We start from the raw sequence: 115,343 nt of genomic DNA, 5'->3' as shown, positions 1-115,343 counted from the left end.
TACCAGATACGCTTCGTTATTACTGCCACCTGTGTCGACATAAATATTGGGTTGATTAGTGAAACATTTACACGCGTACTCCCAGTCGCTCCCGCCGCCAATATGTGCGTATTGAAACATTGCTTCGGGATATCTCTTAGCGATTTCTATAAAATCTTCCGGAACGGAAATTCCCGGGTTGTTTTTAACGTCGTATTTCATCCTGTATCCGCCAACCCCTAACTGGCTTTCACCATGGATATGTATGATCATGTTGTAAGAGATGAATTTTTCGATGATTGGATACACTGAAGGATGATTTACTTTCACGTGATTGAATAATTTCATACCTATCATCCCAAGATCTGTGCATCTGCGGATTTCTTCCAATGCTGTTTTAGAATCAAGGGGGTTAACGGTGAACTGCCCCAATACCCGGCCCGGATAAGCTTTGAGAATATTGGCAACGGTGTCATTATAAGCCCGGATCTCTTCGCGGCTGGAACCCATGGTTTTGGCCACCGGCACCGCTGTAATTAGCTTCTCAATATTAAGGAGGTCAGCAAGTCGGATTTGAGTTTCAAACTGTGCGGGAGTTTGGACAGCGTTTGCATAGGCATCTATCTTTCGATAGCTTCGCACTTCTTGCATTATGTTGTAAGAAGGATAAACGCCGCCGGAAAAAATTCCGTTTTTTATCCCCACAGATTCGGCTTTTAGTTGAGTCGCTAGGCCAACTCCAGCTGCCGTCACCATGGATTGCATAGCGAATTCTCTCCTGCTTATTAAATAAGAACTTCCCGGCACTTAAGGTTTAAGATTATTTAAGGTATAACAGATCAATTTATTATCCAGCGGGCGTCCCTTTGCCGTTGTGATATCTCCAAGTTTGAGCTCATATACATAACCTGCCTTCAATTCGCCTAACACGAGTGAGACTTTCAAGCCATCGGGTGAAATCTTAATACTTTTAACCGGAACAGTCTGAATATCCTGCTGGTCAGTGACATCTGCGCCTGCATTTTTCACCTTGCGCTGATATTTATAATAATAATGTCTGAAACTATAATTATTCGCATCAATTGCCTGACTTTTATTAACAGGCTGAGTAAAAGTAAGGTCAAAACCGTTTTTAGTTAGATTCATCATTTGCACATCCGCAGGAAGATTCCCATTAAATACGATTCGTTGAACTCCCTGATCACCTGCCCATCCAAACGCGATTTGCCCAACCCATAAACTGCCATCCGGGGCAAATGCCAGGCGATTATTACCCTTCCTAAGGCCTTGTCCATCGATAAATGGAATTGAGGCACCCTGCAGTTCGCCAGCAACAGTTTCAAGCATTACGCGAACAATACGATCGCGGTTCATTTCACCGACGAAAAGCTGACCTGCAAACGGCCCAAATTTCCCTTTGGTGATATCGCAAAGCGGCTGAGAGGGTGAGTTGGCCATGATGCCCTGCGGAAATAGAACCGCAGCCTTTGTACGGATCTTGTCAAGTTCGTCAACCGGGCTAATAAACGGATTTCTTCCAGCCCACTCCTTTTGCCAAACTAAACTCGCCGGATGACCGTAAAATTTACCTTCCTTAACGTGATATAATGTACTTGTTTCAACCCAGTCGCTCTGGTTATCTGTAACAAACAAATTTCCTTTCAGATCGAAGCCCATTCCATTCGGAGATCTCATACCCGAAGCATAAGGCTGCAGTTTGCCACCTCCTGCCGGCAGTTTCATGACCCATCCCCGATAAGGCACTACAGAATACATTTCATAAATTCCTTGTGTCATATCGCGACCTAAAGGGTTCAATGGGCCTCTCACTTCCGGGCGGACACTTCCGCCCTGTGATGCCGTATTCAGTGCGATATAAAGGTTGCCCTTCGCATCCTGAACGGGGCCATAGTTAAATTCATGATAATTCCCAGAAATCCCGAAATCGTCTGTCAGGGTTTCATAATGGTCAGCTACACCATCACTGTCAGTATCCCTGATACGTGTGAGTTCGGGCCTTTGCATCACAATAAATTCCGAATTACTAACCGCATGAATACCCAGTGGTTCATGTAAACCCGTTGCAAAGACTTTCCATTCTTTGGTTTGTGGAGTATATAACATCAGCTCCCCCCTGATGAAACAGGCCGCCAGTCGGCCGTCAGGAAGAAAAGCCAGTCCACCGGTCTCGGCCATGAGGCCGTGGGGCATTGCGATGTTTTGAACAGTATAGGAGGATTCAGCACGGGTTTGGGAATGCAGATCCTGGGTTCCCAGCAAAAAAGCAAAAAGTAAAAACCGACATAATTTTAAATTCATCATTTTTTCTTTCTCCGTGTATTAAATAGCAGCGAATAATTGGTGGTTGTTATGCTGAACTGTTTTGCGTCCTGCGGACTTAGCTTTAACCGGCCGTCTACCCATGTTCCGGCAGAAGACTTGTGTTCCAGGGAGGCATTAGTTGAATTGCCTGAAAACCACACGGTATTGCCAGCATCTGGTATGCGAAAGTTTCTTACGATACCATTCCCGTCGTTCTTTGGTTTGATCAGTTCGAAAACATCGACACCATTCAACTGATAATGAAATTCCGGATACTTATCGATAAGCTTGTAGCCTTTAAACTCAGCAATCGCCTGTTTGTCAGAATTGCCTATTATCACCGGATACTCCGAGGCCTCACGATAAAAAACGGTACCTAATATTTTTGCATTGGCGTCCACATGGCCTTTCCAGATAGCTGTATTATCCAGAAATCCACCAGTCCAGGCATACCGAAGCCGGCAGGAACCTGTGTCCCAGCAGTAAGAAATATCCTGAGGTAAACTCACGGCAATAGAAGCCGGACCGGAATCATCCATAAAAATTCGGTAAAGAAATGGGGGAACCAGATCGTAAGGATGACTGACATGATGTGCTTTTGCATCAGAAAGCGGGGTGGCTTTCACCGGCCCTAAGCCCTGCCCAGCTTTTGATTCGCGGCGGGATGGTGGAATGTTCTGATCCGTTTGCAGGTCCGGCATGTTAACATCATTTGATACGTACATTACACCATACATTATAAAGCCATGACCTGGATATGTACATACATACGGATAGGCACCGGGCTGGTTAGGTGCATTAAATGTTAATGTCGCAGTTTGATTGGTGGAAACTACCGGAATCGACCATAGCACATTCTGAGATTTCGGGATATAGTTCATTTGCGGTCCTTTTTCCTCGAGCTTAAGCGCATCGTTAACAACATCCAGCCTTGAACCTGGCTTTGTTATAAGAAAATTATGAGCCATATCATCCGTATTCGTAAAGTTGATTTTAACTTTCACTCCCGGCTTTACATTGAAGCGCACCAAATCGAATTGCATACCGCTGATGGCATTGAGATTAATCACTATCTCTCCATCGACATTTTGTTGTGCAAGTGCCCTCGAAATAATCAAGAATAACAAGCAAACCAAAAGGCTAATTTTTCCCATTTGAGTTTTTTACAGAATAGAAATCATTTAATAATCCAAGTTAATAATATTTTACGTTTACGTACACGTAAATTTATTTTATATTTAAAAATCACAATCGATCGTCATGACCCGGATTACAGAACAAGCTTCAAAATACCGACACCTTGAAAAAATGAGCGTTTCAGAGCTTACATCCCACATTAACAATGAGGATAAGATAGTTGCTCAGGCAATCGAGAAAGCATTACCCAGGATAAATGAACTGATCGAAAATATTATTGCAAAGATATCTAAGGGAGGAAGGCTTTTCTACGTTGGAGCTGGTAGTGGCGGACGTTTATCCGTGCTTGACTGCATTGAGTTACCAACCACATTCGGTATACAAAAGGGAGTATTTAATGTTGTATTGGCAGGAGGATTGGAACACCTTATAGAAGCACCTGAAGAAAAGGAAGATGATGTTGAAGCTGCATGGGAGGAATTACAAAAACAGGGAGTATCGGGAGCTGATATCGTAGTGGGAATTTCTGCAAGCGGTACTACGCCTTATGTATTATCAGCATTGAAGAGTTGCAAAAAAAATGCGATCACTACTGCGTGTATCGTAAGTAATCCTGCCTCGCCGATAGCAGCTGAGGCCGACATACCTGTCGAAGTTATTACCGGTCCTGAATTTGTTTCCGGAAGCACCAGGATGAAATGCGGAACAGCTCAGAAAATGATATTTGATATGATCAGCACAACGACAATGACCAAACTTGGTCATGTTCTGGACAACCAGATGGTGAATGTGAAACTTATAAATGATAAAATTACAGACCGGGCAGTGAAAATGCTTATGAGCAATACAGGATCAAGCGACTATAACTCAGCAAAAGCTATGCTCCTTGAGTCGGGCAGTGTAAAAAAAGCCCTGGACACACTTGCAATTACACACCAATCGACAAAACCCTAATCTGGTGTAAATCTGCTTATCGCACTCTAAAGATTTCCCCATTTTTGAGTACAACAATCGGTTCTGTATTGCCCATTAGGGAGATAATATTCGTTATCTCTGAAGGATACTCGATTATTTTCTTTGTCTGGCCAGAGGGAGACAAGACAGAAAGCTGCCCACCGGCGGTCGCAGCAAGGTAATTGGTTTTTGAATTTCTGGTAAACCCTGCTACTTTCAACACTCTGTCACCCAAAGTTTTCCGGAAAACAACTTTGCCAGATTCATCAAGTACGTAAAATTGAAAGCCCTCTGTGCCAACGAGAATCTCATTTTTCCCATCGTTATCAAAATCATTATTGCGTATATCATTAACCTCGCCTCCTACGTTCCGAACCCATTGCTCTTTAATTTTATCCTTAAAATGAATAAGGCGAATTTCACTTTGTTTGGATCCCAAAAGGACTCCCGGTAATCCGCCCTCGCTAGTATTTTTAATCACATCTGCAACCTTGAATCCTGGCCCCCCATTTTTACCAGCAATCTCATCTTTCCCTTTTCGCAACGCGTAGTAATAATATTCCAGCGCAAACACTCCTTCATCCTTTCCGTCACCATCCAGATCTGCATATTCCATATCCTCAATTCCGTAAAAATAAAGCAAGGTGTCAGAAAGTAATTTACCTCGCAGATCGAGTTCATAGATATAACGGAATTGTGTTCCCACCATCACGACAGGTTCCTCTCCCCTTCCTTTTGTATTGGCGAGCCGGATGTTTGTTATCCCCAATAGATTCCCTTTATATTCCCGGTGAGTTTGATCATCATTAAACTTATAGTTCCATAGTTCATTCCCTTTGGAATCCAGCACATGCACAAACCAGTTTTCAGTAGCAATCAAAACCAGCGGCCGATTACCTGCCATCTGAATTGATATTTCGTTTATCCGGCCTTTTGCTGTAAAATTCCATAACCCGGTGCCGGTTGACGTTATAGCTGTTATTTTTCCATTTTCACCTGCAAGTATGATTTCATCTTTCTTGTCTCCATCCAAATCGCCAGCCGCCGAACTGGTCACAGTTTCCTCAAATGAGTAAAGCTTGTCGCCTGGAAATGAAACAATTTCTTTGGTTGATTGCACAATGGAATCAGTCTGAGTTGTACCAGCATTTAGCACCTGCAACATTGTTCCGCTGCTTAACAATCCCATATCTACCTGGCCGGAGTCGAGGGCATGTTCATATATAGGCTCCCCCGCGTCATTGTATTTTAGCTTGCTTTTATTCAGACTGTAGGTTTTCCATTTGCCCTGTTTCAAATCAATCTTAAAGAATACAGGTTTAGAAAACTGTAATGCTGTACTGCCGATATTTATTTTTGTTGCCCCGGCTGAAATCAATTCATCCTTACCCTGGAGGTGTAAAATACCGTTACTTTTAAATAACTGATCTATAATTTCGCCTGTATAGGTAAACCAGGTTTCTACTCCATCAGTTAATTCTATTGTTGATTCATTTAATCGTTTCGATTTCCATGCCTTGTTTTTGTCAGTGTGACTGGATAGAACATTGATAAACGACACTTTATCACCAGGTTCATATTTCCTTTCCTGGCTCAGTTCGGTCAAAACGGTTTCATTATCAGCATATGGGTAAGGATAGACTGTTTTCCAGTATTTCTTGAAGTGTCCGTAAATATCTTTCATCCTAAGCGAAGCATTAGTCAGGCTTTGGATTCGCATGGTAACCCCATCCTGTTCAACATCGAATGCATTGTCGTGAATTTTTGCTGATCCGAGGGATTGCCAATGGTTTCTGACCATGTAATTGCCATGCTCTTTGATCTTCAAGTCATCGTAAATGATGAAAAATTCTCCATCCGGGCTTATGATCGTACGATCCCAGTCGCCCCCATTGTAAGAATGAACAGTACTCCTGCTGAAGCTCGTACCCTCGATATCGGCAACCCATTGCAGCTTCACCAAAGGCGGCTTTTTGAATTGCTGACCATTTTTTACGATTACCAGGCCGGAATGGTATTCTGGTGTATTTTGAATATAATCGCGATCATTCAGAAATAGCCGGCCGTTGGCACTATAATTTAATATGGCATTCCCATCCTGGTGCCCGTGCTTTCCCGCGGAAAAACCATCTAGAATCAAATAGGGATTAGAAGTACCAAACCCCGACCTGAAGGTCAGTTTATGAAATGTATCTCCTTGTTCCACTTTCAGTGTTCCACCACCTTCTAAACGCTGCAGCTCGTCGTAAACACCTGACTCAATTTCTTGTGCCTGAACTCGTGGATAAGAAGTACCAATCTTTTTTATACTTTCAGTATTTACGATATAACGATGAACAGGATAATTCAGATCCGGGAGTTTTTGTCCGGGAAAGGGTCCCGTTCTCGTGCGCTCAAGGAGAAAGTTATATATCGGATCCTTATAATACCATGAAGCGGCATTCAGGACTTGAGAATGACCCCAGGAATAAGCACTGCTCATACCGAATGGGTAAGTGTCACCACCTCCTGAAAGGGTGCCCAAATTATCAATCATCATCGAATGGAGATCAGCACTGGGCCGTAGCCTTTTATCAATATACTTAAGGTCTCCGGTCGCCATGGCATAATCGATATTCACCATTGGCAGATGCGAAAGGTAGTCGGAGCCTTCATCCATACTGATATAGGACGTATTTCCCTTAAATATTCTTTCTCCGGCTTTTAACCACTCATTAACTTCGGGTAATTCAAAGTACTTATCAAAATAGAAGACCGATCCAACAATTGACATGGCTGGAAAAATCTCGTGATTCCATCTTGGAGCTCTCTCGGGGGCAATTACAAGGTATCGATCGCCTGCATTTGCTTTACAGGTAAGGTATAGTGCGGAAAGGATTTCGTTCCGGTCGGAATCAGAGAAAATGGGAGAGGCTTCCAGCACAGACCAATTTTGTAAAAGCTTTTCACCCTGAATCCACATATTTCTTCTCTCATGAAGCTGGGCAAGAGCTGCGTCAGGATATGTATTAACAAACCGGGCATAACCAAGGAACAATGCCTTATACATTTTACCAAAAACAGGATCAGCAGTTAGCTGGTAGTATTCTCCGTAGATTTTTAGTTCAGTTAGAACGGCAAGCAGGGCATCCGCAATTACTTCGCTGCCTTTAACCGGTTTAACCGCTTTCAGCAGACTATTTGCCCGGTCAAGCAATTCTGCCTCACGATCTGACGTAGGTTTGTTAGATCGGTTAAAATACGACCTGGCAGTGCTTGATAATTCAGCCTCGAAAATCCATGGCAGGAGATTGTTGGTATTTGTATTCACTATTGCAGACAACCGCGCTACACCGGCTTTAGCTCCTTCAATATCCGATGTCGCGAGAATTATGGTGTTTCCGGCAAGACCGAATGGGTTAACAAGTGTTAGCAGCTGATACCCACCACTGCCTGGATAAATTGCATCTGCATAGGATAATCTTAGGCCATAAAGCCGCGCCATTTGTTTGCTGTTACCGACATTCCCAAGAAGAAGGGTATTGCCAGTCCACCCTGATGAAAACTTTTGCGGGCTGTCGACTGAGACTTTTGTTCCAGCAGCCCCCTTACTTTCAAAAAGAATTTGCAATTTCCTACCCAGGGCTTTCCAATCCGGGTGATCGGGAACAACAATATTTATTCCACGGATGCCGGTGGAACGATCAAGGGTCCGGGGTACGATCTTCTTATAAAGTGCGGTGTCGGACCTGCTGTGATTAGCATGAATATTGGTAACCGAAAAGCATAGAACACATCCAAGACACAAAAAAAATGAGAAAACCTGGTATTTATTTACACTTCTCATCTCGCGGTGAACTAGCGTGTTTTGAACATTCCATCATAATGGCCTGATGGTTCGAAAATACCCCCGCTGCGATTGTAAAAGTCTTTATTCAATTCAAAAACACCATTTCTACGCTGAAACCATGAAGCATTGGAAGCCGGGTGATAATTAGTCATGACGTCCCAATTAGTGTAATTCATATCACCATTCGTTTCCATCAATCCCATATTTATTACCGGGAATGGAGCCAGATGAGCGGCCAGGTTTTTATGCCAATCGACAAGAATAGGATTAACGGTTAAGTCGGCACACATACATGGAACATTTCTATCAGCGGCCAGTTTAGCAAGCTTAACCGACATACTTAATGTTTTGGCGATCCCTTTAAGCACAAGAACGTTATATCCGAGATCAAGTCGTTTTATGGCTGAAGCTTCATCATGCGCGCTTTCGTCAGCACCGACCCGTATTCCGAGATCCGATACATTTTCTTCATTCTTTTCGTTCAGAGGTTCTTCGTATAAAAGTATTCTGTCGAATGCCCCTATTCTCTTTGCATGATCAAGATACTTCTGGAGGGTTTCTTTTTTATCGTAGCGTGCATTGGCATCCATGGTATAAATCATGTTGCCATCCGCAGTATGGTCTGTTCGCAAGTCTTTCAGAGTATTATGAATCAGGGTGAGCCTTTCCATATCTGCCCGAAGCATTTCTTCCTGCGTACCTGGACTTCCGGTTTTAATCTTAAAGACGAAATAACCCTTATTCGCTGCGCTTACCAGTTCTCCCATCGGCATCCCATAAGGTATTTGATACATGATCGCGATCTTCTCGTTACGATGGGACAATGCATGCTTGTAATACTGTGGAATCATCGCGTCAAACGTATGGTGCTTGTTTTCCTCAGCATAAACCAGCCATGCTGCATTGTCGACGCTTACCAATGCGTTATAGATGAAATTGATATTAAGGTCCCCTTTACCTGTAATTTTTTTACCCTCGGCTATAATCTGTGGCAAAATTTTCTCAAGCAATTCAATTGGCGTTCTGAATGGGTTTTGCCTTACTAAATCCAACGCTTTGTTTGCCAGGACGTACATCAAAGCATTACCACCAGCTTCTGAATGAAGTGTAAACAAATCTGCATCACCGTAGAGGACACTTTGAGTGGCAATCCCTATTTTGGTAATTCCGGAAGATGATTGTAATTGCGAAGCAATTTGCCAAAGCTCGGTGAGGTAGCCCCCCTTGAAACCGAATGGCCTCAATAATGGTTCCCGCTCGAAATTCGACTGGGTATTTGTAACGCTGATAATTTTATCAGCACTTGAAGAAGCATGAGCCATATCAGATAAATCCAGTGAACCAATTGCAGCCATAATTCCAGCACTTTTAACAAATTCTCTTCTGTCCATGACTTCCTCTCAGCATAAGGTTCTGGTGTTGTTCCCTTCAGCGGGCCAGTAATTCTTTCACAAAGTCATCGTCTGTGAGTTCAGGATAAGCTTTACATACTCTGTCGATTTCTTCCATCTGTCCTGCAGATAACTCTTCGTTTGGATTGAGGCACCAGCGTCCTTCTAACAGGCCTTGACGACGCAGAACTTCATGAATTCCTGGAATACACCCGTGAAAGCTATGCGCCGGATCAAAGATTGCAGCGTTCATATCGGTCACATCAATTCCCTTTGTAAGAAGTTGTGCAAGGTCTTTATTCCCGTTTGCTTTGCACGCTTTAATTTCCTGCAACAACTGAACTGCTTTGTGCGTCCAAACCGCCCAATGCCCAAGGAGGCCACCAACAAACTCTTTTTGTACAGTTTTTCCGTTAACTTCAAAACTGTATGTCGTTAACAGGTCGGCTACAATGTTGTCATCATTACCCGTGTACAAATCAATTTCCTCTGCCCTGCTTGAGGAACAAACTGCTCTCACAACGTCCAAGGTTTGGTATCGGTTAAATGCTGCAACTTTAATGGCTTCAATATTTTTGATTTCGGCGAATTCCTTCCAAAATTCATACGTAAAAATACGCCCTCCTACAGATGGCTGCAGATAAAAACCAACAACTGGTATTATGTCAGCCACAGCCCGTACTCTTTGAAGGATATCTTTTTCTGTCCAGTCTTGTAAACCGCCCATGCTCAATAAACCCATATCGTATCCATATTTCAAGGCTGTCTCTGCTTCTGCAATTGCCTGCGCAGTGGGACCGCAAATCCCGGCAACTTTAATAAAAGGACGATCAAGGGAAGCCGCGTCAATTTCCTCCGATGCAACTCGTAGAACTGTATCGAAAAGGTTAATATTAAGATCCCGTATTTCAAACTGAGTAGAATGAACTCCTACAGCAACTCCGCCTGCGCCTGAAGCCATGTAGTATCTGGTTAAACCGCGTTGACGCTCTTCATCAAACTGTCGGGACTCATTTAAAGCCAGTGGGTGGGCTGGAATAACCGTTCCGCTTTTTAACAAGGATTTAAGTTCAGGTTTTAGTGTTTTTGATGACATGCTTGGTATTGTAGTAAATTTTAGAACTGGCCTTTTCTCTCCTGGAAATGCGTTGGTTTATTTATTGTTTTGCCACCAGCCTGAAGCCATGCGACAGTCATTTCAATCATCTGGCGCACCGTAACTCTTGGGTACCCGAATAACTTGTGAGCTTTTGACGCATTATTCAATAAGGCCATTGGCTGGATCTCGTTTACAAACTGGGGTTTTTTATCCAGTAACAGGCCGAATTGTTCTGCCAGCCATTTTACTGACAAGGTTTCGGGTCCTGTTACATTTAAAATATTGGCAGGCACATCACAATGCAGTAAGGACCTGATAGCTATTTCATTCGCATCGCCCTGCCAGATCACATTCACATTCCCGGTTGTCAGGTCAATTGGTTTGTCGGCCATTACCGACTTAGCAATTTCAAGCATAACGCCGTAGCGCAGATCGATAGCATAATTTAATCTGTAAATGAGTGTCGGGATTTTGTAGCGCTCAGAAAAATATTGGAATACACGTTCACGCCCCAGACAAGATTGTCCGTATTCACCTACCGGTGCCGGCGTCACTTCTTCTGACAGTCCCCCAGAATTGATCGGCACAAACGGATAAACATTCCCTGTAGAGAATGCCACAATTCGTGAGTTTTTGTATCTCTCGGCAACTCTCCCCGGCAAGTATGAATTCATTGCCCAGGTAAATGGCTCTTTCCCGGTGGTGCCGAATTTTGTACCAGCAAGGTAAAGAATATTAGGAGCATCCGGCAATGATGCCAGGTCATCTTCATTCAAGAGATCAGCAACAATCGTTTCAATACCCTCAGCTTCCAGCTCTTCACGCGTCCCCGCTTCTGAAAACCTTGAGATGCCAATTACTCGTTTAGTTATCCCGGCCTTATCTATCGCTTTACGCGCTAGCTTAGCCATACTGGGACCCATCTTTCCACCTACACCCAGAATTATAATATCGCCCTCAATCTTAGCAATATCCGCAACAAGGGCGTCGGAAGGTTTTAGTAACTCTTGTTCTAATAAATCTAATTCAGTCATTCAAAAAAATATATAAATGTATCAGTGTATTCTTTTACGGGATTACTTCTTCCTGGCCATTTCCAGGGCCTGAGTTGTGGTATAGTATTTTGACAGCATATTGGGAACTTCCCATGCAGGCAACTGCTTCGTTTTAAGGTAACCAAGATATTTTTTTGCAACTTCAGCAAAATGATCCTCATGACCTACTTTTAATTTTTCAGGAATAACTACTTCCCACAACTTTCCAGCTTTTTTAACAGAAACACCAGCGTATTTTTTTTGCAGTCTCGCAATAGCATCATTAACACTCTGCTCTGAATTGTTCAGCGGGTCGATATAAACAACTGGTTTATAACCCTGCTCCTCACCCTGTTTGATTATTAAATTTGCCTTAGTTCCCCTCATCTGAGCAAAATGAGTATCACCAGATCCTTGTGGCGATTCAAAATTCCATTGAATCGACACCCGTGCGTGAATATCCTTCAGCTTATAATTCATCTCGCCATTGGACAAAACTTCAAGCTGATTGTTTTTCACGTATTTCTGCAAAAAATCCGGGAATTGTTCCCGGGTGGTTGATTTAGTAAACTGCGCAGGACTGATCGACGTTGCCCATTCCCTTGCCGAAAGCATTGTAATATCTTTTTTGTAATCTAAGGCTATCTCCGGAAAACATTGCCATTGGATCATGTCGACCATGTGCGTGGTGATGTCAACCAGGCCATGTCCTTCCTGTTCTACATCGAAAAACCATACAGGCCTGACAAGCGGCTTACCGGAAACATTTTTGTAAAAATGATGCACGCTTTGCTGTTGGATACCCGGATTATCAGGTGTCCCTTTTTCCAGAGTCCCAAATAACTCCTTATCCAGGCTGAGTTCCCGCTGGAGGATATAATAAATATTGTATCTCTCAGTCATGATATCATACAGCAGGACATTATTCCTTTCGGCGGCGGCGAAAGCTTTTTCCAGCGACTTAAAGCCGTCGCCATCAATTGCAAGCGGCTTATCAGCAAGGACATTCATTCCTGAATCAATTGCCATAGTGATATACTTAGACTTACTTTTATTATTTCCAGATATGATTACCACATTACCGGCTTTGTCCTTGAACATTTTATCCAGGTAATCATTTCCTTTATACATCTCTGTTTTCCAGGAAGTAGGATTGTCAGGGCGGGTATTATAGCTTTCCACAAGTTTCATGTGGTTATCTACTTCAGATCCTTCAGGCGCATATACGTGAACCACGGAATCGATCTCATTGTACATCGATTTCTGCAAAAGAGCTGCATGAAAATGTCCCGGATCCAGAGTTACGATACGTATTTTTTCATCAGCTTTATCCATAGATTCTGTTTTGGTATTACAACTATTGGCAAATAACAGTGCGCAGCAGCTAATAACAAGGACTGGCACTTTTAAGGACGAACAAGTTTTATTGATATGCATGCGTATAGAATTTCTTTTAATGTTTAATTATAACTCCCGTATTTCTATATTCTTAAAATAAGCCTTATTTCCATGATCCTGCAAGCCTATATTGCCCTTGCCAGACATACCATAATCAGGGAAATCTTTCCATTTACTGGCAGCTTTTCGATTCTTCCAATCTTCACTCCAGGCTTTAAACTTAACTATTCTATTGCCGTTCAGCCAATGTTCCACCTTACCGTTTTTAAACACAATCTTACTGGTATTCCACTCGCCCACGGGTTTAAGTTTCTTATTGGAGCCTGCAACGTGCATATCATAATTAGAACCAGTAAGTTGTGATGGCGCGAGCTTTGCCGGGTATGAAATGTCATCGATTATTTGATATTCCGGAGAGGTTTCAATAGCACGTTTGTACTTAGGATCTTCGACGATATGATAAAATACCCCACTATTGCTGCCTTGGTCAACTTTCCATTCCCAGCGCAGTTCAAAATCTTCAAATACCTGATCAGTTATAATATCGCCTGATCCGCTTGGCCCCTTTGCTCCAAGACAAACAAGAGCACCGTCTTCAATTTTCCAGTTCTTGATTTCAGACCTATTATTAAAGTGATGCCATCCCTCAAGGCTTTTTCCGTCAAATAGCTTAATCCACTCCTTTTTGGGCTGTTGATCCCATCCTAAAAGTGTTGTAAATGCTGACGAAGTTGATTTGAATAATAAAAGGGCAAGTAATGCGGCAATAAGTGATCTGGTCATAATGAAGCCTTACGGTAACGTACACGTAAATATATAATTAAATGTGAAATTAAAAAAAAGACTAGTGCTTAACCCTAATAATGTTACTTATTTTTAAACACCCCGGCTTCGTTAGCAAGCTTGAAAATCTCATTCATGATACTTGCTTCAATTCCTGTCTGCCATTTTGAAGGCATACCATAAACCACGTGGGCAATGTCACCCTCGTAGCCCCCCTCTTTCAAGATTGTGGATGAGGGAATGTAGTTCATAACGTCATTAGAATAGCCGAAGACAAAAGAATCGGGCCCAAGCATTTGCTTAACTTTTATCGCATATTCTACCACCAGCTCTCCACCAAGGCTTACCACCGGAAGGCCGCCGAGGGTCCAGACCTGTACCGGATAAGGATAAGATGTAATCATTTTCTGTCCGGAACGAGTTTCGGCCAGCATTCTTTCAGCCCATCTTTTCTCATAAGCATTTGCAGTAGTTGCTGCCCGCTTGATAAGATCAGCTTCGCTTGGTGCAGCCTGTAGCGGCAACTGCAATTCTGAGTAGGTGGTCACGATCAAGGGATCAAGTTTCCGCATATCCTCTTCAAGCACACGTTCAACCGCGGCTGCAAGTTCTCGTCCATATTGTTTTGCTAGCGGAACGGTGTTCCGCGGCAGGGGATTTTGATCGGCCCCTGCACTCTGAAAGAAGAGCGCTGTGGTACCCGGATGCGCTTTTTCGAGCTCTAATTGTGTAAAACCGGGATAATCTCCAGACCATTGATAGCCGTTTAAAACTGTTGGGTGGCATGCATATCCAAAAGCTACCGCTTTGAGGTCGCCCTTGGCATTCACGGCTTTTATTACCGGCACAGCATAGTCATTTGGGCCCTGTAATTCTGAAAGTTGCGATAATAATGCAGCATTATTATTCCTCCGGTTAACCTGAAATCTTGTTACTCCATTTTGTGCAAACACATCCGCGGGTTCAAGATCTCTGATCCCCACTCCTACCATGTTAACTATCATATCCTCGAGTGCCGCAGAGTACTTTTTAATTTCTTCCCGCTGACTGTTATCAAGTACATAAATATCTGACAGTGCCTCACCCAAAACCGGTCCAGAATGAGTGTGAGAGCTATTCAAAAGTATCTGATCAGGGTTCAGAGAATATTTGGTTTTTATGCGCTTTTTGATGTTATCTGAGATACTTTTTGGAAAGCCTAAGAGGTCGCTGCTCACCATTACGGCTCTCTTACCTTGTCGATCCTCAAATACCAGGGCTTTAGCCCAAAGCTCATGTAATTTGCCTTCTGAGGAGTGAGTACGGGATGCGAAACCTGCCATCGGCATTGGCTGCTTAGGGGTAATGATCACCTTAGCAACCCCTACCCTCCATGAACTGTTCGAAGTAGTTTGTGACTTATTATTTTGCGCTGTTCCTGTAATAGAAACTACCAGCAAGAAGAGCGTTAAGTAAATACCTGGAATTTTCATCCTTTTGTTTGTATAGGTTTATTTTTGGTCAACTGATTTTTAATTTATTTCTGCAATTCTGGGGATGTGGCCCAGCACCTTGTCGATAAAAGCATAGGCTTCTTTCCGGTTTAAAACAGGGAAATCATGCCCTGCATCCGGGTAACGGACCTGAAGCATGTCTTCAGCATCATATTCGGCATAAGTTTTCTTGGCTAATTCAATTCCAGCTTTAACACCTTTCACATCGAAATTAGCGTCGTTTATCGGAGAGACAGAAAAGAAAGCTCTCGGAGCGATAGCAGAAATTACGTCATCGAAGTTAAATGGAATCTTGTCTCCATCCAAATTGTACTTAGTTTTGAAAAGGGGCATATAGCGTGTTTGCGCCCATGGTCCCAGCCGACCGCCGTATCGCTTAATAGCGTCATCTCCGATATTATAATATTCAAATTGTGTCCAGCCGCTTGCAGAAACTGCAACCTTTATGCGCTCGTCAAATGCTGCCACAAACATTGAATTATGCCCGCCAAGCGATAGACCGGCGACCCCTATTTTATCAGGATCTACATCGGTTCTGCTTTGCAATAAATCAACACATCGCATGTGATTAAAAATGCCCTGCATCGTCGCCGACTCATATCTGTCTGTTTCGAAATTATACTCTTTCATATCCCCAAAACTTGGATAATCCGGGGCTATCACTACATAACCTCTTTCTGCAAGTTCACGGGCATGCGCACGGTTTGGCTTTCCACCCTGGCCATCAACAACACCCTTACCGAGCGGATCAGTTCCATGAAGCACCACCATAGCAGCATTTTTTTTGGTAACAGTTCCCTGATGTGGCACATAAAGATAAGCTGATATCCGCTCGTTTTTCGCGACACTAAAAGTCAAATTATATCGGGTTAAACTGCTTTCTCTGACACTGTCTATAATTTTAATATCTAGGGGAACAAGCTTACTTCGGCTTGGAAGCTTACCCATGACCTGTTCCATTTTTTTCAAAACTTGTTTCCTTTGTTTTTCAGTTGGAACCGAAGCCTTTCGCCCAATTTCTGAAAATTTGAAAGTTTCATTCTGAATTTTAAAGGCTTCAGAAAAGAAGGAAAACGGATTTAGAAAGATTGCTATGAGCAGGAAAGACTTGACGATAAGGGTCATAGGTTATGGAAGATAAAAACGTCGAAGATAAAAACCGTATTAAACATAAAAGGATTAGGCTATTGAAGCAGACTAATCCTTTTATGTTAAAACACAACAAACAAAATTAAGGTGTTATGGTCAAATTGATTTCTTTGATCACCGTTTTGTCACCATCGATTGAATTATTGGCAGCAATAAATACCGCCTTATAATTTCCAGGTTTTGTATAGATATATGAGTGCTTGGAAATCGTTGGATTCGGCAGACCTTTAAGTGGTGTTGAACGATCAGGACCCAAATCTACCTTGTCAATCATAATACCCTTAGATACTGCCCAATGTTCCGTGGCAGGATCATTATACGGACTGTTTGGATCAAATGGCACAAAGGGAACATATTTTGCTGTTGCAGAAAATAATGGTGAATTCGGGTCGTAAATAGGATTTTTAGGATCAAAAATAGGATCATTCTGGTTGAACTGAGGCAAACCCGGGTGTAAATAAGTATTTCCCTGAAGGGTCACCCTTGTTGCGCTGACAGAAGACAATGCTTTCGCAGCATTGTTGGCATTGTCGTCAATGATCCTAAAACCCGCAGAAGCCTGATCAACAATTGGAAGAGTAATAGAATTGTCCAATTTCAGGTTGCTGTTTATAGAAAAGCTCTGAATAAACCATTGGCGTGTAAGGCCGTTAATTGCCTGAGGCTTGGTAAGAAATCTAAAGGCAATGTAAAGCGGCTTACCCGCCACCACAAGGTCGCTAAGATCTTTATTGCCAGAAGCCAGCAAAGCCGTACCAGTACCCAAAGCAAATCTGCTTGTAATGTCGGTCCATGTTGCTGCCTTCACTTTTGCAACACTGCTATAATCGCCATTGAAGTTTGTCGAAGCCAATATCGCAAGTTGATTAGTTTGAGCTCCAAGCTGGACACTACTGGTGAAGGATCCTGTTATCCCCGATTTTGAAACGTCAATTACACGTCCTTCTCTTGAGGCATATTCCTTTAAAACTTCACCGGAATAAAATGAGATCATGTGGGTTTCTCCGCCGGTAATGTCAAAATCAACATTCTCACCAGCCTTGTAGCTCGTTTTTGCCGTCTTCACATCAAATGTGGGTACCCCTATTTCCAGATTTTCTTTACAGGATGACATAAACAGTACACCCAGTAAAATTGTACAATATTTGAATTTCATATTTACTATTCTAAAATTTAGTTTATTACCAACCCGGATTTTGTGTCATTTTCAAGTTTGTCGACATTTCGCTGTTCGGTATTGGCATCAGCAGATCTTTTGCACTTGCATTTTTGTACCAGTTTACATAGAAAGCCCCAGGGCTATCCTGTTGCAGGCGATCACCCATATCCTGGTAAACAGAAAGGAAATTACCCCAGCGTAACAAATCGCCTTTCCTCAAACCCTCAAACGCTAACTCTCGATATCTTTCATCCTGGATTGCTGTTAGGAAAGCCGCTTTACTGGAAGTTTTAGATGCCGCCAGGTTGGCGTCTGTCTTGCTATGAATGGTTGCAGTAGCTGTTGCTCCGCTTCCTCCCCCGCCGCTTATTGTAATTGTAGGCGCAGTCGCATAGTCCCCTTCTTCATTGAATTTAATACCAGTAGCATCACGGTTTAGTGTGATGGCAGTTACACGACCGGCAGTGATGGTAGCAACTCCAGTTGCTGTATTACCACCCACACCAGCTGAAAAAGTTACCGTAGGAGCGGTGGTATATCCAGCGCCACCATTTGTAACAGTTATCGTTTTAACGCCGGTTGACCAGCCCCTTCTTCTAATTTTGTTAACCGCCTCAATTGCTTCCGGTGTTGGACCGCTTATTTCATTTTGCGCTTCGGCCCACATTAACAGTATGTCGCTAAATCTTAGCAATATTACATTCTGCGGCGTAGTGGTTGCTGCTCTGGGTAACAATGTTTCAAATTCCCTACGATACTTTCCAACAGTTCGTGTGTTTTTTGTAGCCCCTGTAGTTTGTTCAGCAATCAGAGTCTTAGTACCAGCCGGTACAGCAGGTGTAACGTTACCTGTATAATTGAATAACGGAATATTCCAGAATTTACGGTTGTCCCCAGGTTCAAACACATCATAGAATTTAGATGTGATGCTCATGTAAGCATCTGCCCTCGCTACCGGGTTGGCTGATGTTGGTCCGTTTATCCAGCCATTATTAGTTGTTTCCACGAACTGATCGGTTCCGTTACCCCAAAACTCAACTTCCCAAAGACTTTCTTTAATATCATATTTATCCTGAGCCAGATTGATGAAGATTTGCGGATAGCTGGCATTTAAAGCGTGGCCGGCTGTTGCATCATCAATAACCATCTTAGCCCATTTAGCCGCCTCAGCATATCTGGTTTTGTCTTTTAACGGTTCGCCTGCCATATGTAAGTTAACACGGGCCAGCAAACCACGAACTGCAGATTTATTGATAGCTCCTGAATAGCCAAGGGTAGCTATTGAGGGCACCATAGGCTCTGCTGCTGTCATATCTTTCAGAATCTGCTCATATACTTCTTTCAGTGAATTACGGGCAATATCGACATCAACCACAGACGTTGTAGAAGCAGTTTTAATAGGTACTCCGCCGAAATACTGAGCTAGCGTGAAATAATAATAGCCTCGCAGGAAAAGCATTTCTCCACGTATACCATCCCGTTTGGATTGTGCTATCCCAGGATTTTTATCAAGGTTTTCGAGTACTACGTTAACCCGGTTAATTCCGTTGAAAAGATTCAACCACATCCCGGTCAGGTACTGATCACCGGTGCTGTAAAAATAATTCCATGGCCCGGTAGTAAGAGTTGCACGGTTCATGTATCCCTCATCTGCCGAAAAGCCAAGCAGGTAATTTCCCCAGGAACCCCAAAGGCCGTTCGCTCCAAGTGGCGAATATGCTCCCGCCCTGGCGAACTGAAGCTGCGCTTCTGTTTCATAGTAATTGTCTGGATTCAGGAAATCCGTAGGTTCTGTTTCCAGAAACTTCTTACATGAGCCCAGGCTTAACAGTAAGACTATGGCGAATATATAATGTTTTGTTTTCATTTCTTTCGAATTAATACTGGTCTAGAATGATGCTTTTATACCGAAAGCCAATGTTGGTGACTTAGGATATGATGAATAGTCATACCCTGGGGTAAGCACGTTGTTACGTGTTGAAACTTCGGGATCCATACCTGAATAGTTAGTCAGCGTCCATAAGTTTTGCGCTGCCAAATTAAAGCTAAGACTGCTTAAATAGGCTTTCTGAATTAGCTTAGACGGTAGAACGTAATTTAATGCAACGGTTTTTAGACGTAAGTAAGAACCATCTTCAACAACTCTTGAAGAGAAGAAACCAATTGGGCCCTGACCACGTGTGCGGTAGTTCTCATTTGTTTGGTTCTCAGGTGACCAACGGTTCACATAGCTAGCAAACTGATTTATATTAGCATATCCATTACTGTTACCCTCGAGCAGCAATCTGTTTGCGTTGTAAATGTCATTTCCATAAGACCATTGCATGAATACGTTCAAACTAAATGCCTTGTAGGTAAAGTTATTCGAAAATCCACCAGTGTGTATTGGCTGGCCGCGACCGATTATTGCAAAGTCGGCATCAGTCATCGTGCCATCACCATTCAGGTCTTTGTATTTAATATCTCCGGGAAACACAGCATTTCTTGCTGCTCCATTTGTTGAAACACCTGGCTTAAGAACATAAACACCTGGAGAAGTCTCATCGAAATCCGAATACTGGTAATTACCATCCCAGATATAGCCTATCATTAAACCAGCAGGCTTACCAATTTCAGCAGTATATAATGCTCTTGTGAACTGAGAAACATAAGCCACGTTTGAGTTCAGGCTTTGCTGTCCTCTTGTAAGCTGCATAACCTTGTTCTTGTTAAAGCTGATATTAATATTACTCTCCCATCCGAAGTCCTTCTTATTGATGTTTACCGTATTCAAAGTAAACTCAAGACCATCGTTTCGTAGCCGTCCAATATTTTTAATTGCTGAACTGTATCCGGTAGTCGGAGGCAGGGTTGCGTTCAGAAGTAAATTCTCGGTGGTTTTCCGATAGACATCAACCTCGAAATTCACACGTCCTTTGAACAAACCTAATTCGTAACCCATATCTAACAGGTTTACCTTTTCCCACTGTAATTCAGGATTACCTACAGCAGAAACGTTAATTGCTCCACTAGGTGAACCGTTATTGAAAGAATATCCATCAAGGGTTTGGGCTAAACGACGGTAGGTATCGAAATCTCCTACCCTGTTATTTCCATTACTACCATAACTTGCTCTTAACTTTGATGTGGTCACGCCAGGAAATGCTTTTGCGAAAAATCCTTCCTTCTGCATGTTCCAGGCGACAGCGGCACCAGGGAAATAGCCCCAATGGTTGATGAATTTAGATGATCCATCGGCTCTGAAGAGTGCTGTTACAAGATACTTTGATTTATAGCTATAATCCCAACGAGTGGCGTAAGATGCCAGTCTGTTTCTACTGGAACTTGAAACCGGATTGTACGACACACCTTCATCAAGTCCGTCAATACCCAGATTTTCATTAGGCAAGAGTCTACCACTGTATCCGTCGTTGGCCGTATTTACGGTATTTATTGAAAATAGACCGAAACCTGTTATCGTGTGATCAGTATTAAAAGTCTTCTTATAATTTAATGTATTTTCATTGGTAAAGCTGTTCTGAAGTATTGATCTTACAGAGCCATTTACACCGTTAGTATTGCTTGGACTAGGTCCTCCCTGAGATGTTTTTGAATTATAAAAACGTTCCTGAAATTCTTTATCCAGACGCACAATGGCCGTCGATTTAAACTGAAGGTCCTTTGTGATATCGTAGGTGACAAAGCCATTTCCATCCAATATATTGTTTTTTACAATCTGGTGCTGATTCTCCAGATCTATGAATGGATTAACCCTGAAATCTGAAGCGTTCACAGCATCTGGGTCCAGAACTTCTTCTAACAGGTCTAAATTTGCTTTTGGTGTTATCGGTCGGTACATCCACGTTCTGGCAAGCACGTATGCCGTTGGAGTACTTTGTATGGCTCCCTGGTTTACAACCTGTCCGCTTTGTGAAAATCCGCTGTAATTACCGGTGATACCCGCTTTGATCTTATTGCTAATGTTCTGATCGAGGGTGATCCTGCCTGAATAGCGATTTGAACCAGTATTAATGATCGTTCCTGAGACATCAGTCAGTGACCCGGAGATTGAATATCGACTTTGCTCAGTACCACCCCGAAGAGAAAGGTTATTAATATTTATACCCCCAGTTCTTAAAACGTGATCCTGAAAATTAATACCTTCTACATCCTTATAATCATCCAGTGTTTTGTTTCTTCCTAGGGCAGGATCGTACGCAAAATAGCCGGTAGTTGTAGCAAGTGTTGGATTGAGTTCCTGTTGGTATTTTATGAATTCATAGGGGCTCATCAACTCCATTTTCTTTGGTGTAGCCTGCAGTCCCAATGAACTCGAAAAGCTGAGAACAGGTTTGCCTGCTTTACCGCGTTTAGTTTGAATCAGGATAACACCATTCGCGCCCCGGGCACCATAAATGGCCGTGGATGAAGCATCTTTTAGAATGGTCATTGACTCGATCTCCTCAGGGTTTATACTTTCCGGGGCAAGGCCTTCTATCGGCATACCGTCAACAACATATAATGGTGCAGTACTTTGAGTTAAAGATCCAGCTCCACGGATGGTGATATTTACACCACCTCCTGGTTGACCATCACTGGCAGTTACTTGTACCCCTGCCACACGACCGGCCAAAGCATCCGCAAAAGAACCCACAGGCGCTTTAGTCATGTCTTCTACTGGAACAACTCCCACCGATCCGGTAAGATCAGGTTTTTTTACCGAGCCGTATCCTACAACTACAACTTCACTAAGAGAAGAACTCTCTACCTCCAGGGCAATGTTAATTGCTGTTCTTGTTCCGACAACCACTTCCTGAGTTTTCATTCCCAGAAAGCCCACAACTAAGGTCTCGTTGTTTGCTGCCTGAATAGTGAATGTGCCATTTTGAAGCGTTGTTGTACCCCTGTTAGTTCCCTTTACTTTAACTGTAGCTCCGGGAAGAGGTTCACCAGCGTCAGTCACCCTTCCGGTAACTGTCTTTAAGTTTTGCGATAGAACCTGCTTGGGCAGACTGAAAAGCAGAACAATAAGCATCCCAACCCCTGCGATTGCAGGGAGGAGCCTCTGTTTTTTGAAATTCATTGTGTAAATTTTTAGCATAGTTTATAATTTAAAATCCAGATTAAATGAGAGACATAAGCATTACGGGTACGTGCCCGCGATTGGATAAATAAAATGTGACCAATTAAAATATGTGATAAAAAAATTACCCGTCTGTTCGACCACCATAACGAAAATTCACAATAATCAAACTCGATAAATTACAGCTACTTTTGATAAGCTAAATCACCGCTCAAAGATTCTCTAGTTTCCTCAGCAATTAGGCTTCAAGCCAAATTGTTTACGTAACCGAATATAATAAATAATCTAATTAATAAAAAAAAATTAACGCTTATGTGGAAAAAAATACTTGTTATCTATTTTCCACAAAAGGGTTTTCAATTTTGATAAGGTCAGTTCGAGTATGATTATTCTCAGTGACTCGTGCAAGAGAATAAATTGCGCCATCCAAACCTATAGCAATTGAGTTGACATATGTGGGTCGTTCACCATTAATATAGAATATCGGACCATGGTCAGTATACTGCTTGTGAGGTATATTGAACGTAATCAGATGCAGGTTCTCCAAACCTCTGGCAGCACCCTTTGCAATGCTTTCAACACCTGTTATGCGTTTACCATTAACGTATATTGGTCCACCAGTAAGATAATAAATGGTCTCGCCATCATGTCCCAATTGGAATCCGAGATAACCGTAACTGAATTGATCAAACAACCCGCTTTTCATCGAAAGCTCTGATGTTATGCGCCGGACAATTTCCAATTTAGATTTCCCAGGCTCAAATTTGAACAAGTAGCCGGAGTTCCCATGAACACCATATGCGGCATTCTCTGGTTTGTACCAAAAAATCTTTCTCCAATTGTAGCCCATGCTTCCTGGAAGAGTGGGATCATATTTTCCGAAATAGTCCAAGCGCAGATTAACATCCTGAACTTTGTTAATTTGAATGGAATCCTTATCGTAGTAGAAAATATCGCCTTCTGAAGTTGAGAAATAAACCAGGCCAGTATTGGGATTTACCAGCAATGAGCGGCACAAGGATCGAAAATCCTTGCCTGGCGTCCCTCCTTCCCCATTCCCGGAAATCCTACCTAGATTATTCAGGACATTCTTATTCACATCATAATGAATAAAATTACCCTTCGGCCAGCTGATGCCATAAATGTGGGCACGATCGCAGTCCATGGTCATGGATACCATGCCCTCCCCTTGAGGAAGAATTGCAAGATCTTCAAATTTCCCGGAGGTTAAATCGTATGACAAGATATGTCCCCCTCGATATAGACCATATCCGGAAGGAGGATTAACCGGCAAACGATCCATCCCATCTATTAACTCATAATAGCCAACATGCGTGGAAAAAAACAGTTTACCCTTACACTCATAAAAGCGGGTATGACTTTTTCCCTGGGGTATAACTTTTAAATGTTTCTCACCACAAATATCCGCCAGATCGGCTAACAACTCAGTTTTATCACTAACGGGATCATACACGTACATTCTACCTGCTATTTCAAGCTGATCCGAAGACAAAACGTAGTAAATTCTTCCGTCACTTGCAGCAGAAAGCGCATTGTACGTATCGTGTGCCTCGGGGAAGCCGGAGTTATATGTTTTCGCTGCTAAATTACCCTGAAGCCCAGAAGACGGCAGCAAATCTACCATTTGCTCAGTCTCGTCTATTTTACTCATAAATTATGTTGATCTTATTTTTGCTAAATTCGAATATCACGAATTACTTCTTCATCGAGGTTTTAATTGCACCCGCGTTTTTGTGAATTTTGTCTATTGCGTAAACAATAGAGTCCATATCTTCTCTGCTACCTAACAGCAAATTCTGGGTGAACCAAACTGCTTCAGAACATAGCTGATCATTTTTAGGACATTGATTACGCTCCATGTATTTGGTATAATCCAGTAATTCTTTAGGATACATTTTCTTAAAGTTCTTGGAAGCGAAGGCATCTTTAAGAAACTCCTGGGTATTCAGAGGAGCATAGCCACTAGAACAAGGAACCCCCTCTGCCCTGAGTGCAGTCAGAAAATCTGCCCGCGATAGGCCCTGGAATTGTTCTTGTTTATACCTGAAAGGGAACAGGTGAAACGCTGCACGGGTCACTCCCGGGTACAGTCTGTAAGGCAAAATTCCTGGAATTTTCTCCAGCTTCGACTTCAGATATGCTGCATTTTCGTTTCTGATCACGGTCTGAGCCTCCAGTCTTTTCAATTGTGCCAGCCCAATTGCTGCCTGATATTCCGTGAAACGCACTTTCGTACCGAGTCTTATGCTACCTGTTGCGATCGTACCAACAGCACTACCATAAGGCAATCCAAGGTTTTGATAAGAAACGCATTTATCCATAAAAGCATCGTCGTTGCTGATTATAGCGCCGCCTTCACCAATGGCTATATTTTTTGAATTTTGGAAACTGAAACATCCTGCATTTCCAAATGTTCCCACTCCCTGTTTATTTATTTCAGCTAATGGTGCCTGACAAGCATCCTCTACAACCAACAAATTATGCTTTTTAGCGATTGCCATGATTCGAATCATATCAGCCGGCAGGCCCATAATATGCACTGGCAAAATAGCCTTCGTCCTAGGTGTTATTTTCGCTTCGATCTTATCCGGATCAATCTGGAAGGTTTCAGGATCAACATCAACGAATACCGGCATAGCTCCGTTGGCAAGAATTGCCTGCACAGTAGCAATAAAAGTGTAGGGAGGCACTAGCACTTCGTCACCTCCTTTTATATCCAACTGATTCAGAGCAACGACCAACGCATTGGTGCCATTAGAAACAGTCAAAGTCCTTTTAACGCCACAAGCTTTTGACCATTCGCGCTCAAATTCATCAACTTTGGCTGCCCGAGACCAAACACCACTTCTCAATACATCCAAAACTCCTTTTTCATCCGCCTCTGGAATCCAAATTGGCCATTTTATCCATCTAGCTTTATCCCATGCTGAAGTACCACCCAGGATGGCTGGAGTTCCCGCTGAGTTTAAAGTCCCGGCTAAAATTGATGAAGTTGCACCCATTGTCAAAACTGTAGCCATTCCGGCTATAGAGCTTTGTTTTATGAATTTGCGTCTCGATGCGTCAGTTTTTCGATTTTTCATTTTGACTATAATTTGTGGTTGTTCACATAAACTTAACAGATCGTGATTCTCAGTTCGTTCTTTCCTGAAAAGGTTCGACGTTTACGTACCCGAAAATAATAATTTTTTTCTCGTATACAACGAATGTTAATAATAATTACTGGATTAAATTTTGAACTACTATCTGCTGCTACTCTTTAATCGTTCCTATCATATCTATAGAAATCCCAGAACGATCAGGCCCGATTCCCTTCAACATAGCTTTCGATGCAGCCGGCGGCCGCTTGGGGTCGTAATATTTTGGCCTGATATCTCCTAAACTTTTGCTATAGCGATCACTATCAATGTAATAAGTAGCTTTTAAGAGATGATTGAAGTCTGATCCGCTGGCTTGCAAGCGGCGGTTCATTGTGTCAAACAAGGTTGATACTTCTGTGTCAGTATTCACATCACTAAGCCCGTGAATGGCCGACAAGAAAACCTTTTTCCCGTAATTAAGTCTGGAGACTTTACTGTACACTGGTGATGATGTCATACCAGGAGGAGTTATAAAATCAACTTGCTGATTCTTCACACCTTGTGTGTGTGATGATGCTATCAATTCAATTTCAATAACAGGATCAGAACTGACCCAATCCACAAAAACCAGTGGGGGAATTTTTTCATTTTTAAAAAATTCGGCGAACTGTTGTTTGACGATATCCAGGCCAGAAACGGGAGTAAGAAATGATTTAATTTGCACGACGTCATTCATGGAGAGCCCTAAAGAAGTTAATGTTTCATTTAACTGAGTCAGCGTTGCCCTGGTAGCCTGCTTGAGGTCGCCCTTAGCGGCCTGACCTGAAACATAAACAACAGGCCCTGCAGGTAGTATAGCGGATGAAGCTGCTTCTGTTCCGGTTCCTCCGATGAGTGTGACACGCTTATTTTCTGATTTTGAAACCGCAACCGCATCTATTGCAATAAGGGCTCGTGGATTGGGCAGTTCCCCAATAGCGTATGTAATTGCTGGCTGTTTTCCTTCTGTGAATCTCCGCTTTAGAATTGATTGAAAATCAGATATCAAATTGACGTTTGTCAGATAAACATTCAATTTTACAATGTGATCAGTTTGAGACCCTGAATCTTCAAGACTTTGTGCGATATTTTTAAAGACCTGTTCGGTTTGAGCCTTAAAATTATCCTGCACAATGCTTCCATTTTTTCCCTCAGGTAAAACCTGTTTGGTATGGACTAGCGGGGTGTTTTCTACAATCACAGCATCCGAAGCACCTTGTACAGTACTGGAAGAAAGATATTTAATCGGGCTATTAACACTCTGAGCTTCAGCATTTAATACTGCCAGCAATGAAAATAGAATGATTCCAGCTTTCTTTGTAAAATGCACGGTAATTACTAATTACTTATAGGTGCCCAATATGCACAATAGCCTTCCGGACGAACCGGACCTTTAAATAACATACATCCACCGCATGGCTTATCTTTTGCTGGCGGAAGATACAAGGTGCAATTGCTGCAATGACTATCTGGAATTGGGGTCTTAGTCACATATGCCAATTTCTTGCGCTTTTCGATTTCCTCCGCACTTACACCTGTAAGATCATCACACGGGTTTTTCTGCTGAGCTGTTTGTTGTTGTGCGACTTTACCTTCACCTGTTTTGATTGTATCCTGACTAGTCTGAGGGCTAGCTCCCTCGGGACTTGATTCCGGGATGCTGTTTGCAACTGACTTTAAGGAGGTACATCCAAGTAAAACACCGCCTCCCAACAATACCGTGCTGGCATAAAAATACTTTCCAATAAAATACCTGCGCGAATATTTATCCTGGTTCTCTTTCATCCTGGTAGATCTTTTAGTACAATTTTTTTAAAGTCAAAATACCTGATTTTACATTTTGCAAACTATCAGGTTTTACCTGCGCTAACGCTTCTTTCAATTGAATATTTGTCGATTCATTTTTAATCAAACCCGCTTTCAAGCCTTTAAGTAACGCAATTTGCATCTTTTCATTGTTCAGGGATGGTTGAGAAATCAGATCTAAATAAGTCGATACCTGAGCTTTGTTATTTCTGGCTCCAACAACAGTAGACAGATCCTGAAGAAATGCAACGTTCCAATCAGCAGGATTCTTTACAAATGAGTTTCTCTGGCTAAGCGTCTTTAACAGTTCCGGAGATGAACCAGGGTCCGAACTTAAAACTCCATTTCTAAACCACGCATCGTTACCATATTTTTCTACAACGCTTGCCAGTGCTGCAATTACCTCTTTATTATTGAAATTTCCGATACTCAAAGCTGCCTGAAAAGCTACCCGCTTATCAGCATCATTGATTTTTTGAATCATTAAAGGCAGAGTTTCAGGAAAGCGTTCTGCTAGTATTAAAGCATTTTCCTTAACTCCTGGAGCAACATCCGTTAAAGCTTTTTTAACTATGTCAGCAGTCAGGGAATTAAGACCCTCAAGGACATATAATGCATGCAGCCTTGCCCTGGCATCTTTGCTACTGTTGAAAAAAGCTTTAACCGCCGGTACAACTGACTTATCCTGACGCTCAAGAAGCAAACGCTGAGCCTGTAACCGCCACCAGCCGTTGTCCTTAGCCAAAGCCTCCACTAGTTTTGCGCTAGTCATACCTTTCAAATCAACCGAAGCACTTTTATATGAAGTATTTGCAGGAAGAATCCTATATATCCTCCCCTTATCACTTCCAGCCATAAAGTCCATGTCAGCCTTCAGATCGTCTGGGATCGAGACTGGAGTTTCAATATGTTGTCTGTAATAATCAAGAACATAAAGATACCCGTCGGGCCCCACGGATGAGGTAACCGGTCGGAACCACGTATCAGTGGAGTAGATAAATTCGCGATCTTTTTCCCTCTCTGCACGTTTTGCCAGTAATACCGGGCTTTTAGGGTCAGGGCTTAAGATATCTCTGTGAACCAGATTACCGGCTACATCTGTAGTGAACACATTTCCATAGAATTCTTTCGGCAAGGCATCTCCATTATAAATCATACCTCCAGAAGCACCTGTGAATCGGTCTTCGGCATATTCTATACGGTTCATGTTATTCTCCTTATACATTTTGTTCCGCTGATTCGTACGCTCGGCCCTCCAGTACGGTGGAGCAGTTTCCTGGAACATAATTTCCTCGTGGTCAGTAATTGTCACGTTAAATTTCGATGTTGGCAGAAAAGCGTGACGGTGTGTATATCTCCAGGGAATCACCGCTTGTTGAAGATGAATGGAGTTTTCAGTAAAGAATCGGTGACCCCAGTCATCTATCGTTTGACCGAATTGCCCCGGACCGGTTTCCAGTTCGAAAACATTTCTATCCAGTCTAAAACGAAAGTCCGCCCCCCTTACTTCCACAGGTGCCTCCCCAGGAGTTTTACTGAAAGATACTTTCCCAGCCTGCCCCCGGTTATTTGCATAAATCCAGTTATCGATGCCAAATCTCAGACTGGTAACCTGAGCCTCAGAATTATTCTGAAAAAAGCCAGAAAATAATATTTCGGACGTATCGGACTTTCCATCTCCGTTTGTGTCTTTCAAGTATAATATATTCGGAGCTGCGGTAACGATCAGCCCCCCTTTCCACGGAAGAATACTTGTTGCTTCAGTTACGTTTTCAGCAAAAATGGTCGCCTTGTCAATACGCCCGTCACCGTTGGTATCAGATAGCATTTTAATACGTCCATGTCCTTTTCCAGGTTCAACTTCGTACGGATAATCAGGCATTTCAACCACATAAGCATTCCCTGCTTCATCAAATTCAAGGGCTACAGGATCCATAACAAATGGTTCAGCCGCATAGATCTGTGCCGAAAAACCAGGGGCAACGTTGAGCTTTTTCAGAGATTCTTCAGGACTTAGCGGTCCGGCGTAACGCTGCGCAATGCTGTCTCCTGCTAACAATGCGAACGGTAAAAGTAAAAGAGCAAATTTATTGTGTGAATTGATTTTCATTGCCACTATCCTTATGTTTAATTATGATCTGTATTTTGATTTTAAATTAGTTTATCGCCATATCAATACCTTCTCGGGTAGCATTGCGGTAACGTACCCGAAAGTAACTAGTAAATTTGGTAAATTCAAATAATATTTAAATGACTTGATGTAAAGTTTTAGTAGCTAAGTTGCTGAAGGCATAATAACTTTCGCCATTTATTTAATACTTTCCTTTTCATTGTTCTGAAAGACGGTATAACGAAGTGGTCCGGAATTTTCACTGTGGGGGAAAGTAAAATACTTTAATTTTCCTTGATCAGTCAGCATAAACCCAGGGTCTTCTTCCAAGGTCAACCAATTACCCGTCGTAGATCTCACCCGATAATATCCCGTTCCACCCTCCGGAATTTCCAACCGGATATAGCCTATGTTATTGTATTCCTTATCGAGCTCAAATTTCGGAATTCCATTGTCCATCTTGAATGAAAGTAGACTTCCCGAACTGCTCTCACCAGATTTGTAATCCCACCCTGCACCTGAAGTAACATGAATACTAGTATCAACGAGTGTTATTCGATCCGTTATATCTTTCCCGTCAAGTTCATAATTTACGATATAGGTATCATCCTCAGAACTGACAGATTTGATCCAGGGGAGTGTCTGAAATGGCTCATGAATGGAAACAAATGACGATGATCCCCCTTTGTGTCTTTGCATTATGCCGTTTCCCATAAACTGGTCAAGTTTATTATCGTCTTCTTCAGCGCGACGCACCGTTGGAGATTTAAAACTAAAAACCTCTGTGCCCGTTTGAGCGAGATTATGGGTTCGAAGTCCGGAATTTTGGTATTTCCATGTGGCTGTCCATAAGCCATTTGCTTGCCCTGATTTGATATCTTTCAGGTAGGAATAAGCATGGATCTTCTTGCCTTCCAGATCCGCTTCGTATTGATTCTTTGGCTTAGCACTTCCTCCCCAATCAGGGACAAGGCTCTTAATCTCTTCATTTAATTGGATTGACACAGTTAAAATCCCATCTTCTTCACACATACCGTGCAGAAACCAATCATGAGTTTTTCCTCCTTTAACATCAAAACGATCTATAATATAATCCCGCCCGGGACCCGCATGCACCAACACTAATCGCCGTCTGTAAGTTTCAGATGTTGAATAAGCCGGGGAAGCATCTACATCGATCGCTTTTACATGCGGATCTCTATCATCGTAAAAGAGTAGCTTACCGGTCACAGGCTTTATCAAAGTTCCGGCATCCTGGGGTTTCTGATCGATCACCACTGTATTGTGCGAAGCAGTATGGATTGTCCAGCCGCGGTATTTTCCATGAGTATAACCGATGTCGGAAAGTAGCTCTCCCCCTTGTGCGAATAAAATAATGGACCCATTATCATAGTGCGAATGACCATAATTTCCACTCCAATTAACATTTACCATGGTTTGATTCTTCCCCTCCCCCACACCAAGGGCGGCATTTCCTAATGAGGGCCATAATCGCGAAACTGTTTTGTTCGTCGGTTTCGGTGTACCGTTGCGGTAAGCCCAGGTATCATTGATAGGGATCTTTCGCCCATTTGGAAGAACCGCTTCTTCGCTGACAGCGATTGCCTTTTTAAAAAACGGCATATCCTTAATCAGATCCAGGTTTACATACCGCTCACCTTTCCATTCAGGCGGATCTGTATAGTTTTGCGCTGCAAGAGCAACGCCCCGCAGTGAACCTACGGTCTGGTCATGGTAAGATACCGTGCCTTCCTTCCACCATCCATCCGCAAAGAAACCCAGTTTTAAGAACTCACGGAACCGTGTTACCGCGTCGTGAACCATTTCAGGTTTATTAAGAGTACGTCCGACTATGACCATATCACGATATGTACCTGGCGACATATTTGAAAAGGTTTCAGGATTTGCTGCAGTAAATTCGTAACCTTTTATTAACAAATCGTTCTCAATCCTTTTAGCTGTTTCTATTCCAATTAGCTTATCCATTCTCTTCCAGTCGTACCCGTTCTGAAGTTTTGAATATGCCTTTGCCATATCAGCTGGAATGTCACCGTAGCCCCACCAATACCATTTTGCGCCCCTATAAGCTGTTAACCCTTCATAAGGCCATTTTTGATCTGCCGGGAAGAACTTAACTTTTGCACTTGGGTAATCATAACGAATCGCATAATCGGGAAAAACCTGAGCGAATCGACCTAAAATCACAGCCGCCCTGTCTCCATATGCTTCATCCCTCGTCCAACTCCATAATTGTGATAACTCAGTAGCCATTGATTGTATCCACTTCCATCGTTCATACCAGGCATGAGCTTCAAAAAAATACTGCGCACCCTCCTTGCTTTCGTGATAACGATAAACTTGCTTTGCACCGCTGGGTGCAATTATAACCTTCTCTTTATTGTAGGGAAATTTCTCATTTGGGAAAACCATACTGCAATACTTACATTTCACGCATGAGCCCAGTACTGGTTCCCAATTCAACACACCCATATCCTGCGCACCCCCATGGCAGTTTGGACAACCAATGAAATTAAGACCCGATGCAGCAGGAACCTGATCCATGACTTCAGGAAGGCTCATATCCAGCAAGGGCTGCACTACTTGTTTCGCCTGTTCAATTTTAGAATTATCAGTGCTTTGCGATGATATTGGCTGCCCCACACTAGTAGTGGCCAAAGTGAAAATTAAAACGATAAAACCGACAGTACTTTTAATCATAACTTTTTATTTATTAATGCCATTCCTCTACTTGAATCTAAATCAAAATCCTAAAATGGAATATCCTTCAGTCAGAAAATGTCCTTTTTATTCGGCTCATTGAAAAATATGAAGACATATATAATAAAAATATTTTACATTTATGGGTACGTACCCATAAGCAGTATGAGATTAAAAACGATAATTTTAATTAGCCTTGGTATTCTCACATTTCAAGACTCCTATTCACAAAAACCAGTTCAGGTAATTCCCCTTGCCGACAGTACAGGATTTACCGTCGAAAGTTCTACGAAAGATCTAGGTAATGGATTTTACGATCATGGGGTCGCCTCTCCTATCAGCAATCACCGCGGGGTGGTAACAACCGTTGATGGTAACGGCAGAAACGTTGTTTTGGTGTGGTTATTTGACCACCGCGGTGGTTATGCCTTGTTGATGATTGACGCTTTAAGCGGAAAAAGTGAGGAGTTTCCAATTCAATTTGATCCCAAACAAGATACACCTTACTCTTCTATATTATCTAGCGACAACAAGTTTTACACACTCTTTAGAGATCATTTCACTGAGTTCGATCCAGTAAAACGTGCTTTTACCTTTACCAAAGGAACAATGCCCCAAATGGCAATGGCTATGACAGAGGATGACAAGGGCAAGATATGGGCTGTAACTTATCCAAACAGCGGGATCGTTTCTTTTGACCCTAAATCAAGAGAGTTAAAAGATTATGGCTATGTGAATAAGGAGAATTGGCGCCAGTATCAGCGGGCATTGGCGGCTGATGATTCAGGATGGATATACTTCGGACTTGGCAATGCAAGTACGCAGATCTTTGCCTTTGACCCCAAAACAGGTGTTGCAAAAGGAATACTTCCTTCCAACGAACGCAGGCTTGGCCAGGCCTTGGTGTATCGGGATTTGAATGGCAAGGTTTACGGACAAACAACAGGAACGGTTGACGACGAATGGTATGAGCTCTACAAAGGACAAGGAAAAAAGATTGGTTTGTATAAAAACCGGCAACTAAAACCTATTACCACGGGTAGTCAAAATCTCTTCGATACGAATTTTCCCGATGGCAAGGTTTTAAAAACACTTGACCTGGTCGATCGCATACTTATAACAGAAGATCCCAAAACCAAGAAATCCACAAAAGTAAACTTCAATTATACCAGTGATGGTGCTATTGTTATGGGAATAGGCACAGCACCGGATAGCACTATTGTTGGTGGTACAGCCTTTCCAATGCGTTTCTTCAACTACAATCTAAAGCAGGACAAATGGGTGAACCGCGCTGCTCTCGGACAGTTTAATGCGCTCGTAAATCAGAAAAACAAAGTTTATTTCGGAGTATATAACGGAGGGCACTTAATCGAATGGAATCCTGCGAAACGATGGGTTAGAACGGTGCAAGGAAATAAAGATTCTAATCCTATCTATTATGCGAATGCAGGGCATGATATAGTAAGGCCTTTCCGGATCATAGCTCATCCGGACGGAAAAACCGTCATTATGGGAGGCACTCCTGAATATGGTCTTACGGGTGGCGGTCTGCTTTTTTGGGATAATAACACTCAGAAGTCTCAACTGCTCAGTGATTCTGACGTCGTCAAAGACCAGAGCAGTATCAGCCTGGTTCCATTACCGAATGGGAAACTTCTTGGTGGAACGACAACCGTTCCTGGGACAGGCGGGGAGAAAAAAGCTAATGAAGCTTTGGTTTATATTATGGATATGGCCACTAAAAAGATCGAGTGGCAAAAGGTTCTTTTCCACGGTGCCCAAGAATATAGTGAAATGAGAGTCGGCCCGGAAGGCCTCATCTACGGAATTGTGGACAAGAAAACCTTTTTTGTTTTTGATGCCGCAAGTAAATCAATTGTTCATCAGCAAGACATTGCAGCAAAATTCGGCTTGACTACTGCAGAGCAAAGCCCAAGAATTTTCGTAGAAGGGCCGAAAGGAGAGTTTTATCTGCTGTTCGCGAAAGGTGGGATAGTGAAAATTACGCCACAAACCTATGAAATGAAACTGATTGCTACCTCCCCCGGCCCCATAAAAGCAGGTGGTGATTATTTATCTGGAAGAATATTCTTTGTCAGCGGTTCACATCTTTATAGCTATAAGTTAACACCGGGAAATTAAAAAGATTATAAATACAACCTCACAAATATGATTCTAAGAAGATTTGTTTTTCTACTAATCCTGGCTCTGCTCGGCTTCAATTATCAATCTTACTCGCAACGTTCTCACGGCGGGTTCTACACAAAAGAAAAGCTGAGCAATGTACAGGCTAACTGCAACAAATATGACTGGGGTAAAAAGCTTAAAAGTGATGCAATCAGTAAAGCTGCCTTCTGGACTGATAAAAGCGATGAGGAGCTTTGGGCTATGGTTCAGGGACAGAACCTCCCCCGCACCATCGATGTCACCTTCGACCGCCTAACCAAAGGTCCTAAAATACTTGGATGCCTGAAATGCGGGCTGGATGTGCTTAAATATGGAAATTATCCCTATGAACCGGAATTTGAGAAGAAACCCTGGAAGTTAACTTGCCCGTCCTGTAAGAGCGTCTTCCCTACCAACGACTTTGCTAAATTCTTTAAATCGGCAATTGATGAAACTGGTCAGTTCAATGCTTCAAAAGGCGACAAAAGCCTTTTATTCAATGCAGAACATCCAGATCCAAATGACCCCTTACACAAATACGGGGTAGATGATGGCTTCGGCTACATTGATTCCAATGGCCGATCTCATAAGTTCATCGCCTATTATAATTGGAAACATTGGGACTATATCAATAAAGCGCTGAACGAACTGGGTGATGCTTATATCTATACAGGTAATAAACTTTATGCCCGGAAGGCTGCCATCATACTGGATCGATTGGCAGACGTCTATCCTGCCATGGACTGGAATCCGTACGCTGCAAGGGGTTGGTATGGTTCTGACGGAGGCACATTGATCGGCAAGATCGGGGGAAATATCTGGGAAACTAGCCTGGTCCGGATTTTTGTTGACAATTACGATAAGATAATTAGTGGTACGCTCGACAATCCGGAACTTTATTCTTTCCTGAAAAAGCAATCTCAGAAATACAAGTTGCCATCGCCAAAAGGAAGCAGAAGCCTGTTTATTAAAAATGTTGACGATGGGCTATTAAGAGAGGTTTATAACGGTGCCCTATCTAAAAAAGTTAAAGGGAACCAGGGTATGCATCAACTAGCTGTAGCCATGGCTGCGATGGCACTGGATACTCAGCCTGAAACCACTACCTGGCTCGATTGGGTTTTCGCTCCAAATGGAGGGGATATTTCCGGCCAAATGATCAATAATCTGGACCATGACGGAACAACTGAAGAAGGTGCACCCGGATATACTTTTATGTGGGGACGGCTAGTAACCGACATTGCTGACAGGTTAGATGGATATGCCGGATACACCAAGCATAATATTATTAAAGAATTCCCGCAATATGCAACAACATTTCTGGCGGCATATCGTATGTCGGCATTAGGTAAAGCGCTGCCAAACATCGGCGATGCAGGATCAACCGGGTATGTCGGGAACTATATTGACCCTAAATTTATTACCAAAGGCTATCGTTATACGAAAGATCCTGAATATGCTAAAGCTGCCTTTCGCAGTAATAAATTCTCTGCCGAGGGCCTTGAAAGGGATATTTTTGCCAAAGATCCTGACATTATCGCGAAAGAAATTGCCAAAATTGGATCAAGTGCCGGCCCACGGCCAATCGGCGGCTATTTGATGAGTGGATTTGGCCTTGCAATACTTGAAGGCGGCAAAGGAGCATCTGAAATAGCCCTCACCAGTAATTACGGGCGCACAATGAAACATGCTCACCCTGATATGCTGAATTTCGACCTCTTTGCATTCGGCAACTGGCTGGCACCTGACCACGGTTATCCCGAATATGCTACACCAATGCCAAGCAATCACGACTGGACCGGAAGCACAATTTCCCATAATACCGTTTTTGTTGATGAGAAGCCACAAAAAGAAATATGGAGTGGCTATTCGAAAATATTCAAGCAACTGAATGGCTTTGGTGTTTTCGAACTGGACGGTAAAAAGGCTTATCCAGGACTTGACACATACAAAAGGACCATGTTCCTCATCGAGGCTGGTGCTGACAGCAATTCATATGTTATAGACCTTTTCCAGGTTAATGGCGGTAATGATCATGTATATAGCTTCCACGGGCCGCCCGGAGAAATAACTACCTCCGGACTGAACTTAATCCCGCAAAAAGAAGGAACTTATGCCGGCGAAAATATTCCAAAAGGTACCGGGGTAAATGGATTCCCGCGCGGCTATTCGTTCTTTTATAATGTAAAAAAAGACCTTAACCCTGCCGGGCAATTTATGATTGACTGGAAAGCAGAACCTGGCTATCGTACTATCAAAGCTGAAGACAATGTGCATCTCAGAATGTACTCCCTCACCCAATCCAAGGACGTTGCCCTCGCAGACGGTGATCCACCGCAGAACAAGCCAGGCAATCCTAAAAAATTGGGATATGTACTTATGCATACGGAAGGTGACAAGCTTAAGAGCAACTTCGTGTCAGTTATTGAGCCCTATAAACATAAGCCCTTTATCAAAAGTGTTAAACGGCTTGCAACAAGCAGTGAGGACCAGATTGCCCTGCAGATTGAGCACACCAATGGCGAAACAGATTACGTGATGTATAATGCCGGAACGCAGGAAATGCAACTGCCTAACAATTTGTCTATGTCGGGAACAATAGGCTATATCCGTACAAACTCGGGTAGTACAAAGAAAGCCGTGCTAATTAATGGAACTTCATTGAGTGACGGCAAGGTGAACCTCAAATCTGAAGGGCAGATCACCGGGAAAGTTGTCAACATGAACAGAGAAACCTCAGGCGGGGGATGGATTGTTGTCGATCAGAAGTTACCAGAAGGAACAGCACTAAAAGGCGAGCAGATCTTCGTTACAACGGATGGAGAAAGAGATGCAAGCTACACCATAGTCAGTATTGAAACGCACGGCAACTCGAGCAAGATTTATTGCGGACCCATTTCCTTTGTGAGCGGATTGAAGCCGCTTGCAGAACGAACTGAAGGAAGCAACAACTACCGGTTTGACTTTGAACCGGGCGCTAAATTCACCATAACCTCGCACAGCGAGTGGCCGTTAATTAAGAAATAAAGAGAACATGGAAAAGAATTTCAGTAGAAGACAATTCGTCACAGCTGCAGCATCGGCCGGCTCCCTTGTAGCTTTAGCCTCGATAAGCCCAGCGCTTGGGAATCCGGTGAGCTTAGAAAGCATAGAATCCACTGCGGATAAGCAAACCTGGAAAAAAATCGGAAGCAAGGTTTATGGAGCTAAAGCTGACGACCAGGGTCCTATTGGCGGTGGTGCAGGTTATAAAAAAATCGTGACTAAGGGCGACTTCGTTGCAGAAGATCTGGAAACACTCATAGATGTCTTGGGTAAGGCTAAAGCTGGTCAGGTAGTTTTTATCCCTGGCAAGGCTGTTATTGATATGACCACATTTATTTATATCGATAAGATAACCTTAAAGATTCCGGAAGGGGTTACTCTCGCAAGTGACCGCGGTCATAATGGCTCTCCCGGTGCCCAGATAACCAGCGACAGCCTAGACACCCCTTTAATGATTCAGGTAATGGGACCAAATGTGCGGATAAGCGGAATACGTTTGCAGGGTCCGAACCCTAAACGGTATCTGGATCACCATAAGAGAGCCTTTGGAACTGGCGGCCCCGGACACACTTACTATTACAAATTCCCAACATCAAATGGGATTAATATCAAGTTCGACAAAGCCGAGATCGACAACTGTGAGATCTCTGCCTTTGCACATGCAGGAGTAAATCTTCCTGCCGGGAATGATCATCACATCCATCATAACCTGATACATAAATGCCAGTATAATGGACTCGGGTACGGCGTAGCCCTGGATAACTCCTCGGCGATGATCGAGTACAATATGTTCAATGAAAACCGTCACTCGATAGCAGGTACAGGCCGAATTGGCTGCAGCTACACGGCCCGTCATAATGTGCACGAGGAAATCTCCTTAAGTCATTGTTTTGACATGCATGGGGGCCGCGACCGCAAAGACGGAACGACCATTGCCGGAACCATTATCGAGATTTACAACAACACGTTTTACGCCCCACAAACAGCGGTTGTAATACGCGGCGTACCACAGGAAAAATGCGATGTCCGCCAGAACTGGTTACCGACCCACAAGGATGCTAAAGCGGCCGTCAGGGCTGAGGAAAAAACATTTGTAACTGATAATTTATATGGGGCTAATCCTTCGAAACCTGCGTAAAAACATTTTAGTGTCTGACGGATTAATAAAGGGACTTTGCGTGATGGGTGTAGGATTAGTGTAGGAAGCCTCATCCTACGTTTATCCTACGTTTATCTTACGTTTATCCTACGTTCGAGACAGTGTGATCTATTGATTAAGATGTAGGAATGAACTTGATTTCTGCGTTCAGACCTCCGATTTCACACTTTACCTCTCGGCCTTCCGGATTATCCTCGCTATAGCTTCTGCGATAAGTTTATGGCCCTCGTCATTAGGATGAGTGCCATCAGGCAGCAATGAATCAATGCTTTGTGGGTTTTTACGCGTATGACGGTAGAACAATTTCCAGGAATCGATAAAGTAAACACGATTTGCTTTCGCGATGCTCTTCGCGGCTTTTTGGTACTGAGTTAAGCGTTCATAGCGAAATTTGGGAAGCTTGGATCCCACAGGATTCGGGGTTAGTAAGATAACCTTCCCATTATCGTTTTTAATGCGGGAGATGAAATAATTCAGATTCTCGATATACCTTTCAACTGGAATCCGGGACGAGGTCCCTTCCCCTTTGTCCTGGTAGGCATCGTTGAGGCCGAAGTTTAGCGTCACCCAGTCAGGATGATGGTTTAAGACAGCCTTCTCAAAACGATCCATTCCGTGCTCAATCTTCGTAAAGTCGTTGTCTTTTACCGAACCCGAATGGCTGCCACCTATCCCAGAATTAATAACCCTATTCTGTATTCCCGCCTCATTTAGCAAGTCATGAATGCGCACCGCGTAAACTTGTTCGATCCCCTTTCTCGGCGCCGTGGTCGAGTTTCCGAAGGTCACAATCAGGAGCTCCTTTTTGTCCTGTGCTGTTGCTGAATCGGTCGTTATCAAACCATCTAATAAAAAGACAACTAAAAATAGGACTAGCTTAAAAAGTGTTTTGTTCGGGATCATTTTTTCTATTGTATATATTAAACCTGGTGGGGATTCATACTAACCTCTACCCCTGCGCAACCGCATACACCTTTATCTTATCCAGGCTAACACTAATTAGGGTATTCCCATTCTTCAATTTCTCGACTGGAATATTACGTTTTTCTGCCCCTATTTCAGGGCTTAGAAGTTTCAAACCTGACACATCCGGACCGCCCTTTAGGATCTCGAACTGCAAGTCATTGTTCTTGATCATCGAATTGATGCCCGCGAGAATAGGATTTCCAGGAACATCCGTTACTGTAGGATGAGGGACACCTTCCATTTTCGAATTCATAAAATGGATAACGGGTTTGCCTTTGTGTAACCTGAACCTGGCAGTCCATCCACTATCACCACTAACCTGACGCATAAGCGGTTTGAATTTACGAGTGCTAATGAACTCATTTAGGGTATTGCGACCGATAGCAGAAGACACTAACGTGAGATTTTTATAATTGGACTTCAGAAGCTTGTCTGACAGCGGCACCGTACGCTTAAATCCTTTTTCATCGTGTGTACCAAAGGGCAATGCCAGCCAGGCAGTTCCACCTTTCGCCAAATAAAAACAAATTGCTTCAAACTGCTTGTCAGATATACACCCGGACCCATCGATAATCAGCGGTGTCCTCTCCCGGCTCAACGCTTCCCGATCTTCAAGCTCTTCAAAGCGTAAAAACCGATAGCCCACATTGGCCTGTACGAGATGACCCGACCATGCCCTGGCTTTGAACCAGTGCTCTACACCGTTTTCGTCTTTGAATCCATTGTCTTTACACAGCTTGTTATTAACGACCCGTACTTCCACAATATCCTTCCCGTCCCGAATATCGAGGTCGCTGTGCTTCAATTCCCATTTATTAGTCGCTGCAATAACGTCCTCCTGTTCCATAGCATCCGGCGGATCTCTTTCAAGGCGCTTGGTTAGGGTGCTGCTCCAGTTGGCCACTCCCCAGAAACGGCTGAGTGTCCATCCAAAATATCCTCCTATTTCATAAATGGTGTAACTCAGGGCCATTGCAACCGCATCGCCGCGCCATTGGACTATGTCTTTTTGGTTCATTGCTTCAGCGTCCATGTGCAGCCAGTCAACTCCTTTGATATTGGTACCCACATTTTCGAGCATGAAGAAGTCGAGGTGCGGCGCCATTTTTTCCAGGTCCAGGGAAATCGCATTAAGGGTTAATGGCCCGGTACTAGAACAACAAGACATTAATGGTTTATCGCCAAGAATACTTTTAACCATTTTCACATGATCAACAATACCATCGGTTTTCATCCGGATCCAGTCCCTGAATACCGGATTCTGATAATTGCCCCATTGCAGCATGGGTTTGCTGGTATCTCCGAAAAAGCTTTTATCTGAAAAAGCTGGTATTTCATGACCGTAATCCTTCTTGAAACGGCTGCGGCAATGCTGACACCCGCACGTGGTCAAACCGGCATAATCACACATATCATCCACCTGCATACCATCCAGATCTACCTCTTTAAGCAATCGCTGGAGGTATTTAGCATGCATATCAAGAAATGCCGGATTATTATGGCAGAATGCTTCCATTTGATACTGGCGCGCATAACCGCGACTACCGTCTCTGAGGTCTATCTCACAGATATCGTTAAAAAAATGTTTCTCGTATTGCGCATGATCCCTTGCTACCTCATCATGAAATAACAGAACATGATGCCGTTGTCCCCTATGGAGTTTTTCAAACTCGGCTTTATCGCGCGGACGCTCCGTGTGATTACAGGAATAATGATCCATCAGTTTGATATCATGCTTATGGAGCTCATCTGCAACTTCGGCCATGTAGCCGTGCAGGGCCCCGAAGTAATTTGCAAAATCGAAGCGAATATGCCAGCCGAAAATAATAGCGGTGTCTATCTTTGCTTCTGCAAAAGCCGCTGCCCTGCGTTTTATTTCATCCCTGATACCCTTTTGCGACCATTGTACTTCATTCAGCGTAACCCACCAGCTTGCGGTACGACGCGGGATAAATGGCAATGAAGGCCCTGATGGTTTGTACGATGGAACCAGAGCCGGGATAATTTTAGTTTCAGCGGGAGCAGCCTGAACTTCTGTAAATGGGTTTACAAGACCAATACCCAGGCTTGTCAATGAAACTTTCCGTATAAAATCCCGTCGCTCGTTTCTTTCCTTCATCGAATCTGTATTTCTGTTTGATAGTTTTAATTAAATAATGTGATGTGGACCGGCTACAAGCGAAAGAGTTTTTTAGCATTGTGGTAGAGAAGCTTTCTTTCAATTTCCTTTGTCGGTGAAAGCTTTTTGATGGCCGCAATTGTGCCTGCACCCTGGCAAGCTGCTCCCGTCCCAACTTTATCGTCACAGTCGCTCCCATAGAGCAATTTGTCCTGATGTCGTTTTAGGAATTCCCGGGCATGGTCTTCGTCCCTGGTCATGGAGTTAAGACCCGAGCCCCCGGACATATCACCGTACATATTGGGATAGTCGCTAAGTAATCGGTCTGTCCATCCTCCTGGAGTAACTTTTCCCTTAGGGTATAACACGTTCTGATCAGTATGATTCTTATCAATGTTTGCCCAAAAGGTTTGAGAATGCCCAATGAAATTCACTTTCGGATACTTCTTTAACATTTTGTGAAAGCGGTCGTAGCCCCGGTTATACATATTATATTGCCAGTGCATAAGAACCGGAACATTATATGCCTGAGCGAGCTCGTATATCTTGCGCATCTCCGGAGAGTCGCACTCGACGTTAAATTTAAGCTCGCCAATCACCTTTGCACCAAGTTTCAGGTATTTCTCAAGTTCAGGTATCGCGCCAGGAAAATCAGGAACTTCGCAGGCACCATAAGTGAATTCATCCTTATGTTGCTGGGCAAAAGCGTAACATATCTCATTACCACCGGCTTTAACCTGCAGTCCGTTACTTACGCCATAATGTGTTGAGCCATAACTCAAGGGTCTCCCTGCAGGTAGAAGTATGGTGGTGGTAATACCCATGGCGCGCTGGTGAGCATGCATTTGTTCCTGTGTCCGCCCGGCATAATCAGTGTGCTGATGAATATCGATTATGGGTTCGTCCGCCAGGAAAGCGGATGCATCAAGATTCAGTGCGAACCCTGCAAATAATGCCCCTGAGCCTGCGATGAAATATCGTCTGGAAATTTGCTTTTTCATATCTACGTTTACGTACCCAAGATACTTAATTACAGCAATAAATACAATCCGTTCAATTACTTTCCAGCTATATATTGCCACAGATGCGTTCCTCTGCTGAAATATAATTTACCTTGTCCGTCAATGGTCGATTTCGAGGCCTTCTCATCCAAAATGTCTAGTTTAATAGTGTCAGGATTAAATTTGAATAATTTGCCGCCTGCTGTTCTGTAAAGATTACCGCCAGGGTGCCCCAGTACGATGCGTTGTGCCACACATTGCTTTCCTTTTGCTTAGGAGTGACGAGATAGACATGCGGTTGGGATAGTAATTTAATTTTTGCCGGGTCAAAAGAAATCAGAACACTATTGGCCATACCCCAAATAATCCCCTTTTATCGCTTATCAAGGAAGTTATTGCTTTTGCGTTTAGTTTTGGGAGCCTATCGGCAGTCAACTCTTCTACGTACTTTTTTTTCAAATCGTTACGATTCAACGCGAACACTCAAGCATCACATTGATAATGACATGGAATTTCTAAATACTTGCAGTTATCCTTAATAATGATTTACTTTGCACATCAAAGTACTTTTATGCAACTTAGGCTGGATAGCAAATATATTGAACTTGCGATAATGCTTCTTCTGACTGAGGTATTCATTGCCTTGTACGTAAATGATTTAATTGTAAGACCCTATGTCGGCGACTACTTGGTCGTAATCCTCCTCTACTGCCTGGTCAAGTCTGTATTAGTTGCAAACAAAACAGTAATCGCCTTAAGCGTGCTGATTTTTGCTTGCCTACTTGAAACTTTGCAATATTTCCGGATAGTAGAAGTTTTAGGATTAAGTCACTATCCATTAGCTAATATAATAATAGGTACTTCATTTTCGTGGTTAGACATATTGGCATACACCCTCGGAATTATAACAGTATTGATTGTTGAAAGGAGGATTATGAGATGATAGATTTTGTAACAAAGGATTCAGTTGTCAGGAAAATCTGGGGAAATCCGGATACTATACTTTTTATATTCGCCGGGGCATCTGCTGAGTTCGCATTAAATAAAGCAGTAGATTGGTTATATTTTACCGGACGTCTTCCATCCGACCCCATTGGCAGGTTGTTCTCAACTGTTGCTTATGCTAAAAAAATTGTCTTCTCAGACTATGAATCAGCCTTAAGAGCAATTGACCAAATCACGGCGATACATAAAAATGTCGAAGCCAGCCGCGGAGCTCAAATTCCCGATTGGGCATATCGCGATGTTCTGTACATGCTTATCGATTATTCGATACGGGCATTTGAAGTACTGGAACGTAAATTGACTGAAGCCGAGCAAGCTGAGGTATTCAAGGTATTTAATGATGTAGGTTTACGAATGGGAATTAAGGGGCTGCCAGAAAATCTTGCACTATGGAAAGAAAGCAGAAAGATTCACCTGGAAAATAACATGGCAAATGGAGCCCTTACAACTGATCTTTATAAACAATACCGCAAACATCTGGGACTTGTGCGATATGCTTTGCTAAGGCAAGCACAAAATTTGATAACCCCACCAGAGGTAAGGGAAATGTTGTCCTTGAACGGCATCAAACTTCTAGGGCCTGTAGTTAGTGCATACAAGGTTTTTCGGCTTTTTAAGCTCGACGGGATAGTAAAGGACTTTATTCTGCCTTCGAGGTACCGCGACCAGATACTGGCATTAAAAGTTAGTTAACGTCCACCATGGTTAGTGTTTATCCTCGCGTTTAAGAACGGAAATGATCTGTTTCCTCACAGACACGAATCTCCCCAGCATTATACCAGCTGAAAGCGAAATTACGAATCCAGAAAGTTCATTTCCACTAAACCAGTAATGAAAAATCGTTCTTTTAAATATTGCGAAAATAAGGTACAGGACAAGGATAACGCCGCTTATAATATCCATTTTCATCATAACTTTATTGGCTTCCTCATGCCAAACCACGTTAGCCGCACTTCCTACTATGTAGCCAAGAACCATACCGATCAGAAAAGCGAACAGAGCCTTGCCAGGAGCTATATATGAAAAAGACACATCATAAATGCTAATGATAAGCATGATGAAAAAAAGCGCAAGAAAGATCCGAAGTTTAAAAACCAACTTCCTATGAACGAATTCTTTGCTATATCTCCTGCGTTTTAGTGCCATTAAACATAATAACATCAATGGTAAGAGATAGTTCAGAGATATTAAAGCATCAAGTTTTACTATACCATTGAACGAACATCACAAACTCAATCATATTCAGTTTAACTGAAATACGCTAAGAATGGAGTTCAAGTAGCATTATTCATCTCATGTTACGAGATTTCCAACTCTTATTAAGATGTTGAAGAATCTAGATATCATTCTCACGCTCAAGCCACATTTTTGCTTCTTCAATATCCGTGAAAAACTGGGTTGTTATATTTGAAACATCCACATCAATGCTCTTTTTAGCCGACAACTGGCTGAAAACACTTGAAGAAAATATCCAGGCCAGACGTTTGATTCCTTCTTTCTCCATCAATGGAAAAAAGACTTCACCAGCCCAATCTGAAGCTTCCGACCAGGTACCAATTACGTTTCGATTGTCATTTAACACGCTCGTACATTTATGAGCGCTTATCATCTCAAGAGCCCTTAAGCAACCTTTTTTGACAGTGTCGAAATTTTGGAACCCTGTCCAATCCAATTCAATACGCCTATGCTCCGGGTTATTGAACATAGTTACAGTCGAATCCTGATAGTAGTTGTCGGTATTTTTCAACACCTCATTATTCGCTTCCAGTTTTAGAGGCAAGCCGAAATAAAATGTGGATCCCTCGCCCTCCCTGCCCTCTATCCAGAAGCTTCCTTTGTGACGCTTTAGGATCTCCGAGGAAATGAAGAGCCCCAATCCCAGTCCTTCAAAACGCATAGCAGTGTTATCTACCCGGTAATAGCGGTCAAAAAGCTTATCTAAATTCTCTTCGGCAATTCCGACGCCAAAATCCTGTACAGAAAATACAATATTGCCTTCTTCGATTCTACAATTAACAATAATTTTCTTCCCTTCGGGAGAATATTTTATCGCATTCGAAATGAAGTTGTTGATCACTAATTCAAGTCTGAATTTATCTCCAGTATATTCGATATCAGCAACACTTTCGAGGATGACTTCATGATCCGGAGCTGTATGGCGCAGTATGTTAACACTTTCGCGAACCATGCCGCCGAAATTGAACGGCTCCATATTATATTGCATTTTCCCAGCATTGATCTTAGTAACATCAAGTAGATCGGAAATAAGTCGCTCAAGGCGCGAGATATGCTCTGCAGATTTTTGAACAAATTTTTCAACTTTATCAGGTTCTTTGACTCTCTGAAGCAGCTGATTAAAGGCTTTTATGCTGGTTAAAGGAGTTTTTAGCTCATGGCTGGCTATCGAAAGGAACTCATCCTTTTTTATTTCGTTTTCTTTTTGGATTTCAATATCAGTATTTGTTCCCAGCCATAATTTTATCTCACCATCTTCAACAAATGGAACTGCCCGTGCCAAATGCCAGCGATATGTGCCATCATGAAATTGGAGGCGGAATTCAACCATATATGGATTTCCCGTCTGCAAGGAGGCCGACCAAGCTTTGATACATTCATCGATGTCCGCGGGATGTATAAACTTTTGCCATCCATGTCCCACGATTTCTTCCGTATTATACCCAAAATCGTCACATACCACCTGATTTACATAATCTAGAGATCCGTCAGGTGAAGCTGTCCACACCTGTTGCGGGATCGCATTCAACATAAAACGGAATCGAGATTCGCTGCTGGCAAGTTCATTGACAGTTGCTTGTAAGTGTTCTTGTGTTGTCGCTAATTCGTCGTTTATGGAAATTTGTTCCTCATTCGCTGCTGCTAATTCTTCAACCGTGGAACTCAATTCCTCATTAGTTGCTTGCAGTTCTTCCTGGCTCATTTCCAGTTTTTTCCGGGTTTCAACAATCTCGGTAATATCAATAACAGTGGCCATTATAGCCTCGACATCCCCATTGGCATCAAATAAGGGATCATAAGAAAAGTCGATATAAATATGCTTATTGCCGTGCGGGGATATAATGTCTGCTTCCAGCTCAGGCATCTTAACAGGCTTTCCTGTATCAAATACACTCAACAGCAGTTTAGGGTATGGCTGATCCGTAAGTTCGGGAAATATATCCATGAGCTTACGTCCAATAACCTCTTCGTGGCTATGATTCCAAATTTCAAGCATCGGACCATTTGCCAGATCTACAATCATGTCTCGGCCACGCAAAATGGTCATACCAATTGGGGCTGTTGTAACCATACTGCGGAGAAGATGTTCGCTTCTTTCTACGTTCTGCCTTGCGCGAACCTGCTCAGTAACAACATTTGCTGTCATCACAATTCCAAAGGTATTGCCCCGATCATCCTTTAAAGGTTGATAAACAAAATTTGAATAGACCTCTTCCATTTCTCCATTCTGCTCAATCAACGCTCGCACTTCATTTCCTTCATAAAGCTTTCCAGAAGCGTAGACTTGATCGAGTAAACCGAGGAAATCCTGACCCTTCAATTCAGGCAGGGCGAATTTTAATGGCTTTCCGATAATATTTCCATCCTTACCCCAGGCTTCAAGCATCTTCTTATTGGCAGCTTCAATTACCATGTCAGGACCTGTAAGTAAGGCTATGGAAACCGGCGCATCCGCAAGCATATAACGAATCCGCTCTTCACTCTCTGCCAAAGCCTGGGTACGTTCAGCTATTCGGGCCTCCAGTGTATCGTTAGAGGCTGATAGTGTTTCCTGAGTACGTTTAAGCTCTTCATTTATTGCCACCAACTCCTCATTCAGTTCCTGCTCCCGTAATAAGGCTGCAACAGCTTCACCGACCTTATCGAGAATGACATGACGTTCAGAAACATTGGTAACTGTATTTAGTATGGCATATACTTCTTCGTTCTCATCTTTTAATGGTTTAAAGGCGAAATCAAAGTAGAATTTTGTATCAATGCCATTAACTTTAAGAATTGCGGGGGTATCAGTCGCCTGATAGCTTACTCCTGTTTTCCAGACGTTCCTAATTATGCTTGCGAATGGCTGTCCCTTCAATTCAGGTAGAGCTTGCTCAAAGGGCTTACCAATCACCGAACGATCTTTACCCCATACTGCTAAAATTGGCTCATTCGCAAACCTTATGATGATATCTTCCGATACAAAAATGGCTGATGGTAGCGGGGAATGCTCTAAAATATCAAATTGATGCTCGTAATCTGACTTGGTGGGTTTAGAATTCATTTAGAGAGTGTTGTATTCTACGCTAGATTTTCCTTGATTTTGACGCAGTTTAATATTATGAAATTATGATATAATACGCAGAAACTGCTGAGTTGTTTGATATGGATTATTCGAATTTGGAATACCATGGAGGGCAACCCGGTTTGTTAAGCTGAAATTTCGTACCACCCAATTAAAGGAATATATCTCTGGCCGTTGAAAGCAAATATCACTTCTTCTTATCAATCCAAAATGTTATGTCTAAATATTCGATATACAAAGAAAAACATTGATCTTTAACTAACCTTGTTACGATAAAAGATTAAAATGAAAAGAAGAGATGTTATTAAAAGCCTCGCGATATTGCCGGTTTCCGGTGCCGTTGGTGGCACTTTAAATCCTGAATCGTTTTCGCCTACGCCAAAAGCGAAACGTAAAAGCGTATATGAATCACTTGGAGTTAAACCTATGCTCAATGCACGCGGAACCGTAACCGTTATTGGTGCAAGTAAGGTTCTTCCCGAAGTAAGAGAAGCTATGGAGGCGGCAATTGATGAGTATGTGCAAATTGATGAATTAATGGATGGTGTTGGAAAGCGCCTGGGTGAAATCATGGGGACAGAATCGGGATGTGTTACGGCCGGCGCCTCAGCGGCAATTACCGCTGGGACCGCGGGCTGCGTTACCGGTGGCGATCCGGATAAAATTTGGATGATCCCAAATATTACAGGAATGAAAGACGAGGTGGTAGTGCCCTCCTACTCCCGTTCGGCATATGATGCTGGATGTAAAGCTGTTGGGGTTAGGATGGTGCAGGTATCAAATGTTGAGGAATTGAAGAATGCTTTAGGTCCGCGCACTGCGATGGTTTATCTTCTCGCAGGGGCAGGTTCGAATAGTGGGCCGCTTTCGTTGAAAATAATCTCAGAGATAACTAAACCTTTAGGGATCCCTATCCTAATTGATGCAGCTGCAGAAGGTCCGGAAAACCCAAATCCTCACATCCAGCAGGGTGCTGATCTTGTTGCTTACAGCGGAGGAAAGTTTATGCGCGGACCACAATGTGCGGGGCTGCTTGTTGGCCGGAAAGATCTGATTATGGCCGCCCGAATGAACACCGGACCCCATCACGGATTTGGACGAGGCTTTAAGGTGGGCCGTGAGGAAATTATAGGAATGCTGACTGCTGCAGAAATGTGGTTCAAACGTGACCATGTAGCAGAAAGGAAATTATGGACCACTCGCCTCGAAACGATTGCTCAAAAACTAAAATCTATTCCTGGAATTACCACAAGTATACGTCAGCCAACCGGGCGTTCGAATCCAGCACCTGGTTTGACCGTGGCGTGGGATAAGTCTTCCATCCCCTACATTGGACAGGATGTAGAAGATCTTTTATGGACCGGGACACCCCGGATCTCCATCGGAGCAGCCGGAAGTTATTTCCAGCCTAACCAGCGGACAAGCGTTTCAGTTGATTCTTCACAAATGGACGATGGCGATGAAAAGGTAGTGGCAAATCGCCTCTATGAGATCCTTTCAAAACCAACGCCAGTATCACGCCCAAGCGGCCCGGCAGCTGCTGATCTGAGCGGACAATGGGATGTGGAAACTAAATACTATGCTGCAACGGTCAAACAGACCTTTATGATTCAGCAAACTGGGAATGATCTAAAAGGCACTTACATTGGCCATATAGGCTCACGTGATCTGGTGGGAAGCATTAATGGGAACGATGTCGTCATCCGCAGCACCTATGGTGTTGATGGTGCACGGGTACACTCCTTCTTTAACGGAAAGCTCGTCGGAGACACTCTCCAAGGACATCTAAGTGTGGGGGAATATGGTGAAGGGACCTGGATTGCCAAACGCCATGTATTTAAAATGTCTTAAATCAAAATTTATAAAAAACGAAGACCCGGGTTGTATAAACATCCCGGGTTTTTTCATTTAGTGACTTTTCAATGCTATTAAGAAATGTCCCGTGGTAAGCATTATCGGTCACTTCCAGTCCCCAATGAAAAATCTCGACAATTTAAAAGCTGGTGACTTTGTATTATATACGAGTTATAAGTCAACTAAAGACGGCACGACTCATATCTACCTTCTAAAATGGGATTTTCTGGAGAACATCAAAAAACTTGGTGGAAGCTTTAAATGGGTCAACTATGGCATTACTGTACTTTCTCCTCCGCCACCGGTAATTGTACCAGCGAAAAAATAGAAGTTATATGCTAAAAAAGGTGATTGGCAATGCCTTGCTAACCACCTTTTCTTTTTATTGTTTCAAGCTCAATATCTGACCAGCATGGTTCTTGGTATCAATTTGTGTAATTACATTATTGATAAAACCATCCTTGTTAATAATAAATGTAGTTCGCGTAGTACTGAACGCCTTCACACCGTTCCTTTCTTTCTCCGTCCAAACGCCATACTTTTGGTGAATAGACTTATCGGTGTCGGCAAGCAGTGCAAATGGCAATGAGTTCTTTTCAATGAAACCCCTGTGCGACGCTTCATCATCTGTACTCACACCCAAAACAGTGTAACCCTGTTTCTTTAGCTCTGAAATATTATCACGCAAACTACAAGCTTGTGCTGTACATCCTGAACTATTATCTCTAGGATAAAAATACAGTACCACTTTTTTACCCTTAAACTGCTTCAATGAAACGCTTTTACCATTCTGGTCCTTGGAACTAAAATCAGGGGCCTTATCGCCAGCTTTAAGAGTAGTTTGGGCCGATGTCGCAAAAGAAAGGCTAACGAGGACTAACGCCAGTATTGAAAATAATGCTTTCATAAATAATAATCAATGGTTAATTGTTAATCCTGCATCAGTTTTCAAAACTTAATACAACTCTACGATCATCTCGATCTCAACAGCAATGTTGTTTGGCAATGCATTTGTACCGACTGCTGAACGTGCATGACGTCCGTTTTCCCCCCAGATCTTTACCATCATGTCAGAAAAGGCGTTCATTACTTGCGGCTGTTGACTGAAAGCTGGTGTGCAATTTACCAGACCAAAGACTTTAACAACTCTTTTAATTTTACTCAGATCGCCGATTTCAGCTTTGAGGCTTGAAAGTAGCGCAATACCTGTCAGCCTGGCCGCTTCCTGGCCCTGTTCCAATGTAAGATCACCACCAACTTTTCCGAAGATCTGCCCACCGCCTGGTTTATCTGGGCCATGTCCCGAGGTGTACACCATATTTCCTACTCTAACAGTCTTGACTATACTGGCTGTAGATGGCGCAACAGGTGAAAGTTGAATATTAAGTTCTTTTAGCTTTGCTTCTACGTCAACACGACCGGTCGATTGACCCTGAGCTGAAGGCATTGATTTACAAGAAACAAGGAAGAATGGAATAAGTAATAATAAGGTATATCTTTTCATAATTCAGGTTATTTGATTTTGCTAAAGTTAAGTTGTTTGGCAGGAAAACCAAAGTTACAAATGTAACTATATGATGAAATCAACACCACCGCGAGTGGAACATCATGAGTTAGTGCCGTAAATTTTAAAAATCATAGCTGACTTATGAAATGCTTTTATGAAATTTATAATTCTTTAAAGTTCGCCCAACATGACCTATACCAGAAAAGAATTTCTGCAAAATTCAGCTATTTTACTTGCCGCATCGATGACCAGCTCATCATTCATCCTTCTTAAAAACAAACCCCTACTTGCCTTCTCAACTATTGCTTGCCCAGACTGGACACTAAGACAGGCGATAGATTTTGCGGCCTTACATAATTACAATGGTCTGGAAATCCGTGGTATAAAAAGGCAAATGAACCTGCCCGACGCTGTCGAGTTTAACAGTCCTGAAAACATGGAATCGACACTGGCTACAATGAAGGAGAAGGGATTAAAATTCGTGAACCTTGGTGCGTCTGCAGCTTTTCATATGCCAGAAGGTGCCGTGCGGGATAAACACATGAAAGAGGCTAAGGCTTTTATAGATCTGGCACAGCAAATAAATTGCCCTTTTGTTAGGGTTTTTCCTAATGAATTCCCTAAGGACCAAGAAAGAGATAAAACTATCGCTTACGTTGCGAGCGGATTACGAACCCTCGGTGAATATGCGAAAAAACGGAATGTAACTGTGCTAATGGAAACACATGGTGATTTCTCTCATTCAGACGATGTCCTGAAGACCATGAAGGCGGCAGACCATCCCAACGTCGCGTTAGTATGGGATATTTCAAATATGTGGACAGAAACAAAAGAAGCTCCGGCCGTCGTCTATAAAAAACTAAAAAAATACATCCGCCACACACATATAAAAGATGCGAAATTACTCACCGGCGATAAACTTCAATATGTGTTCCTTGGTGAAGGAGATGTGCCTATATTTGAAGCAATAGATATTCTGGCAAAGGATGGATATAAAGGTTATTACAGTTTTGAGTGGGAAAAATTATGGCATCCAGAGATTGCAGAACCAGAATTAGCTCTTGCGGACTATCAAAAGGCAATGAAAAAGCAATTCAAATTCTAAATTTCATATTTCGAATCTTTCTCATAATCCTGGGCTGACGAATACCGGCCGTCGACAAATTAATATCTTTACCTCCACCGTTGCTGAAAAGCCTTAAATATTAGATGGCAGAAATAGGAAATAAAGGACTACACTTTTTGGCCGGAGGCGGCGAAATGGGCGAATTAATTCGTTCAATCGATTGGTCTGAAACTCCTCTTGGTGATGCGGAAAAGTGGCCCCCATCCTTAAAGCAAACCGTTAGCATGATGCTGACAACAACATTTCCTGTTTTAGTTTGCTGGGGTGCAAATTATATCCAGCTGTACAACGACGCCTTCAGGCCTATTAATGGCATCTCTAAACATCCACAGGCATTGGGTGGACCTGCCAAAGAAACATATGCGGAAATATGGGAAACTATAGGTCCGATGTTCCAAAATGTAATGAATGGCGAGGCTCTTGGCTTTCCCGACTTTATGGTGCCGATGGATCGAAACGGTTTTGTTGAGAATTGTTATTTCAACTTTTCCTATAGTCCAATCCGTGATGAATCTGGTAAGGTAAATGGTGTGCTCGTAATTTGTGTGGAAACAACTGATAAAATTCATGCAATAGAACAATTCCAGACACTGAGCGAAGAATTGGCTGCAGCCAACGAAGAATATGCCGTAACTAACGAAGAACTGGCAGCAGTCAACGAGGAACTGGCAGCATCAATTGACGAACTTACAATTACGCAAAATAATCTGCAACGGAGCGAGAAACTATTTAAATCCATTGCTTTGAACATCCCTAAGTCACTCATTATAATGATTGACAGAAACCATCGCTTTATAGCTGTTGAGGGCGACTTAATGGAAAAATTGGGTTACGACAGCAGGGATTACACAGGAAAACATCCTACAGAAGTTGCTCCGCCAGAACGGTATGAAGCAACCAAGCACTTGTATGACCGTGTCTTATCAGGCGAGAAATTTTCCGCGGAAAGGCAGGCCGCTACGGGCGAAAACTTTATGGTGCATTTTGTCCCATTAAAGAATTATAAAGATGAAGTTGAAGCTGGCCTCATGATTGCACTTGACATAACCGATATTAAACAAGCGGAAGAAAGAAGTGCAAAGCTCGCCGCAATTGTTGAGACGTCTGACGATGCAATCATCAGCAAAACGATGGACAGTGTTATAACAAGCTGGAATGCATCCGCAGAAAGAATGTTCGGTTTTAAAGCTGAAGAAATTATTGGCAAGACAATCTATGAACTAATTCCCCCAGACCGGCAGGATGAAGAACCAGAGATAATATCTCGCTTGAAATCCGGCGAACGAGTACAGCATTTTGAAACTAAAAGGATGACCAAAGACAAACGTCTCCTTGATGTGTCAGTTACTATATCCCCCATTAAAGATAAACATGGTGAAATAATTGGCGTTTCTAAAATAGTTAGGGATATTACAGAAAGAAAGCTTGAGGAGCAGAGAAAAAATGATTTTGTGGCCATGGTAAGTCACGAACTCAAAACGCCACTAACTACAATTAATTCATACGTACAACTTTTGCTCGCTAAAGCGAAAGATGATAATGAAGCTTTCCGTATCAATGCGCTGACGAGAACCCATGTTCAGGCTAAGAAAATGACTTCGATGATAGAGGATTTTCTAAGTGTTGCCAGGCTTGAGGAGGGCAAAGTTCCCCTCTACAATGCGCCTTTCAATTTTCACAAGCTGGCAGAGGAAACAACCGCTGACTTGCAGTTTCTAACTTCAAAACATAACATTCAGCTGATTGACTGTAAGGATGTTGAAGTGAACGCCGACCGGGATAAGATCGGCCAGGTTCTAAATAATTTACTTAGCAACGCCATAAAATATTCGCCCGACGGTGGAACCATTACGGTCAGCTGCGAGAAAAAAGGTGGGAAAGCAACAATTTCGGTTACAGATCAGGGTGTCGGAATTCGACCTGAAGATCAAGTCAGGTTATTTGAACGTTTTTACCGCGCAAATAATGAGAAACTGCAAATGGTATCAGGGTTTGGGATCGGGCTATACCTTGTTTCTGAAATACTACGCTTCCATAACAGCAAAATTGAATTGAAAAGTGAAGAAAATGTAGGGTCAACGTTCTACTTTACGCTCGATATTCACGATGGTCAATGATTTGTGATTCAATTTTTTGCGTAAAATCTCGCTTCAATTTTTATCTACTTACATTGAAAATATGTAATTTGACTATCTAAACTAATGGTCGATGGCTTACTCCCGGAGAAAATTCATAGAGAATAGCATTACGGCTACAACTAGCTTGTTTTTGACTTCTCTGGATGTGTTTGGCTCGCCACAGGCGACAAATCAGGAGCCTACTGCCGGCTTTTCCTTAAAAATCATGGCCCCATATTGGGGATTCAATGGTTCAATCACTGAGTTTTGCAAAAAAGCAAAAAGAGACGGATATGACGGAATAGAGATCCTGTGGTCGGCAGGCATAGCAGGGGAACTATTTGAAGCACTTACATTTTATCAGTTAGAAGTAGGCTTTCTCTGCCGTGGAGATGAGCCTGTCCCTGATACTCAAATGTATACTTTTGAACGAGTCTTGAAGGAAGCGACGAACAGTGTTCATCAGAAACCCTTGTATATAAATGTCCACTCCGGAAAGGATTTCTTCACATTTGCGGAGAATAAGAAATTTATCGATTCTACGATCCGAATATCAAAATCCACAGGCGTACCTATTTATCATGAAACTCATCGATCACGCATGCTCTACTCTGCACCCGCGTCGCGTGCTTATTTGCAGGAAAATCCTGATCTGAGAATTACACTCGACATTTCACACTGGTGTAATGTTAGCGAAAGCCTGCTTGAAGATCAGCCCGAAACCGTAGATCTGGCCATATCACGAACGGATCATGTTCACTCCAGAGTAGGCCATGCAGAAGGTCCACAGGTTGGCGATCCGAGAGCTCCGGAATGGAAATCCGCTGTGGAAGCACATTTTGCCTGGTGGGATAAAGTAGTTGCTTTAAAAAAGCAAGAAGGCAAGATTCTTACGATGCTCACGGAATTTGGTCCTCCCAGCTATATGCCCACCATCCCATTCACCAATCAACCTGTAGCTGATCAATGGGCCATAAATGTTCATATGATGCAAGCCTGGAAGAAACGATACCTATAAATAACCATTTTATTACTAACAATACTCTGATAGATATGGAAATTTTGCAAACCTTTTACGACGAATTAATTGGATTTTTCGGCATCGGCGGCATTATCAGGCTAGTCGAATCGGGCGATTATAGCTCTCTATCCACTTTCGACGGTGTACGAAATGTTCTCGGGCCTGTTATTCCTCTCTTATTGGTAATTGAAATGTTAAGAGGGGCGTTTTATAAAAGGTTCAAGATCGATGAATATAAGATCCCTTTTTTAGTATTCGTGCTCAACCGCTTTATCTCCAGGTTTATCTCTATTGCCGCCGTAGCTTTTTGTATTGGCTTGCTTGAACCATGGGCGATCATAACGACAAGTTTTACCTTGTATTGGATTATATATGGTTACATCGTTTGGGAACTTGCTCATTTTGCCTATCATTATTTTGGGCATAAAGTAAGAATTCTATGGTGCCTGCATTCCACCCACCATGCGCCGCAGCAAATGAATTTATCGGTAAACTTCGCCCACTTTTTTCTTGAAGCACCCTATGCTGACGTTGTGCGTACATCTATTTGTATCCTCCTTGGCGTAAACCCGGCACTTCTTTTCTTCATCATGTTTATTGATGGTTTTTGGGGATCATTTATCCACATAGGTGAAAATACACTTAAGGACGCGCGGCTCGGATTTCTACAACCAATTGTCTTGACACCGTCTCACCATCGCGTTCATCATGCCAAAAACCCATTGTATATGGACACTAATTTTTGCAATCTGTTGAACATATGGGATCGCGTATTTAAAACTTACCAGGACGAGCGCATGGAAATGAAAATTGAATATGGTATAACTCGGCAGATGAATCCTAACAGCCTTTGGGACGTTTATTTTGGAGAGTTTGTTTGTTTGGGTCGGGATATCGCTGCAGCACCGGGGCTTAGAAATAAAATATTGTACATTGTCATGCCACCCGGATGGAGCCATACCGGTAGTCATAAAACCGCCAAAATGGTCAGGGATGAATTTATTGCAGAAGAAAATATTGAAAGAGATATTGAGGCAGTGGACTCCGTACGAGTGATTGCTTAGTTCTATCGCAACACGTGGCTCAAGAAATAATCAAGCAAAACGAATAAACGGTGACCACCTTATGTAGTGATCACCGTTTTAGGATTTAAAATTCTATGCAAAGCTTTCTCAGATGCGTGATTTCACTGTTTCTGATTTAGCCGAGGCAAGCTGATCCTGACTGAATTCGCCGGAAATTCCTTTTAAATACTCTGAATTTTCAACCCCTTGTCCATTTATGAATAGCAGAGTGTTTCCTTTGATATTATTAATAATATCGCTGAACAAATCCATCGGTAAGGCAGGACATCCTTGGCTTCTGCCCAGACGACCGGTCGCATTAATCACATCCTGACTAACATACTCAGCACCGTGAACAACAATCGCCCTTTCTCTGGCCTTGTCATTTAAACCTGCATCAAGTCCGTCAAGTCTCAAGGACCGTCCATGTTTACCGTTATATACTTCAGCAGTTGTGTAAAATCCGACACTGCTTTGATTTGAAGATGGCGTATTGGAGAATGTTTCAGCAATCTTCTCTCCACTTCCGCGTCCGTGTGCAACCAAAGTATTAAACAAGATCTTATGCGCGCTCAAATCAATTACCCACAGCCTTTTTGCTGTACTCGGCAGCGAAAGGTCAACAACAGAAAGAATTGACTTCGTACCCGGTGTAAGATTCAGGCCTTTAAGGTTCTGATATCCTATAAGACCTTTAAGAAAAACCTTGTAGTCTAATCCAGTAGCACCTAAACCGCTTACTTTATAAATCGATAACGCATATTCATTAAAAATCTCTTCTGCCGATTTTACAGTCTTAGTAGTCTCTGCATTGGAAGAATTAACATCATTTTGTGAAGTTGTATTTCTAAAGCTTAAAGTCACGACAGTAAGCATTACGATTCCTAATATTGTGCTTAATTTCAAACCTTTTCTCATATATTTCAATTTAGTGTGTGCGTCTTTAATTACCCTTATATAACGCTTCAATTGTCCAAAAGGTGTGACCAGATCGGCGAGATTACAATAGGAAGACAATAGGAATTTAGGGCTTTAAACCGTCATTTTCTGAATTCTTACAGCATTTAAGATAGCCAGAAATGCTACGCCCACATCCGCTATCACTGCTTCCCAAAGGGTTGCTACTCCCCCGGCTCCGAGGCTTAATACGACGACCTTCACAACCATCGCTAGAATAATATTCTGCCATACAACATTCCTTGTAATTTTCCCTATGAGGATAGCGGACACAACTTTATATGGATGGTCATTTTGAATAACGATATCGGCAGTTTCTATCGTTGCATCGCTACCCAAGCCGCCCATAGCTATGCCAGCGTCTGCTAATGCTACCACGGGAGCATCATTTACGCCATCGCCGACGAAAGCGAGGTGAAATCCCGAATTCTTTAATTCTTCCACCTTTGCCACCTTCTCTGCAGGCAGGAGATCTCCGTAAGCGGAACCAATACCAATCATTTTAGCGACATTGTTAACCACACTTTGCTTGTCGCCAGAAAGCATCACTGTCTTAATATTTAGTTTGTGGAGCTCACTGATAGTCTTTGCTGCATCATCCTTGATCTCGTCGGCAATAGTAATGTATCCAGCGTAAATATTATCTAAGGCAATCAGCACGGTGGTATCTACAATCTTTTCGATTTCCTTAGGATAATCAACGGAAAATTTCTGCATTAGCTTTACATTTCCGGCCAGAACAGTCATACCTTCAATTATTCCCTTCATGCCATGGCCTGCTATTTCTTCTACCTTCTCAGCCTTCGTGTCTTCTTCCCCTTTTGCAAATTCTACAATCGCTCTCGCTACAGGATGAGTGGAATTTTTCTCCAGTGTTGATGCCAATCTCAGCAGTTCACTTTTACCAATATCATCCGCCACTACCTCTTGTACCTTGAACACACCTTTCGTCAATGTTCCGGTCTTGTCCATCACGACGACATTGATTTTGGTCATTACATCGAGGAAATTCCCCCCCTTAAACAAAATACCATGCCGGGACGCAAGCCCTATCCCACCAAAATAACCGAGGGGTATGGATACAACTAATGCACAAGGGCAGCTGATCACGAGAAAAACCAACGACCTGTAAAACCAGGTATTGAAGTCATAATTATCGACGAAGAAGTAGGGTAAAAGACAAACTGCCAGTGCCAGAAAAAATACTATTGGAGTATAGACTTTTGCAAACTTTGAGATAAAAAGCTGAGTTTGCGATTTCCTTGCTGTTGCATCCTGAACCATTGATAGGATCTTGCTCAATTTACTATCGCTGTATAAAGTTGTTACCTTAACCTCTGCAACTGAACTCAGGTTGATCATCCCAGCCAGAATATTTTCACCAGAATACTTTGTAGCCGGTTTGCTTTCGCCAGTTAAGGCTGAAGTGTTGAATGATGCATTTTCAGAAACCAACTGCCCATCTAGCGCTACTTTTTCACCCGGTTTTATCACGATAATTTCATCAATTTTAACGGTCGCGGGATCAACCCTTAATTCGTTCCCATCCCTTAATACTGATACTTCATCCGGCCTGACATCAAGCAAAGCTTTAATACTATTTTTAGCACGATTAACTGCAGAATCTTGAAACCACTCTCCAATAGAATAGAATACCATAACGGCAACTCCTTCGCTGTATTCACCAATTAGAAATGCTCCAATCGTAGCTATACTCATTAGGAAAAATTCATTGAATATGTCTAAGCGCTTCAGCTTTCGAAATGCTATATTCAAAACCCTCCAACCTGCCAGCAAATAAGCTATTCCATAAACAATTAGATTTGCCGTACCGGTAAATAAAATGTCGAAACCGTATTCAAGGCTAAGCATGATCACCAATATCAAAAGTGCTAGCAAGAGATCCCAGTGAGATTTCCAGCTGGGTTTTGGCGAACCATGATCATGACCATCATGGTCGGTATGATCGGTTAGATTTTCAAAATGTTCTAATGGCTTATCTGTATCATGGCTACAGCATTCTGCATGTTTGGTGTTGGATTTCATAATACAAATTACGGTGCCTGAGCAATGCAATAGAATTGCAAACTACAAGGAACAATTCTGACAAACACCTCTAACAAGCAAGCTCATTTCTTCTTTTTTGAAGCCTTCAGGCAGGGCCAATGCAGGGATTAACGTTTTAGGCAGGCAATAAGTTTCATTGCATTTACTGCAATGAAAATGTACATGAAGATCGTGATGAGGAGAGTCATCACAATCTTCTTTGCATAAAGCATACCTTGACGCTCCCGTACCGTCATCAATGGCATGAACCAGACAATGATCTTCAAAGGTCTTTAAGGTTCGGTAAACTGTTACCCTGTCTACGGGTGCAAGCGCCTTTTCCAGCTCGGTTAGGCTTATAGCAGACTGCTGCATACTAAGATGATTTAAAACCAAATTACGCATTGCTGTAGGCTTAATACCTTTCGCCTGTAGCCTTTGTTCTATTCCCGGTTTCATAATCTCAATTTTAACCCACCATTAATAACAAAACCATCCAACGGGGCGTATATATCCCTGAATACCGGGTTCGTAATGCTCCCTGAATATATAGTATCGAAACGACTCTGTCTGGTATCAGTGAAATTCTCAAAATTGATATACAACGAGAAACCTTCCCAAAGCTTTTCTGCCATGAAACCGTAGATCCAATATGGCTTGCCGATTGCTCCATCATTAAGCAATTGCCGGCTATAATAGTATGCCTCTGCACCTAGCTTCCACTTATCTTCCACTTCATACATAAGCACATTATTCAGGCGATGTTTGGCGGTCAAAGGATTTTGTTTTAATATGTTCCCAGCATGTATTTTGGCATCAGTCAAACTGTAACCTATAAATAATTTAAAGTCATTATAAGTTAGCTTAAGATTGGTTTCCATCCCTCTTGTGTCCATATGCCCGGATGAATTAATAAATCTCAACTGCCCTGCCGATGCCGGTTCTAATACCAGAGGATTATTCAAAAGCGTATAAAAGAATAGGTGATTGAAGCTGAAGGTTATCGCCTCGCTAAATGTGGTCCGGTAGTTAATATCCCAATTGACGCCGTAACTTCTTTCCAGTTTATTAAATTCCGTTGAGATAGGAAGTACATTTTGGTATTGTATACGTTCACTTTCTTCGGTAAAAAAAGTGGGAGCCTTATACCCTAATCCTCCACCAATTCGCGAGTTTAGCTTGTCGCTAACTTTAATTAACGCAGATACACGCGGAAGAAGTGAGAAACCATAATCCAGTACATAATCTCCCCTTAAGCCCGTTTCCAGCTCAAGCCAGTCACTGGCGTGAATATTATTTTGGATGAAACCCCCAAAGGTCGTTTGGCTATAATCCCGGAACGGCACTGCTGTCTTTATGTTTTCTTGAAAATGATCTGTCCACAGATTCAGACCGGCTACCCACTCAGCCTTATCACTTTCCGTGAAAAAACTAGCTTCTGAAAAACTTCCATATTGAATACCGTCAAAAAGGTAACCAGGAACCTTTATCTTCCTGTTAAAGTAACTTACACTATTCTTGAAATTGACCTCTGAATTGCTATTGAGTCGATGCTTCAGCGAAAACTGACTGGACAAGCGGTCAGTATTGTTGTTTTCAAAAAAACTATGCCCAGCATTGCCCTCACCTTTGATATAATGCAGGTCACCCCCGGTACGGTTCTCAAAACTACTGTTCAAGCCAACACTTAACGACGTGGCACTGCCCAGATCAACAAATAACTTTGGGTTAAATGTGTACCTGGTAAATTCCGGGATCGCAGTGAAATCTATATTACCCGGAGCGTAAGCTTTATTACTATTCCGGGAGGCAAAAACCGTCATGCCTGATTTACCAAATTTTTGTCCGTAAAATCCATTCAGATCTAAACCACCCGCCGATGTTCCGTTAAGGTGAAAGTTTAACTCCCTTTGCTCCCCCGGAGTTTTACTAACTAAATTAACCAATCCGGCTATTGCTCCACCTCCGTAAAGTGTTGATGCTGATCCTTTTATTACTTCCACTTGCTTAAGGTCAAGGGGCGGCGTCTGCAGCAATCCAAGTCCGCTGGCTGCTCCCGAAAACAAAGGAAACCCATCTTTAAGTATTTGAGTATATCGCCCATCAAGACCCTGAATACGTATTGAGGCATTTGCACTTGTAGCGGAAGTTTGCTGTGTCTGGATACCCGTGCTTTCATTCAGGATCATACGTATATCTCCGGGTTTCATATTTCCTTTTTCGTCGAGCTCTTCTCCCGCAATTACCTCGATTCGTGTAGGAATATTATCTATTGTTCTGCTGCTACGGGTAGTAGAAACAATGATTTCATCGATCTCCTCGCCTTCGCTAGGTTCGATTGAGAAAATTAAATGCTCATTAGTCGCAAGCGGCAAGACTACAGAGTCCTTTTTTGTTACGTAACCAACATATCGAATTTCTAAACGATGTTTTCCGGCAGGTATATCTGTAAATGTTAGAAGTCCATCGGCATTAGTTGAAGCCGCTTTATTCAAATCGATAAGGCTAACTGTAGCACCAATCAACGGCTCAGCTGTTTTGGAATCTTTAATTATCGTCGTGAAGCTGTTCTGAGAAAAGGCGCTAAAAGATATCGTCACAGCCAGATGAAGCAAAAGAAGCTTTTTCATTTTTAAATATTGTTAAGGTTAACAAAGCTTGCATAAGAGTCTGCAGGCTTCATTTATAAAAAATTAGGGTTATACGGAAATAAAAAAAAGTGATTAGGCTGCTTTGGGAGGCTGCCAGATAGCATTTTGTACACTTAGGGTTCGTGATTGTGATGCAGTTGTTAAATTCCTTTGCAGAGAATTACTATTGAAAAACTCCGCCGATGTAAGCGGTAAAAGAACAGAAAATGGGCACCTCAGGCAATGGCAAAAAGGACTGCAGCGTTCACCATCTTCCGATTGCTTTCCACTGCTTTTGTTTAGTTCAGTTCTATCGCTGTCACTACAGGAATCTGTATCCGGGCAGATGTCAAAGGCAATTGCAAGCATCAGGACGGATAGAAAAATCGCGAGAAACTTCACGACACAAATCTAACCATTTATTACCTATTGCGAAATTGACGCAAATAATCTGGAAGATTATACGACTCCTCTGCTCGGATGTGGTTTTAACGATGTAAGGCTGGCGATTTTCACAGGCACACCTGTATCAATGCTTTGCCTGGCGGCAATTCCAATTAACACTGACATGGCGCCATCACGGGAACCTGCCCCCTGCTTATATGGGTCAGGGCCAGGATTGAAAAGTTGCTTCCTCAAGCGGGAGTCTCCACCTCCGTGACCTTCTTCTGTATTGTCAATTCGAAAATACTCAGTCTCCCCGAACATTTTAGTTAGCTGTATTTCATCGTATTTCTCCATTTTCCAGGGCTGCCTTTCATGGATCCATGCGTCCAGTTTGCCTTCTGTACCGTTAAATGAAATTCGGTATCCCTCATACGGCGAGTAAGTTGACAAAGAATAACTTACCTGTACATTATTAGCGTATTTGATCTGAACAGCCATCTTATCAAAAATGTCGATGTCTTCTTTCCAAACGCAGCCGTCCCGTAGATAACCATCATGCTTTTCATTATCTACATACAATTCCATCAAGCGAACGTTCTTTGTAATGTCGAAATAAAACTTGCATTCCGATTTATGTGTACATGGCCGGCAATGTGAATGCCTGAACGAGTTATTTTTCCCATAAAATTCAAGAGTGCCTAAGGCATGAACTTGTTGAGGATCAGAATCCAGCCACCAGTTTAATAAATCAAAATGGTGAGTTGCTTTATGAACCAATAATGAACCTCCAAATTCTCTTTTACGATGCCAGCGGCGGAAGTAATCGGCACCATGAGAAGTGTCAAGATACCAGTGAAAGTCTACTGATGTTATTTTTCCAATCGACCCGTTGTTTAGCAGCTCATAGATCTTCTGCCTGTGTGGCGAGTACCGGTAGTTAAACGTCACGTACACTTTTTTACCGCTTTTCTTCTCAGCATCAATGATCAACTGGCATTTCTTTTCGTCAGTGGTCATTGGCTTTTCCGTAATGATATCTGCACCAGATTCTAATCCTTTCACTATTTGTTCGTGGTGGGTGCTGTCCATAGTGGTCACGATCAAAATCTCAGGCTTTGTATCGCGGAGCATGGTATCAATATCGACGTAAGTGGGACATTTAAGCTTCATTATTCGTTTTGCTGTCTCAACCCTTCCCGGATTCTTGTCGCATAGGCCCACAAACTGAATTGTTTCAGGAAATTCTTTAATAAGTTCGGTGCCCCACATCGAAGTCCCGCGAATGCCCGTTCCAACCATGGCAACTTTTTTCTTCGCTTTTGGCGGCGTGGCTGCAAGTAAACTATCGGCAAGTAAAGTCCCCGTCATAACGGTACCGGTCTGTTGTATAAATTTTCTACGAAGCATATGCCTGGAGTTTGTTATATTAAAAATAGAACAATTAGGATGTAAACGCTTAAGTTTTAGATAAAGAAAATGTTCAAACGGTGTCGGAGAGCGTTTGAAACATACAAGCCAAGAGAAGTAAGCTCCCTTGCTTAAAGAATTTTAATTAGATTAGTATTCATTATGGATCAAATCAGAAAAGAAGACATCAAACAGGAAGTGTTTGACCTTTATGACGACTATGCGCACAGCCGTATTGACCGGCGCTCTTTCATGCAACAACTATCCGTTTACGCGGTAGGGGGTCTTACATTAACATCCCTAATGAGTTTCCTCATGCCTAATTATCAGGATCGGGTTCAGGTGAAAGCAGATGATCCGCGTTTAAAGTCAGGATATATTAACTATTCATCCCCGAAAGGTGGCGGTACCATTAAAGGATTACTTTCACAACCTGCCAAGACAAAAAAGAAATTAGGTGGGATTATCGTGGTTCATGAGAACCGCGGGTTGAACCCGTACATTGAAGATGTGTCGAGACGGGCAGCAGTCGCGGGATTTATAGCTCTCGCGCCCGATGCGTTGACTCCACTTGGGGGTTATCCTGGAAACGATGACGAAGGCCGATCAATGCAAGCTAAACGAAACGGAGCTGAAATGCTGGAAGACTTTATTGCAGCATACGAATATCTTAAAAACCATAAAGACTGCAATGGTAAAGTGGGAGTTGTTGGCTTTTGCTTTGGTGGTGGAATTTGTAATTCGATGGCTGTCAGAATACCCACTCTTGCCGCATCGGTACCATTTTATGGCGGCCAGGCAGCAGTGGCTGATGTACCTAAGATTAAAGCGCCCCTGCAATTACACTATGCTTCGTTAGATACAAGAATAACCGCGGGTTGGCCACCTTACGAAGCTGCTCTTAAGGAACATGGCAAGGAATATGAAGCCTTTATTTATGAAAATGCCAATCATGGCTTTCATAACGATACTACTCCACGATATGATAAAGCTGCAGCGGAACTGGCCTGGAAACGGACTATCGAATTTTTTACTAAGAAGTTGAAATAAATCCGTACGAGACAACCTCCTAAAAATAAAAACGCCTCCCGTAATGAGAGGCGTTTTTATTTTTCCGACGATTTAAATGTTATCGACCCGCAGTAGTCACTGCAGGCGCAGGTCCAGCCGGCTGTCCGATTCCGTCCAAGTCATACACGATGTTTCCAGATCGGATAGTCATTTCGGTCAGCAGCCTTTGCTTCCCTGTAATCTTACCACCCCTAACGGGCCAGCCATAATTTCCTTCAGTTACTTTAAAGATTGCGATATCAGCGACTGAACCCTTAGACAAATTGCCCAGTTCTTCACGTTTTATGGCTTTCGCAGGATGCCAGGTACTGGCTGCTATAACATCTTTCAAGGGCATGCCTGTAGCCATAAATAGGCCCATAATATTTTCCATACTTTTCATTGGACCATTCATACTGCCAGTATGAAGATCTGTACTGATTGTAGTAGGATAAAAACCAGCTTTGACCGCAGGAACTCCCTGATTGTACAAGTAGCTTGCTCCTCCAAAACCAATATCAAATACAACACCTCTTTCCCTTGCTTTATAAACATATGGCTTTACTTTGCCATTCATGTCTACTATAGACTCACGGCCGTCCTTACTGTCCGTTCCGTTTCCACCAAATGCGTGGGTATAAATATCGCCAGGACGGAATTTCACATTGAATAATGAATCAAGGGGCAGGTAAGGATTTGCAGAGCCGAAATCAACCATAATTGGAATATTCGCCAGCCTTCCAGCTTCAAGCGCACGGTCTGTTGGAACCCAAGTACGTCCGTTGAAGTGAGCAAGCTTTACCCCTACAATATCGTTTGGATATTTCTTTGCCATCTCGGCCGTTTTCACCGGATCCATCTCGTCGATGTTGTTTTCTCCACGTCCGTCCATTCCGGTTCCAACTATGTTCAACATAGAAAGCACGCGGGTTTGAGATGCGTCGATTGTTTGTTTTTTATAAAGCTCGAAATCTCTCCAGCCCGTACAGCCGGCATCTACAACTGTAGTTACCCCTGTGCGGAATGTAAATCCATCTGCTGGCAAAGCCGTTGCCGCGTTCTTCAAATAACTTCCTTCATGTCCCCAAAAGAAATGAACGTGTAGGTCAATAAGTCCTGGAGTTACATACAAACCCTTGGCATCGATTATCCTGTCGGCCTGATCTGCAGGAATGTTTTTTGCGACAAGTGCCACTTTCCCTTCCGAACCCGGAACGGCTTCGCGGGCGGGAATTGCTGGTCGAGCAGGACGATTACCCTCTGCGGGACGAGCAGGAACTGCCGGACGTGCCGGTTGAGCCCGGGTTCCAGATGTTACCGCGACATCCATAACTTCATTAATGTTATTTTTCGGATCTATTACATGCCCCCCTTTAATAATATAAGCATAGGGTTTCCCTGATGGCGCACCGGGCTGTTGTGCCCATGAATTTAGCCCTAGCATAACAAGGGCAACTAATAGTAGCTTTTGTTTCATTGTTTAGTTTTTTGATTGAGTACTGGAATATAGATATAAACTTACCCTGGAACAAGTCCGCCGCTGGCGAGAGTATCATGAAGACGGATTTTTCCTGGTTATATGCAAGTGTATCAGGACGATACGTAAGATATAGCGCAGTGTAACAATCCCATTATGGCAGATTTAAAAGCCGGAAGGAAATATATTTCCATATTTCATTTGTAGAAGTCGCGGGTAGATTCGAACTACCGTAAAAGGTTTTGCAGACCTCTTCCTAACCACTCGGACACGCGACTTTATTAAATTGATTTACCAACTACTGCGACAAAACTAAAAAAACTTTTTATAAAATACATAAAGTCTATGGATTTAGTAGAATATTATTTCTATACTTGCAACGGTGAACGCAAACAAGCATTCACACTCTTTTAATAGTGTATGAAAAAAACAGTACTAATCATGTTATCTCAACTTACTTCATTTATTTATCACTTAGTTCTAACTGCAATTAGCGGTCTCGAGAATTACACTTCCCACCCTGCATTGAGCACGCCTGCCTATTGTTGTCGCAGAGCTATTTAATTTTCCATTAAACCCTTTTTTATTTTCCAAAAACATTCAAAAAAAATAACACACAATGAAACACTTGTTATTCATAGCAAAATTGCTTGTCATAACCTTATCTATTTTTCATTCAGATCCTGCATCGGCACAACAAGTTGTGCTTGGGTTTGTAAAAGATTCTCAGGGATTGCCCCTACCCGGCGCGACCATAACACTAAAAGGAACACGGATTTCAACATCTACAGATTCAATCGGACAATTTAAACTCAATGTTCCGCAGGTTCCTCCATTCTTTATTACAGCCAGCTTTATTGGGTTTAAAGCTCAGGATTTTCAAGTACTAAAATTTGAAACGGCTCCCCTGCAACTAACTCTGGTAGATGATGCTTTACTTGAAGAAATTGTCGTCACGTCCCGCCGACGTTCTGAAGTATTACAGGATGTGCCAATTCCAATTTCGGTTGTTGGCGGCGCGCAGATACAGGAATCGGGGGCATTCAACGTTGGCCGGGTTAAGGAGTTAATTCCATCTGTACAGATGTACACTTCTAATCCTCGAAATACCGGCGTTAATATCAGAGGAATTGGTTCACCTTTTGGACTTACAAATGATGGATTGGATCCCGGCGTTGGCTATTATGTGGATGGTGTTTATTATGCCCGTCCCGCGGCAGCTACCCTTGATTTTATCGACATTGACCGCATCGAAGTACTCCGCGGTCCTCAAGGCACTTTATTCGGTAAAAATACCAGTGCGGGCGCATTTAATATCGTAACAAAAAAAGCCAGCTTTACCCCAGAGTATAGCTTCGAAACAAGTTATGGCAACTATGGGTATATACAGGCCAAGGCCTCAGTTAACGGTCCACTTAGCAGCAAATTTGCCGCGCGTGTCTCATTTTCAGGCACTCAACGCGATGGTGTGATAGAAAACATCAGGACTGGAAAAGCCACTAATGATATAAATAACCTTGGATTTCGAGGTCAGTTATTATACAAACCCACAGACAAAACATTCATTACCTTGGCACTAGATGCATCAGACCAGGAACCAGATGGTTATGCACAAGTAGTTGCAGGTGTCGTGCCTACGTTACGTCCGGCCTATCGTCAGTTTAATGCCATCATATCGGATCTTAACTATACGTTACCAAGCCAAAATGCTTTTGACCGTAAGATAGATCATGACACACCATGGAACTCGGGGAACGAACTAGGTGGCGTCTCACTAAACGCAGAAACGCAGCTGGGACCAGGCACATTAACATCTACGACTGCGTGGCGGTACTGGAACTGGATTCCATCTAATGACCGGGACTTTACAGGTTTACAGGCCCTGGCAAAATCACAAAATCCTGCAGAACATCGCAATTGGTCGCAGGAAGTCAGATATGCAGGTCAGATCTCCGAAAGATTGAGCGGAGTTGCAGGTCTTTTCTTTATTGATCAGGAAGTTAATATCAATGGGACGGAAGAGTCTGGCTCAGCGCAATGGCGTTTTTCTCAGAGCTCGACCAGCGCGTTATGGAGAACACCGGGTTTGTTTGAAGGGTACGGAATTTATACAACCGCTTCCATAAAATCAAAAAGCGCAGCGGCATTCGCAAGTATCGATTGGGAACTGATAAATGGATTTCACATTCTTCCCGGAATACGTTACAACTATGATGAAAAGGATGTTAATTATAACCGGATTGCCCGCGGTGGTCTTCAGACAACCGATCCTGCTTTGCTCGCCCTAAAAAATGGTGTATATAGCAGCCAGGCTTATGTAGCTGATGCCGATGAGAAAAACTTCACATATTCTCTTACGGCTTCGTACAGACCTAGCAGACGTCTGAATACGTTTGCGACGTACTCCACCAGTTTTAAGCCTGTAGGTGTTAACGTAGCAGGTCTCCCAACTGCCGCAGGTGGTGGAGCAGCTACCGACCTCGCGGTTATTAAACCGGAAGATACGAAGCACTACGAGCTTGGTCTTAAATCATCTCCTGCAGATAATTTCACGCTCAATGTCACATTACACAAATCAGATATTAAAGATTATCAAACTAATGTACAGTCGCCTGAACTCGGTGTCAATCGCGGTTATATAGCCAATGCACAAAAAGTGAGCGTAAAGGGTTTTGAAATTGATGCAAGCTTAAGGGCTAGTACAAAGTTTTCCTTCTATGGTGCCGCAGCTTACACGGATGCAACATACGATCGCTTTACTAATGCCCCGCTGCCACTTGAAGAAACCGGGCAGACGATTGGCGGAGTGCAGGTCGCATTCAAAGATATTTCAGGAGGAAAACTTCCTGGAATTTCAAAATGGGCAGGATCCGTCGGAGGCGAATTTGCTACTCCGGCAAAGTTTCTGAACCGGGATGCCAAGTTTTTTACAGCAATTGACAGTTACTATCGCTCGGACTTTTCTTCTAGCCCATCCCCTTCGAAATATTTAAATATTGATGGCTACACGCTTGTAAACGGTAGAATCGGCTTTAAAGCTACGAGTGGCTTCTCAGCATATATCTGGGGCAGGAACTTGTTCAATAAGGATTATTATGAACAACTGCTTCCTGCTGGCGGAAATGCCGGTCATTACGCTGGTGTACTTGGTGATCCAAAAACATATGGTTTAACACTCCGATACGCTTTATAAATCTGCCTTTGACACGAAAGCCTCACGAATACTGTGGGGCTTTTGTGTTATCCAAAAATTTAATTCTATCCAACCCATCCAGTAAACTTAGTACTAAACTCATCAAAGTTAAATGGTTTCGTCATGTAGTCGTCCATCCCGGCATCCATAGCTGACTGACGATCATCATCATATGCTGCCGCTGTCATTGCTATAATTAATGGCTGCGCGCCTTTAAACTCATTTCTAATTCTCCTGGTCGCTTCTATCCCATCCATTTCGGGCATCTGTATGTCCATGAAGATCAGGTCATAACGCTGTCGCTCAAGTGATGCAAGGACTTCCTGGCCATTAGACACAACATCACAGCTGTATCCTAAATTATTAATTGTCCGGGTAATAATCTTTTGATTGATAAGGTTATCCTCTGCTACCAGGATACTGACTTGCGCTGGGTCGGCTGGTATTGGAGATTGAGGAACTATGTTTTTTGCCAATGCTGGCTTCCGTTCATCAACATGATCAGATAGGTTTTCTATAAGAATCTTCTGAAGATAGTTGTTTTTGATAGGCTTCTCAATCATCCCTGCAAACAGCTTTCGATATGCTTTTTTGTCTTCCGGGAACTGACCGGCTGAACTGAAAAGGATTAGCGGCAGATTTTGATTGATCTTTCTAATCTCCTTAGCTAATTCAATTCCATCCATGCCGGGCATGAGCATATCAAGTACCGCAATGTCGAATGCCATATCATCATTTTCCTCGAGGACCTTTCTTCCACTTTCATAGGTAGTTGGACGCATTCCCCATTGTTCACAGGTTTTGCTTAACACCCGAAGGTTTGTCAGGTTATCGTCAACGATTAATATTGACTTGCCGGAAAGATCCTTCAATGCAGTTTCTCGCTTAAATTGTTTGATCCGGGTAGCGGCCTGAACCTGAATCGTGAAGCTGAATGTCGTACCAACACCTTCTTTGCTGTCTACCCAGACCCTTCCGTTCATCCGCTCAATCAATTTTGCACTTATTGCAAGACCCAAACCCGTACCACCGTACTTACGGGTAGTAGAAGCATCAACCTGCGTAAACGAATTGAACAACCTGTCCATCTTATCTTCCGGGATGCCAATACCGCTATCCCTCACGGAAAATTCCAGGGTGTATAGGCTTCCATCTTTGTCGGCTACCCGGATACTTGTAAGAATTTCACCATGGTCCGTAAACTTGATAGCATTCCCCACCAGGTTAACCACAATTTGTCTGATTCTAGTGATATCACCAATTACTTCCTGAGGAACTTCAGGCTCAACAATATATAGCAGATCCAGATTTTTTTCGTGCGCTTTGGTGGACAGCAGATCATAAGTTTCTTCGATAACCCTGGCTATTACGAATGGGTGTTCCTCCAGGTCTAATTTACCTGACTCTATCTTAGAAAAATCCAGAATTTCATTAATGATCTCCAAAAGTGCTTCAGCACTAATTCTTATCGATTCAACGTAATCGAATTGATCAGGATCAAGCTGCGTTCTGGATAGTAAGCTGGTCATTCCAATAACTCCATTCATGGGAGTTCGAATCTCATGACTCATATTTGCTAAAAATTGGGATTTAGCAAGATTTCTCTCTTCCGCCAACTTTGTTTTTTCTTCCAGTTCGACATTTAACTCCTTTAATCGTTGTTCTGCAAGGTAGTTAGTTGTAATGTCGTCAAATATCCAAAGCATTCCGCTGCTGTAATCGGTTATCGTCGGTCTTGAAGAAACACTCAACACCAGTACCTCAGGCTCTGAATAAATCCACTGCCAGTTATCGATAATTTTTTCTTTGGATTTAAATAGCTGGTTACCTGTTTCTAAAATTTCCTCCCTGTTGTCAGCTTTCTCCCGAAGATCACGCATGGCTTCAGATAATACCAGAGGTGTCACATGGCCCTGTGGAATATGAAACAGAGCTGCTGCTTTATGATTCACCCAGCCATTGTTCCCAGAATTGTCTGTAAAAGCTATTCCTTGCGGTACCGTACTCAGTATCGTGTTAAATCGAACAGTCAGTTCATCCATTGAAAAGAAAAGGCTGGCCAGTCGGCAGGTTTCACGAATCCGGATCAACGCTGCAGTCACAAATTCCTTCAAATCGCTGCTAAAGTCAATGGAATCTCCCCAGCACATAAGGACTACACCTCTAATTGCTTCTTCATCAACAGGTAATACGGCTGCAGATTTACATTCTTTAATCAGAATCTTAAGGCCTGAGTCTATTTCAGAAAACGGAGATTGAAGAAACAAGGGCTCCCGAATCCCGGCATAAGGCCGGACAACAGATGGATCGACGAAACTCGGATAAGTGCTATCACCTAAAAGCACACGGACAGTAAGTTCATCATCCTGTTTGACAACCAATACAGATGAAGCCCCCGATAAGCGCTTTAGGTTGGCCATACTTTCAGCCATTATTGCAGGCCAGTTACTGTATTTCTCAACTGCGCTCAGACCGGCAATGAATTCGAGGGCACGTTTAGCCCAGTTTACCGGTTTCTCGATCTTACTCACTCAATAAAATCTTTAATTGCTGAAATAACTTCTTGTGGCGCACTTATATGAGGAAAATGTCCCTCTGCATCAACAAAAACAAGCTTGCTGCCTGAAATATTTTCATGCAAGTATTCTGCGACTTCCACAGGCACGGCTATGTCGTTGTGGGCATGAATGAGCAAAATTTCCTTATTTATTTCCTTTAATCGATTCCGCACATCAGATTCAAATATAACTTTTGCTACTGAGAGTGCGATATCCGGACGAATAGCCCCTAATGTCACAGCAAAACCCTGACCCAGCTCAGGCTTGTCTGCATTACCCATGGCAGCAGCAGAAAAGCCGCTCACCCAGGCATAATAATTTGTTCTCATCGTTTCGTACATGGAGTCGAGTGCCTCCTGGGTAAATCCTCCAATATATCCTGAGTCATTAAGGTACCGCGGAGATGCTCCGATGAATATCATTTTCGAAAAATGATGGGGTGCCTTGATAGCTGCAAGCAAAGCGATCATACCGCTCACCGAATGAGCCACTATTATGGCATTTTTCAATTCGAACTCGTTTGCTATTGCCAACAAATCATCTGCGTAAGTATAGAGCGTGCTGTATTTTATCGGACTGAAAGCTGCCATATCCGATGACCCTCCTCCTACATTATCATATAGCAATAACTTGTAATCAGCTGCGAACGCTTTTTTTACTTTATCCCATGCTGTTTGGTCGGTGCCAAAGCCATGGGCAAATACAATCGTCTGGGCAGCATTCTTGTTGCCTTCGATTGAGATCTTATGCTTTTTTACTAGCTCTGAGTTCATAAACATAACGTGATCGCCTGAATATCGGATCGGGTCAAAAGTTAGAGCAATTATAAGGAAAACAACGCTCAGGTTAAATTAAATTTCAACTAGCCGATTCCCACATTAGGATAGGTAAAAAATTAAATAGCTAGTCTCCTTTTAGAAAACCAGCTATTAATCTCACAACGATGAAGATGCTTGGAATGACTAAGAATACGATGCCTAAACTGTCAATTGCTCTTCAGGGCTTTTTCTCTTAAGTATCAGGGCACTAAGAAAAGAAACCACAAGTCCAACAGGCAAAATCTCCAGGTAAGTAAATAAAATAACCATAATTGGATTCTTGTAAAGCTCTTTCATCGAATTAAGCTCTGCAGCCTGTCTGTTTATTTCTGCTGCCGATGCTCCGCTGTCCTTTCCCTTCTGCAATAAGTGAGCACTAAACTTTTCCATGAAATCGGGTACGAATACATAGTAATCAATCAGCCAGGTGAGAACATATATTGTAGATGCAACCATGGAAATAGCTAGCCCTACCTGCAACGCTTTTCCGAAAGTAATTATCCCACCCCGGTGATTATCTCTATAATTTTTCACACCAACAAAAACCAACGAGAACGCGAGCAGCATGGCGGCATAACCCACAAGCATGCTTCCCTCATAATTATTAACGCTGTAACAATAAGCAATCGACGCTACAGTCCAGGCACCTATTAAAACACCTGTGATTGATCCAAATACAAATACAATTCTTTTCATAATATAAGTTTGATTTCCACAAAAGTGACCCGTTTAAACTTCCAAGCCCTCATACTTTAGTCTGATTTTTCAATTCAGGCCTATTTTAGTACCAAAGTATTAGTTAATGATGCCAAGTCTCTTAGCCTTTTCAATTGCCTGCGTGCGTCGTTGAACTTCGAGCTTGAAAAAAACGTTCGACGAATGAGTTTTTATCGTGCTGAGTGACACGAAAAGACGCTGGGCTATCTCCTGATTGCTCAGGCCCGTGGCCATCAGTTCGAGAACTTCCAATTCCCTGGCGCTGATGCCAGTCTGGGTAAGGGCCTCTTGATTTATAGCAAAACTTTCCCTACTTCCAGAATACTCCTTCTCAATCGTGACCACCTTAATTTTTGGCTTGCTTAATTTCATCGCGAGCCAAATCCCCAGCCCTGTGAATATGAAAGCAATAATACCGGCATAAATCTCGAATGCGTGACTGAGAATCAAGAAGCGCCACTCCAGCCATTTCATCAGGAACATGGCTGCAGCCAGTGACGCACCATAAATTAAAACGGACCGATATTTTGATATATAATTCAATGCAAATACCTAAATCTTAACAAAGATCTTCTTTCTGTACAAGAAGTAGAGAAACAGCCACACAAGAATTACCGCTCCAAAGGCTTCGAAAACTTCATGCCATGCTTCGGGTGCCGGCGCATATAGACCCCCAAAAATTCTTCCCGAGGTGTATCGAAAGTTAATAAAGGCACAAGCCATGTACACCGTCAGAGAATTCAACCCGATAACCTGGAAAAAGAATGCCCACTTCTGAAACTTAAGTACATCAATTATCCAGTAAAATAAAGTCATTGCAATGAATGCCATTCCGCCGGTCAGCAGCACAAATGAACTTGTCCAAAACCGTTTGCTGATTGGGAAATGCAGGCTCCATAGCAAAGCAATGCTTATACAAAGAACTCCTGCTATAAGCATAATTTGAATTTTCCTGCTTTCCTTTTTTTCAGACCGCAGGACATTACCCGCCAATGCCCCAAGCACAGTTAAGCAAAGTGCCGGGAATTGAGTAATCAATCCGAGTTCGTCATATGTTTTCTGAAGAAGCCTGCCTGGAAGAAAGTTACGATCTATCCAACCTACCAGATTACCCTCAAAAGTCAGATTACCCGCACCGTAACCCGGAACCGGTACCAGAAATATAATGGCATAGTAGGCAAGCAGTATCCCTCCCACCCAGGCAATCAAGCCCTTCCAGGAAAAGTTCAGATAAAGAAAAGTAGTTACAAAACCCGCTATACCAATTCTGCCGAGGATACTCGCGACCCTTATCTGCGAGGGCTCAAAATAAGGGAATGGAATATTTTTGTCGATCATCCCAAGAATAATAAGAATGATCATCCTCCAGAATGCTTTACGATAAATTACTTTTTGTTCAACTTTATTGTTAATGTCCCGACTCAAAGAAAATGCGATGGAAACCCCAGAAATAAACAGAAAAAGGGGAAATATAAAATCATAGAATGTGAAACCGATCCAGGCCGGATGAACAAGCTGATTAGCAATAGTGTCAATCCAAGGAAGCGAAGTTTTGCCTTCCATCAAAATTAAAAAGGTACCGCCGCCGGTTATGAAGAACATGTCGAAACCACGAAGTGCATCGACAGACATTAATCGATTGGATTTTTTGGCCGTTCCTACAGAGAGATCCGATTTTGTCATTTGAGATTTCTGGGTTTTGAAATGCAATATAAAATATTAAAAACATTAATTTAATTAGGCACAAGAAGCATTCATTTATAAGCATTTATAAATATTTTTTTAAAAAATATTTATGTAAGTTAGAGTGTGCAGGGGATATTTTGCTAATCTCATGACGCTTTCTTAGAAAGCTCGGGAAATTGGCAATCTAATTTCAGCAGCAAGAAATGTGAATATGGCGAATTTAACTCTAGTATAAATCAAAGCCAATGAACGTTAATACCACCTACCTGACCCTGGCACTGCTGACTTTCAGCTATACGATCAGCGCCCAAACCCTGGCGGAAGCCCGCAAGGCTATTGACTCCGAACAATATCAAAAAGGTAAATCATTGCTGAGGAAATTAACAGTTTCTGAGCCAGCAAATGCTGAGGTTTACTTTGTGCTGGGCGACCTGTATTTAAAAACCAGGGTGAGTAACCAACGCCCAGATTATATCGATTCCGCAAAGGCAGCATTTTTAAAGGGCACCGAGATCAAGGCAGATTATCCTTTAAATTTCATCGGACTTGGAGCAGTGGACCTCGCTCAGAAAAAAAACCCCAAGTTAAATTTCGATAAGGCAATTGCCCTAACAAAGAAGAAAGATCACGCCACAGACCTGCATATAGCAAACGCATACATCAATGCCATCGATCCAAATCTAACAGAAGCACTGGTACATCTGGAGAGGGCCAAAATGACCAATGCCAAGGACCCCTTAGTATTTCTTGCTCTGGGCGATGCATATCGGCTCCAAAAGAAAAACAGCGATGCCTTTAGTGCATACCGGAGCGCATATGATATGGATAAGACTCTGTTGCGTTCCAAAGTTGAATTGGGTAAAATCAACAAGCTTTCTAAAGCATTCCCTGAATCTATTGCAGAATATAATAATGTTGTGGCGCTCGATCCAAATTACGGTCCGGCGTATCGCGAGCTTGCGGAGGCCCACCTGGGCTGGTCATGGACATCACAAAAAGAACATGAGACTCGGATAAAACAGGCCTTGCAATATTACGAGAAATACATGGATCTAACTGACAGATCGATGGATTCACGCTTGCGACATGCAGATTTCCTGTATTTGACTAAGGATTTTAAAGCATTGGAAACTGAAGCAAATGCGATGGCAAAAATTGAAAAATCGGATGCCCGGGTGCTTCGCTATCTGGCCTACGCCGCTTTTGAAAACGGAAACTATCCCCAGACTACATCTGCTCTGAAAGACTTTATGGCCAAGGTAGAGCCCGCACGGATTATTGGTCAGGATTATTTATACCTGGGCCGCGCACAATTGAAAGATAGTGTTCAGTTCAACGAAGGCTATGTAAATCTTATCAAAGCTATAGAAAAGGATTCAGCAAACATTGAGTTCGTGAGCGAAGCTGCCCAGATACTATACAAAGGACGAAAATATGACGAAGCGGCAAAGGCATATGAAGTGTCAATAAAAAATCCGAAAAGAAATCTGCAGGATTACTATTTCCTAGGACAGACTTACTACACGCAATTTGCTAATGCGAAAAACGCCGGCCAAAGTCCTTCAATTGAGCTGCTTAATAAAGCAGAAAAGGCATTTGCTTATCTTGTTGAAAAAGCTCCCACAACCCAAATCGCCTGGATTTACCGGGGACGAATTCACCGACTTCTTGACGGAGAGGCTGATACCAAAGGGCTCGGTGTACCATTCTTCGAGAAATATGTAAATATTGTAACGGTTGAGAAGCCTGAACTAAAAGACAAGGATTCAGAAAAACGGACCCTTATTGAATCATACCTCTATCTAGGGTCGGTCGCTGCCAGACGAGACGGAAATAATGCAAAGGCACTTGATCTCTTCAAAAAAGCGCTTGAGATTGAACCCACTAATCCAACAGCCTTACAAGCTATAAAGGCCCTGGGTGGATAAGGATATAGTTCAACATATATTAGGAACATATCCCTGCCATGAAAATGGCTGGGATATGCAGACAGAGATATTAAAACAACATCTCGTTTGGTGGTGTGACACCTTTTAAACGCAGGTATGGTGTAGTTTGCCCGCGGTGATGTGTTTGGTGCTCGAAAGCCTTAGCGAAGGCAAGTCCTTTCGTTGTTTTCATATTAAACAATGTGATCTCTTGGGACATCTGCTCAGCAGGAGTATTTTGTATAATATTGATCGCATAATCGTAACTGTCTAGCACTGCCTTTGTAACTGCTTCTTTAGTCGGCGTTACCGCTTTTTCAGCATTTGCTTCTGCCGGTGGAGTCTTCCCTGCTGCGCTGGATGAAAACATATAATTTGCCCCTGCGAGGTGCAACATCTGCTGAGCAAAGGTGCGTACCTCCGGAGTGGCTTTGAATGCATAACCATCTGCTGGCATAGCGTCCAAATAAACTTTGGTGTATGCCTTTGCGCGAGTCCATTCGGCGATATTTTGTTCTTTAGTGATTTGCGAAAACGCACTTGTACATGCAATCGCCAGTAGAGTAAAAAGTAGAGTAAACTTTTTCATGTTGATTTGATTTAGTGTGTGGTAAATTTAATCAAAAATGAATTACTCAAATACAATCATCATTGGATATAATTTATTCTGGGTAGAGGTCTTAATTACCGTTTTCAAAATATTAGGCTGGATATTCAGCCTTCAAAGTTTCTTCAAGATTTCATGTTAACTTCATTTCAAAATTTGAGAATTACTTAATGTAGTGACCATATAAAAAAAGCAGCGCTCACGATCATCTTCTGCCTGGTATGGATAATTTGTTTTTCACAACAAACAGATTCGCTAAATGTCAAAAATGATGGAATAGTAGGAGGAAATGAACCGGCATTTACTAAATATCAAAAAGCCACACGTTATGCGTTCCCATTAGTACTTATAGGGTATGGTTTCACGTCCCTGAACAAGGGCATGGTTTGGCGAACAGATAAGGAACTCAATCATGAGCTGTTGGAAGAAATGCCCGGATTTTCCACAAACATTGACGACAAACTTCAATATGCCCCTGTTGCTTTGGTATATACACTGGGAGCCTTGGGTGCAAAGGGAAAGAACAATTTATTTGATCGGACAGCACTGTATCTGATCTCAAATTCTTTGATGGGCGCAACAGTTAATTTCCTTAAATCAAATACCTATAAGCTGCGACCGTCAGGTGATGATCGAAGGTCGTTTCCATCCGGACACACAGCTACCGCCTTTGTTGCGGCTGAATTTATGAGACAAGAGTTCAAAGACAATTCTCCTATTTTCGGTTACGTAGGTTATTCACTGGCCGGCGCGACTGGTGCCCTAAGAATGATGAATAATAAGCACTGGTTCAGCGACGTCATTGCTGGTGCTGGGGTTGGAATTGCTTCAACACGGTTGACCTACTTTGCTTATCCCTGGTTCAGAAAAAACGTAATAAAAAGGGAGCTGAACATTATGGCCGTCCCACTCATCCAGAGAAAATTAACAGGATTTACTGCCATCGCATGGTTATAAGCGATCGCAACAATTTGGGATTAATTAAACAAAAAAAGATCGTCTTTAAGGCGATCTTTTCCACGACTGTAATCTGTCGTTTCGTTTAGTTTAGTTGCTTTTGTTTTTTAGCGGATGGAGTCTACAACAACTGCAGTATCTCCCGACGCAGTCGTATCCACAGGCATCGAGTCAATTACTCCATTTGAAGTATCTGAATCAGTGTCATTTGTAGTCGTGTTATTACATGAAGCCGCAAGTAAACTGACTCCAAGGAATAAAAATAATAGTTTGGATAAATGTTTCATTTGGATGGATATTGAATATTAAGTTTAAATTACAATAAATGAAGCGAACGCTGGTTTTCACTCAGCGTTCGCTTTATTTTAAATACTAGCGGTGAATATACTCGCCACGGTTATTTTTCCACTCTGTTTCGAAGTAGTCAGCATCTTCTTTAGTACGGGGAGTTACACCCATTACTATACCACCTTCTTTTACTCCTGACTCATACTCTACAGCACGCTCTTCAGGAATTCCTGATCCCACAAGGGCACCAACAATACCTCCTGTCAGGCCACCTGCTCCCGCCCCTGCCAGACCAGCTGCCAGAGGACCAGCAATCACCAAACCTAAGCCTGGCAAAGCGACAGCAGTACCTATCGCTGCGACTGCTCCAATAATTGCACCTGCAGTTCCGCCTATTGCTGATCCGGTACCCGCACCTTCCAGCGCCTTATTGCCCAGTTCAGTATCAACTTCTGAATGTTCAAAATGCCTTTTCCGGGTCTCATCAGACATCATTAAATTAATATCGTCCTGTGAATAACCTCTTGAATGTAATGAATTATAAGCGTTCTCTGCACTTTCTCTGTCCCTGAACATTCCCGTCATCATACGGTTATTATTTGCTGAATTGTTTTCCATGGTAATTGGTTTTTTAGTTTACAATTGGTATTTCTTCTTTTGCAACACGGATTTCTGCAAAACAGTTTCAATTAATCGGCAAATTAGTCAGATCAGGTATTTATACGAGGGAGGGGTGGTAAACCGCAAATTATGGCAAAAGCAAGCTCATATCATTATGTGATGATAGACTTTTCTATACCTGGGTCTGGATCTCGCCTCACAGCCCGAACTACATTTTACCTATAATTTACGAAAAGACTAAAAACCAAAGAACTATAATCCTGCCGGCCGTCAGGGAGATTCATTCCAGTTTTCAATTCTTAAGGGCTAATTCGATTTCAAATCCTTGATCCTGATATTCCTGAACTTCACAGGCGAGCCATGTCCAAGAAATCCAATATGACCGCTTTCACGTAATAAACCGGGATGGGGTTTCCCGTCGACAGCTCCATTTTTCCGGGCCTCAGTAATGTCCGCATCAAGTATTACTGTACCATTGAGGGTAACTTTTATCTTCGGACCCTGAACAACTACCTCCTGGTAATTCCACTGTCCAGTAGGTTTTAAGTAACCTCTTTTGGCGGGAACCGTGCCATAAATCGAACCGTGATATTGATAAATATGAAGGTCTTTATAAACCGGCGCATCATTGTCTAATATTTGAATTTCCATTCCCTGATAGGCTGCATCTCCCGTTAAGGGTGCACGAATACCTAATCCGTTGTTAGCGCCAGGAGTTAACTGAAACTCGAACCTGAAAATAAAATCACTAAATTCTTCCTTGGTAAAAAGATTGCCACCTGAACCTTTTGCAGGCTTCGGCGTGATCACCAGGTTTCCGTTTTCTGTTACATAATCCGCTGTATTTCCAGTCCATTGAAACATATTAGTGCCGTCAAATAGCGTTTTAAAACCATCTTTCTTTTCCTGGGAGCTCAGTTGGTATACTTTTGAACTAGGTAATTCCTTAATGTAAATATTACGGTATGCAACCGGAGAACCGTGCGCCTGAAGCTCGATTTCACCCTCCGGATAAATCGGCAGACTCCGGTCCCAGTAATTCTCAAGGATTACGTTGTCCGTTACCAGCTCTCCATTCAGGTAAACTGTTACCCGGTCAGCTTTCATGATAATGCGGAAGGTGTTCCACTCGCCAAGTTTCTTATCAGCAACTTTCAGCGGCTTGCTTTCGTGCACCTTGTTATTGTATAAACCGCCGGAACCAACCTGTGCACCAACTTTTACACGGGCGTTATCCCAAATCTGAACCTGCGGTGTACCTCGGAGATAAATCCCTGCATCGCCCTGCCCTTTTCCGTCATCAAAGATTTTCCAATCGACTAGCATTTCAAAATCGCGATACTTTTTTGCTGTCACAATGTTATTGCCGTGCGACATGAAATGAAGTTCACCATTCTTTACCACCCAGCTTTCACGCATTTCAGCATCCGCTTTCTTTTGTGCTTCAGCAAGTTCTGAAGCAGACATTTTAGATCTTTTAATTGGATCAGCTACGAGTCCTTTCCAGCCTTTAAGATTTTTTCCGTTGAAAAGAGCAACGAACCCTTCTTTCTTCAGGTTTGCCGGGACTTGTGCAAATATTGAGCTGGTGGTGATGAGGAAGAGCGCTACCGCTACGAGGGGTTTTGTAAAATTCATTTTGAGCAGGATGTTAATGTTGATGTAATACTAATGAAATTAATGAAATGTGACAAGATGCAATGCCATGTCCTATTCCATCACCACTTGGCGGCGGAACGGCCATCACCATCGACACCTTTTACGCCTAATTCTTCCCAGCCGGTACTTGCATAGGATTGACCCCTGCCGACTGACCGCGCGCAGCTTCACGACCCATAGATTGCTTGAACAACTGGAAACGAGTAGGCTGCGGTAGTGTGCCCCAATAGTTGTTCGCTTCATCAATATCAGCCGTTTCTCTGAGCGGATCCAATTTTATTGACGCAACCTCTTTTTCGTGGATGTAAAATTTCGAGGCATTTTTCTCATTTAACCTCCAGATCTGAGCAGGGATCTTATCTGTCTGTTTACTGCCGTCCTTGAATGTGAATTCAACAATAATTGGCATGACCAATCCACCTTTATTACCGAACGAGAGCTCATATAAATATTTCCCGTCGTGCCTTGACTTCTCCTCTGCTGTTAGCGGTGATGGTGCCGTCGGCGGCGGCGCTTGCAGAGCCGCAGTAGCGATCATTTTTCTATATTCTGCAGTATCAATCTTTGCTAATCCGCGATAATACTTCCAGTAGAAATCCTGGGTAGCCGTATCGAGGTCCGTGTAAAAGCGGATGGTCTTATCTTCTTTGTTCCGGATTTTAGAGATATCCTCGAAATAGTTCAGGTTGGGCAGTGGGAGCGCGGGAGTTCCTGCATTTGCCCTGACCCTGTTTACCCCGTTTCCGGAATTAGCAGCAGCAAGAGTATTTGCGTCCACTTTTCCAACTTTCACAGAATCAAGGGAAATATCGACCGCATCCGTGCTGTAGAACCAGCCCCTCCAGAACCAATCCAGATCCTCCCCGCTGGCATCTTCCATGGTCCTGAAAAGATCTGCCGGTGTTGGATGCTTAAAAGCCCAGCGTCTGGCGTATTGCTTGAATGCGAAATCAAACAACTCGCGGCCCATGATGGATTCTCTCAAAATATTAAGTGCAGTGGCTGGCTTACTGTAGGCATTCGGCCCAAAGCGTACAATGTTTTCTGAATTGGTCATTACAGGTTCCAGTTCATCTTTAGGCAGCTTCATGTAATCAACTATTGCATACGCTGCTCCCCTTTTCACAGGGTATTTATTATCCCACAACTCCTCTGTCAGGTACTCGAGGAAAGAATTTAACCCTTCATCCATCCAGGTCCACTGACGCTCGTCACTGTTGACGATCATAGGGAAGAAGTTATGCCCAACCTCATGAATTATCACACCCAGCATACCGTTCTTAGTTGCTTCGCTGTAAGTTCCGTCCTTTTCGGTGCGTCCATAGTTAAAGCAGATCATAGGGTATTCCATTCCGTTAGCAGCCTCAACGCTTTGTGCAACAGGATATGGGTAAGGGATAGTGAAATCAGAATAAGTTTTAATCGTGTGGGCAATAGCGCGGGTCGAAAATCTGCTGTATAAATTATAGGCTTCCTTGCCGTAGAAGCTCATACACATCACCGACTTCCCTGTTTCAGCAATCTTTTGCGGCATGGCATCCCAAACAAATTTCCGGGACGAAGTCCATGCAAAGTCACGGACATTTTCTGCCTGGAACACCCAGGTCTTAACGCCGGTACTTTTTACAGCTTCTGCTTTTTTAGCTTCTGCAAGGGTTACAATTTCCACCGGCACACTTGAATTTTTAGCTTTCTGCCACCTGGAAAGCCGCTCAGGGCTTAATACAGCTGCGTAGTTAAGACATTCGCCGGTGGAGCCGACAACATGATCCGCAGGTACAGACATCTGAACTTTAAAATTCCCGAATGTAAGGGCAAACTCTCCCCGCCCCGTAAACTGTTGGTTTTGCCATCCCTGAAAGTCACTGTATACACATAAACGCGGATACCATTGAGCCATAGTAAATAAATAATTACCGTCTTCAGGGAAATACTCGTAACCTCCCCGTCCACCCTGTACCATTCGGTCAGATATTTTATAGGACCAGGCTACATTAAACACGAAAAACTGGCCGGATTTTAATGGTTGAGCCAGATCAATACGCATCATTGTTTTATTGGTAGTATACGACAGTTTCTTGCCTTGTACATCCGTGAGAGAGCTTATTTTAACCCCAAAACCCTGATCCGTTTTATTTGCCTGTGCCGCATCCAGGCTGCTAACGCTTACCCTTGCCGGCAAGGTTGAGCTATTCTGATAATTCGCATTATTTGTCAGGCTGTGCTCATTTTCATCAAGCTGCAGCCATATATAAGAAAGAGGATCCGGCGAGTTATTATGATAAGTTATTTTCGCCGCACCGGTCAGTTTTAAATTCTTTTCATCCAGCTCGCATTTGATATCGTAATCTGCCCGTTGCTGCCAGTATTTCACTCCCGGCGCACCACTTGCAGTTCGCTGTTCATTAGGTGTTGTCAGAATGGTTGAAAGCTGTTCAAATTTATTTCCGTGATTGCTCCCGGGATTATTCATGATATTTTGTGCAGCCAGCAATCCGGGCATGAGCACTGCAGCAAGAATACAGGTAACAGAAAACTTCATATAATAGATATCAAACTTAATTTTAAAACATTTAACGAACTGGTATTCAGAATTTTGACATGTGCAAATCCGGCATTCAGTAATGAATAAATGAGATAAGCATCCTTCGTTCCGGATCAGAATAGTAAATTTACAAGGTTTTACCGAATATGAACCTGTATTTCACATGATCGTTTTACTTTTTCAATTACTTTTAAATTACAGCCTCCTAACCGGGTCTGCAACTTCGCTAATTCCGCTACATCCTCTCCATGTCAGCACCCTTGAGATTACTCAGAATTCAGGCTCGAAAACAACCGAGGTAGTATGCAAGATATTCACTGACGACTTCGAAGCAGCTTTAGCAAAGCAATATCAGGTAAAAATCGATCTGTCCGCACCGGCCAGGCACGCATCGATGAAGGATCTCGTGAAGAAATATATTCTTGCCAATCTTCAGATTAAAAGTAGTGCTCGTATCTCGGAATTGAATTACTTAGGCTTTGAGAAAGAAAAAGAGTTTGTTTACGTCTACCTGGAATCAGAAATGGTGAGCCCGCCGAAAACTATTGACGTTCAGGTAAGTTTTCTCCATAATCTTTATAAGGATCAGATAAACATTATCCACGTTACTATTGATGGTAAGCGAAAGAGCACAAAACTCGATTTCCCTAAAAAGACGGCAACCTTTAATTTCTAAAACCTAACTTGCTAAAAGTTACTCGAACTTTCGCGAAAAAATGAGCAATTGCGAGCTTACTTTCCTGTTACCTCCCGGATCACCCGCAGCCAGTTTTCCCCAAGGATCTTTCTAATCCGTTTATCGCTATAACCTAGTCTTTGCAGTGCCATTGTCATTTGCGGATAATCACTGATATCCTTAATTTCTCTGGGCAATTCAGGTCCGCCATCCAAATCAGAACCGAGAGCCATGTGGTCCTCTCCCACTAGTTTCACTCCATAGTCGATCACTTTTGCAAGCTGATCCACACCCATCCAGTACTCATCCGGAATCTTTCCCTTGAAACTAAGCGGAACTTCCTTGCTTACCTGTCGGTCCACCTCCTCAATAGTTTTATATGGAGATGCCTGTACGGTAGTCGGTTTTGTCTCATTAGATGTTTTCAAAGTCTGCTGCCATGCCCAGTATTTGGGGTTGTTGAACAAGCTGCCGAAATGAATTCCGATAACACCGCCTTTTGCTGCCATAGCTTTAGCAGCTTCGTCAGTGATACAGCGCGGATGTGGTACGATTCCATAAAATCCTCCATGACTGTAGATCAGCGGATGCCTGCTCGCCTCAACCGACTGAAGTATTGCAGCGTTCGATGCGTGGGCAATGTTAATGACCATCCCCAGGTCGTTCATTTCACGTATTATCTTTCTTCCTAAATCATTGATTCCGTTCCAGCGACTAACATCATTACAGGTATCGATAAAGGCATTGGTAGTATTATGTGCCGGCAGCTGAATGGATCTGAGACCAAGCCGATGAAGTGCGCGAAGAATGTTGATGTCGCCGTCCATATCAAATGGCCCTTCCAAATCGAGAAAAGCGGCCATTTTGCCCTTCTTGTTGATGCGCTGTATATCAGAAGCATTGAGTGCAAGCTCTATATCTGCGCTGTTCTTTTTTATCTGGTCCAGGGCAAGATTCACCACCCTAAATGTGTTCTTAACCTCAAACCTTCCCGGATAATAATGTTCCGGTGTGTATACCGAGAAAAACATTGCATCGACACCGCCTTCCTTTGCTCTCGGCAGATCGACGTTTCCGTCGGTATAGCGCTGCCCGATATCGGTACCCATCAGCAGCTCACGGGTCATCACGTGCGTATGACCATCCATCACGAATGCCTTGCGATGCAGATCAGGCATAGGCTTTTGAGGATTAAATGGCGCATTTACTCCACCTGATGGAGCAGCGAACAGGCAGTCTAATGGAAAACTTCCGGCTAGTGGAAGAAGTGTTAAGCCTTTTATAAGGTCTCGGCGATTCATAGGGTATGTTTTTAACTAAAATGCATTTTATTTGGAGCAAGGAACAAAGAGCAAACCTGCCTGCCGGCAGGCAGGGAATAAAGACTTGAGTGTCTTCATTTTGGCGATACTCTATATTTCTTAATTCCTGGATTATTTCCTAATTACGCATCCCATAGCCACGGTACGCTAGCGTCTTTGCTCCTTGTTCTTTGTTCTTTGTTCTTTATTGATCAAACCCCCTAATATACGGACGCGCCGGGGGTCTCTCGCCTTTATTAAATTGCGCTCCGCGTGTCGGGCGGTAACTTATATTCATAAAAGGAGTTTCCAAACGACGGCCAACGGGCATATATTTACCATCCTGCCAGTTAGACTCCATATAGAAGTTTGTAATGCCTGTGGATAGCAGCAGTCGTTCGGCGTTGAATGGCTCCTTTTTAGTAAGCATCATCTCTGTGATCCAGTGCGGCTGCGCATTTGATGCGTGATATTGGTCAAATGGCCCCGGGAAGCCCAGCAATGAAACCACTGCCGGCTCATTACGGCCCTCTATCTCACCAGCGTAAGTCCAGTCCGACCGCTGGCTGCCAATTATAGCAGCCTTTGTACCGTCAAGATATTCAATGACACAGATGTTTGTACGCGGAGTATCCTGAAAATGACCTGCCTGTAAATTTAGATGCGCCGCGGCAGCGTTCAGGAGCTTAACAGACCATTGGTTGCTTTCTATCCATTTCATCGCTTCCGGGCCGCGAATGGATTGCACCGACTTTACACCTGTTTCGCCTCCCTTACGGCGTTCAACAAATGCCTGAAGCAGCTCAATACAATGGAAAATAGCCCCCTCATCAGGTGCCGCTCCCACCACGATCGAATTCTTAATTGGTGTATTATTATCAAGTTCGATCTCGGGTTTCCGGTAATAGACAGGAAGCAGAGACCCTCCGGTCAATGGAAAGCCCATTTCCCGTGATTTGTCAAACATCCATTTAGCCTCATCCCAGTTGAACGAAAAGTGCTTATCATTAAATACTGGCACAGAACGCTTACTTTGCTCAAAAACACGGATCATCTGGTTGTAGATCCACCAGCGTGGTAAAAGCCAATGTCCTTTCAAATCGGTGGGATAAGCACCATGCTCTGCAACAATTACCACCCCATCAACCGCCAGCTCTTTACCTCCAAGCATAAGCGCTTCGCCCGGGGTCTTGAAAACAGGAATTCCTTTGGCTTTCGCCACTTTCTGGCCCAGCAGACTTGTGTCGTGCTGGTGCAGATAAAGCGAAACTACCTCCACCCGCGAAGGAGTATAGGCCCCTTGCCACCAATACCCATCGATCAGCTTGTTTACCAGCCAGTCGGCGTGAGATCTGGTAGCTCCCCAAAAAGTCGCCAGCACGGCAACGCGAGGCTTTCTTTCCTGCATAGGAACAGCTGTATTCGACTTTAAAATTTCACTCATCTTTTCTTTGCTCTGTCTTGATACTTGATTCTTGATACTTGATACTTGATACTACCTTACTGATCAAACCCTCTCAAATACGGTTTCGCCGGCGGCCTGGCTCCTTTACTAAACTGCGGACCACGCGTTGATTTATATTTCACGTTCAAAGCTGGAGTTTCCAGTCGGCGTCCAACCGGAGAATATTTTCCATTCTCCCAATTAGATTCCATATAGAAATTGGTAATGCCTGAAGAAAGCAGGAGGCGTTCGGCATTGAAAGGCTCTTTTTTAGTGACCATCATTTCTGTGATCCAGTGTGGCTGCGCATTAGATGCATGATACTGATCAAACGGACCAGGCCATCCCAGCATCGAAATTATCGTTGGCTCGCTCTTACCCTGGATCTCGCCGGCGTAAGTCCACCCTGCCCCGCGCGCACCAATTACCGCTGCCTTTGTTCCATCATTATACTCCACCAGGCACATATTTGTATTCCCCTGTTTCATTGTCTCCGGCTTCATGTCAAAGCTTTTTGCGACGGCATCAATAAGCTTGCCCGCCCATGGATTACTTTCAACCCATTTCCAGGTTTCCGGACCGCGTATTGATTGCACCGACTTAACCCCGCTCTCCCCGCCCTTGCGGCGCTCTACGAAACACTGCAGCACATCTATAGCATGGAAAATAGCACCCTCATCAGCGGTGCCGCCAAGTACAACTGAATTCTTTATTGGAGTATCGATCTCAATTTCAATCTCAGGTTTGCGGAAATAAATTGGAATAGAGGAACCTCCTGTTAATGGGAAATTTAACTCCCTTGATTTATCAAACATCCATTTTGTTTCGTCCCAATTATAAGAAAGGTGCTTATCGTTAAAAACAGGCACTGAACGTTTACTCTGCTCAAAAACACGTACAACCTGGTTGTATATCCACCAGCGTGGTAATAACCAATGACCTTTTAGATCAGTAGCGTATTCACCATGCTCGGCGACAATAACAACCCCGTCAACGGCAAGTTCTTTACCGCCAAGCATAACCGCCTCGCCTACACTTTTATATACCGGAATCCCTTTATTTTTCGCCACTTTTTGTGCCAGCTGACTTTCGTCATGCTGGTGAAGATAGATAGACACCACGTCAACGCGTGAAGGGGTATAAGCACCGTCCCACCAATAACCGTCGATAAGTTTATTCACTATCCAGTCGGCGTGCGACCGTGTTGCTCCCCAATAGCTGGCAAGAACAGCTATCCGGGGCCTTGCCTGCGGAGTACGGGGAAAAGCTGAGGCTACATTACCGGTCAGAGCTGTCAGGCCAACAACACTGGCCATTGTCAGCATTTCACGCCGGGTAAAGACCGGGTTAGAGTCTATAATTTCATTGATTGGAAATGAATCTGCCGACCCGGCAGCAGTTTCGTCTTGTTTTTTTGCCATAACGTTTTTATCTCTTGTTTAGGAATGAATATACTGCCCGTCATTGAATCTATCCGGAAACTAAATTAACAATAGTTTCAATGATTAGGAATGGATAGACAAACCCGGCATGTAACAAATCTGGTTGACAGAGTGACGATACTATGGACGCTGAAATTATCTTGTGCTATGAGTCGAATCCCCGAATGTAAGGCCGGTCGGGTGGCCGCTGGCCTTTGTTGTGTAACGATCCTCTTGTTGTACGATACCTCATATTCAGAAAGGGTGTAAGGATCCGGCGCCCAACCACCAGATATTTTTCCCCGTCCCAGTTAGACTCGTTGAACTGGTTCGTTATACCTGTTGAGAGAAGCAGGCGTTCAGCATTAAAGGGCTCCTTTTTGGTAAGCATAGTTTCGGTGATCCAATGCGGCAAAGCGTTCGCGGCATGATATTGTGAGAAAGCCCCCGGCATACCGATCATAGCAGTAACGAAGGGTTCCTCGCGCCCTTCAATTTCTGCAGCGTAGGCCCACTTGTCACCAAGACCGGAAATAACCGCGCCCATTGTTCCATCATTATACTCTACAACCAGCACACTCGGCCGTCTGTATTCTCGTAGGATAGCTGGGATTAAATTCAGGCTTTTTGCCACCGCATCCAGCAACTTTCCTGCCCATGGGTGTCGCTCCACCCACTTCCAGGTTTCCCGTCCCCTGATATTCTGTACAGATTTTACTCCCGTTTCCCCGCCCCTGCGCAGTTCAGCGAAACATTGGAGCGTATCTATACAGTGAAAAATCGCTCCTTCGTCGTGGGCTTCACCCACAACCACCGAATTTTTTATAGGAGTGTTTATCTCCAGGTCAATATCCGGAGTTCGAAAGTAAGTGGGAATCGACGAACCGCCTGTCAACGGGAAATTCAACTCTCGCGATTTGTCAAACATCCATTTGGCTTCGTCCCAGTTATACGAAAGATGTTTATCATTAAAGACAGGTACCGAGCGTTTGCTGCGCTCGAAAACACTCACAACTTGCTGATAGATCCACCAGCGCGGCAACAGCCAGTGCCCTTTAAGATCCGTCGCGTAGTTCCCGTGTTCCCCTACAATGACGACGCCGTCAACGGCAAGTTCCTTTCCCCCAAGTGTAAGTGCATCAGCTACCGTTTTAAAAATTGGAATGTTTTTCGCTTTGCACGTTTTCTGCCCCAAAGGGCTCTGGTCTAGCTGATGGATATATACCGATACAACTTCAACACGCGACTCTTTATGGGTCCCCTGCCACCAATAACCATCCAACAATTTCACGATGATCCAATCGGCATGAGATCTTGTTGCTGCCCAATAGCTAACGACACAGGCGATGCGTGGCTTAGTTTGCGGACTGCCGTCCGAATGGAAAGGAGTGGTTCCTTTGCGATGATGAGTCATGTTTAATTATTTCTACAGATTATGTTGTTAATCGATGCAGTGAATGCTTTCTATGTCCAAAATAATCAAATCTCTATTCTTCCACAGCAAATCAGGCTACTATCAGAATATTTAATTAATATCAAAGCAACCAGGTTGCACAAACCTATCAAAAGACACCTATTTTCCTAAATCTTAGTATGCCTATTTCTCCAGCGAACTTAGAAATTCATTTTGACAGAAGAGCGGGGACTAAATTAAATCTTTACTCATTCTTAGGTCGAATACTATCTTTTGACGATGGGGTTAAACGGTAATCGGCATCAGTAATACCCTTAACTCCCCGGGGCTTTTTCCTTGATACAACAGTATCAGCAGGCCTGGTACGCAATTCAGGTCCGGAGGGGATATTTTGAAGAGGTGAAATCGCTTCTACCTCATTTACCGGATTTTTTATATCTTCTTGAATTTCGGGCGTAGCTGTTTCAGTACTAGATTTTCCTTCCGGGATTTTACCGTCAGCAGGAGTCAAGATGAGAATTGCAGTGTCCGGCTTGTTCGGCAGCAGCTGCTCCTGTTTGAATACGGCAGGCTTGTCTTTTAAGCTTTTATTAATCCGCGGGTTCTCTTTTGCTATAAAAAAGTAAATTATAATTGCTGTTAACAGGATGAACAGAGTGCCGCCCATCCACCAATTTGAGTTATTCAAACCACCCGAACCCGATGTGGGACCATTCGGCATCTCGATATTTAACTGATGCTCAATAGTAGCCCAGATTGCATCAGCCTGATCTGGCAACGGCAGCTCATGGAGCTTTTGTGCTATCAGCTGTTCGTATGTGGTTGGTTGACTCATACTGTATTTAAAGATTCTATTTTTTGTTGTAATGCTTTTCGGGCTTCGCTTAAATGCCATTTACTGGTTCCTTCGCTTATACCCAGGGTTTCTGAAATTTCTTTGTGTTTATATCCCTCAACTGCATATAACACAAACACTGCATGTGTAGCCGGTGGAAGTTTCTGAATCATGGTCATAATTTCGCTTGCATTCAAGCGATCCAGGGCAGCATTATTAATAGCAGGTTCTGCTACTGCTTCGATCTCCAGGTTGTCGGCAAACTTGATCCGGGCCTTGATATGATCCAGGCTTTCATTGATGATAATTCGCTTTACCCACGAATAAATCGTTCCTTTGTTTTCATCGAACGTATGGATATGTTTAAAGATCCGCACAAAAGCGTGACTTAGAATATCACCAGCATCAAGTTCATCCCGCGAGTAACGCATAGCGGTTGACATAGCAAATTTGTAAAGCAGGCGATAAAGCACTTCCTGGGCCCTACGGTCATTTGCCCGGCAGCCTTCCAAAATGAGCTTTATTTCTGATTCCTGTTTGATCACTGTTTTATTTCTGTAGGCGTTACAGCTTATTCTATCGTTCCAACTGTGCCCAGCTTTCGGAGAAGTATTGCCGAAGATATAGACGCCACAATTAACTTGGTTTCTTTGTCCAGATCGTTATAAATCCAAATATTATTGTCGTACGTATCAATAATACCAATTACCCCATCATCGATCCGTAGCTCATAGCCAGCGGGCATTTTAACCGGAAAATTAACATCTCTGCCTTGCGCGGTAGTTCCGTTTTTGGTACGTATAGTTCTGATTGTAATCGTTTCATCCCCGTTTTTGGCATATCCCTCTTCTTCAATATATGGCAAATCGAAAAAACGTTTCGCAGTATCTCTTTTTGCATCGTACCTGTTGTATAATAACACCTGCCATGGATCATCAAAATTTTGAACCAGGGGTAAAATAGCCGCCGAAAAGGTATAGTTATAATTTCTTGTTTGGGAAAAGTCTCCTAGCCATTTATTATTCGTTTTAATCTCGCTTTCAGTTAATTTTTTGTCCTCGAGACAGAATATCTTCGACTCAAGCCCATCCCCATACAAGCTGTACTGATATTTTGTATTTGACCTGGTTCTTTTATTGAGGTTGTCGACATTGAACATCTTTAAGATACGACCCTCTGCATTAAGGTCCCATGCATGGCCGGTTTTTTCACGGGTAAACACCCAATCGTTTTTTATTATGGAGGTGTTGTAATTCCCGAATTCGAGCGTCTGATTGATGGTGAAGCCATTCAATCCCTTGACGTGCATTTCCGTAGCTTGTTGTTTAAACTGATCCGGGATACCAAGCTTGATTGTGGAACATCCTATGGCACCAACGAAAAGTAACACAAGGATGGTATTTATTTTTAGTTTCATTCAACAATGCGTTTAGTTCATGATTCTGTCCGACGAGAAATGATCGGACAGAATTCAATGTTGATATTAGTTTACCAGCGCTTCAATTGCGGTAATAAATATCTGATTTTTTCATTTTTTTTGTTGTAAATCTTAATAGTATTTCCTGGCTGTTCTTGAGCAATTAGGTTTAATATTCAAAAGTCGCTTTCGTTTCCGGGAGCGGCTTATCATAGCTATAGGATGTCGTTCTATGAGTCGGATAGCTATATTGATCATATGAATAAGTATAGTATTCAATTGGATTGCTGCTGCTCAGGGTTTCCTTCTTACCCGGGTTATTGACAAAAAAGCTTAGTGGCTGTAGGATATAGTCGAAAGTCGTGGAATTCTTTGCATACTTTTTAGAATCAAAGTTCGAAAACTGCAATTCGGTTGAGCGTACAAATGTTTTACTGCTTTCAACATACCAGAAGTAGGTATAGTGGGTCAGGTTACCTGCACCATCATAGCTAAAATTGGTTTTTGATCTCGGGGTAATTGCCCCGTCAAGCGAAACATTGAATTCGGCATAATCAGCCAGCTGCTTTTTTGCATTAAACTGGAACTTATATTTCCGAAGTGGTCTATTAAACTTATCAAAGCTTAAGGCCTCACTCCATACGTCGCCACTATAAAAGTATTCTGTTCTGATGCCATCTTTATTACTGATTGAAACGATATTTCCATTTCCATCATATGTGTAGGTATACTCATCTCTCCGCACTATTGATGTTCCTTGTACACTGTTATATTGAGTAACATAATGTAGCAGGTCGCCTCTTGAATTGTACCTAAACTCTTTGTAATCCAGGGCGGCCCAGATGATTTTCTTCAGCAAACCCGGAACAACCGGTATAGAAGGACCTGAAGGATCCGCTGCCGGTGGTGCCGAAGGGTTTCCAGGATCAGAAACTCCTGAGCTATCAGGAAATGTAGGTACTTTGTCTGCAGGTACCGGCAGATTCGGAGATGGTTGTTGAGATGTCGGCTTATTTTCCAGGGGAATTGGAAGTTCTGCTTCCTCACATCCTGTTATTGAAAAATACACTGTTGAAATTGCGATTACGCTTAAGGTTTTAAATAAGTTGTTCATATTATTTCTATCTATTTTATCACAATACCCACCACCGAAATAGAATGGTTGGGTAAGAATGAAAAAAAATAATTAATATTAAATTGAATGCTTGGCTCTCATTGCCAGGGTATGTTACTTTATCTCAACAGGTCCTTTTGAGGAGACGATTTGCATGAAAATATACCTTTAGGAGTATTAAATAACCCCTTGCGTCTGGACATGGATGTCGGCATCATCTAAACTGGAAAGTGTAGCCAAGAATGCATTAAACAAATTTTGAAAATAATAGCTCAGCCGGGAGCAATAGCTACATTGTGGCAAAATAACTGTCGGGACTGCTGTGTACTTGCTACGAGACTGCTTCGCCCCTGTTCCTGAAAGTCATCCGAAAAAACAGGATCGTAGCGAAGGTTTTGCGAAGCGCTACCGAAGCGCTACCGAAGGTTTTGCGAACAGCTACCGAAGCGCTAGCGAACACTTTGCGAACAAACAGCGAAGAATTACCGAAGACTTTGCGAAGATTTTGCGAACAGTTACAGAAGAATTTGCGAACTAGTCCCGGCGCAGTCTCGAAGCAGTCTCGAAGCACTCCCGAACGACAATAACGGATCCAGGAGGCCATATAAGGATTACTTCTGTTGTATATCAATATTTTTGTAATTTACAGCACAATGGAACACGTCAAATTATTAAATGCAATCATTAATACAGCTATTGACGGCATCATTACCATCGATTATCGGGGCATTATAGAATCGATGAATCCGGCTGCCCTAAAGATCTTTGGATATGATGAAGCAGAGGTGCATGGAAAGAACATTTCTGTCCTGATGCCTGAACCAGATAAGAGTGCACATGACAGTTATCTCCACCGTTACCAATCTACTGGCGAAAAAAGAATAATCGGGATAGGCAGGGAGGTTCTGGGGTTGAAGAAAGACGGCAGTACATTCCCCTTTCGTCTGGCAGTCAGTGAAGTCGAGTATGAGAACAGAAAGATTTATACTGGATTTATTCATGACCTTTCAAAGGAGAAAGCTGCAGAACGTTCGTTAAAAGATTACACTGCCCAGCTTGAAGAACGCATCAAAGAAAGGACTGCCGTGCTTCAAAAGCTTGTAAATGAACTTGAACAGGCAAAAGAAGATGTCAGTATTTCGCTTGAAAAAGAAAAGGAACTTAATCACTTAAAAACAAGATTCGTGTCTATGGCTTCGCACGAATTCCGTACACCGCTTAGTTCGGTTCAGCTTTCAGCATCGCTTATAGAAAAATATGTTCATAAACCGGATCCGGATAGCGTCATCAAGCATACCGGTAAGATTAAAAATTCTGTTGGCCAGCTCACGGGAATACTCAACGATTTCCTGTCACTTGAGAAACTGGAAGCAGGAAAGACAGAAGCGGAATTTCAGGAATTTGACATCGTTAAGTTTTCTGAAGATCTGATTGAGGAAATGCAAATGATCGCCAAGCAAAATCAAAATATTGTTTACCAGCATACAGGCACCGCCAGTACAGTTAATCTTGATCCTGCATTGCTGAAGAACTCCGTCATCAATCTGATATCAAATGCTATTAAATACTCCGGTGAGAATACATTTATTGAATTCAATACCGAGGTCAGTGAATCGGGCCTGGTTATAACAGTAAAAGACAATGGAATCGGTATACCCGAAGAAGAACAGAAAAACCTTTTCGAACCCTTTTTCCGTGCCCATAACACAGGCAACATTCCCGGGACAGGCCTCGGCTTAAATATCGTTAAACGTTACGTTGGACTAATGGGCGGCGAGGTATTTTGTAAGAGTGCACAAGACCACGGAACTACTGTTACTTTATTATTCAACAAATTATGAAGAAATCGAACAGCACTGTCCTAGTAATAGAGGATAATCAGGATATCCGTGAAAGTACTGCCGAGATACTCGAATTGGCCGATTACCAGGTATACACGGCTGAGAATGGTAAAAAGGGCGTCGAACTGGCTCAAAATCACTTGCCTGACATTATCCTCTGTGACATTATGATGCCTGAGCTGGACGGGTATGGTGTGCTTTATATGCTAAATAAGAATGAGAAGACTGCGGACATCCCTTTTATTTTCATTACAGCCAAAAGCGAACGGGTAGACATGCGTAGGGGGATGGAAATGGGTGCCGACGATTACCTCACCAAACCTTTCAGTGATATGGAACTATTAAATGCCATAGAAGCACGGCTGCAAAAAAGGGCAGCCATCGTAAAGGGTGCTGGCAGCACAGGCTCGCTGGAGAACCTGCTGGACGAGGCCCGGTCGGTGAAACTGCTTACTGAACTTTCTGAAAACAGCAGGCAACGCAGCTTTAAGAAAAAACAAACTATATTTTCGGAAGGTGACCAGCTATCGCATGTTTTCATGATCAAGGCTGGTGGCATCAGGACCTTTATGATCTATCAGGATGGACGGGAAATCGCTACCGGCATGCTGGGGCCAGGAGAGTTTTTTGGATATGAGTCGGTAATTTTGAACAAAGCCTGTACGGATAATGCCGAGACGCTCGAAAATACCGAGTTATACCTTATCTCGCGTGATGACTTTAACACCTTACTTTTTAAAAATCCGGGTATTTCCAGAAAATTCATCGATCTCCTTTCGGGCAATGTGCGCGAAAAACAGGAACAGCTACTTAAACTTGCGTACAATTCTGTACGGAAACGCGTGGGGGATGCTCTTGTAAGCCTCGCCGAGAAATTTGGTGAGAAAGATTCTGATACTGTCACAATACGTGTTTCAAGAGATGATCTCGCCGCCATGGTCGGTACCGCAAATGAAACTGTAAGCCGCACACTAACCGACTTCAAAGACGAACATCTGATTGAAAAGGAAGCCAGCAATATTAAAATTCTATCCCTTAGCAAACTGCGAAAAATAAAGCAATAAGTGACGGAGATCACTTCCGCGCCTGATTAATCTCATAGCTAACATCTGCCCGGCAACTTAATTTTGTTGTAAATCATTGGGCAATGAAAGCAGTAGCGTATAGCATAAAGTCATGCGAAAAAGAACCCCTGATAAGGGCGAATAGTAAAAAACACGATATAACCTTAATATCGAACAGGCTAACTCTGGATACGGTTTCGTATGCACAGGGCAAGGAAGCAGTACTCGTATTCTCGAGTGATGACCTCTCTGCACCTGTCATACAGAAACTTAAGGAGCTGGGAGTTAAACATATTTGCACACGCTCTACCGGTACCGATCATATCGATATAAAAGAGGCTGAGCGACTGAAAATAAGTGTTGGTAACATCCCCTCCTATTCGCCGGAATCAATCGCGGAACACGCGCTGGCGCTGATGCTCTCCCTAGTACGAAATATTATTCCTTCGCATACCCAGATAATGCAGTATGATTTTACACTGGATGATCTTGTTGGATGCACTATTCATGGTAAAACGATCGGTATTGTTGGCTTCGGCCAGACCGGAAAAACGCTCGCAAAGATCCTGCAGGGATTTGGTGCAAATGTATTAGTAAGTGATGTCCAGGACATTTCTCATGAAGCAGCAGCATTGAATGCAAAACAGGTTGACAATGCCAGGCTGTTTCAAGATTCCGATATTATCTCATTTCACGTACCACTTAACGACGAAACGCGCCACCTGGTGAATGCCGTCAGTATAGCAGATATGAAACCGGGCGTAATTCTGGTCAACGTAAGCCGGGGAGCAGTATTTAATTCTAAAGATGTTTATGATGCCCTTCAAAACGGACACATCAGTAAGATTGGCATGGATGTCTATGAATTCGAGCACAACGTTTTTTTCTTTGACCACACCCGTTCCCGCATTGACGACAAGCTGCTGAAAGCATTCATCCAGAATTCGAGAGTGCTGCTCACACCGCACCAGGCATTCCTGACCAGAGAAGCACTGCAGATAATCGCTACGAGAACAATTGAGCACCTCGATAAATGGGCAGGGATGAGCAGTACAGAGAAAGATTTTGTCAGCATTGCGGGCAATGAACCGGTGCCAGCAGTCTTAGCGGCTAAACAATGAAGAGTTCCGATCTGACCAAAAAATATAACGTAGCAGCACCCCGCTATACCAGTTACCCTACCGTTCCATACTGGGATGTTGAGAATTGGGATCAGGGGAAATGGTTCAGCTCCGTACGCCAGTCGTACAATGAGAGCAGCGAGGACGGAATTAGCGTCTACATCCATTTGCCATTCTGCGAAAACCTGTGCACCTATTGCGGATGTACTACACGCATAACTAAAAACCATGCAGTTGAAGGCCCTTATATAGATGCCGTTTTAAAAGAATGGCAGATGTATTATCGTGTTCTGGGCGGGAAGCCCCGCATCCGGGAGATCCACCTTGGTGGTGGCACTCCTACGTTTTTCAGTCCCGCGAACCTCCAGCGTCTCATGGATGGCATCCGAAGCAATGCTATAATTCTTCCTGAAGCTGAATTCTCTTTTGAGGGACACCCGACAAACACCACACCTGAGCATTTGAAGTCCCTTTACGATTGCGGTTTCCGCAGGATAAGCCTGGGAATACAGGATTTTGATCCGCTTGTTCAGGAGATCATTAACCGCCGGCAAACCGTTGAGCAGGTCAGGGACGTAACTCTTGCTGCCAGAAAACTGGGTTATAAATCTGTCAATTACGATCTGATCTATGGCCTGCCACTTCAAAAATTGAGCAGTGTTGAAAATACTACAGCCGAAGTAATAAAGCTTAAGCCCGACCGAATCGCGTATTACAGTTACGCGCACGTTCCATGGCTGAAGCCAGGGCAAAGACGCTTTACCGAGTCAGACCTGCCCGCAGGGGACGAAAAACGGGCCTTGTATGAAAGTGGTCGCGACCTGCTCCTCCATTCGGGTTACTGTGACATTGGAATGGATCACTTTGCGCTAAAAAACGACAGTCTGCTGGCAGCCGCACGGGCGGGCAGGCTACACCGTAATTTCATGGGATATACTCATCAATACACAAAACTATCCATTGGACTCGGTGTCTCCTCGATCAGTGATAGCTGGTATGCTTTTGCACAAAATGTAAAAACCGTAGAAACCTATCTAAAAAATATAGCAGAGAATACTTTCCCCCTTGTCAAAGGACATATCCTTAATCAGGATGACCTGGTCATCAGAAGGATCATTCTGGATATTATGTGCCGCGGACAGGCAATTCTTCCTCCGGGCAATCCACAGGAATTTGAGTTTCGTGAGAGACTTGAGTCATTAGAACAGGATGGTCTGGTAGAAATTTCTTCGAATCAGCTTCGCGTAACACCAGCCGGCATGGCATTTCTGCGAAATATATGTATGTGCTTTGACCAGAAGTTATGGTCGAATGCTCCTGATAGCCAGATCTTTAGTACCGCAGTTTAATACAAAAACCTTATGAGCCACACATTTCACATACCTGTGCTGGGCCTTGGATTCTCCATTGATACCCCGCTTAAAATAGCCCGATATGGTATTTCTTCAGTAGTCTCCATCGTAGACGATGACCTGATCGAACGGATGCGCGAGTACCACTTTCCCGATAAAAACGGTTTTGAAGCCATTGCTAAGAACGAACCCGAATACCGGTCGCGTCGCATTACAGCTTATCTCAATTTGCTGAACTTTTTGGTGAATACCCAGCACGAAGCACTTAAACTTCAGGGCTTCACACCCGGGTCTGACCTGAGCCGGTACTTTGATCTTCTTCCTGCTGATTCGGCGGAGAGACGTAGCTATGAGAACATGCTGTCAGAACGTAATCCATACAAGAAAAGCTGCATGCAGAACCGTCTGCGTGCACAGCTCCGTAAGGGCGCGATCGATGTAAATATTATGTCAAAAGTGGATAAAATGAACACCACAAAAGGTGAGGATCAGCGTGAACGGCTTTCCGACGCCCTGGCAGCCCTCAAAGGTTTTGCAGAAAGTACACTCCGATCCTCAGTAGTTCTTTCAGCGGGATTGAACCCCCGCTTGTATACATTCATTGAAGAGTTCGGGGATTTCTTTCCGGTTGGCAGCCGTTCTCCTGAAAAAAAGATCATACTTAAGGTCAGTGACTACCGATCAGCATTTATACAGGCTAAATTCCTTGCAAAAAAAGGTCTTTGGGTGCATGAATTCCGCATCGAATCGGGCCTTAACTGTGGCGGGCACGCCTTTGCCACAGAAGGCTTTCTTTTAGGACCCATCCTGGAGGAGTTTAAAGAAAAAAGGGAAGAAATGAGGGCTGAATTGTATGAGTCTTATCACGCGGCACTTTGCGCAAAAAGATATGAAGTTGCCTTTATCCCCGAGCTAAGAATCACCGTACAGGGTGGCATTGGTACAGCGGAAGAAAATGACTTCCTGATCCGTCATTTTCAGCTCGATGGAACAGGTTGGGGCAGTCCATTCCTGCTGGTACCTGAAGCAACAAATGTAGATGAGGAAACCCTGAAACAGCTTGCAAATGCTACGGAAAATGACTTTTATATCAGCGGAGCTTCACCACTGGGCATACCCTTTAATAATTTCAGAAATAGCTCAGCAGAAATTCAAAGGATTAAGCGGATAGAGGATGGTCGCCCGGGAAGTCCCTGCACCAAAAAATACCTTGTGTCTAATACGGAATTTACAAACGAGGCTATCTGTACCGCCTCCAGGAAATACCAGAACCTGAAGATCAATGAGCTCAATAAAAAAGCACTTCCAGAAACTGAGCATTTAAAAGTATTCAACGAAATTACAGAAAAAGTGTGCCTCTGTCAGGGCCTAGTTTCCTCTGTATATATCAAGAACGGTATGGTTAAAGCTAAAGAAAATCGTGCAGTAACTATTTGCCCGGGGCCCAACACTGCCTACTTCAGGGATATATATTCACTTGATGAAATGGTAAAACATATTTATGGGAAGCTTAACCTGTTAGAAGGCATTTCCCGGCCCAATATGTTTATTAATGAAATCAGGCTTTATATAAACTACCTGAGAAATGATACCGAGACTAACTTGCGTGATATCAGCGACAAGAAAATTAAGCAGCTTGAAAAGTTTAAGGAACAACTTCTGAAAGGAATTAATTATTACGAATCAATGCTCTCAGACCATGGACTTTATCCATCAGGAATTGCCCGTTCGTTTAAAAAAGATTTGCACCAGCTCCGGGAACTGGCAGAACTTGTACGTACCCCTTTATTAGGCTAAAATATTGGAAAAAACAATTCTATCAAAAGACCAATTTGTAAACGATTGGTCTTTTTTTATTTCTTTTCAGCGAGCGGTTTGCGGTTTAATGATGCTATAAAGAGAATTCCTATCCCAGCAAGAAGAATTGTTGACGCACCGAATAGCAGAAGCTGAATATGAGGAACAACTTTGTAGCTCAATGCTGCTACTCCTTGTATCATCAGAAACAATTCGTTTATAATTACTCCTGCCACGAATAGGTATAATCCTCCCAGCATTAATTTCGATGTAAGGATGAGTTTAAGGGAGGTTACATAAGCAAGAATAAATATGGTAGTTACACCGAGAAGAACCAGATGCAGATAACCAATTATAATCGGACGAAAACCGTACGATAACTGGCTAAGCTGGGGATGTATCGAACCGGATTGAAGAATAAGTTTAATAGTGAATGCGAGAGCGGACAAGACAAAAAGCAATCTGCCTGGTTTTGAAAACTGATTCTTAATACCTCCGATATTCTTTATAACAACTTGCAGTATCAAAACCCAGCCTGCAAGTTGTGCAAAAACCGCCGCCAGCAATAAATAATAAATAGTGTTCACAAAAGGCATCCATAATACAGACAGGAAATATCCCGGTACACAAGCTGCGCAAAATAGATAAAATGCCGTGCGAAGCTTCATTCCTGCGCCGTCAAACGCTTCTAACTTATCTGCCAGCAAGCCCATCCCAGCAAACAAAAACCAGCCATTATACTGGAAATGCAGGAAAAAATATACGGATCCAAGGTACCAATCTTGATCTGCCAGCTTCTGAACCATCTGATAAGCAAGTGCAAAGGGACCTAATGCGGAAATAACGCCGAAGATTAGAGCCCATTTGAACCACTTATGACTCACCGGATTTCCACTGATCCTGCTGAGATCTTTCCAGTAATAAATAGCAAACAGGAGAAAAACAAAGATTGATAGCGTTGAGAAGCTTATGGAATAGAAAGCATAGCCCTGCAGGATGAAAGAAATAAGCATTCCATAAGATGTGATCAGGTTCGCATACAATAACAAGCGATATCTCGAATAAATTTGCTCTCCCAACTTAAGGCCCAGGTAGTAAATCAGTAAGACCATCAGGATATGGCTTACCCAGCCAGAAAATGCAAAGTGCGAGTGGCTATGCAACACATTTTTTTGATCCAGCCAGGGAAGTGAAAATGCAATTTTATAGCGTAAAGTAAAGCCGAGAAGGGCAACCAAAAACAGGTTGAAAAAAGAGATATTAATCCACTTCGATATAAACATTATCCTTTTTTGGCCAATTTACCTTTCAATGAGCCCGGGCTATATGATCTCAATCATATCCTTGCAAAACACTTTGCCTTTAGATATTGAGAGTTCACCTTTTTCATGCATATGCCGCATGGTACGGATAACCGTTTCAACTCGCAAACCCGTCATTCCTGCAATCTGCTGGCGTGTGAGATTAAGTTTATGGCACTCGCCGCAGAAATTCTTATTTTCTGACTTCAGGTAATTTATCAGGTTGATGATTCTCGTCTCCGGACTGTTAGATGACATGGATTTGAAAACAGAGTATTTGAACCTCAGCCGTTTGGTTAAAATCCTGTTGAGTGAGAACAGAATATCTGTATTTTCTTTGAGGAGATCGAGGAAATTAGTTTTATGAAGCCTGATTAGTACTGAATCTGTATTGGCGATAGCAGTTGCTGCATACGGTCCATCATCAAAAAGAGGAAACTCTCCAAAAGACTCATCGTGTTCGACAATAGCATGGATACACTCACGACCTTCCTCATCTATATTAAGCCAACGGATACTACCGCTAACGACTTGAAAGTAATAGTTACAAGTTTCACCTTCAAAGAAAATGGTTTCATTGGAACTTACCTTTTTGTAAGTACCTCCCCAGGCCAATAAAACATTGATATCTACCATATCTTAAATTAATAACCAAAAATAAGGGCTGAGAAGATGGCAAACAGTGACGACCCTTACCTGAAAATGTGACCTTCATCATATATGACTCAACGCATAAAATGGGCGTTGAGGGATGGCTACACTTGTATAAGAAAACCAAACCAAACAATATGAAAAAGCTTCTTGTAATATGCATGGTCATCGCATTCGTCACATTTGTGGCTGCATGTGGAGGGAACGACAAGTCTGCGGAAAACACCACAGATGCCACTGAAACAGCAACAACTGAAACTTCTGAAAATCCTTCTTATGATCCTAATCGCGGGGAAGGTAAGTTTACAACTGTCGAACTCGGACCGCTCGACAGTAAAAAAGCCGAGCTGGGCGACCAGGTATTCCAGGTTAAGTGCAGCAGCTGCCATAAACTTACCGACGAAAAACTTGTAGGACCGGGATGGGCCGGTGTAACAGAACGCCGCAAACCAGAATGGATCATGAACTTCATTACAAATACCGATGTGATGATCGATAAAGATCCGGAGGTTCAGGCACAACTCGAGCTTTGTCTGGTACGTATGCCTAATCAAAATCTTTCAGACGACGACGCGAGAAATCTCCTCGAATTTATGAGAAAGAACGACGGAGCGAAATAGTCGGTCAAAGCAAAATCCGTTTTTACTTTCCTGGCAGGCATCTAAAAAGGTGCTGTATAGGCCCCTTTTGCCCAAAAATTAAGAATATATAAATCTGTTATAATCACAATAATGAAGATGAAAACAAAATATGTCCACGGTATGGTTGCCCTGGCATTATTAGCGGGCCTCAATGGCTGCAAACCAAAGAATGCCGGTTCGGTTGTCAGCGGAGATGCTGCGGCTAAAGTATATGTCGCACCGGGGAAGTATGACGAATACTATAATTTCGTATCGGGTGGTTTCAGCGGACAACTTTCAGTTTACGGCCTTCCGAGTGGCAGGCTGCTTCGGGTTATACCTGTATTCTCAGTCGACCCCGAAAAAGGATGGGGTTATTCCGAAGAGACCAAGCCTATGTTAAATACCTCGCATGGCCAGGTGCCTTGGGATGATTTGCATCACGTATCAATGTCGCAAACCAATGGCGAAATTGATGGACGCTGGGTTTTTGTAAATGGCAACAACACACCTCGTGTAGCGCGGGTTGATTTGAAAACCTTCAGGACAGCTGAAATTTTAGAACTTCCGAACAGTGGTGGTAACCACTCCTCCCCTTTTATAACTGAAAATTCCGAATATATTGTTGCTGGAACCCGGTTTAGTGTGCCACCGGATGACAAGAGTGGAGATGTGCCAATCAACACCTATAAAGAAAATTTTAAAGGAACGATCAGCTTTATCAGTGTGGATAAAGACAAAGGAAACATGGACGTCGCGTTCCAGTTACAGGGTCCGGGTGTGAATTTTGACCTGAGCCATGCCGGTAAGGGAAAATCGGCAGGCTGGTTCTTCTTCAGTACGTATAATACCGAACAGGCCAATACCCTTCTGGAAGTTAATGCTTCCAAACGTGATAAGGATTTTATCATGGCAGTAAACTGGAAAATGGCTGAGAAGCTGATCAAAGAGGGAAAGGGCCGTAAACAGGCAGTCAAATATGCAAGCAATCGCTTCGACGAAAAGACACACACTGCTACATCCACTATAAAAAATCAAGTTACCGTACTCGATATCCGTGATTATCCGGGACTCGTTTATATGATCCCCTGCCCTAAGTCGCCGCATGGTTGCGATGTTGATCCTACAGGTGAATATATTGTTGGCAGCGGCAAGCTTGCAGCTTTAATCCCAGTATTTAGTTTCGACAAGATTCAAAAAGCAATTGCTAACAAATCTTTCGACGGTGAATACGAAGGCATTCCAGTAATCAAATACGAAGCTGCACTTTATGGTGAAGTTAAAAAACCAGGCTTAGGACCTTTGCATACCGAGTTTGATGACAAAGGGAATGCGTATACATCTATGTTCGTTTCCAGCGAAGTTGTGAAATGGAATGTGAAAGATCTGAAAGTTCTTGACCGTGTTCCTACCTATTATTCTGTGGGCCACCTTATGATTCCAGGTGGTGACAGCAGGAAACCTACCGGTAAATACATGGTAGCTTACAATAAGATCACTAAAGACCGCTATTTGCCCACTGGTCCGGAATTGTCCCAGAGTGCTCAGTTATATGATATCAGCGGAGATAAAATGCAGCTGATCCTGGATTACCCAACAATTGGAGAACCGCATTATGCCCAGGCAGTATCAGCAGATGTAATTAAGGCCAACTCCGTTAAATTCTTCAGAATAGAAGAGAATAATCACCCTTACGTCGCGAAAGGCGAAAGCAACGCTAAAGTATTTAGAGAAGGGAATAAAGTCCATGTAAATATGACCCTGATGCGCTCACACCTAACGCCGGATAATATTGAAGGAATCAGGGTTGGCGACGAGGTGTATTTCCACACCACTAACCTGGAGCAGGATTGGGATGTGCCGCATGGATTTGCCATTAAAGGCGCATTAAACGCTGAATTGTTGGTGATGCCGGGTGAAACGACCACTTTAAAATGGATTCCGACTAAAGCAGGTATGTACCCAATGTATTGTACTGATTTCTGCAGCGCTCTGCACCAGGAAATGTCAGGATACGTCCGCGTTTCTCCGGCAGGAAGTAATGTTCCAATCAGTTTCAGCACAGGCACAAATATGCCGAAATCAGATATGCAGCCTAAAAACACAACTGCTGCACCTAAAAAATAAAAGCAAACTCCTGAGAGGCAGGAGGATTGCTCCTGTCTCTTTTTATTTTACAAGTATGAACAATAAGATAGAAAATTCTACCCGCTTACTTCTTGGGCTGTGCGGTTTATGCTTGATAGTAGTATTGTTCACACCAATCTGGAGAATAGATCTCACTGCACCGCAGTATCCTGAAGGCTTATTTTTAACTATCCATGCTAACAAACTGGCTGGCAATGTGGATATCATTAACGGGCTCAACCACTACATTGGAATGAAGACACTCCATGCAGATGATTTTATTGAATTCAAGGTGCTCCCGGGAATCATTCTATTCTTTTCAGGTTTGTTCATCTTAGCAGCATTCCTGGCCAGGCGAAACTTCCTGAATATTGCATTCAGGCTGTTCGTAGCCTTTGGTGTGCTGGCTATGGTAGATTTCTGGAGGTGGGAATTTGATTACGGCCACAACCTTGATCCTAATGCCGCTATCATCGTTCCCGGCATGGCTTACCAGCCACCATTGATTGGTTTTAAACAGCTTTTGAATTTTGGTGCCTATTCAATGCCCGACATTGGGGGTTGGATATTTGTAGGTGTAGGCGCCATACTCCTGTATCTGGTAATAAAAGAATGGAAAGTCAGCAAAGAGAAACCACGACTTAATCAATCAAAAATCATTAGCCCGATTGCATTGCTGTTGATCCTGAATTCATGCAGTAATGCTCCGGTGCCCATTAAACTTGGTAAAGACAACTGTCACTTTTGTAAGATGACCATCAGCGATGAAAGGTTTGGTGCCGAAATCGTAACTAAGAAAAGTAAGGTTTTTAAATTCGACGACCCGCATTGCGCAACCTCCTTTTTGAACAGCAATACAATTCGACGGGAAGAAATTGCAGGAATATACTTTGTAAATTTTAACAAACCTCACGACCTTATTGATGCCGAGAAGGCACATTTCCTGCAAAGTCCCTCATTGCGCAGTCCAATGAACGGGAACATTGCATCATTCAGCCATAAAGATTCACTTGAAAAAGCTGTTCTTACCCACTACGGCAACATCACTACCTGGGAGGACATGCAAAAGTGAGAACCCTTCTTTTAACAGCAATTGTATTTATGGTTTTACCGGCAGTCGCCAGTACATTACATGTTGGTGCAAAACGCATTCATCGAACCATTCAGTCCGGAATAAATGCTGCTAAAGATGGTGATACAGTAGCCGTCGATCCCGGTCACTATCGTGAAAGGAACCTGACAGTGAATAAAAGAATAGTGCTGTATGGAATTGGATACCCCGTACTGGACGGTCAGAATAAATATGAAATCATTTCTGTATTTACCGGCGGAGTTACTATAGCCGGCTTTAAGCTTACACACTCAGGAAGATCAAGTTTAGAAGATTTAAGCGGAATTAAGGTGTACAACAGCAATGGAGTAACAATAAAGAATAATATCCTGGAAGATACCTTCTTTGGGATTTATATACAAAACGGATCCAAATGCATAATCATAAACAATCGTCTCAAGGGTACCGCTGTTGAAGAACAGCAAAGCGGTAATGGAATACATTGCTGGAAGAGTGACAATCTGACAATAAGCGGAAATACGGTAAGCGGACATAGAGATGGAATTTATTTTGAGTTTGTACAGCATGCGCAGATAAGGAAAAATGTCGTTTCAAAAAATCTGCGGTATGGACTTCATTTCATGTTTTCAAACGATGATACGTACGCCCAGAACGTATTCCAAAATAACGGGTCGGGTGTTTCTGTGATGTATTCTAAACGGATTAAAATGATCAGTAACCGGTTTGAAGAAAACTGGGGAGATGCGGCTTATGGCATTTTACTGAAAGAAATTTCTGATGGGACCATGGAAGGTAATTATTTCACAAAAAATACGAGCGCGATTTACATGGAAGGTGCGAACAGAATCACAATGAAGCGTAATACTTTTAAAGATAACGGCTGGGCTTTGAAAATCCAGGCCAGTTGTATGGATGTTGTTCTGGAACGGAATAATTTTATTGGCAATACGTTCGACGTAGGTACCAACGGCTCACTTGTACTTAATACATTCAAAAACAACTATTGGGACAAATATGAAGGCTATGATCTGAATAAGGATATGATTGGCGATATTCCATTCAGACCAGTAAGTATGTATTCAATGATCGTTGAGAAGTTCCCGGCTGCAATGATCCTGTTTAGGACCTTTATTACCACACTGCTTGACAAGACGGAAAAAATTCTACCAAGTTTAACTCCCGAAAATTTAAAAGATAATGAACCTCTAATGCGGAAAGCATTTTAGGCAGGCTGCATAAACATCATGATTCGGATAGAAAACATCAGCAAACAGTTCGGGAAATTAACAGCGCTGCATAATATTAGCACCAGCTGCGACAAGGGTGAATGTATTGCTTTGATCGGACCAAACGGGAGTGGAAAAACAACTCTTATCAAGTCTATTTTAGGGATGGTAATACCAGACAGCGGGAAGATTTTGTTCAATGGATTGGATATATCCGGCAACTGGCAGTACAGGGAAGAGATTGGCTATATGCCCCAGATTGGACGTTACCCGGATAATATGAATATTGGTCAGGTACTTGATATGATGAAGGATATCCGCAATAACAATAGAGCGTTAGATGAGGATCTTATTCGAGGGTTCTCAATTGACAAATTACTTAATAAAAGAATGCGCACACTCTCTGGAGGTACCATTCAGAAGGTGAGCGCCGCACTTGCTTTTCTTTTTAATCCGAAAGTTCTTATTCTGGATGAACCTACCGCCGGACTGGATCCTGTTGCATCTGAGCTTTTTAAAGAGAAAATAGTTGCTGAGAAAGAAAAAGGGAAGTTAATTCTGATTACCTCGCATATCTTAAGTGATTTAGATGACCTGGTAAGCAGAATTATTTACATGCAGGACGGGAAGCTGATTTTTCATAAAAGCATAGAGCAGCTGCGGAAGGATACAGGTGAAGAACGTTTGGTTAGATCAATAGCACAGGTAATGGCAGAGAACTATGAGTAAGATTATAAAATATGTAATTGCAGACATCCTCCGCAACAGGATCGTAATTATTTACACTTTGTTTCTGCTTGCTTCTTCACTCACTGTTTTTAGCCTGGAAGACAATAATAGTAAGGGTTTACTTAGCCTTCTGAATATAATTTTGATAGTGGTTCCGCTGGTCAGCATAATATTTTCAACCATATATGTTTACAATTCAGCAGAATTTATCGAACTGCTGGTCAGTCAGCCATTGAAGCGGAAATCGATCTGGTTGAGCATTTTCACAGGCCTGGCTGCATCACTGTCACTAGCATTTCTTATAGGAGCAGGCTTGCCTATTTTAATTTATCAGCCGAGCACCATAGGAATTACTATGCTTCTTTCGGGGATTATACTTAGCGTTATTTTCGTGGCCATAGCGCTATTGGCCACTGTTCGTACCAGAGATAAAGCAAAAGGTATTGGGGTTGCAATCATGTTGTGGCTGTATTTTTCGCTGCTATTCGATGGTTTTGTACTTTTCCTGCTGTTCCAGTTTTCAGACTACCCCTTGGAAAAGGCCATGATCGGAATAAGTGCACTTAACCCTATCGATCTGGCGCGCATCCTTATTTTGCTGCAGCTCGACGTTTCAGCAATGATGGGGTATACTGGCGCGGTATTCAAAGATTTTTTCGGGACATGTCCTGGTTTACTATTTTCCTGCGTCATTTTGTTGCTCTGGGTCGGATTGCCACTTTGGACATCAACCAGAAAATTCAAATCTAAAGATCTATAAATGAAAAGGCACGAATCCTTAGCTCCTCTATCACGTGAGCACCATGGAGCACTAATACTTGCACGTTTACTGCAAAAAGGAGCACCAGCCTATAAGGGTCTCCCTGCAGATCCTGCCGGGAAAGCACGTTATGCGCTTCAATTTTATGAAAATGAATTGACGCAGCATTTTATCTACGAAGAGAAGATGGTACCCGTACTGAAGGATATAAACCCTAAGCTCGATGATATGCTGCGGGAAATGTCCGAAGAGCATGTTATACTCCGTGAATTGTTCAGCCAGCTAAACAACCCAAAGGACCTTTCGGCACAGCTTGATAAACTAGGTAAAGCGCTTGAAAAACATGTACGGAAAGAAGAACGGGAAATCTTTCCCCTTATCCAGGATAGCTGCGATCCGCACCTTCTGAGTAAAATCAGTACTTTATTTCATGAACAGTGAAAAACGATATCCGGAACCGATCGGACATTGAGCTGTTTGTAGAGGTCTTCTATGCCGAGCTGACGAAAGATAAACAGCTGGCATACATTTTTAAACAACTTGCTCATGTAAACTTCTCTTATCACCTGCCGGTGATGTATAACTTCTGGGAAAACATCATGCTCTGTAAAGGCACGTATGAGGGGAATCCGATGGCACTGCATAAACATCTGCACGAGATGGGTCCGCTGAACGAAATTCATTTCAGGCATTGGGATAAAATATTCGCACGAACGCTCGACACCTTATTTGCCGGACCTAATACCATTCTTGCAAAAAAAAGGGGGCTCGCCATTTCAGCCGTATTGCGAAAAAAGGTTATCCAGTCAGAAAAGTTATCAGGCAGAAAAAATCCCCTCTCGGGGATTGATTAAATTTAAAGCGATTTACTATTTATTTGCCGGCGGCAAAAGCACTCCATCCACTGTATGTATAATACCATTAGAAGCGGGTACCGATGCTACAATTGTAGCTGAGCCGTTCAGCAAAATCTTTCCGTCTTTCTTGCTTACGGTAACATTCCTTCCGTTAACCTGACCCAACACTTGCCCGTCCATTAGGCTTTCCGATTTAAATACACCAAGCGAAACATGGTATTGTAAAATATCTGCCAGGTTATCCTTTTTTTCCGGAGCAAGCAAACCTTCAACAGTTCCGGCAGGGAGTTTTTCAAAGGCTGCGTTGGTGGGAGCAAAAACAGTAAATGGCCCGGCATTGCTCAGTGCATCAACAAGCTCAGCCGCTTGCACTGCCTTCACAAGTGTTGTATGATCTTTACTTCCAGCTGCAACCTGGACGACGTTTTTTTGTGAAAGGTCATCCTGAACACCCGACTGCCCGCTGTGCGAGTCTAGTGATTCGTTGGTTACCACTGCAGCGGGTCCGCTGTTGCAGCTTAATGCAATTCCGCATACTGCGGTAAGCGTTAATTTTAAAATACTTTTCATGACAATTTGGTTTAAATCAATTTGTATACAAAATATCGCGTTTGCAGTGCCAATAAAATGATTGAAATTACATAAAAAAGTTGTTTTGGGCACAATTAACGCAGTAATTGAATCTGCTTTAACTTAGCTCGTCCCGGCCACGCGCCGAGATAAATTCATAAGACCAGGCGGGCTCCCAAATAAGATCTATCTTAACTTTGTAATCGGGAAATCCGTATATCAGAACATTTTCCGCGCTGCCTGAGATGGCTGCTCCCATCGGACAGCCACGTGATGAAAGGCTCATCGTAACTACAATGCTTTTCGAAGCTTCATTCGTCTCCAATCCGTAGATGAGTCCCATATCCACGATATTTATTCCAAGTTCCGGATCCATTGCGAATCTAAGGGCAGTAACAGCGTTACGCCGAAGGATAATATTTTCTGGTGTATATGATGTCATCGTTTCATGTCTTGGTGGGTGGCTGATGAAAAATGATCACCAGAATATTCGCAAGATATAACAGGGAAACAAAAAGGAAACACGTTAGCCCAATGTTAATAAGGGGGTTTGATTTTAGTAGCATCCCCATAAAAAAGGCCACTACAAATGCCACGTACAAAATGAACTGCACTTTGAGCCACTTTTGTCTGAACAGCTCAGCGGGAAGGGGTATTGGCATTTTACCTGCCAGGTGCTGGTAGTGTTTTGCCCAGACAATATAGGGGAGGGTTTTAAACGACTGGCCCAGTACAAGGGAACTAATCCATCCCATCAACAGCAGTGAGCCATAAAGTGTTGTATATTTCGCAGCCTGAGGGTCTGATTTGAGATGATAAAAGACTATTACAGGAAGCACAATTATACCAGCGCTTAGGAGTATAATTGCGACGAGCGTATGGAGCATGGGCAGATCGATTACTCTTCGAATCCGGGATTTAAAACAGGCAGCAATGTAGCAGAGCCAGCAGACTATACCTGACACGACTATAAGCGCTGCGAAATATGTTCTGATATTAAGCCCAAAAAAGTAGGTGTCGGTAACAAAAAAAATCAGGCCTGCATTGATCAAATAATAAGTCCAGGAAAGAAGTCCGCGCTTTTGTTCCTTTGACACCAGAAACATAGGGATCAATTTCGAACTTACTCCTGTAATAAGCATTAAGAACCATCCCGCTAAACCCATATGTGCATGCAATTTCAGAAAAAGCAAATGGTCCTTTTGTAAAAAAGCATAACGGAAATTAAAGACCAGAATCGTACCCAGAAGTGCAGTGGCAATTAGCCATAAAACTGCTGTTATAATAAATTCCTGGTGAATGTCATCTCTGTTTTTTCTCGCTGTAAGAAATATAACGAGCCCGAACAATAGTATCCCTGAGAAAAGCAAAAAGCTTCCGCATTGCATAAGCAGGCCAGGTTCAAAATTCCAGAACGAATAAACCATGAGTATAAGACCGCACAAAAACAGAATAAGGCTGAGCCATGCTGTTCTGTAGCTATATAGTTCCGTTTCGAGAATTACCGGGAGCAGCTGATACACTGCGCCGAAGATGATAAGACTTGCCCAGCCCAGGGCGGCCATGTGTGTGATGGCCAATAATTGAGGATGAAAATAATGGCCTGTAAGGTTTCCTGCAGCAAAAAACATCATAACAGCCAGACCTGCAAAGCACATAGCAGAAATTAGATAATGGGCAATTACCAGCCTGTAGAGCGCCGGACGATGATTTCCATCTGTGCTCATACCTTATAGATTAACATATTCAATTTTCCGTCTGATGAATCCTCTGTGTAATAAGTATACCCACGGTCGGCCAGTTCCGGTAAAAGGTAAACCGGCAGCTTTTTGTGGTAAACAAAAAGTGCTTCATCTTTCTTCAGCACCTGCAGCTCTTCAAGAATTCTTATCATAGGCTGAGGCATTTCAAGGTCCCTGACATCGATAGTATGCAGCCGTTCTGGGCGGAAAGCATTGGCCTTTTGGTCAAAATCAACAGCCGAGATTACTTTTTCCGCTGCCAGCACAGGAGTTTGAGTTGGCACTGCATTGCCGCTGCTCCTGAGAAAAAAGGTGTTCACGAGACCCGGGCCTTCCTGCTGAGTCCAGGAATTGAATCCCTGCTTTTTAAGAAGGGAAATCAAAGGTATGGGCTCGAATGTATTTATAACTTTCAGGCACTCATCTGTTTTCATAGCCTTTAGCTCAGCAAGAATGGCTTTCAAAGGATCATTTCCTTCTGCAAGCAATGGTCTGACATCCAGCTCGAGCACTTTAAGCCCGGCTGCAGAATTGGTGGAATCACTCTGTACAATGCCAGTCTGTGCGAAATGGATTGAATTCTCAATTTCAAATCCCAGTGAAGACATTTTCGCCATGAAGTCTTCCGGATCACATCCACCTATCCGACAGGCTTCAAAAATGTTTACTCTGCTTGTGAGAAGATTTCGCAGAACCGGGTTTTTCAGCTTTCTGAAGTGCGGGTTAAAATCCGCCAGTGTATCAATCACCAGCGGATTTGCCTTTATTAGCGTAGAAATCTTTGTTTTGCCGTTAATGGGTAGTGTTTTCATTTTTTCACTTCGCTGCCCAGACTTTCCTTTTCCAGGGCTATGGCTTTCGGGAATAATATGTTATTTTCCAAATGAACATGATTGAAAAGATCATTTTCAAACTCCTGTAATTTTTTGTAGAGCAAGGTATACGAGGTGCAGGCTCCCTCCGGAAGCGTATAATCTGCGGTTAATTCACGTATAGCAGCCATCGCTTCGCCAGCCTGTTCGTGTTCCATTTCCATCATTTGAGTGGGAGTTTCGATGCTGTCAAACGCCGCAATCGGGCTAGCCTCGCCAGTTTTAGTATTCTGTACAAGCGCTTTGACATAAGGGAACACAATATTCTCTTCTTTCATCAAATGCAGGCTGAGGTCTTTGCCTACCTCATTGAAAATGTTAGCAATTTCTATAGTTTCGGGGTGGCCCTGTCGATGCACCTTTGCAACTTTATTGGCAAGCTCAGTTATAAAAGGCACGTTGTTCTTTACATAGTCGTGGTGGGTATTGATGATATAATCTGCCAGGAAATCAAGCGGCCATTCGTCGAACTTATGCCCGGCTGCCGGCTCCTGATTCTGCACAGCTTCTAATTCTGATATTATCTTTGCAGAATCGAGGCCTTTGGTAAGGCAAACTTCCTCCACGGTTTTCTTACCTCCGCAACAGAAGTCTATGCCGAATTTTTTGAAAACCTGTGCTTTCCTGTAATCTTTAGTGACCATTTCACCGATTGTTTCCACTTTGTCCTGTCCGTCGATTTTTCTAATTTTCACCTTCCAGCGCTCCGGGCCATTCTCGAGGTAATCCCATGTAAAAACATTTCCTCTTTCGCCAATCAGCTGATAATATAGGGGCTTAGGATCATGATCGTTATCAATAATAAAGCCTTCATTCGGGTTAAGGGAGTCAAATTTTTCAAAAATTCTGGGATGCTTGAATCGGGGTTCAATTTGTGTAACATCAAGTATATCTAAGATTTCCATGATTATAAATTTTGATTATACTGCAAAGGACAGGATATCTGAATCGATAAAACATGATCTCAATTATAAACGGCTTATTAAAAGAATGATCTTAATCACTAAGCCAGGAAAATATTTATCAAAAAAGTGATATAAATCATATAATCATATAAGGTGTGTCATTTCAGGGCATTTGCCTTTCTTCAATCTTTACAAAAAATAAGATTGGATGAATAAGCAAGTTGCTGAATCGGAAAAATGCTATCACTGCGGGACTGAAATAAACGGGACAGGCTATATTGCTGATGAAAAGGAATTTTGCTGCATCGGCTGTAAGAGCGTATATCAAATCCTTTCTGCAAGAGACATGTGCAGTTATTATTCATATAATGACAGTCCAGGTCAGGCACAGCTGCAAACGGCAGTTAATTTAGACTATCTTGATGAGCCATCTATTGTAAGCAAACTTACCGACTACAACGACGAACAGGTAAGCAGCATCACTTTTTACGTTCCTGGCATTCAGTGCAGCTCATGTATCTGGCTTCTGGAACACCTGCATAAATTCAACAAGGGTGTGGTACACTCGCG

Annotated in this window: 90 protein-coding genes and 1 tRNA gene (2 of these 91 running past the window's edge); 31 read left to right on the top strand and 60 right to left on the bottom strand. The window is 42.9% G+C overall.

Annotated features, from left to right (window positions below; all coding sequences use genetic code 11):
* The 3 genes in view from B5X60_RS02000 to B5X60_RS01990 are tightly spaced (each overlapping or abutting the next) and all read right to left on the bottom strand, a layout consistent with a single transcriptional unit that may run on beyond the window.
* Positions 1-786, bottom strand: partial view of an amidohydrolase family protein gene (locus tag B5X60_RS02000; RefSeq protein WP_245803447.1) — the 5' portion only. The gene continues 174 nt to the left of window position 1, outside the view; the window shows 786 of its 960 coding nt (coding positions 1-786); the start codon lies at positions 784-786; its stop codon lies off the left edge, out of view.
* Positions 787-2,301 (bottom strand): PQQ-dependent sugar dehydrogenase, encoded by a 1,515-nt coding sequence (locus B5X60_RS01995; RefSeq protein ID WP_221406185.1) that lies wholly within the window; start codon positions 2,299-2,301, stop codon positions 787-789.
* Complete coding sequence (locus tag B5X60_RS01990; protein WP_079700907.1) at positions 2,298-3,455, bottom strand: plastocyanin/azurin family copper-binding protein; 1,158 nt, start codon at positions 3,453-3,455, stop codon at positions 2,298-2,300. The genes B5X60_RS01995 and B5X60_RS01990 overlap by 4 nt, the downstream gene beginning before the upstream one ends.
* A gap of 106 nt (positions 3,456-3,561) precedes the next feature.
* On the opposite strand from B5X60_RS01990, the gene B5X60_RS01985 reads away from it, so the two are divergent.
* A complete protein-coding gene (locus B5X60_RS01985; protein ID WP_079700906.1) occupies positions 3,562-4,392 on the top strand; it encodes an N-acetylmuramic acid 6-phosphate etherase in 831 nt (276 codons plus the stop codon).
* Positions 4,393-4,408: 16 nt separating this feature from the next.
* Here B5X60_RS01985 and B5X60_RS01980 read toward each other — a convergent pair whose 3' ends face one another.
* The 17 genes from B5X60_RS01980 to B5X60_RS01900 form a co-directional block, all read right to left on the bottom strand.
* Positions 4,409-8,218 carry a heparinase II/III family protein gene (locus B5X60_RS01980; RefSeq protein ID WP_079700904.1) on the bottom strand — a complete coding sequence of 1,270 codons (3,810 nt, stop codon included), beginning with the start codon at positions 8,216-8,218 and terminating at the stop codon, positions 4,409-4,411.
* A gap of 11 nt (positions 8,219-8,229) precedes the next feature.
* Positions 8,230-9,612, bottom strand: coding sequence for an enolase C-terminal domain-like protein (locus tag B5X60_RS01975; protein ID WP_079700902.1), 1,383 nt, complete (start codon positions 9,610-9,612; stop codon positions 8,230-8,232).
* A 37-nt stretch (positions 9,613-9,649) separates the two neighbouring features.
* On the bottom strand, positions 9,650-10,708 hold the full coding sequence (locus tag B5X60_RS01970; protein WP_079700900.1) for a dihydrodipicolinate synthase family protein: 1,059 nt from the start codon (positions 10,706-10,708) through the stop codon (positions 9,650-9,652).
* A 20-nt stretch (positions 10,709-10,728) separates the two neighbouring features.
* Positions 10,729-11,745 (bottom strand): NAD-dependent epimerase/dehydratase family protein, encoded by a 1,017-nt coding sequence (locus B5X60_RS01965; protein WP_079700899.1) that lies wholly within the window; start codon positions 11,743-11,745, stop codon positions 10,729-10,731.
* A 42-nt stretch (positions 11,746-11,787) separates the two neighbouring features.
* Positions 11,788-13,080, bottom strand: coding sequence for a putative oxidoreductase C-terminal domain-containing protein (locus tag B5X60_RS01960; RefSeq protein WP_245803446.1), 1,293 nt, complete (start codon positions 13,078-13,080; stop codon positions 11,788-11,790).
* Between the two features lie 129 nt (positions 13,081-13,209).
* Positions 13,210-13,926, bottom strand: a complete 717-nt coding sequence (locus tag B5X60_RS01955; protein WP_079700897.1) for a 3-keto-disaccharide hydrolase — start codon at positions 13,924-13,926, stop codon at positions 13,210-13,212.
* Positions 13,927-14,009: 83 nt separating this feature from the next.
* Entirely contained in the window at positions 14,010-15,398 is a 1,389-nt protein-coding gene (locus B5X60_RS01950; RefSeq protein ID WP_079700896.1) for a neutral/alkaline non-lysosomal ceramidase N-terminal domain-containing protein, read from the bottom strand.
* 39 nt (positions 15,399-15,437) lie between these two features.
* Positions 15,438-16,544: an alpha/beta hydrolase gene (locus B5X60_RS01945; protein ID WP_079700895.1), complete on the bottom strand. Its 1,107-nt coding sequence runs from the start codon at positions 16,542-16,544 to the stop codon at positions 15,438-15,440.
* A gap of 106 nt (positions 16,545-16,650) precedes the next feature.
* Positions 16,651-17,724, bottom strand: a complete 1,074-nt coding sequence (locus tag B5X60_RS01940; protein ID WP_079700893.1) for a DUF5017 domain-containing protein — start codon at positions 17,722-17,724, stop codon at positions 16,651-16,653.
* 25 nt (positions 17,725-17,749) lie between these two features.
* Positions 17,750-19,594: a RagB/SusD family nutrient uptake outer membrane protein gene (locus tag B5X60_RS01935; RefSeq protein WP_079700892.1), complete on the bottom strand. Its 1,845-nt coding sequence runs from the start codon at positions 19,592-19,594 to the stop codon at positions 17,750-17,752.
* 21 nt (positions 19,595-19,615) lie between these two features.
* Positions 19,616-22,789 (bottom strand): SusC/RagA family TonB-linked outer membrane protein, encoded by a 3,174-nt coding sequence (locus B5X60_RS01930; protein WP_079700890.1) that lies wholly within the window; start codon positions 22,787-22,789, stop codon positions 19,616-19,618.
* A gap of 331 nt (positions 22,790-23,120) precedes the next feature.
* Positions 23,121-24,461, bottom strand: a complete 1,341-nt coding sequence (locus tag B5X60_RS18200) for a hypothetical protein (protein ID WP_245803445.1) — start codon at positions 24,459-24,461, stop codon at positions 23,121-23,123.
* Between the two features lie 43 nt (positions 24,462-24,504).
* Entirely contained in the window at positions 24,505-25,893 is a 1,389-nt protein-coding gene (locus B5X60_RS01920; RefSeq protein WP_079700888.1) for a DegT/DnrJ/EryC1/StrS family aminotransferase, read from the bottom strand.
* Positions 25,894-26,062: 169 nt separating this feature from the next.
* Positions 26,063-27,259, bottom strand: coding sequence for a RidA family protein (locus B5X60_RS01915; protein ID WP_079700887.1), 1,197 nt, complete (start codon positions 27,257-27,259; stop codon positions 26,063-26,065).
* A gap of 8 nt (positions 27,260-27,267) precedes the next feature.
* Positions 27,268-27,714, bottom strand: a complete 447-nt coding sequence (locus tag B5X60_RS01910; RefSeq protein ID WP_079700885.1) for a high-potential iron-sulfur protein — start codon at positions 27,712-27,714, stop codon at positions 27,268-27,270.
* 13 nt (positions 27,715-27,727) lie between these two features.
* A complete protein-coding gene (locus tag B5X60_RS01905) occupies positions 27,728-29,845 on the bottom strand; it encodes a PVC-type heme-binding CxxCH protein (RefSeq protein WP_139377340.1) in 2,118 nt (705 codons plus the stop codon).
* A gap of 198 nt (positions 29,846-30,043) precedes the next feature.
* Entirely contained in the window at positions 30,044-32,563 is a 2,520-nt protein-coding gene (locus B5X60_RS01900) for a heparinase II/III domain-containing protein (RefSeq protein WP_079700882.1), read from the bottom strand.
* 108 nt (positions 32,564-32,671) lie between these two features.
* On the opposite strand from B5X60_RS01900, the gene B5X60_RS01895 reads away from it, so the two are divergent.
* The 3 genes from B5X60_RS01895 to B5X60_RS01885 are packed head-to-tail and all read left to right on the top strand — an operon-like array spanning position 32,672 to position 38,912.
* Positions 32,672-34,705, top strand: a complete 2,034-nt coding sequence (locus tag B5X60_RS01895; RefSeq protein WP_245803444.1) for a hypothetical protein — start codon at positions 32,672-32,674, stop codon at positions 34,703-34,705.
* 27 nt (positions 34,706-34,732) lie between these two features.
* The gene (locus B5X60_RS01890; protein ID WP_079700878.1) at positions 34,733-37,756 is read left to right on the top strand and encodes a heparinase II/III domain-containing protein; all 3,024 of its coding nucleotides are present in this window, start codon (positions 34,733-34,735) and stop codon (positions 37,754-37,756) included.
* 7 nt (positions 37,757-37,763) lie between these two features.
* A complete protein-coding gene (locus tag B5X60_RS01885) occupies positions 37,764-38,912 on the top strand; it encodes a hypothetical protein (RefSeq protein WP_079700876.1) in 1,149 nt (382 codons plus the stop codon).
* Positions 38,913-39,101: 189 nt separating this feature from the next.
* Here B5X60_RS01885 and B5X60_RS01880 read toward each other — a convergent pair whose 3' ends face one another.
* From B5X60_RS01880 to B5X60_RS18195, 4 genes are read right to left on the bottom strand one after another with little or no spacing between them, the layout of a single operon-like run.
* Positions 39,102-39,836 carry an SGNH/GDSL hydrolase family protein gene (locus B5X60_RS01880; RefSeq protein ID WP_079700874.1) on the bottom strand — a complete coding sequence of 245 codons (735 nt, stop codon included), beginning with the start codon at positions 39,834-39,836 and terminating at the stop codon, positions 39,102-39,104.
* A 46-nt stretch (positions 39,837-39,882) separates the two neighbouring features.
* On the bottom strand, positions 39,883-42,018 hold the full coding sequence (locus B5X60_RS01875; protein WP_079700872.1) for a hypothetical protein: 2,136 nt from the start codon (positions 42,016-42,018) through the stop codon (positions 39,883-39,885).
* Positions 42,019-42,071: 53 nt separating this feature from the next.
* Positions 42,072-43,019, bottom strand: a complete 948-nt coding sequence (locus tag B5X60_RS01870; protein WP_079702268.1) for an amidohydrolase family protein — start codon at positions 43,017-43,019, stop codon at positions 42,072-42,074.
* 56 nt (positions 43,020-43,075) lie between these two features.
* A complete protein-coding gene (locus B5X60_RS18195) occupies positions 43,076-43,273 on the bottom strand; it encodes a hypothetical protein (RefSeq protein ID WP_170878355.1) in 198 nt (65 codons plus the stop codon).
* 287 nt (positions 43,274-43,560) lie between these two features.
* Here B5X60_RS18195 and B5X60_RS01860 point away from each other — a divergent pair, with 287 nt between their 5' ends.
* Together B5X60_RS01860 and B5X60_RS01855 are read left to right on the top strand one after the other, a co-directional pair.
* Positions 43,561-43,962: a ribosomal maturation YjgA family protein gene (locus tag B5X60_RS01860; RefSeq protein WP_317043728.1), complete on the top strand. Its 402-nt coding sequence runs from the start codon at positions 43,561-43,563 to the stop codon at positions 43,960-43,962.
* Positions 43,959-44,717 carry an oxygenase MpaB family protein gene (locus tag B5X60_RS01855; RefSeq protein ID WP_079700867.1) on the top strand — a complete coding sequence of 253 codons (759 nt, stop codon included), beginning with the start codon at positions 43,959-43,961 and terminating at the stop codon, positions 44,715-44,717. The genes B5X60_RS01860 and B5X60_RS01855 overlap by 4 nt, the downstream gene beginning before the upstream one ends.
* Before the next feature lie 12 nt (positions 44,718-44,729).
* On the opposite strand, the gene B5X60_RS01850 is transcribed toward B5X60_RS01855, so the two are convergent.
* Together B5X60_RS01850 and B5X60_RS01845 are read right to left on the bottom strand one after the other, a co-directional pair.
* Positions 44,730-45,170, bottom strand: a complete 441-nt coding sequence (locus tag B5X60_RS01850; RefSeq protein WP_079700865.1) for a hypothetical protein — start codon at positions 45,168-45,170, stop codon at positions 44,730-44,732.
* Between the two features lie 190 nt (positions 45,171-45,360).
* Positions 45,361-48,303: a PAS domain-containing protein gene (locus B5X60_RS01845; RefSeq protein ID WP_079700863.1), complete on the bottom strand. Its 2,943-nt coding sequence runs from the start codon at positions 48,301-48,303 to the stop codon at positions 45,361-45,363.
* A gap of 306 nt (positions 48,304-48,609) precedes the next feature.
* On the opposite strand from B5X60_RS01845, the gene B5X60_RS01840 reads away from it, so the two are divergent.
* Complete coding sequence (locus B5X60_RS01840; protein ID WP_079700861.1) at positions 48,610-50,175, top strand: aminotransferase class V-fold PLP-dependent enzyme; 1,566 nt, start codon at positions 48,610-48,612, stop codon at positions 50,173-50,175.
* Between the two features lie 124 nt (positions 50,176-50,299).
* The gene (locus B5X60_RS01835; RefSeq protein ID WP_079700860.1) at positions 50,300-50,506 is read left to right on the top strand and encodes a hypothetical protein; all 207 of its coding nucleotides are present in this window, start codon (positions 50,300-50,302) and stop codon (positions 50,504-50,506) included.
* A 54-nt stretch (positions 50,507-50,560) separates the two neighbouring features.
* Here B5X60_RS01835 and bcp read toward each other — a convergent pair whose 3' ends face one another.
* On the bottom strand, positions 50,561-51,085 hold the full coding sequence (gene bcp / locus B5X60_RS01830) for a thioredoxin-dependent thiol peroxidase (protein WP_079700858.1): 525 nt from the start codon (positions 51,083-51,085) through the stop codon (positions 50,561-50,563).
* A 48-nt stretch (positions 51,086-51,133) separates the two neighbouring features.
* Complete coding sequence (locus B5X60_RS01825; protein ID WP_079700857.1) at positions 51,134-51,682, bottom strand: RidA family protein; 549 nt, start codon at positions 51,680-51,682, stop codon at positions 51,134-51,136.
* 190 nt (positions 51,683-51,872) lie between these two features.
* On the opposite strand from B5X60_RS01825, the gene B5X60_RS01820 reads away from it, so the two are divergent.
* The 4 genes from B5X60_RS01820 to B5X60_RS01805 all read left to right on the top strand — a co-directional run bounded on the left by B5X60_RS01820 (position 51,873) and on the right by B5X60_RS01805 (position 57,013).
* Entirely contained in the window at positions 51,873-52,790 is a 918-nt protein-coding gene (locus B5X60_RS01820) for a sugar phosphate isomerase/epimerase family protein (protein WP_079700856.1), read from the top strand.
* A gap of 104 nt (positions 52,791-52,894) precedes the next feature.
* The gene (locus B5X60_RS01815; protein ID WP_079700855.1) at positions 52,895-54,928 is read left to right on the top strand and encodes a PAS domain-containing sensor histidine kinase; all 2,034 of its coding nucleotides are present in this window, start codon (positions 52,895-52,897) and stop codon (positions 54,926-54,928) included.
* A gap of 91 nt (positions 54,929-55,019) precedes the next feature.
* Positions 55,020-55,946 carry a sugar phosphate isomerase/epimerase family protein gene (locus B5X60_RS01810; RefSeq protein WP_079700854.1) on the top strand — a complete coding sequence of 309 codons (927 nt, stop codon included), beginning with the start codon at positions 55,020-55,022 and terminating at the stop codon, positions 55,944-55,946.
* Positions 55,947-55,981: 35 nt separating this feature from the next.
* On the top strand, positions 55,982-57,013 hold the full coding sequence (locus B5X60_RS01805) for a sterol desaturase family protein (protein ID WP_079700853.1): 1,032 nt from the start codon (positions 55,982-55,984) through the stop codon (positions 57,011-57,013).
* 108 nt (positions 57,014-57,121) lie between these two features.
* Here the strand turns inward: B5X60_RS01805 and B5X60_RS01800 are convergent, their stop codons facing one another.
* The 5 genes from B5X60_RS01800 to B5X60_RS01780 form a co-directional block, all read right to left on the bottom strand.
* Positions 57,122-57,931, bottom strand: a complete 810-nt coding sequence (locus tag B5X60_RS01800; RefSeq protein WP_079700852.1) for a murein L,D-transpeptidase catalytic domain family protein — start codon at positions 57,929-57,931, stop codon at positions 57,122-57,124.
* Between the two features lie 114 nt (positions 57,932-58,045).
* Positions 58,046-60,016, bottom strand: coding sequence for a heavy metal translocating P-type ATPase (locus B5X60_RS01795; RefSeq protein ID WP_079700851.1), 1,971 nt, complete (start codon positions 60,014-60,016; stop codon positions 58,046-58,048).
* 42 nt (positions 60,017-60,058) lie between these two features.
* Positions 60,059-60,475, bottom strand: a complete 417-nt coding sequence (locus tag B5X60_RS01790; RefSeq protein WP_079700850.1) for a Fur family transcriptional regulator — start codon at positions 60,473-60,475, stop codon at positions 60,059-60,061.
* Complete coding sequence (locus tag B5X60_RS01785; RefSeq protein ID WP_079700849.1) at positions 60,472-62,646, bottom strand: TonB-dependent receptor; 2,175 nt, start codon at positions 62,644-62,646, stop codon at positions 60,472-60,474. The genes B5X60_RS01790 and B5X60_RS01785 overlap by 4 nt, the downstream gene beginning before the upstream one ends.
* Before the next feature lie 459 nt (positions 62,647-63,105).
* Complete coding sequence (locus tag B5X60_RS01780; RefSeq protein WP_079700848.1) at positions 63,106-64,440, bottom strand: Gfo/Idh/MocA family oxidoreductase; 1,335 nt, start codon at positions 64,438-64,440, stop codon at positions 63,106-63,108.
* A 162-nt stretch (positions 64,441-64,602) separates the two neighbouring features.
* Here B5X60_RS01780 and B5X60_RS01775 point away from each other — a divergent pair, with 162 nt between their 5' ends.
* A complete protein-coding gene (locus tag B5X60_RS01775) occupies positions 64,603-65,490 on the top strand; it encodes a dienelactone hydrolase family protein (RefSeq protein ID WP_079700847.1) in 888 nt (295 codons plus the stop codon).
* Positions 65,491-65,569: 79 nt separating this feature from the next.
* Here the strand turns inward: B5X60_RS01775 and B5X60_RS01770 are convergent, their stop codons facing one another.
* Both B5X60_RS01770 and B5X60_RS18190 read right to left on the bottom strand, forming a co-directional pair.
* Complete coding sequence (locus B5X60_RS01770) at positions 65,570-66,967, bottom strand: amidohydrolase/deacetylase family metallohydrolase (RefSeq protein WP_221406184.1); 1,398 nt, start codon at positions 66,965-66,967, stop codon at positions 65,570-65,572.
* A 207-nt stretch (positions 66,968-67,174) separates the two neighbouring features.
* Positions 67,175-67,245, bottom strand: a tRNA-Cys gene (locus B5X60_RS18190).
* A 341-nt stretch (positions 67,246-67,586) separates the two neighbouring features.
* On the opposite strand from B5X60_RS18190, the gene B5X60_RS01765 reads away from it, so the two are divergent.
* On the top strand, positions 67,587-70,160 hold the full coding sequence (locus tag B5X60_RS01765) for a TonB-dependent receptor (protein ID WP_079700846.1): 2,574 nt from the start codon (positions 67,587-67,589) through the stop codon (positions 70,158-70,160).
* Positions 70,161-70,225: 65 nt separating this feature from the next.
* Here the strand turns inward: B5X60_RS01765 and B5X60_RS01760 are convergent, their stop codons facing one another.
* The 5 genes from B5X60_RS01760 to B5X60_RS01740 form a co-directional block, all read right to left on the bottom strand.
* Positions 70,226-72,691 (bottom strand): hybrid sensor histidine kinase/response regulator, encoded by a 2,466-nt coding sequence (locus B5X60_RS01760; protein WP_079700845.1) that lies wholly within the window; start codon positions 72,689-72,691, stop codon positions 70,226-70,228.
* On the bottom strand, positions 72,688-73,491 hold the full coding sequence (locus B5X60_RS01755; RefSeq protein ID WP_079702266.1) for an alpha/beta fold hydrolase: 804 nt from the start codon (positions 73,489-73,491) through the stop codon (positions 72,688-72,690). Before B5X60_RS01755 ends, B5X60_RS01760 begins: the two co-directional genes overlap by 4 nt.
* 204 nt (positions 73,492-73,695) lie before the next feature.
* Positions 73,696-74,232 (bottom strand): DUF4199 domain-containing protein, encoded by a 537-nt coding sequence (locus B5X60_RS01750; RefSeq protein WP_079700844.1) that lies wholly within the window; start codon positions 74,230-74,232, stop codon positions 73,696-73,698.
* Between the two features lie 99 nt (positions 74,233-74,331).
* Positions 74,332-74,796 carry a response regulator transcription factor gene (locus tag B5X60_RS01745; RefSeq protein ID WP_221406183.1) on the bottom strand — a complete coding sequence of 155 codons (465 nt, stop codon included), beginning with the start codon at positions 74,794-74,796 and terminating at the stop codon, positions 74,332-74,334.
* Between the two features lie 9 nt (positions 74,797-74,805).
* Positions 74,806-75,936 (bottom strand): acyltransferase family protein, encoded by a 1,131-nt coding sequence (locus tag B5X60_RS01740; protein ID WP_079700843.1) that lies wholly within the window; start codon positions 75,934-75,936, stop codon positions 74,806-74,808.
* A gap of 248 nt (positions 75,937-76,184) precedes the next feature.
* Between B5X60_RS01740 and B5X60_RS01735 the strand changes: the two genes are divergently transcribed.
* A complete protein-coding gene (locus B5X60_RS01735; RefSeq protein WP_079700842.1) occupies positions 76,185-77,867 on the top strand; it encodes a tetratricopeptide repeat protein in 1,683 nt (560 codons plus the stop codon).
* 70 nt (positions 77,868-77,937) lie between these two features.
* Here the strand turns inward: B5X60_RS01735 and B5X60_RS01730 are convergent, their stop codons facing one another.
* The gene (locus B5X60_RS01730; protein ID WP_079700841.1) at positions 77,938-78,456 is read right to left on the bottom strand and encodes a DinB family protein; all 519 of its coding nucleotides are present in this window, start codon (positions 78,454-78,456) and stop codon (positions 77,938-77,940) included.
* Between the two features lie 399 nt (positions 78,457-78,855).
* Between B5X60_RS01730 and B5X60_RS01725 the strand changes: the two genes are divergently transcribed.
* Positions 78,856-79,431 (top strand): phosphatase PAP2 family protein, encoded by a 576-nt coding sequence (locus tag B5X60_RS01725; protein WP_079700840.1) that lies wholly within the window; start codon positions 78,856-78,858, stop codon positions 79,429-79,431.
* A 107-nt stretch (positions 79,432-79,538) separates the two neighbouring features.
* Here the strand turns inward: B5X60_RS01725 and B5X60_RS18075 are convergent, their stop codons facing one another.
* The 4 genes from B5X60_RS18075 to B5X60_RS01710 form a co-directional block, all read right to left on the bottom strand.
* Positions 79,539-79,718 (bottom strand): hypothetical protein, encoded by a 180-nt coding sequence (locus B5X60_RS18075; RefSeq protein ID WP_139377339.1) that lies wholly within the window; start codon positions 79,716-79,718, stop codon positions 79,539-79,541.
* An 85-nt stretch (positions 79,719-79,803) separates the two neighbouring features.
* Entirely contained in the window at positions 79,804-80,337 is a 534-nt protein-coding gene (locus tag B5X60_RS01720) for a hypothetical protein (RefSeq protein WP_079700839.1), read from the bottom strand.
* 309 nt (positions 80,338-80,646) lie between these two features.
* Positions 80,647-81,978: a 3-keto-disaccharide hydrolase gene (locus B5X60_RS01715; protein WP_245803443.1), complete on the bottom strand. Its 1,332-nt coding sequence runs from the start codon at positions 81,976-81,978 to the stop codon at positions 80,647-80,649.
* Positions 81,979-82,105: 127 nt separating this feature from the next.
* Positions 82,106-84,541, bottom strand: a complete 2,436-nt coding sequence (locus B5X60_RS01710) for a M1 family metallopeptidase (RefSeq protein ID WP_079700838.1) — start codon at positions 84,539-84,541, stop codon at positions 82,106-82,108.
* A 166-nt stretch (positions 84,542-84,707) separates the two neighbouring features.
* On the opposite strand from B5X60_RS01710, the gene B5X60_RS01705 reads away from it, so the two are divergent.
* The gene (locus tag B5X60_RS01705) at positions 84,708-85,220 is read left to right on the top strand and encodes a DUF6702 family protein (RefSeq protein ID WP_079700837.1); all 513 of its coding nucleotides are present in this window, start codon (positions 84,708-84,710) and stop codon (positions 85,218-85,220) included.
* 56 nt (positions 85,221-85,276) lie between these two features.
* Here the strand turns inward: B5X60_RS01705 and B5X60_RS01700 are convergent, their stop codons facing one another.
* From B5X60_RS01700 to B5X60_RS01665, 8 genes are all read right to left on the bottom strand, one after another.
* Positions 85,277-86,521, bottom strand: coding sequence for a dipeptidase (locus B5X60_RS01700; protein ID WP_079700836.1), 1,245 nt, complete (start codon positions 86,519-86,521; stop codon positions 85,277-85,279).
* A gap of 205 nt (positions 86,522-86,726) precedes the next feature.
* Entirely contained in the window at positions 86,727-87,965 is a 1,239-nt protein-coding gene (locus B5X60_RS01695) for a hypothetical protein (protein WP_221406182.1), read from the bottom strand.
* Between the two features lie 56 nt (positions 87,966-88,021).
* Entirely contained in the window at positions 88,022-89,386 is a 1,365-nt protein-coding gene (locus B5X60_RS01690; protein WP_079700835.1) for a hypothetical protein, read from the bottom strand.
* A 166-nt stretch (positions 89,387-89,552) separates the two neighbouring features.
* A complete protein-coding gene (locus B5X60_RS01685) occupies positions 89,553-90,800 on the bottom strand; it encodes a hypothetical protein (protein WP_221406181.1) in 1,248 nt (415 codons plus the stop codon).
* Between the two features lie 244 nt (positions 90,801-91,044).
* Entirely contained in the window at positions 91,045-91,635 is a 591-nt protein-coding gene (locus tag B5X60_RS01680; RefSeq protein WP_079700834.1) for a hypothetical protein, read from the bottom strand.
* Complete coding sequence (locus B5X60_RS01675) at positions 91,632-92,180, bottom strand: RNA polymerase sigma factor (protein ID WP_079700833.1); 549 nt, start codon at positions 92,178-92,180, stop codon at positions 91,632-91,634. Before B5X60_RS01675 ends, B5X60_RS01680 begins: the two co-directional genes overlap by 4 nt.
* A 26-nt stretch (positions 92,181-92,206) precedes the next feature.
* Positions 92,207-93,052 (bottom strand): hypothetical protein, encoded by an 846-nt coding sequence (locus B5X60_RS01670; RefSeq protein WP_079700832.1) that lies wholly within the window; start codon positions 93,050-93,052, stop codon positions 92,207-92,209.
* 169 nt (positions 93,053-93,221) lie between these two features.
* Positions 93,222-94,166, bottom strand: a complete 945-nt coding sequence (locus tag B5X60_RS01665; protein ID WP_079700831.1) for a hypothetical protein — start codon at positions 94,164-94,166, stop codon at positions 93,222-93,224.
* 653 nt (positions 94,167-94,819) lie between these two features.
* On the opposite strand from B5X60_RS01665, the gene B5X60_RS01660 reads away from it, so the two are divergent.
* The 5 genes from B5X60_RS01660 (at position 94,820) to B5X60_RS01640 (ending at position 101,341) form a co-directional block, all read left to right on the top strand.
* Positions 94,820-96,007 (top strand): sensor histidine kinase, encoded by a 1,188-nt coding sequence (locus tag B5X60_RS01660; RefSeq protein ID WP_079700830.1) that lies wholly within the window; start codon positions 94,820-94,822, stop codon positions 96,005-96,007.
* Positions 96,004-97,071, top strand: coding sequence for a response regulator (locus tag B5X60_RS01655; RefSeq protein ID WP_079700829.1), 1,068 nt, complete (start codon positions 96,004-96,006; stop codon positions 97,069-97,071). Before B5X60_RS01660 ends, B5X60_RS01655 begins: the two co-directional genes overlap by 4 nt.
* Positions 97,072-97,154: 83 nt before the next feature.
* Positions 97,155-98,192, top strand: coding sequence for an NAD(P)-dependent oxidoreductase (locus tag B5X60_RS01650; RefSeq protein ID WP_079700828.1), 1,038 nt, complete (start codon positions 97,155-97,157; stop codon positions 98,190-98,192).
* A complete protein-coding gene (hemN, locus tag B5X60_RS01645) occupies positions 98,189-99,541 on the top strand; it encodes an oxygen-independent coproporphyrinogen III oxidase (RefSeq protein WP_079700827.1) in 1,353 nt (450 codons plus the stop codon). Before B5X60_RS01650 ends, hemN begins: the two co-directional genes overlap by 4 nt.
* Before the next feature lie 12 nt (positions 99,542-99,553).
* Complete coding sequence (locus tag B5X60_RS01640; RefSeq protein WP_079700826.1) at positions 99,554-101,341, top strand: hypothetical protein; 1,788 nt, start codon at positions 99,554-99,556, stop codon at positions 101,339-101,341.
* 56 nt (positions 101,342-101,397) lie between these two features.
* Here the strand turns inward: B5X60_RS01640 and B5X60_RS01635 are convergent, their stop codons facing one another.
* Together B5X60_RS01635 and B5X60_RS01630 are read right to left on the bottom strand one after the other, a co-directional pair.
* Complete coding sequence (locus B5X60_RS01635) at positions 101,398-102,624, bottom strand: hypothetical protein (RefSeq protein ID WP_079700825.1); 1,227 nt, start codon at positions 102,622-102,624, stop codon at positions 101,398-101,400.
* Between the two features lie 39 nt (positions 102,625-102,663).
* Complete coding sequence (locus tag B5X60_RS01630) at positions 102,664-103,278, bottom strand: Crp/Fnr family transcriptional regulator (RefSeq protein WP_079700824.1); 615 nt, start codon at positions 103,276-103,278, stop codon at positions 102,664-102,666.
* 152 nt (positions 103,279-103,430) lie between these two features.
* On the opposite strand from B5X60_RS01630, the gene B5X60_RS01625 reads away from it, so the two are divergent.
* From B5X60_RS01625 to B5X60_RS01590, 8 genes are all read left to right on the top strand, one after another.
* A complete protein-coding gene (locus B5X60_RS01625; RefSeq protein ID WP_079702264.1) occupies positions 103,431-103,913 on the top strand; it encodes a c-type cytochrome in 483 nt (160 codons plus the stop codon).
* A gap of 111 nt (positions 103,914-104,024) precedes the next feature.
* On the top strand, positions 104,025-106,040 hold the full coding sequence (gene nosZ, locus B5X60_RS01620; protein WP_079700823.1) for a Sec-dependent nitrous-oxide reductase: 2,016 nt from the start codon (positions 104,025-104,027) through the stop codon (positions 106,038-106,040).
* Positions 106,041-106,095: 55 nt separating this feature from the next.
* The gene (locus tag B5X60_RS01615) at positions 106,096-107,112 is read left to right on the top strand and encodes a nitrous oxide reductase accessory protein NosL (protein ID WP_079700822.1); all 1,017 of its coding nucleotides are present in this window, start codon (positions 106,096-106,098) and stop codon (positions 107,110-107,112) included.
* Positions 107,109-108,338, top strand: a complete 1,230-nt coding sequence (locus B5X60_RS01610; protein WP_079700821.1) for a nitrous oxide reductase family maturation protein NosD — start codon at positions 107,109-107,111, stop codon at positions 108,336-108,338. The genes B5X60_RS01615 and B5X60_RS01610 overlap by 4 nt, the downstream gene beginning before the upstream one ends.
* An 18-nt stretch (positions 108,339-108,356) precedes the next feature.
* On the top strand, positions 108,357-109,067 hold the full coding sequence (locus tag B5X60_RS01605) for an ABC transporter ATP-binding protein (protein WP_079700820.1): 711 nt from the start codon (positions 108,357-108,359) through the stop codon (positions 109,065-109,067).
* Positions 109,060-109,827 (top strand): ABC transporter permease subunit, encoded by a 768-nt coding sequence (locus tag B5X60_RS01600; RefSeq protein WP_079700819.1) that lies wholly within the window; start codon positions 109,060-109,062, stop codon positions 109,825-109,827. Before B5X60_RS01605 ends, B5X60_RS01600 begins: the two co-directional genes overlap by 8 nt.
* Positions 109,828-110,268 carry a hemerythrin domain-containing protein gene (locus B5X60_RS01595; RefSeq protein ID WP_079700818.1) on the top strand — a complete coding sequence of 147 codons (441 nt, stop codon included), beginning with the start codon at positions 109,828-109,830 and terminating at the stop codon, positions 110,266-110,268.
* Positions 110,265-110,681 carry a group III truncated hemoglobin gene (locus B5X60_RS01590; RefSeq protein ID WP_079700817.1) on the top strand — a complete coding sequence of 139 codons (417 nt, stop codon included), beginning with the start codon at positions 110,265-110,267 and terminating at the stop codon, positions 110,679-110,681. Before B5X60_RS01595 ends, B5X60_RS01590 begins: the two co-directional genes overlap by 4 nt.
* 15 nt (positions 110,682-110,696) lie before the next feature.
* On the opposite strand, the gene B5X60_RS01585 is transcribed toward B5X60_RS01590, so the two are convergent.
* The 5 genes from B5X60_RS01585 to ric all read right to left on the bottom strand — a co-directional run bounded on the left by B5X60_RS01585 (position 110,697) and on the right by ric (position 114,773).
* Positions 110,697-111,254: a fasciclin domain-containing protein gene (locus B5X60_RS01585; protein ID WP_079700816.1), complete on the bottom strand. Its 558-nt coding sequence runs from the start codon at positions 111,252-111,254 to the stop codon at positions 110,697-110,699.
* Between the two features lie 118 nt (positions 111,255-111,372).
* Positions 111,373-111,696: a metal-sulfur cluster assembly factor gene (locus B5X60_RS01580; protein WP_079700815.1), complete on the bottom strand. Its 324-nt coding sequence runs from the start codon at positions 111,694-111,696 to the stop codon at positions 111,373-111,375.
* A 4-nt stretch (positions 111,697-111,700) separates the two neighbouring features.
* Positions 111,701-112,981: a hypothetical protein gene (locus B5X60_RS01575; protein WP_079700814.1), complete on the bottom strand. Its 1,281-nt coding sequence runs from the start codon at positions 112,979-112,981 to the stop codon at positions 111,701-111,703.
* Positions 112,978-113,808, bottom strand: a complete 831-nt coding sequence (locus tag B5X60_RS01570; RefSeq protein ID WP_079700813.1) for a DUF2249 domain-containing protein — start codon at positions 113,806-113,808, stop codon at positions 112,978-112,980. The genes B5X60_RS01575 and B5X60_RS01570 overlap by 4 nt, the downstream gene beginning before the upstream one ends.
* The gene (gene ric, locus B5X60_RS01565; RefSeq protein WP_079700812.1) at positions 113,805-114,773 is read right to left on the bottom strand and encodes an iron-sulfur cluster repair di-iron protein; all 969 of its coding nucleotides are present in this window, start codon (positions 114,771-114,773) and stop codon (positions 113,805-113,807) included. Before ric ends, B5X60_RS01570 begins: the two co-directional genes overlap by 4 nt.
* Before the next feature lie 208 nt (positions 114,774-114,981).
* Here ric and B5X60_RS01560 point away from each other — a divergent pair, with 208 nt between their 5' ends.
* A protein-coding gene (locus B5X60_RS01560) for a heavy metal translocating P-type ATPase (protein ID WP_079700811.1) crosses the window boundary here: on the top strand, positions 114,982-115,343 show its beginning. It continues 2,026 nt past the right edge of the window; only the first 362 of its 2,388 coding nucleotides appear in the window; its start codon is at positions 114,982-114,984; the stop codon falls past the right edge of the window.

The sequence above is a fragment of the Daejeonella lutea genome, assembly GCF_900168015.1.
GTDB lineage: Bacteria > Bacteroidota > Bacteroidia > Sphingobacteriales > Sphingobacteriaceae > Daejeonella > Daejeonella lutea.
The sequence above is the reverse complement of the archived record's forward strand: the minus strand, read 5'-3'. Positions and strand labels throughout refer to the sequence as shown.

Excerpts from the sequence above, each read along its gene's own strand:
- B5X60_RS01570 (WP_079700813.1), bottom strand. The coding sequence starts at position 113,808 with ATGAAAACACTACCCATTAACGGCAAAACAAAGATTTCTACGCTAATA.
- B5X60_RS01900 (WP_079700882.1), bottom strand. The coding sequence starts at position 32,563 with ATGATTAAAAGTACTGTCGGTTTTATCGTTTTAATTTTCACTTTGGCC.
- B5X60_RS01770 (WP_221406184.1), bottom strand. The coding sequence starts at position 66,967 with ATGAAACAAAAGCTACTATTAGTTGCCCTTGTTATGCTAGGGCTAAAT.
- B5X60_RS01980 (WP_079700904.1), bottom strand. The coding sequence starts at position 8,218 with ATGAGAAGTGTAAATAAATACCAGGTTTTCTCATTTTTTTTGTGTCTT.
- B5X60_RS01735 (WP_079700842.1), top strand. The coding sequence starts at position 76,185 with ATGAACGTTAATACCACCTACCTGACCCTGGCACTGCTGACTTTCAGC.
- B5X60_RS18075 (WP_139377339.1), bottom strand. The coding sequence starts at position 79,718 with ATGAAACATTTATCCAAACTATTATTTTTATTCCTTGGAGTCAGTTTA.
- bcp (WP_079700858.1), bottom strand. The coding sequence starts at position 51,085 with ATGAAAGCATTATTTTCAATACTGGCGTTAGTCCTCGTTAGCCTTTCT.
- B5X60_RS01805 (WP_079700853.1), top strand. The coding sequence starts at position 55,982 with ATGGAAATTTTGCAAACCTTTTACGACGAATTAATTGGATTTTTCGGC.
- B5X60_RS01755 (WP_079702266.1), bottom strand. The coding sequence starts at position 73,491 with ATGAACTCAGAGCTAGTAAAAAAGCATAAGATCTCAATCGAAGGCAAC.
- B5X60_RS01820 (WP_079700856.1), top strand. The coding sequence starts at position 51,873 with ATGACCTATACCAGAAAAGAATTTCTGCAAAATTCAGCTATTTTACTT.
- B5X60_RS01905 (WP_139377340.1), bottom strand. The coding sequence starts at position 29,845 with ATGAAAATCAATTCACACAATAAATTTGCTCTTTTACTTTTACCGTTC.
- B5X60_RS01750 (WP_079700844.1), bottom strand. The coding sequence starts at position 74,232 with ATGAAAAGAATTGTATTTGTATTTGGATCAATCACAGGTGTTTTAATA.
- B5X60_RS01990 (WP_079700907.1), bottom strand. The coding sequence starts at position 3,455 with ATGGGAAAAATTAGCCTTTTGGTTTGCTTGTTATTCTTGATTATTTCG.
- B5X60_RS01715 (WP_245803443.1), bottom strand. The coding sequence starts at position 81,978 with ATGAATTTTACAAAACCCCTCGTAGCGGTAGCGCTCTTCCTCATCACC.
- B5X60_RS01705 (WP_079700837.1), top strand. The coding sequence starts at position 84,708 with ATGATCGTTTTACTTTTTCAATTACTTTTAAATTACAGCCTCCTAACC.
- ric (WP_079700812.1), bottom strand. The coding sequence starts at position 114,773 with ATGGAAATCTTAGATATACTTGATGTTACACAAATTGAACCCCGATTC.
- B5X60_RS01890 (WP_079700878.1), top strand. The coding sequence starts at position 34,733 with ATGATTCTAAGAAGATTTGTTTTTCTACTAATCCTGGCTCTGCTCGGC.
- B5X60_RS01580 (WP_079700815.1), bottom strand. The coding sequence starts at position 111,696 with ATGACATCATATACACCAGAAAATATTATCCTTCGGCGTAACGCTGTT.
- B5X60_RS01730 (WP_079700841.1), bottom strand. The coding sequence starts at position 78,456 with ATGAAAAAGTTTACTCTACTTTTTACTCTACTGGCGATTGCATGTACA.
- hemN (WP_079700827.1), top strand. The coding sequence starts at position 98,189 with ATGAAGAGTTCCGATCTGACCAAAAAATATAACGTAGCAGCACCCCGC.
- B5X60_RS01625 (WP_079702264.1), top strand. The coding sequence starts at position 103,431 with ATGAAAAAGCTTCTTGTAATATGCATGGTCATCGCATTCGTCACATTT.
- B5X60_RS01660 (WP_079700830.1), top strand. The coding sequence starts at position 94,820 with ATGGAACACGTCAAATTATTAAATGCAATCATTAATACAGCTATTGAC.
- B5X60_RS01810 (WP_079700854.1), top strand. The coding sequence starts at position 55,020 with ATGGCTTACTCCCGGAGAAAATTCATAGAGAATAGCATTACGGCTACA.
- nosZ (WP_079700823.1), top strand. The coding sequence starts at position 104,025 with ATGAAGATGAAAACAAAATATGTCCACGGTATGGTTGCCCTGGCATTA.
- B5X60_RS01585 (WP_079700816.1), bottom strand. The coding sequence starts at position 111,254 with ATGAAAAGTATTTTAAAATTAACGCTTACCGCAGTATGCGGAATTGCA.
- B5X60_RS01725 (WP_079700840.1), top strand. The coding sequence starts at position 78,856 with ATGGTTTGGCGAACAGATAAGGAACTCAATCATGAGCTGTTGGAAGAA.
- B5X60_RS01995 (WP_221406185.1), bottom strand. The coding sequence starts at position 2,301 with ATGATGAATTTAAAATTATGTCGGTTTTTACTTTTTGCTTTTTTGCTG.
- B5X60_RS01600 (WP_079700819.1), top strand. The coding sequence starts at position 109,060 with ATGAGTAAGATTATAAAATATGTAATTGCAGACATCCTCCGCAACAGG.
- B5X60_RS01615 (WP_079700822.1), top strand. The coding sequence starts at position 106,096 with ATGAACAATAAGATAGAAAATTCTACCCGCTTACTTCTTGGGCTGTGC.
- B5X60_RS01885 (WP_079700876.1), top strand. The coding sequence starts at position 37,764 with ATGGAAAAGAATTTCAGTAGAAGACAATTCGTCACAGCTGCAGCATCG.
- B5X60_RS01740 (WP_079700843.1), bottom strand. The coding sequence starts at position 75,936 with ATGACAAAATCGGATCTCTCTGTAGGAACGGCCAAAAAATCCAATCGA.
- B5X60_RS01785 (WP_079700849.1), bottom strand. The coding sequence starts at position 62,646 with ATGAAAAAGCTTCTTTTGCTTCATCTGGCTGTGACGATATCTTTTAGC.
- B5X60_RS01690 (WP_079700835.1), bottom strand. The coding sequence starts at position 89,386 with ATGGCAAAAAAACAAGACGAAACTGCTGCCGGGTCGGCAGATTCATTT.
- B5X60_RS01950 (WP_079700896.1), bottom strand. The coding sequence starts at position 15,398 with ATGAAAATTCCAGGTATTTACTTAACGCTCTTCTTGCTGGTAGTTTCT.
- B5X60_RS01815 (WP_079700855.1), top strand. The coding sequence starts at position 52,895 with ATGGCAGAAATAGGAAATAAAGGACTACACTTTTTGGCCGGAGGCGGC.
- B5X60_RS01780 (WP_079700848.1), bottom strand. The coding sequence starts at position 64,440 with ATGCTTCGTAGAAAATTTATACAACAGACCGGTACCGTTATGACGGGG.
- B5X60_RS01720 (WP_079700839.1), bottom strand. The coding sequence starts at position 80,337 with ATGGAAAACAATTCAGCAAATAATAACCGTATGATGACGGGAATGTTC.
- B5X60_RS01605 (WP_079700820.1), top strand. The coding sequence starts at position 108,357 with ATGATTCGGATAGAAAACATCAGCAAACAGTTCGGGAAATTAACAGCG.
- B5X60_RS01850 (WP_079700865.1), bottom strand. The coding sequence starts at position 45,170 with ATGGCACTAAAACGCAGGAGATATAGCAAAGAATTCGTTCATAGGAAG.
- B5X60_RS01945 (WP_079700895.1), bottom strand. The coding sequence starts at position 16,544 with ATGACCCTTATCGTCAAGTCTTTCCTGCTCATAGCAATCTTTCTAAAT.
- B5X60_RS01845 (WP_079700863.1), bottom strand. The coding sequence starts at position 48,303 with ATGAATTCTAAACCCACCAAGTCAGATTACGAGCATCAATTTGATATT.
- B5X60_RS01920 (WP_079700888.1), bottom strand. The coding sequence starts at position 25,893 with ATGAAAAATCGAAAAACTGACGCATCGAGACGCAAATTCATAAAACAA.
- B5X60_RS01940 (WP_079700893.1), bottom strand. The coding sequence starts at position 17,724 with ATGAAATTCAAATATTGTACAATTTTACTGGGTGTACTGTTTATGTCA.
- B5X60_RS18200 (WP_245803445.1), bottom strand. The coding sequence starts at position 24,461 with ATGAGTAAAATAGACGAGACTGAGCAAATGGTAGATTTGCTGCCGTCT.
- B5X60_RS01635 (WP_079700825.1), bottom strand. The coding sequence starts at position 102,624 with ATGTTTATATCGAAGTGGATTAATATCTCTTTTTTCAACCTGTTTTTG.
- B5X60_RS01965 (WP_079700899.1), bottom strand. The coding sequence starts at position 11,745 with ATGACTGAATTAGATTTATTAGAACAAGAGTTACTAAAACCTTCCGAC.
- B5X60_RS01650 (WP_079700828.1), top strand. The coding sequence starts at position 97,155 with ATGAAAGCAGTAGCGTATAGCATAAAGTCATGCGAAAAAGAACCCCTG.
- B5X60_RS01575 (WP_079700814.1), bottom strand. The coding sequence starts at position 112,981 with ATGAGCACAGATGGAAATCATCGTCCGGCGCTCTACAGGCTGGTAATT.
- B5X60_RS01700 (WP_079700836.1), bottom strand. The coding sequence starts at position 86,521 with ATGAATCGCCGAGACCTTATAAAAGGCTTAACACTTCTTCCACTAGCC.
- B5X60_RS01970 (WP_079700900.1), bottom strand. The coding sequence starts at position 10,708 with ATGTCATCAAAAACACTAAAACCTGAACTTAAATCCTTGTTAAAAAGC.
- B5X60_RS01960 (WP_245803446.1), bottom strand. The coding sequence starts at position 13,080 with ATGGATAAAGCTGATGAAAAAATACGTATCGTAACTCTGGATCCGGGA.
- B5X60_RS01825 (WP_079700857.1), bottom strand. The coding sequence starts at position 51,682 with ATGAAAAGATATACCTTATTATTACTTATTCCATTCTTCCTTGTTTCT.
- B5X60_RS01855 (WP_079700867.1), top strand. The coding sequence starts at position 43,959 with ATGATAGATTTTGTAACAAAGGATTCAGTTGTCAGGAAAATCTGGGGA.
- B5X60_RS01795 (WP_079700851.1), bottom strand. The coding sequence starts at position 60,016 with ATGAAATCCAACACCAAACATGCAGAATGCTGTAGCCATGATACAGAT.
- B5X60_RS01765 (WP_079700846.1), top strand. The coding sequence starts at position 67,587 with ATGAAACACTTGTTATTCATAGCAAAATTGCTTGTCATAACCTTATCT.
- B5X60_RS01685 (WP_221406181.1), bottom strand. The coding sequence starts at position 90,800 with ATGACTCATCATCGCAAAGGAACCACTCCTTTCCATTCGGACGGCAGT.
- B5X60_RS01985 (WP_079700906.1), top strand. The coding sequence starts at position 3,562 with ATGACCCGGATTACAGAACAAGCTTCAAAATACCGACACCTTGAAAAA.
- B5X60_RS01640 (WP_079700826.1), top strand. The coding sequence starts at position 99,554 with ATGAGCCACACATTTCACATACCTGTGCTGGGCCTTGGATTCTCCATT.
- B5X60_RS01875 (WP_079700872.1), bottom strand. The coding sequence starts at position 42,018 with ATGAAGGAAAGAAACGAGCGACGGGATTTTATACGGAAAGTTTCATTG.
- B5X60_RS01860 (WP_317043728.1), top strand. The coding sequence starts at position 43,561 with ATGATTTACTTTGCACATCAAAGTACTTTTATGCAACTTAGGCTGGAT.
- B5X60_RS01975 (WP_079700902.1), bottom strand. The coding sequence starts at position 9,612 with ATGGACAGAAGAGAATTTGTTAAAAGTGCTGGAATTATGGCTGCAATT.
- B5X60_RS01665 (WP_079700831.1), bottom strand. The coding sequence starts at position 94,166 with ATGAACAACTTATTTAAAACCTTAAGCGTAATCGCAATTTCAACAGTG.
- B5X60_RS01710 (WP_079700838.1), bottom strand. The coding sequence starts at position 84,541 with ATGAAGTTTTCTGTTACCTGTATTCTTGCTGCAGTGCTCATGCCCGGA.
- B5X60_RS01870 (WP_079702268.1), bottom strand. The coding sequence starts at position 43,019 with ATGAAAAAGCAAATTTCCAGACGATATTTCATCGCAGGCTCAGGGGCA.
- B5X60_RS01630 (WP_079700824.1), bottom strand. The coding sequence starts at position 103,278 with ATGGTAGATATCAATGTTTTATTGGCCTGGGGAGGTACTTACAAAAAG.
- B5X60_RS01695 (WP_221406182.1), bottom strand. The coding sequence starts at position 87,965 with ATGAGTGAAATTTTAAAGTCGAATACAGCTGTTCCTATGCAGGAAAGA.
- B5X60_RS01880 (WP_079700874.1), bottom strand. The coding sequence starts at position 39,836 with ATGATCCCGAACAAAACACTTTTTAAGCTAGTCCTATTTTTAGTTGTC.
- B5X60_RS01955 (WP_079700897.1), bottom strand. The coding sequence starts at position 13,926 with ATGACCAGATCACTTATTGCCGCATTACTTGCCCTTTTATTATTCAAA.
- B5X60_RS01595 (WP_079700818.1), top strand. The coding sequence starts at position 109,828 with ATGAAAAGGCACGAATCCTTAGCTCCTCTATCACGTGAGCACCATGGA.
- B5X60_RS01800 (WP_079700852.1), bottom strand. The coding sequence starts at position 57,931 with ATGAGAAAAGGTTTGAAATTAAGCACAATATTAGGAATCGTAATGCTT.
- B5X60_RS01775 (WP_079700847.1), top strand. The coding sequence starts at position 64,603 with ATGGATCAAATCAGAAAAGAAGACATCAAACAGGAAGTGTTTGACCTT.
- B5X60_RS01840 (WP_079700861.1), top strand. The coding sequence starts at position 48,610 with ATGAAAAGAAGAGATGTTATTAAAAGCCTCGCGATATTGCCGGTTTCC.
- B5X60_RS01910 (WP_079700885.1), bottom strand. The coding sequence starts at position 27,714 with ATGAAAGAGAACCAGGATAAATATTCGCGCAGGTATTTTATTGGAAAG.
- B5X60_RS01835 (WP_079700860.1), top strand. The coding sequence starts at position 50,300 with ATGAAAAATCTCGACAATTTAAAAGCTGGTGACTTTGTATTATATACG.
- B5X60_RS01680 (WP_079700834.1), bottom strand. The coding sequence starts at position 91,635 with ATGAGTCAACCAACCACATACGAACAGCTGATAGCACAAAAGCTCCAT.
- B5X60_RS01670 (WP_079700832.1), bottom strand. The coding sequence starts at position 93,052 with ATGAAACTAAAAATAAATACCATCCTTGTGTTACTTTTCGTTGGTGCC.
- B5X60_RS01790 (WP_079700850.1), bottom strand. The coding sequence starts at position 60,475 with ATGAAACCGGGAATAGAACAAAGGCTACAGGCGAAAGGTATTAAGCCT.
- B5X60_RS01930 (WP_079700890.1), bottom strand. The coding sequence starts at position 22,789 with ATGAATTTCAAAAAACAGAGGCTCCTCCCTGCAATCGCAGGGGTTGGG.
- B5X60_RS01655 (WP_079700829.1), top strand. The coding sequence starts at position 96,004 with ATGAAGAAATCGAACAGCACTGTCCTAGTAATAGAGGATAATCAGGAT.
- B5X60_RS01895 (WP_245803444.1), top strand. The coding sequence starts at position 32,672 with ATGAAGACATATATAATAAAAATATTTTACATTTATGGGTACGTACCC.
- B5X60_RS01935 (WP_079700892.1), bottom strand. The coding sequence starts at position 19,594 with ATGAAAACAAAACATTATATATTCGCCATAGTCTTACTGTTAAGCCTG.